This is a genomic window from Streptomyces sp. NPDC036813 (assembly GCF_055609245.1).
Genome location: NZ_JBVJPV010000015.1, coordinates 109,673 through 221,397, shown reverse-complemented (window position 1 = coordinate 221,397; position 111,725 = coordinate 109,673). Strand labels below are relative to the sequence as shown.

The window sequence follows — 111,725 nt, the reverse complement described above, 5'->3', positions numbered from 1 at the left end:
CGCCGGGTGGGCGCGGCGGTGGCGGCCGTCGAGTGGTACGCCGGGCTCGGCGGCCGTGCGCCCGCGGCGGGGGCCGGGGCGGGTGAGGGCAGCGCGATCCGGGTGCTGGACGGTCTCGCGCGGATCCAGGCGGCGATGGACGAGGCGACGCAGGCGTGCACGACCGAGGTGCTGACCGTGCAGCCGGGCGGCATCCGCCGTGAGCACGAGCTGTCCGAGGGGCTGCACCGGGCGCTGGCGCTGCGCGGCCGGGGTGTGCGCATGCGCGACCTGTACAACCATGTGGCGCGTCACGGGCAGGGGCTGCTGACGTATCTGGAGCTGATGGGCGACGCGGTGCAGGCGCGCACGCTCGACGAGGTCGTGGACCGGCTGATCCTCTTCGACCGTACGGTGGCCTTCATCCCGGCGAACGCCGAACGCACGATGGCCCTCGAACTGCGCCACCCGGCCCTGATCTCCTACCTGGTCACGGTCTTCGAGCGGCTGTGGCGGCTGGGCGTCCCGCTGAACGCGCCCATCCCCGACAGCGGCATCGAGGGCATCTCGCACCGTGAGAAGTCCATCGCGGCGCTGCTGGCGGAAGGGCACCAGGACGCGGTCATCGCCGAGCGCCTCGGCATCAGCGTCCGCACCTGCCGGGCCCACATCGCCCGCCTGTCGGAGACGCTCGGCGCGGCCAGCCGTGCCCAACTCGGCGTCCGTATCGCCCAGGTGGGCCTGGACACCCCGGCCCACCTCACCTTCCCGTGCCAGGAGTCCCCGAGCGCCCGGTGAGACGACCGCGCCGCCTCACTCCTCCTTGTTCAGGATCCCGGACTGGGCTATCAGATAGCCGAGTTGGGCCCGGCTGCCGCTGCCGAGGGCGGCGGCCAGCTTGGCGATGTGCGCCCGGCAGGTGCGTACGTTCATGCCGAGGCGGCGGGCGATGGCCTCATCGACGTGGCCCTCCACGAGCAGTTTGGCGATGGAGTGCTGGATCTCCGTGATGCCGTCGGGAGCGGTCTCGTAGGGGGCGCCGGCGCTCAGGGGCACGGCACGGTTCCACATGAACTCGAAGACCTTGATCAGGTAGCGGACGAGTGCCGGGTTGCGTAGTTCCAGGGCCACTTGCTGGTCGTCGCGGGCCGGGATGAACGCGACGGACTCGTCGCAGATGATGAGGCGCTCGACCAGCTCGTCGATCGTGCGGTACTCCACCTTGCCGTTGGCGAGCTGTCCCACGTAGGCCAGTTGCTCCAGGTTGAAGCGCACCGTGTGCTGGTAGAGGGTCCGGATCCGCACGCCGCGGTCGACCAGGGCGGTGTCACGGTCCAGCCCCTGGCGGATGGTGCGCTCGGTGAAGCGGTTGCTGGGCTGCACCGTGAGCATTTCGGCCTGGCACTGGGCGGTGGCCAGGTCGAGCGCCGCGTTGATGCGGTCGCTGCCTTCCAGCACGGTGATGGAGTGGGTGGCCGAGGCCATCTGCCCGTTCAGGGCCATGAACGGCTCAAAAGCATCGGACAGTTCGATTGCCCACCGCCGGCGCTCCGCGATCTCCCGCTCGATGGGCAGCAGACGCTGCGCGAGCGCAAGCGCCGGGGGGACGGGACGCAGCCAGTCCGGGTCGTCGGGATCGGGGTGGAGCAGGGCGAACTCCATCAGGCAAGGGGCGGGTTCCGCCTCCGAGCGGGAGATACGGCCTTCGCGCAGGGCACCTGCGTAAAGGCGGCTACCCTCCTCGCAGAGCTCGTTCGCCGCATGGGGATGTGCCGTATTGGACCGATTCGACATCAAATCTCCACCCCCCAGGGTCCTGAACATGCAGGAACATGATGCACCGATTGTGTGGCCATGACGTGCCTGAATGAGCCATCGTCGTACTCGACGGGGGAAGAGGGGACCTTCAAGTGAGGACGAAGCCGACTATGGGGAAAAGAGTGCTTCGCTCGATACTTGTCGCCACCTTCTCCGCCGTTGTGGCCCTCGGAGCTCTGGGTGGCCACGCCGGTACGAAGGGCGACGATCGAGCGGACAGTAAGTGGCCGGCGGTGGCGGTGTCCTCCGAGTCCGTGGCTACGGCAGACGGTGCTGGGGGCAGATGATGGCGACTCCACCTGACGACCGTTCCTTCCGACGGGAAATGGCCACCGCGTACCGATCCGGCTGGCACTTCATCGATCTGGTCACCGCCATCCCCCACAACGGGGACTCGCTGATGGTGACCGTGTTCGGTGAGCCGGTCGTCGTCACGCGCGACGACGAGGGCGACGTGCGGGCGTACCGCTGTCTGCGGCGGCCTCGGGGGGCGCCGCAGCCCGTGCGGTGTGCCATCCGGTACGGAATGATCTTTGTGAACCTCGACCAGCGCGACCACCGGCTGTCGGAGCCGGACATCTCCGACGTGCGGACCATCTCGGCCACCCCCCGCAGTGCCTGACGCGATTCCCCCGTCGTAACAGATCGCTCAGGTGCTTCCCCCCGCAGCGGCGTCACCGTGACCTGAACACGGTGACGCCGCTGCAGTTTGTGCGCGTACGCGCCGTTTCGGTCCGGGTACGCGCATTTCGCCGTTCATCCCCGGCCCATGGCCCGGTCCAGCTCGATCTCGATCACCACCCGTGACGGGTTCGGCGACGGCACGCGCTCGTAGCGCTCCGCGTAGCGCCGCTCCGCCTCCGCGACCCGGTCCCCTTCCGTGCGGATGAACGCGCGGCCCTCCAGCGTGGCCCAGCGCCGCCCGGCCACCTGGCAGACGGCGACCCGTGCGCCCCCGGGGCCGGCGGCCAGCACATGCGCCACCTTCGCGCTCGCCTTGTTCGTGATCACCCGGGCCAGCCGCGCCACGGGGTCGTAGGTCACTCCGACGGGTACGACATGCGGGGTGCCGTCGGGGCGCAGTGTCGTCAGGGTGCACAGATGCCGCTCCCGCCAGAAGGCGAGATACGGCTCGTCCGGTGCGCCCGGGTCCTGGGGGTACGCGGTCATGGGACGGAACCTACCCGCAGAGGTGGCGGACCGCCGCCTGTCACCCCTCCCCTCCCTGCCTTGAGTGGAATAGACTCAACTTTGTGTACGTTGACTGAGTCAGTACGGGGAGACGGCTGACCCCAGCACGCGTAGGAGGAGAGAAGCGAACGTGGACGCCGAGCTGACCAACCGGAGCCGGGACGCGATCAACGCCGCCGGCAATCGGGCCGTGACCGAGGGACACCCGGACCTCACCCCTGCTCACCTGCTCCTCGCGCTGCTCCAGGGGCAGGAGAACGAGAACATCGTCGATCTGCTGGCGGCCGTCGACGCCGACCAGGCCGCCGTGCGCTCAGGGGCCGAGAAGGTGCTCGCGTCCCTGCCCAGCGTGACCGGCTCGACCGTCGCGCCGCCGCAGCCCAACCGCGAGCTGCTCGCCGTCATCGCCGACGCCCAGGCCCGGGCCAAGGAGCTGGGCGACGAGTACCTGTCCACCGAGCACCTGCTCATCGGCATCGCCGCCAAGGGCGGCCAGAGCGGCGAGGTGCTCACCCGGCAGGGCGCCACGGCCGGCAAGCTCCAGGAGGCGTTCCGCAAGGCGAGGGGAGGGCGTCGCGTGACCACCGCGGACCCCGAGGGGTCGTACAAGGCGCTGGAGAAGTTCGGCACGGACTTCACCGCCGCCGCCCGGGAGGGCAGGCTCGACCCGGTCATCGGGCGGGACACGGAGATCCGGCGGGTGGTGCAGGTGCTCAGCCGCCGCACCAAGAACAACCCCGTCCTCATCGGCGAGCCCGGCGTCGGCAAGACGGCCGTCGTCGAGGGGCTCGCCCAGCGGATCGTGAAGGGGGACGTGCCCGAGTCGCTCAAGGACAAGCGGCTCGTCGCGCTCGACCTGGGCGCGATGGTCGCGGGCGCGAAGTACCGGGGCGAGTTCGAGGAGCGGCTGAAGACCGTCCTCGCGGAGATCAAGGACTCCGACGGGCAGATCATCACCTTCATCGACGAGCTGCACACCGTCGTGGGTGCGGGCGCCGGCGGCGACTCCGCCATGGACGCCGGCAACATGCTCAAGCCGATGCTGGCCCGCGGTGAGCTGCGCATGGTCGGCGCGACCACGCTCGACGAGTACCGGGAGCGCATCGAGAAGGACCCCGCGCTCGAGCGCCGCTTCCAGCAGGTGCTGGTCTCCGAGCCGAGCGTCGAGGACACCATCGCCATCCTGCGCGGTCTGAAGGGCCGCTACGAGGCCCACCACAAGGTGCAGATCGCCGACAGTGCGCTGGTGGCCGCGGCCACCCTGTCCGACCGGTACATCACCTCGCGCTTCCTGCCCGACAAGGCCATCGACCTGGTGGACGAGGCGGCCTCCCGGCTCCGGATGGAGATCGACTCCTCGCCGGTCGAGATCGACGAACTCCAGCGCGCCGTCGACCGGCTGAAGATGGAGGAGCTGGCGCTGAGCAAGGAGACCGACGCGGCCTCCCGTGAGCGCCTGGACAAGCTGCGCCGCGACCTCGCCGACAAGGAGGAGGAGCTGCGCGGGCTGACCGCCCGCTGGGAGAAGGAGAAGCAGTCCCTCAACCGGGTCGGTGAGCTGAAGGAGAAGCTGGACGACCTGCGCGGCCAGGCCGAACGCGCCCAGCGCGACGGCGACTTCGACACCGCCTCCAAGCTGTTGTACGGCGAGATCCCGGCCCTGGAGAAGGAGCTGGAGGCCGCCTCCGAGGCCGAGGAGGAGGCCGCCAGGGACACCATGGTCAAGGAGGAGGTCGGCTCCGACGACATCGCCGACGTCGTCGCCTCCTGGACCGGCATCCCGGCCGGGCGGCTGCTGGAGGGCGAGACGCAGAAGCTGCTGCGCATGGAGGACGAGATCGGCAAGCGGCTGATCGGACAGGGCGAGGCCGTGCGCGCGGTGTCGGACGCGGTACGGCGTTCACGCGCCGGCATCGCCGACCCCGACCGCCCCACCGGTTCCTTCCTCTTCCTCGGCCCGACCGGCGTCGGCAAGACCGAACTGGCCAAGGCGCTCGCCGACTTCCTCTTCGACGACGAGCGGGCGATGGTCCGCATCGACATGTCGGAGTACGGCGAGAAGCACAGCGTCGCCCGCCTGGTCGGCGCGCCCCCCGGGTACGTCGGCTACGAGGAGGGCGGTCAGCTGACGGAGGCCGTGCGGCGGCGGCCGTACAGCGTGGTGCTGCTGGACGAGGTGGAGAAGGCGCACCCGGAGGTCTTCGACGTCCTGCTCCAGGTGCTGGACGACGGCCGGCTGACGGACGGCCAGGGCCGCACGGTCGACTTCCGCAACACCATCCTGGTGCTGACCTCCAACCTGGGCAGCCAGTTCCTGATGGACCCGGTGACCAGCGAGGAGGAGAAGAAGGAGCAGGTGCTGGAGGTCGTACGGGCGTCCTTCAAGCCGGAGTTCCTCAACCGGCTCGACGACCTCGTGGTCTTCTCCGCGCTGACGAAGCAGGAGCTGAGCCGGATCGCCGAGCTGCAGATCACCCGGCTGGCCAAGCGGCTCGCCGAGCGGCGCCTCACCCTCGACGTCACGCCCGAGGCGCTGGCCTGGCTCGCCGACGAGGGCATGGACCCGGCCTACGGCGCGCGTCCGCTGCGCCGCCTGGTGCAGAGCGCGATCGGTGACCGGCTCGCCAAGGAGATCCTCTCCGGCGAGATCAAGGACGGCGACACGGTCCGCGTGGACCGCTTCGGCGAGGGGCTGCTGGTGGGCCCGGCGACGGGCAAGACGCTCTGACGGCTCAGACGGACTTCAGGGCGACGTACAGCGCCCGGAAGAACCACACGGAGAACGCCAGGCAGCCCCACCACAGCGCCCACAACACCCACCGCACCGCTCTCGGTATGCGCATCCCCGCATCATCGCACCGGCGCCGGGCGGAACGGAGGGGTGGGCCCGGTGCCGACCGGGCCCGCCCGCCGGTTCACACGGTGAACGCCGAGAACCGCACCCGTGCGGTCGACGTGCTCTCGTAGGTCACGTCGACCGTCACGGCGTCCGCCCCGGCGCCGGCCGGTGGCGGATGGGCTTCGCTGTTCAGGTGGAGGCACAGATCCGCGCCCTCGTCGCAGAACTCCGTCCGCGCCTGCTGCCCGGGGTAGGAGCGCCGCAGCCACTCCCCGACGCCGTCCCGTGGCATGCGGAAGGTGACCCGGTAGTCCGTGTCCAGCCAGGTCTGCACCGTGCAGTCGGTGTCGTGGGCGCCGTCGGGCAGGGCCGCCCCGCCGAAGCCCAGGGCCTCGTCGCACGAGACCCTGTCCGGGGCTCCGCCCATCGGATAGTCGCTGGTCATGAACCGCACCACCGCCACGACCAGCCATATCAGCAGCAGCGTCGGCGGTGTGGCGACCGCCGCCACCAGTCCCCACCGGTTCCTTCTCCGCTTCATGCCGTTCCCCTCCCGCTCGCGGCGCTCTCGCCCGGCCGGCCGGATCATGTCAGCCCAGGGCTGACAGGCCCCGCCGGGGCTTGCCACCCCCCTCCCCCTCTGGGGGAGGATGGCGGAATCCGTACGAAGGGAAATTCACGGTGACCATCGACCCGTCCTCGATTCCGAACTTCGGGGGCCAGCCCCAGCCGCAGCCGCAAGGACCGGCGGGCCCCGTCGTCCCGGATCAGGACCTCGTGAAGCAGCTCCTGGAGCAGATGGAGCTCAAGTACGTCGTCGACGACGAGGGTGACCTCGCGGCGCCGTGGGAGCAGTTCCGTACGTACTTCATGTTCCGCGGCGAGGACGACCAGCAGGTCTTCTCGGTGCGGACGTTCTACGACCGCCCCCACAAGATCGACGAGAAGCCCCAGCTGCTGGAGTCCGTCGACGACTGGAACCGCCGCACCCTGTGGCCCAAGGTCTACACCCACACCCACGACGACGGCACCGTCCGCCTCATCGGCGAGGCGCAGATGCTGATCGGCATGGGCGTCAGCCTGGAGCACTTCGTCTCCTCGACCGTCAGCTGGGTGCGCGCCGCGATCGAGTTCGACCGCTGGCTCGTCGAGCAGCTGGGCCTGGAGCAGGAGGTCAACGACGCCGACCAGCCCGAGGAGGGCGAGGAGTAGTCCTGCCGCACTACAGGGGCGTACGGGCGATCACGACCAGGTACGCCCCGTAGGCGAACGACAGCCCGGCCAGGGCGCCGGCCACCACGGCCGCGTGCCAGGGCCGGGCTTTCGCCGTGTGGGCGAGGGCGCGTGCGAGCGGCAGCAGCAGCGGGAACGCGGGCAGCAGGAAGCGCGGCTTGGACTCGAAGAAGCCCGACCCGCCGGCCGCGACCAGCAGCAGGGTGCCGCTGTACACGAGCAGCGGCAGCGGCGCGCGGTCGGCCAGCAGCAGCGCGTACAGCAGGGCGGCCGCGGCGAGGATCATCAGCGCCATGGCGAAGACGAAGTGGTCGCCGTGCAGCAGCAGATGGCGGACGAAGTGCAGCGAGCCGTGCCCGAAGTCGAAGCGTGAACCCCACCGGCGCTGCACGGTGAAGTAGCCGCCGAGCAGGTCGCCGGCGCGCCGCCCGACCCACAGCACGTACGCGGACCAGCCGAGCGGCGCGAGCGCGGCGCCCGTCCACAGGCTGTGGGTAACTCCGCGCCCGCGCAGCCGCACGACCTCCCAGGCGGCCGCGGCGAGCACGGCCGCGGCGACCGCACATCCGTTCGGGCGGGAGAGTCCGGCGAGCGTGGCGAGCGCTCCCGCCCACACCCACTGCCGGCGCAGGACCGCGTACAGCGCCCAGGCGGCGAACGCGGTCAGCACCGGCTCGGTGTACGCCATCGACAGCACCACCGAGTGCGGCAGCAGGCCCCACAGCACGACGAGGACCGTGGCGACCGTGCGCCCGTGCAGCAGGGCCGCGCACCGGTGGATGCCGCAGGCGGCCGCCGCGGCCGCGACCCAGGACACGACCAGCCCGGACGCGCCGCCGCCGAGCGGGGTCAGCCACAGGACGGCCCGCACCAGCGCCGGGTAGAGCGGGAAGAACGCCAGGTCGCTGTGGATCGCGCCGCTGTGGATCGCGCCGCCCGGGTGCAGGGTGCGGCCGTAGCCGTGGGCGGCGATGCCGAGGTACCACGCCGAGTCCCAGGAGCGACCGAGCAGCGCGAGCGGCTGCCGTCCGCTCGCCCGGGCGGCCGCGGCGAGCGCGAGCACCCCGGCCAGGCGGGTCACGGCGAACAGTCCCAGCGCGGTGGCGATCCCCCCGGTGCCCGGCACGACCCGGGTCGCGCCGACGGACCGCTTGCGGGCAGGGGGAAGGAGAGTCGTACCGGCGTGGCTCACATCCCGCACCTTGCAGCGGGACGGGGGGCGGCGCGAGCAGAGGGCCTCCAGGTGGGTGGGGGCGTGCCGGTGGGCGGGCTGCCGACGGTGCCGGCGGCGGGTGGGGTGGGCGTCGCGTGACCCGAACGGGGGAAAGTACTTGCCGATGTGGAAAGTTGTTTCCTAGAGTGGAGTGCACGGGGGCGGACCGACCACCGCCCCGGGACACGGGGAGGACTACATGAGCAACGGCACGGACCAGCCGTACGACCCGCACGCCGCCGCGGCGGCCCTGCACGCCGCGCGCGACGCCCAGGCGGCAGCCCGGGCGGCGCAGCGCACCCCGCGCGGCTATGTGATCGCGCAGGGCGTCGCCTGCGCTGTCGAGTTCGGCGCCTTCGGGCTCGCCGGACGGTACGAGCAGTGGTCGGGGCCGCTGCTCGCGCTCGGGCTGGCCGGCTTCGTCGCCTTCTTCGCCCTGATGTGGGCGGGCGTCCGGCACGGCGGGAGCGTGCCCTGGCCCCGGCGCGAGGGGCGCCCGGCCTGGCGGATCCTGCTGCCGCCGGTCGCGACGATCGCCGTCGGCGGCCTGGCCGCGATTCCCTACGGCCTGCCCGGCGCGCTGGTGGTCTTCGGCGTCGTCTGCGCCCTGGACCTCGGGCGGCGCGTCATACGAACGGAGCACGCGTGACAGACACCCCGCCGCCCGCCCTGGACCGTGAGTTGCAGCACCCCACCCGGCTGGCGCTCGTCGCCTACCTCTCCTCCTGCACGGAGGCCGAGTTCGCAGTGTTGCGGGACTACTGCGGCATCTCCGACTCGGTCACCAGCAAGACGGTCTCCGCGCTGGAGAAGCTGGGCCATGTGAGCGTCCGCAAGGGCTATGTCGGCAAAAGGCCGCGCACCTGGGTCGCGCTCACGCGGGAGGGGCGCCGGGCGCTCGAGGCGCACCTCGCGGCGCTGGAGGAGATCGTCACCGCTGCCCGGCGCGCGGGCGCCGAGCAGCAGGGGTGACGCCGGCCGGGGCGAGTGTCAGCCGGCCAGTGCCTTGAGCCGCTGGGCCGCCTCCTGGAGCACCTCCGTGCGCTTGCAGAACGCGAACCGCACGAAGGGCGCGCCCGCCTCGCGGTGGTCGTAGAAGACGGCGTTCGGGATGGCCACCACGCCCGCCCGCTCGGGCAGCGCGCGGCAGAAGGCGAACCCGTCGTCGAAGCCGAGCGGGCGGATGTCGGTGGTGAGGAAGTAGGTGCCGGCCGTCCGGAACACCCCGAAGCCTGCCTGGGCCAGGCCCGCCGCGAGCAGGTCCCGCTTGGCGCGCAGATCCTCGCGGAAGGCGGTGAAGTACGACTCCGGCAGGTTCAGCGCCTCGGCGATCGCGTACTGGAAGGGGCCGGCGGAGACATACGTCAGGAACTGCTTGGCCGAGCGCACGGCCGCCACCAGGCCGGGCGCGGCGGTGAGCCAGCCGACCTTCCAGCCGGTGAACGAGAACGTCTTCCCGCTCGAGGAGATGGTGACGGTGCGCTCCCGCATCCCGGGCAGGGTCGCCAGCGGCACATGTGCGGCGCCGTCGAACACCAGGTGTTCGTACACCTCGTCGGTCACCACCAGCAGGTCCCGCTCGACCGCCAGCTCGGCGATCGCGGTCAGTTCCTCGCGGGTGAGGACGGTGCCGGTGGGGTTGTGCGGGGTGTTGATCAGCAGCAGCCGGGTGCGGTCGGTGACGGCGTCGCGCAGCTCGTCGAGATCGAGGCGGAACGTCCCCTCCTCAGGACGCGGGCGCAGGGTGACCGGCACGCGCGTGCCGCCCGCCATGGCGATGCACGCCGCGTACGAGTCGTAGTACGGCTCCAGCGCCACGACCTCGTCGCCGGGCTCGACCAGGGCGAGCAGGGCGGCCGCGATGGCCTCGGTGGCGCCCGCGGTGACCAGCACCTCGGTGTCGGGGTCGAACGTCAGCCCGTAGTGGCGCTGCTGGTGCGCCGTGATGGCCGCGCGCAGCTCGGGGACGCCGGGGCCGGGCGGGTACTGGTTGCCGCGTCCGTCGCGCAGCGCCCGCACCGCGGCCTCGCGGACCTCCTCGGGTCCGTCGGTGTCGGGGAAGCCCTGACCGAGGTTGATGGCCCCGGTGCTCAGGGCGAGGGCGGACATCTCGGCGAAGATCGTCGTCCCGAACGCGGCGAGCCGGCGGTTCAGCAGGGGGCGGGCGCTGGAGGTCATGCGGGCCATCCTGCGCCGAAGCTCTGGAGTTCCTCAACTCTGCTTTGGGTCACGAGGGGGGTGGGCATCTCCCGGTCACACCAAGAGCGGGGCGGCCGACGGGGGACGTCTCGCCGGACCCGCCCGGGCGTCCGCCCGGGCGGGTCCACGGGGGAGAAACGGAAGGAGGGTGACGCCGTGACCGTGTTCTTCGGCTTCATCCTGGTGCTGATCGCCTTCGCGGTGATCGCGGCGATCGTGTCCGGCGCGCGCCGCGGCCGGCGGGGCGTTCGCCGGCACTCCGGCCACCAGGGCCGCCGTGGTGCCGCCGCCGGCACCGTCTATGGCAGCAGCGGCTCCGGCAACAGCTGGTGGGCCGGAGGCGGCGACACCGGCGGGTCGTCGTGCGGCTCGTCCTCGGGTGGGCACCACGGCGGTGGCCACTCCGGGCACGGGGGACATTCCTGCGGGGGAGGCCACTCCTCGTGCGGCGGCGGCTCGTCCTGCGGAGGCGGGTCGTCCTGCGGGGGTGGCGGGGGCGGATGCGGAGGAGGCAGCGGCTGACACGGGGCAGCCGAGTCTCGAACAGGGGAACGCATCCGCGCCGCGGGGCCCGGTCCTGGGCCGGGTCCCGCGGTGAACCGTCCGACACATGTGCGGTGCGCGGGCGTACGCCTCCCGCGGGTGGGCGTACGCCGTTGTTGAACAGTTGAGCGTTGCAGCCCTCTGAGGGATGGAAACCCTCCGAAGTTGGGTAAAAACGCTGTGGCGGCCGCACTGTTCATGATTCCCTCTCCATCACCACCCCAGCCCAGAGGGCCTGCCTGACAGTTCCCGCCCGCCCAGCGGCGCCTGGCAGACAGTCCCCAGGACGTCTCGCGCGGACGCCTGCCCGCCGGGCTGACCGGGCCGATCTCCCGGTGTCGACCGGGGTGTGACGGACCAACGCCCCCTGTTCTTTGCGTGCTTGCGGAGCCGATCCATGCTCACGACCCTGAAGACCTCCTACACCGACACGCGCGCGGCCGACCTCGCCTGGGCCCTGGGACGCGAACCGCTCCCCGCCCTGGCCACGCTCGATCTCGAACTGACCGGCACCAAACTCCAGTTGAGACTGCTCGGCGCCTCCCACCAGGTACTCCTTGAGGAGGAGCGGGGTGTGTGCTCGGAGACGGTGGCCTGTATCCCGGGCAGCAGCACACCCCTGCCGCTCGGTGTAGCCAAACGCGTCGGCGACTGGGAGTACGAGTTCGCCGCCCGTGTCGAGGTGCTCTCCCCGGGCTCCTTCGCGGGCCGCGCGCAGGAACTGCTGGCCCTGGTCTCCGACCACCCCAACGGCCTGGCCGGTGTCTTCCCGGGCAGCCCGCACGCCTTCACGGCGCTGCTGGCGCAGGCCCACGAGGGCCACGTCCACTGGCGCACCTGGCACGCCTACCCGCAGGACGGCCAACTGGTGGCCACCCGCACGCGGGTCGGCACCCCGGTACCGGCCGCGGCCTAGGTATCTGTGCGTCGGCCGGCCGCGGTCCCGGTGCCTGCGGGTCGGCCGGCCGCCGTCCCGATCCCTGCGTGTCGACGTGTGCCGAGTACCGGGTGTCGGCCTGGCAAACCCGTGAAGGATCAACACCACACGTGTGGGTGACGAAGCGTGGCGGACCTCTGACGTAACGTCACAAGTGTGATCGAACAGCACGCCCCCGCCCCGCCCGGCGCGCCGCCGCCCTGGGGCTGTCCCGCGCGGCTGCCCGTCCGCCCGCGCACCGGCCGGTTCCTGGTCCTCGCCGGTGTGTTCGTGTGCGCCGCCTGCGGACTGGTGTACGAACTCGAACTGGTCGCCCTCGCCTCGTACCTGATCGGCGACTCGGTCACCCAGGCCTCGGTCGTGCTGTCGGTCATGGTGTTCGCCATGGGCATCGGCTCGCTCGCGGCCAAGCGGCTGCGGCGGCACGCGGCCGTCGGGTTCGCCGCGCTTGAGGCGGCGCTCGCCCTCGTCGGCGGATGCAGCGCGCTCACCCTGTACGCCGTGTTCGCCTGGACGGGGGCCTGGGGCGGGGTGTGGGCGAGCGGCCCGCGCTGCCTGCTGGTCGCCTTCTCGCTCGCCATCGGGCTGCTGATCGGCGCCGAGGTGCCGCTGCTGATGGAGCTGATCCAGCGCGTCCGCCGGCAGGACGCCGGGGGCGCGGTGGCCGACCTGTTCGCCGCCGACTACGTCGGCGCCCTCGTCGGCGGCCTCGCCTTTCCCTTCCTGCTGCTGCCGTTGCTGGGCCAGCTCACCAGCTCCCTGCTCACCGGCGCGGTCAACGTGGTCGCCGGGGGCGCGCTCGTCCTCGGGCTGTTCCGCCGCGATCTGAGCCGGCGCGCCCGGCGGGTGCTGCTCGGCGTGGGCCTCGTCGTGCTCGGCGTGCTCGCCTTCGCCGCCGCCGAGGTCGACGACTTCGAACGGGCCGCACGGCATGCCGTCTACGGCGACGGGGTGCGCGTCGCCGTACAGAGCGGGGTCCAGGAGATCGTGCTGACCGGCGGCACCGCGGGCCGCCCCCTCGACCTCTTCCTCGACGGCCGGCTGCGCGTCGGCGGCCGTGACGAGCGGCGCTACCACGAGGCGCTCGTCCAGCCCGCGATGGCCGGGCCGCACGCGCGCGTGCTGATCCTCGGCGGCGGCGACGGCCTGGCCGCCCGTGAGGTGCTGCGCCATCCGGACGTGCGGCGGCTGCGGATCGTCGAACTGGACCCCGAGGTGGTGCGCCTCGCCCGCACCGACCCGGCCCTGGCCCGGCTCAACGACCACGTCTACGGGGACCCGCGCCTCACCGTCACCACCGCCGACGCCTTCGGCTGGCTGCGCACGGCGCCCCACGGCTCGTACGACGTGGCGATCGCGGATCTGCCAGATCCCGGCATCACCGCCAGCACCAAGCTGTACTCGCAGGAGTTCTACGGGCTGGCCCGGCGGGTGCTCGCCCCCGGCGGGCGGCTCGTCGTGCACGCCGGGCCGGTCGCCGCGCGGCCCCGCGTGTTCTGGACCGTGGAGTCGACGCTGCGGGCGGCGGGGCTGTGGACCGTGTCCTACCGGTTGGGAGGCCGGGACTCCGGGTTCGCGGCCGGACCGGACCGTACGGCGGGGGTGTCCCATCCGCCGGGGGACTGGGGCTTCGTCCTGGCCGGTACCGGCGCGCGGCCGCCCGCCCTGCGTCTGGACCCCGACGGGCCCCGTCCCGCGACGCTGACCCCCGGCGCGCTCGCCGCCGACGCGCGCGCCGCGGCGGCCACGCGGGTGCCGGGGCTGCCGCCGTCGACGCTGGTGCACCCGCGGTACCGGGGCTGACCGGCCCCGGTACCGGCGGCTCTTCCTTGGCGCACGCGTGGCGGCCGCCTTTTCCCTTGGCGCGCCGCATCGCGGCCGCCATTCCCTTGGCACGCACGCGTGGCGGCCGCCATTCCCCTTCGCGCGCACGCGTGGCGGCCCGCCTCTCCCCCGAGAGACGGGCCGCACCCTTCCCCCCGGTCGGGTCGCTCGCCACCGAAGGTACGGGCCGTGGTGCCGGGCCGAATCCCGCGCTCGGCTGATCTTGGGCGCAACCCAGGGGGTAGTCGTGCGGGTTCCTGCAACTTCCGCGGTAGTCCGCAAGGGGGAGGGCAAGGGGATCCAGGCGCGTGGGGGTGCACTTCGCCGCCCGCTGGGTAGGCTCCGTCGACATGGAGCATGAGGTGTTCGTCCCCGTCCCAGCCGAGCGGCTTCGGGCGGCGCTCGCCGACCCCGCGCGGATCGCCCGGGCGGTGCCGGGACTCCAGCGGGACGCCGGCGCGGAAGACGGCACGGACATCGCCGGGCGGCTGAAGCTGCGGGTCGGCGGCCACTCCGTCACCTACCGCGGCACCCTGCGGGTCAGCGGTCGTGAGGACGGTTCCTGCGCGGTCGACGGCGACGCGGGCGAGGCGCGCGGCAGCGGCACGGTGAAGCTGACGCTCACCGTGCGGGCCACGGACGCCGAGGGCGGCGCCACGCTCACCTTCGAGGGCGGTGCGACGGCGGACGGCCGTATCACCGAACTCCCCGCGGACGAGGTCGAGGCGGCGCTCACCCGGCTGCTGACCCGGTTCGCGGAGCGGCTGGGGCAGGAGGGGACGCAGGCGGGGGCCGCCGAAGCCGCGGACAGCGCGCCCGAGTCACCCGAGCAGTTGTCCGCCGGGGACTTCGAGCCGGCCGCGACCACCGACTTCGAGACCGCGCCGGACGCCGACGACGCGCCGGCACCGTCCGTCTTCGACGCGGAGGTGCCGCCGCCTTCCCTGGACCCGCGCGCCGACGAGGCCCCCGAGCCGTCGGCCGACGCCCCGGCGGATCACGCCGAGCCGCAGGAGGACGCCGCGGCGGACTACACCGAGCCCGGTCGGCCGCCCGCCGAGGCCGCCCACGCCCGCCGCACGATGATCGGCCGCAGCGCCGAGGAGGTCGACCACGCGCCGCCCCGCGGCCGCTACGCACCGGTCCCGGCCCCCCAGACGGCCTCGGCGACCTCCACCCTGCGCTGGATGGCCCCCGCCGCGGTGGCGGCGGTGGCGTCGGCGATCGTGGTCGGCCGCGTCCTGCGCCGCCGTCGTTGACAGTCCTCGTCGTGCGCCGCCGTCGTTGACCGTCACCGCCCTGCGCCGACGCCGCCGGCCGGCGGCCCCGGTCGCACGGCGCCGGATCGACGCCGCTGGAGGCTCACCGCCTCAGTCCGGGCGCCCCCGCCCCGCGCCGCCGTCCCCCTCCCGTCGCCCCCGCGCCGCCCCGCCCCCAGTACTGTCGTCCCGTGAGTAACGAAGACATCACGTTGAGCGCGGGGGACGCGCAGGTCGTCGTGCGGCCCGGCAGCGGTGGGCGGATCGGATCGGTGCGCGTCGGCGGTGTGGAGCTGCTGCGCCAAGGGGACCGCTACGGCTGCTTCCCGATGGTGCCCTGGTGCGGGCGGATCCGGGAGGGACGGTTCCGGGACGGCGCCACCGAGCACCAGATGCCGCTGAACTCCCCGCCGCACGCCATCCACGGCACCGCCCGCGACGGCGCCTGGAGGACCGCCCGTGACACGGCCGACGAGGCCGTCCTGACGTACGACCTGGTCGAGCCCTGGCCCTACCCCGGCCGTGTCACGCAGGTCGTCGCCCTCGCCCCGGACTCCCTGACGCTGACGATGTCGATCGAGACGTACGACTCGTCGTTCCCGGCGCAGATCGGCTGGCACCCCTGGTTCCACCGGAACCTGGGCGGCGAGGACGTCACGCTGGACTTCTCGCCCGCCTGGCAGGAGGAGCGCGGCGACGACCATCTGCCGACCGGCAACCGGATCGAGCCGAAGCCCGGCCCCTGGGACGACTGCTTCGGCATGCCCGGTGGCGTCGACGTCACCCTCACCTGGCCCGGGCAGCTGGAGCTGAAGGTGACCAGCCGGGAGGAGTGGGTGGTCGTCTACGACGAGCAGCAGGAGGCCGTCTGCGTGGAGCCGCAGACCGGCCCGCCGAACGGGCTGAACACCGCCCCGCGCCTGGTCACGCCCCTGGAGCCGCTGGAGGCCACGACCACCTGGAGCTGGCGGCGCCTTTGAGCGCATTTAAGCTGGTCGGCATGACGGACGTTCGCGCGGCGCTGCTGCAGCAGATCAAGGACAAGGCCGTGGTGCACGGCAAGGTGACCCTCTCCTCGGGTCTGGAGGCCGACTACTACATCGACCTGCGCCGCATCACGCTCGACGGCGAGGCGGCTCCGCTCGTCGGCCAGGTCCTGCTGGACCTGACCGCCGACCTGGAGTTCGACGCGGTCGGCGGCCTCACCATGGGCGCCGACCCGGTCGCCGCCGCCATGCTGCACGCCGCCGCCGCGCGCGGGCAGAAGCTGGACGCGTTCGTCGTCCGCAAGGCCGCCAAGGCGCACGGCCTGCAGCGCCGCGTCGAGGGCCCGGACATCGCGGGCCGCCGGGTGCTCGTCGTCGAGGACACCTCCACGACCGGCGGCTCGCCGCTCACCGCCGTCGAGGCCGTGCGCGAGGCCGGCGCCGAGGTCGTCGCCGTGGCCACGATCGTCGACCGGGCGACCGGTGCCGCGGAGAAGATCCAGGACGGCGCGGGGGTGCCGTACCTGTACGCCTACGGCAAGGACGAGCTGGGCCTGGACTGACCGGCCCCTGGACCGTGCCTGGACCTTCCGGCCGAGTCTGGGAAGATGGGGCCGACGATGACGTCGCCCCCATGGTCTAGGTCAGGGCCGTAACGCACCACACGCCCACCCGCACATACAAGGAGCGGACAGATGCCCATCGCAACCCCCGAGGTCTACAACGAGATGCTCGACCGGGCGAAGGCAGGCAAGTTCGCCTACCCGGCCATCAACGTCACCTCCTCCCAGACCCTGCACGCGGCCCTGCGCGGCTTCGCGGAGGCGGAGAGCGACGGCATCGTCCAGATCTCCACGGGTGGTGCCGAGTTCCTGGGCGGCCAGCACAACAAGGACATGGTCACCGGCGCGGTCGCCCTGGCCGAGTTCGCGCACATCGTCGCCGAGAAGTACGACGTCAACATCGCCCTGCACACCGACCACTGCCCGAAGGACAAGCTCGACGGGTACGTACGTCCGCTGCTGGCGCTGTCGAAGAAGCGTGTCGAGGCCGGTCTGAACCCGCTGTTCCAGTCCCACATGTGGGACGGCTCCGCCGAGACGCTGGCCGACAACCTGTCGATCGCGCAGGAGCTGCTCGAGCAGGCCCGCGCCGCCAAGATCATCCTCGAGGTCGAGATCACCCCGACCGGCGGCGAGGAGGACGGCGTCACGCACGAGATCAACGACTCCCTGTACACCACGGTCGACGACGCGATCCGCACGGCCGAGGCCCTCGGTCTCGGTGAGAAGGGCCGCTACCTGCTCGCCGCGTCCTTCGGCAACGTCCACGGCGTGTACAAGCCGGGCAACGTCGTCCTGCGCCCCGAGCTGCTGAAGGAGCTGAACGAGGGCGTCGCCGCGAAGTACGGCAAGGCCTCCCCGTTCGACTTCGTCTTCCACGGCGGCTCCGGCTCCTCCGAGGAGGAGATCCTGACCGCTCTGGAGAACGGCGTGGTCAAGATGAACATCGACACGGACACCCAGTACGCCTTCACGCGTCCGGTCGCCGCGCACATGTTCACCAACTACGACGGTGTTCTGAAGGTCGACGGCGAGGTCGGCAACAAGAAGACCTACGACCCGCGCACCTGGGGCAAGCTCGCCGAGGCGGGCATGGCCGCCCGTGTCGTCGAGGCCTGCAACAACCTGCGCTCCACCGGCACCCGCATCAAGTAAGCGGTCCGGAAGAAGTCACCTGAAGGCCCGGCGGCCGTACTGCGGTACGGCGCCGGGCCTTCGGCGTGCGCGGGGGCTCCGGCATCGGCGCGCGGCTTCGGTGTCCGAGGGGCTCCCGCAGCGGCGCGGAGGCCTTCGGCGTGCCCGGGTCCGCGGACGCCGCCGGAGGTGATACCCGCGGGCGTGATGTCAGGGACATGTTCTACGCTGCGCTTCACCGCGTCCCCCTTCGGGACGCGTGGACCATTGGGGGGTCTCCTACATCGTGCGTAAGCGCTCTCTCTCGGCCGCGACGGCGCTCGCGGTCCTCTGCAGTTCCGCGGCGCTCGTCGCGGGCACGGCCGGCTCCGCGGCGGCGGACAGCAGCTTGCTGCTGCCGCTCAAGAGCGCCGGGGACGTCGTGGTGGACGGCGTCCACCAGCGGATCTTCATCAGCGACCCGTCCGCCGGCAAGGTCGTCGCGACCAACTACTCCGGCGCCGTGCTGGCCACCGCCGACGCGCTGCCGGGCGTCACCGGCCTCGCCCTGTCCGACGACGCGAACCGCCTGTACGCCGCGGTACCCGGCGCCGACGCCGTCGTCGCCCTGGACACCCGGGCGGTCACCGAGCAGGCCCGGTACGCGACCGGCGCGGGCACCCACCCGCGCTTCCTCGCGCTCGCGGGCGGCAAGATCTGGTTCGGCTACGGCAGCGACCTCGCGAACGGCGCCTGGGGCGACGACGACGGCGACATCGGTTCGCTGGACGTCTCCGGCGCCGAGCCGGCGGTGGCCCTCGGCCAGGACACCGAGACCGCCTACTCGGGTGCGCCGCGGCTGGTCGCCTCGCCGGCGAACCCGAACGTCATCGCCGCCGCCGGCTCGTACTCCAACAACTTCGCCCTCGCCACCTACGACGTGACGACGGGCAGCGCGGTGCGCACCGCGCGCGCCGAGGGCAGCACCGACGCGGCACGCGGCATGACGAACGACCTCGCCTACACGCCGGACGGCACCCGCCTGATCACGGCCAACCCGGGCAACAGCCACTCCGTGTGGCAGACCTCGGACCTCACCCAGGTCGCCGGCTACCCGAGCGAGTACCACGGCGCCGCCGTGGCCGTCGCCCCGGACGGCACCGTGGCGGCGGGCTCCGACGCGGCGTACGGCGACGACGTCTTCGTCTACCGCCCCGGTGAGCAGACCGCCGTGCGGCACTACGACTTCCCCGGCACCGGCTACATCGGCAACGGCGGCGGGGACGAGCTGGTCGACGGCGGTCTCGCCTGGGAGCCCGGCGGCAGCCGCCTCTTCGCGGTGACCCGCAACGACCGCGGTGGCCTGCGGCTGCAGCGGATGGACGAGCCGGTGAAGTCCGCGCCCGTCGTGACCGTCCAGGCGCCCGGCACGGCCGCGCTCGACAAGGCGCTCACCGTCTCCGGCACCGTCACCGCGAGCCTGCAGCTGCCCGCCGGCACGCCGCTCACGGTGACGCGGTACGACGCCGAGGCCCCGAACGGCAAGGCACTCGGCACCAAGCCGCTGGGCGCGAACGGCGCGTACTCCTTCACCGACACCCCGACCGCGGCCGGCACCGTCACCTACAAGGTGGCCTACGCCGGGGACGCCGAGCACGCGGCCGCCGCCGGGATCGCCCGGGCGAAGGTCGCCTACAAGCCGACCGCGATCAGCCTCGACCGCAACGGCACGCTCGTGAACTACGGCACGACGGTGACGTACACGGCCACCCTCGGCCCGACGTACAGGAACCGGGTCGTGGAGATCTGGGCCGACCCCTGGGGGTACGAGCCCAAGCGGCTGCTGAAGCGGGGCACGGTCGACGCCCAGGGCAAGCTGTCGGCGTCCATGTGGATGAACCGCGACACCACCGTCACCGCGGTCTTCGCCGGGGACGCCCGCAACGGCGCCGCGTCGGCCAGGTCCGGGGTGTACACCCGCGCCGGGGTGACGACCACGCTGTCCCGCCACTACAAGTGGACCAAGATCGGCACCACCTGGTACCAGACCTACCACGAGAGCACCGACGCGCTGATCACGACCTGGCACAACGCCTACCCCGGCCGCTACACGCGGATCGACTTCCAGGTGTACGTGCAGGGCGCCTGGCAGACCGGCTTCTCCGAGTTCTACGAGCTCGGCAGCGACGGCAAGATGTACCTCACCCTCGACAACGACGGTGCCGCGGGCTTCCGTGCCCGGGTGCGGTCCGTGTACGTCGACGGCTACAACGGGGACAACGTGAACGCCGGCGTCACCGGACCGTGGAAGTACCTCAACGTCACCCGGTGACAGACTGGATGCCATGTCCCTTCACGAGAACCTGCTCGGGGGTCCGCCCCCCACCCACCTGCCCGACGACCCGGAGCCGCGCGAGCTCCTCGCCAAGGGCACCCCGCCCGCCGAGGTCGCCGCGCGGTTCCCGGCGTCCTCCCTCGCCTGGGCCCAGCTGGCCGACGACGCGTTCGAGCGGGGCGCGGCCGTGGAGTCCTACGCGTACGCCCGTACGGGCTACCACCGCGGCCTTGACGCGCTGCGGCGCAACGGCTGGAAGGGCCACGGCCCGGTGCCGTGGGAGCACGAGCCGAACCGCGGCTTCCTGCGTGCCCTGCACGGCCTCGCACGGGCCGCGCAGGCGATCGGCGAGGAGGAGGAGTACGAGCGCTGCTCGCAGTTCCTGAAGGACTCCTCGGCGACGGCGGCGCAGACGCTGGGCTGAGCGGCTTGCTTCTCGCCGAGCCGCTGGGCTGAACGTTTTCCCAGGTGGGCCCGCCTTTGACGGGGCGGGCCTTGCCGATTTCCGAGTGATTGCGGAGGATGCGGGTGGGGACCGGGGCCCCCGTGCCGGTAACGGCAGGGGCGGACCGCTACCCGGAGTGCACAACAGGAGACAGCGATGTCCCACGAGGCTCACCGGACAGACGAGCTTCAGACCCCGCATCTCGACTTCGAGGACACCACGCCGTACGAGGACTACGTCAAGGCGGATGTGCTCACCCACCTCCAGCACACCCTCTCCGACGATCCCGGAGAGATGGTCTTCCTGGTCACCACCCAGGTGATGGAGCTGTGGTTCACGGTCATCGTCCATGAATGGGAGACGGCCGCGCGCGCCCTGCGCGAGGACCGGGTGCCGGTGGCGATCGATGCGCTGAAACGTTCCGTACGCGAGCTGGAGGCGCTGAACGCCTCCTGGAAGCCGCTGGGCGGACTCACCCCGCAGCAGTTCAACTCCTACCGGTCCGCGCTCGGCGAGGGCTCCGGTTTCCAGTCCGCGATGTACCGGCGGCTGGAGTTCCTGCTCGGCGAGAAGTCCGCGTCCATGCTGGTGCCGCACCGCGGCGCGCCCCGCGTCCACGCGGAACTGGAGAAGGCGCTGCACGAGCCGTCGTTGTACGACGAGGTGGTGCGGCTGCTCGCCCGTCGCGGGTACGGCATTCCGGCGTCGGTGCTCGGGCGGGACGTGTCCCGCAAGTACGAGCCGTCCGACGCCGTCGAGGAAGCCTGGGCGGAGATCTACTCCGGCGACCAGAACGGTGAACTCGCCCGGCTGGGCGAGGCGTTGACGGATGTCGCGGAGCTGGTGTGGCGCTGGCGCAACGACCACCTGACGGCCACGCGGCGTGCGATGGGCGCCAAGCAGGGCACCGGCGGGTCGGCCGGTGTGGCATGGCTGGAGAAGCGCGCGCAGAAGAACGTGTTCCCGGAGCTGTGGACGGCGAGGTCTCATGTCTGAACTGTCGGAGCGGGCCGGAAAGCTGGACGCCGCGGACGAACTCGCGGGCGTACGCGGCCGGTTCGTCCTCGATGACGTGGTGTACCTGGACGGCAACTCGCTCGGCGCGCTGCCGGCGCACGTCCCGGGGCGGGTCGAGGACGTCGTCCGCCGCCAGTGGGGCGAGCTGCGCATCCGCTCCTGGGACGAGAGTGGCTGGTGGACGGCGCCCGAGCGGATCGGCGACCGGATCGCACCGCTGGTCGGCGCGGCGCCGGGGCAGATCGTGGTGGGCGATTCGACCAGCGTGAACGTGTTCAAGGCGCTGGTCGGCGCGGTGCGGCTGGCCGGGGACGGGCGGGACGAGATCCTCGTCGACGCCTCGACCTTCCCCACGGACGGCTACATCGCCGAGTCGGCGGCCCGGCTGACGGGGTGCACGCTGCGGGCGCTGACACCGGCCGAGGTGCCGGGCGCGCTGTCGGAGCGGACCGCGGCGGTGCTGCTGAACCACGTCGACTACCGCACCGGGCGCCTGCACGACCTGCCGTCGCTGACGGCCGCGGTGCACGGCGCGGGCGCGGTCGCGGTGTGGGACCTGTGCCACAGCGCGGGGGCGCTGCCGGTGGGGCTGGACGAGCACGGGGTGGACCTGGCGGTCGGCTGCACGTACAAGTACCTCAACGGCGGGCCGGGTTCGCCGGCGTACCTGTACGTGCGCCGCTCGCTGCAGGACCGCTTCGACTCGCCGCTGCCGGGGTGGAACTCCCACGCCGAGCCCTTCGGCATGCGACCGGAGTACGCGCCGGCGGACGGTGCGCTGCGGGGGCGTGTGGGCACGCCGGACATCCTGTCCATGCTGGCCCTCGAGGCGGCGCTGGACGTCTGGGACGGGGTGTCGATCGAGGCGGTCCGCGCCAAGTCGCTCGCGCTGACGGACTTCTTCCTGGAGTGCGTCGCGGAGTACGTGGGTGAGGGGCTTGTCGAGTCCGTCACGCCGGTGGCGCACGCGGAGCGCGGCAGCCAGGTCGCGCTGCGGTGCGCGGACGCCGGGGACGTCATGAAGCGGCTGATCGAGCGGGGGGTGGTGGGCGACTACCGGGCCCCCGACGTCCTCCGCTTCGGCTTCACGCCGCTGTACGTGGGCTTCGCGGACGTGGAGCGGGCGGCGGGGGTGCTGGCGGAGGTGCTTTAGCCTGCGGCGCCGGGTGCCTGCGGCAGCCTGCGGCGCCGGGTCGTCTTTCGTCTGCGGGTGCGTTGTGGCTGGTCGCGCAGTTCCCCGCGCCCCTGTTTGTGCCTGCGGCGGCCCGTTGCTGCCCGGTGGGTGGTTGCGGTCGCGCCTGCGGTGCGTTGTGGGGCGGGGCCGGGGTGGGGGGTGTCCGTCCTCGGTCCGGCCGGCCGTTTCCGAGGACGGCGCCCTTGCCCGGTGCCGGACGCTGCGGGCGGACACCCCCCACCCCGGCCCCTCACCGCCGTACGCGGGTGCACCGACGTTGTGGTGCGGGTCCCGTACGCCGGTGCGGGCGTCATGCCGCGTACACCCCGGCCCTCGCCGCCTCGTACGCCGCTCGGGCCGCTCGGTCCGCGGCGGCGGGGGTGGGGGCCGTGCCGGTGGTCAGCAGTTCGTAGTAGAGGGGGGCCGAGACCGCTCGGACGACCGTCGACGCTTCCGTGCCCGGCGGCAACTCCCCGCGTTCCACGCCCTGTTCGACGCACGGTGCCCACTCGGCCACCCGCACCTCGTAGAACCGTCTGAGCGCCTCCGCCGTACGCGCGTCGCACGCCGCTGCCGCGATCACCGCACGGAACAGCGGCCCCTGCCGGGGGTCGGCCAGCGTGCGCTGCACCAGGGACGCGTTCGCCCGCAGGTCGCCGAGGACCGTCCCGGTCTCCTCCCGTGGCAGCGACTGCTCGGCCATGTCCGCGAGCAGATCGGCGACCAGCCCGGTCACGGAGCCCCAGCGCCGGTAGACGGTCGTCTTGCCGACCTCCGCCCGCCGCGCGACGTCCGCGAGGTCGAGCCGGTGCAAGCCGTGCTCCACCAGCACGTCCCCGGCCGCGCGCAGCACGGCCGTACGGACACGGGCGGTACGGCCGCCGGGACGTACGGTGCCGGGTTCGGCGGACATAACGGCCTCCTTGGTGCACGTACGGGTTACCCCGTCAGCGTAACGAAACAGCAGAACCGTTTAACCCTCACCGAGCGTGACATCCGCGTGTCCCCGCACGTCATCGGCCTGATACCGTCCCGGCCAACGGCCGAATTTTCCTCCTGGTCCGTCTCTTCTGGTCCGCCAAATACGTTTCATCGCTGAGAGGTTGGAGCATGCCGGACGACGTCGCAGCAGCCCGGGCCGCCGCCGAGGAGGAGTCGGCCTTCTCGCACCCGCCCGTCGCCCCCGACACCACCGCCGCCTACGGCGACCACCCCGACCAGGTGATCGACTTCTACGCCCCGCGCGTCCAGGTGGGCCCGACCGCACACGCCCCCCTGGTCGCCGTCCTGCACGGCGGCGCCTGGCGGGCGCCGTACGACCGGCGGCACATCAGCCCGTTCGCGGGCTTCCTGGCGCGGCGCGGGTTCGCCGTGGCCAGCGTGGAGTACCGGCGGGGGAGCGCCACGGAGGGTGACGCGGTCGCGGGCCGCTGGCCGGAGACGTTCGACGACGTCGCCGCCGCGCTGGACGCGCTGCCGGGCCTGGTCCGTGATGCGCTGCCGCAGGCCGACGCGCGCCGCACGGTCGTCACCGGCCACTCCGCCGGCGGCCACCTCGCCCTGTGGGCGGCCGCCCGGCACGTGCTGCCCGCCGACGCGCCCTGGCGCACCGACGGCCCGGCGCCTTTGCGTGGTGTGGTCGCCCTCGCCCCGATCGCGGACTTCACGGTCGCGGAGAAGCTGGACGTGTGCGGGGGCGCGTCCCGTCAACTGCTGGGCGGCGAGGAGGCGTTCGCCGCACGTCGGCCGTACGCGGATCCGGCTCTGCTGCTGCCCACCGGCATCGCGACCACGCTCGTCCAGGGTCGCGCCGACCTCGACGTCCCGCAGGCGGTCGCCGAGTCGTACGCGGACGCGGCGGCGAAGGCCGGGGAGGTGGTGGGCCTGACGCTGCTGGAGGACGTGGGCCACTTCCCGCTGATCGACCCGGCGGCGGACGCGTGCGCGGTGGTCGCGGAGGAGATCGCCCAGCTGGCGTGGTGAGGCGGCGGGAGCGGGCGTCGTACCCGTCATACCTGAGAGCTACGCAGCAGATGAGCTCCACGGCGTGACGCGGACGACGCTTCACGCTCCGTAACTTCCTTGCCAGGCGGGTCCGATGGGCGGGCCGCGCGGTGGGGAGGCGACGATGGACACGGGGGAGCTCGGCACGCAGGAGCACGGGCCCGGGCGACGCGGACGCGTCCTGCGGGCGCTGTTGGCCGCGCTGATCACGACCGCGGTCGTCGTGCCCCTGTCCGGAGCGGCCCGCCCGCAGATCCCGGCGCCGGCGCCCGCGCGCCTCGCCGAGGTCACCGCGGCCACACTGCCGCAGGCGTACGCGGCGAACCGTGCCAACGCCCTGGAGGCGGCCCGGATGGCCGCGGCGCACGGCGACAGGGGCCGCGCGCGGACGGAACACGCCCTGGCGAACCCCTCGCGGCAGCTGCTCGCCTTCGACGGCCGGGGAACGGGCCGGGTCACAGAGGTGTTCGGTGACCTGACGCGCGCCGACCGGACAGCCGTCCTCGTGCCGGGGTCGGACACGTCCCTCGACACGTACGCCCGCTTCCGCGCGACGGCGACCGCGCTGGCCGCCCGCCTCGCAGGGGAGGCCCCGCCGGGCACACGCACGGCGGTCGTCGCCTGGCTCGGCTACGAGACCCCGGGCACAGTCAGCACGGCCGTCCTCACGACCGGCAGAGCCGAGCAAGCCGCCACGGCACTGAGGACGTTCCTACGGCACCTGCATGCCGTCGCGGGCCGCACGGCCCACGTCACCCTGCTGTGCCACTCCTACGGCTCCGTGGTCTGCGGGCGCGCCGCCGACAGGCTGGCCGTCGACGACATCGCCCTGATCGGCAGCCCCGGCACGGGCGCCGACGACGTCACCGCCCTGCACACGACGGCCCGGGTGTGGGCGGAGCGCGGCGGCGACGACTGGGTGGCCGAGGTGCCCCACGTGCGCGCGAACTTCTTCGGCGCGACCGTCGGGTTCGGCACGGACCCGGTGGACCCGGCGTTCGGCGCCCGGGTCTTCGCGGCCGGTGACGGTGGGCACAGCGACTACTTCCGGCCGGGCTCGGTGTCCCTCGCGAACCTCGCCCGGATCGTGCTCGGCGAGCAGGCGGAGGTGTCCCGTGCGTGAGGGAACACGCCTTCGCCGTGCCGCCGCCCGGATCGATGCCGCGACTCCCGCCGACCGGGACCGGGCCGTGGACGCGCTGCGGGCCGTCGCCATCCTCGGTGTGGTGCTCGGGCACTGGCTGGTGACCGCGCTCGTCGCCGACGGCGGCACCCTGCACACCGCGAGCCCGCTGACCTCCATGCCGTGGCTGGCACCGGTCTCCTGGGTGTTCCAGACCCTGGCCGTGTTCTTCCTGGTCGGCGGGCACTCCGCCACCCGTGGTCTGGCGGCGGCACGGCAGCGGGGCGTTCCCTACCGGCGGTGGCTGACGGCCCGGCTCGGGCGGCTGTTCCGGCCGGTGGCTGCCCTGTTGGTGCTCTGGGCGGTGGAGGCGGCCGCGCTGGTCGTCACCGGCGCCGAGGCGGCCACCGTGCGCACGCTGGTCAAGCTGGCGCTGTCGCCCTTGTGGTTCCTTCTGGTGTTCGCGGGGCTGACGGCGGCGACCCCGCTGCTGACCCGGCTCAACCCGCTGTGGCCGCTCGCCGTCGTCCTCCACGTGGACCTGGTGCGCTTCGGACTCGGCGGCCCGGCCTGGCTCGGTGGGGTGAACGTGGCGGCCGGCTGGATGGTGCCCTACACGCTGGGCGCCGCGTGGACGAGGGGTGAGCTGGAGCGGCGGCGGGCCGGGTGGCTGCTGTTGGGCGGGGGTGCGGCGGTGACCGCGGCGCTGGTGGCGTGGGCGGGCTATCCGGCGTCCATGGTCGGGGTGCCGGGTGCGACGGTGTCCAACCTCGACCCGCCGACGCTGGCCGCCGTCACGTTCGGGCTGGCCCAGTGCGGCCTGGCCCTGCTGGTGCGCGGCCGGCTGCGCCGGGCCCTGCGCCGGCCGCCGGCGTGGGCGGCGGTGGCGCTGGTGAACCTGTCCGCGATGACGATCTTCCTGTGGCACCAGACGGCTCTGATGGCCACCACGGCCGGCGCGCTGCTCGTGGGACGGCTGCCCGGTCTGCACACGGCGCCCGACGGCCTCGACTGGGTGGCGGTCCGGCTGGTGTGGCTGCCGGTGTTCGCGGTGGTGCTGGGGGTGTGCTGGACCGCCTTCAGGTGGCACGAGCAGGGCGGTTCGCGGGGCCGGTCCCGGGTGGTGCGGGCGCACCGGCCCGGGGACCGGCGGACCTCGGGACAGGCGCGCCATGTCTAGGCTGGGCGGCGTGACGGAATCGGGGGTGGGCCGGGCGGTGCTGCGCTGGCTCAGGGTGCTGCGCGACGACCTGTGGACGCTGCGCGCGGACCCCTTGCCGCCGTTCGTGTGGCTGCGCTGGTTCCCGCACGGCCTGCTGTGCCTGGTCGCGTTCGGGGTGTCCTTCGGCGCGGTGGCGCAGCTGGGGAACGACGGCGGGGTGGGCGGGCAGCTCGCCCTGCTGATCGGGCTCGCGCAGGGCGGTGCGGTGGTGTTCGCGCTGTGGCGGCCGGTCCCGGCGTGGTGGCTGTCCATGGCGGGCACGGTGGTGGGCGCCGTGGAGGTGCGGCGCCAGCTGCTGGCCGGCGGCGCTCACGGCTTCACCTGGCCCTGGTCGTCGGCCGGGATCATCGGGCACATGGCCGTCCTGCTGCTGCTCGCCCTGCGGGTGCGCACCCGGGTCTCGGTCGAGGCGCTGGCCGTGACCGCGCTGTTCACCTATGTCGTGCAGGGGTTGTGGGGGGCGACCGTCTACACGCCCACCGGGCTGCTCGCGGTGGTCCTCTCCTCGGTCGTCGTGGTGCTCGGCATCGCCCTGCGCGGCCGCCGCGAGGCCCGCGCGCAGCTGGTGCAGCAGACCACGCTGACCGCCGAGGAGCGGGCCCGGCGCGCCCTGCTGGAGGAACGCAACCGCATCGCGCGGGAGTTGCACGACGTGGTGGCCCACCACATGTCGGTGATCTCCATCCAGGCGCAGGTCGCGCCCCACCTGGTCGAGGACCCGCCGCAGGAGCTGAGGGACAACCTCACCGGGATCAGGGAGAACGCGCTGGAGGCGCTGACCGAGCTGCGCCGGGTGCTGGGCGTGCTGCGCTCGGAGCTCCCCGAGGACCTCGGCACGCTCGGACAGGGCCGCGACACCACCGGTCCGGGCGCCGCGCCCGACGCCCCGCAGCCCACGCTGGACCGGCTCGGCAGCCTCATCGACAACACCCGTGCCGCCGGCCTGGAGATCCGCACCGAGATCCGGGGCGACGCGGTGCCGTATCCGCCGGGGGTGGAGCTGTCCGCGTTCCGCATAGTGCAGGAGGCGCTCAGCAACGTCCTGCGGCACGCGCCGGGTGCCGCCGTGCGCGTCGAGGTCGTCCACTTTCCCGGCGGTCTCTACCTCGGGGTGATCAACTCCCGTCCGACGCGGCCCGCCACCGACTCCTCGGGCAGCGGGCACGGGCTGCTCGGCATGCGCGAGCGCGCCACGATGCTCGGCGGCCACGTCCTCGCCCACCCGACCCTGCACGGAGGCTTCGCCGTCTCCGCGTTCCTGCCCCGCGACGGCATTCCGTTCGCCGAACGGCCGGTGCCGCCGCCCGGATACGACGTGGAACTCATCTTCCCGACAGGAGACGACCTCGTATGACGAGCGGTCCCACCCGCGTACTGATCGCCGACGACCAGCAGATGGTCCGCCAGGGCTTCACCGTGCTGCTCAACACCCAGCCCGACATCGAGGTGATCGGGCAGGCCGTCGACGGTCGGGACGCGGTGGCGAAGGTGGCGGAACTGGCCCCGGAAGTCGTCCTGATGGACATCCGCATGCCCGAGATGGACGGCATCGAGGCCACCCGCCGCATCAAGGCCGCCACCCTCGACGTCAAGGTGCTGGTGCTGACCACCTTCGACCTGGACGAGTACGTGTACGAGGCGCTGCGTTCCGGTGCGGCCGGGTTCCTGCTGAAGGACGCCTCCGCGGACCAGCTGGCCGAGGCGGTGCGGGTGGTGGCGGCCGGGGACGCGCTGCTCGCGCCGGGCATCACCAAGCGGCTGATCACCGAGTTCACCCGACTCGACGGCACGCCCCGCGCCCCGCTGAAGGAGCGGATCGCCGACCTCACCGAGCGCGAGACGGAGGTGCTCGCGCTGATCGCGCAGGGCCTGTCCAACGCGGAGATCGCCCAGCGTCTCGTCGTCGCGGAGCAGACCGTGAAGACCCATGTGGGCCGCATCCTGGTGAAGCTGGGCCTGCGCGACCGCACGCAGGCGGCGGTGTTCGCCTACGAGTCGGGCCTGGTGCGGCCCTCCGGCTACTGAGGCGGGCCGGCCGGGCCGGCGCCCGTAGTACTTGAGACGGACCCGGCAGGACCCCTCTCACTGGTGACGACCGCGGCACCCGGCCCGGCCTACCGTGTGAAGCGTGATCGAGACGACCCCCACGCACAGCACACCGCCGCAGGGCGCGGACGGCGGGTACGCCGCGTACAAGCCGCGCAGTCCCGAGGTCCGGGCGGCCGTGCAGGCGCTGCGCGGTCTGCGGCAGGACCTGCTGCACGACGCCTTCGCCTACCGTCCGCTGCCCCGCAGGTCCGCGGACGGCCGGTTCCTGCGCGGCCTCCCGCCCGGGCTGCGCCGGTACGCGGTCTGGACGCCGCACGCGGTCGTGGGTGGGCTGGCGCTGCTGGTGTGGACGGTCGGCGCCGGGCCCGCACTGGGCTGGCCGCCGTATCTGCTGCTGAGTTTCCTGCCGGCGGCCGTGGTGCTGCTGACGCTGCTCAGGCCGGTCGCCGCGTTCTGGCTGTCGCTGGTCTCGGCACCGGTCCTGTGCGTGCTGGACCCGCTGTGGGATCTGTGGCCGTTCCAGCCGGGCAGTTTCCTCGCGCACCTGTGCGTGATGACGGTCGTGGCGATCCGCACCCGCCCGCGCGCCGCCGCCTGGATGTGGCTGCTGACGCTGGTGTACGGCGGGATGGCCGAGCTGCTCGCGCGTCCCCTGGAAGGCACGGACACCATGCCCATGCTGTTCCTGTCGGCCGTGCTGCTGCTCGTCGTCACGGTCTGGCACATCCGCCGGGACGCCGAGCAGGAGGTCACCGCCCAGCAGACGGTCACCGCGCACGAGAGATCACGGCGCACCCTGCTGGAGGAGCGCACCACCATCGCGCGGGAGCTGCACGACGTGGTCGCCCACCACATGTCGGTCGTCGCCATCCAGGCGGAGGCCGCGCCCTATCGGGTGGAGAATCCGCCGGAGGAGCTGGAGAGGGCCTTCGCCACGATCCGGGAGAACGCGGTGGCGGCCCTGACCGAGCTGCGCCGCGTGCTGGGCGTCGTACGGGCGGAGGACTACGAGGCCCCGGAGGCGCCGCAGCCGACGCTGGCGGACCTGGACGCGCTGCTGGCGAATGTGCGCCAGGCCGGCCTCGAGGTGGACAAGGCGGTGACGGGCGCGGTGCGGGAGCTGCCGCAGGGGGTGGAGCTGTCGGCGTACCGGATCGTGCAGGAGGCGCTGAGCAACACCCTGCGGCACGCGCCGGGCGCGAGCGCCCGGGTGGAGATCGGGTACGTCCTCGGCGGGCTGGGCCTGCGCATAGTCAACGGTCCGCCGCCCGCCCCCGCCCTGGTCAAGCCCTCGCCCGGCGCCGGGCACGGCATCACCGGCATGCGGGAGCGCGTGGGCATGCTGAACGGGGAGATGACGGCGGGCCCGATGGCCGGCGGTGGTTACGAGGTGGCGGTGTTCCTGCCGGTCACCGCGGCGGCGGAGGGCACGCCATGACGATCCGGGTACTGATCGCCGACGACCAGATGATGGTCCGGGAGGGCTTCTCGGTCCTGCTGAACGCGATGCCGGACATCGAGGTCGTCGGCGAGGCGGTCAACGGCCGCGAGGCGGTGGACCGGGTCCGCGAACTCGCCCCGGACGTGGTGCTGATGGACATCCGGATGCCCGAGCTGAACGGCATCGAGGCGACCCGGGAGATCGTCGCGGCGGACGCGTCGGCGAAGGTGCTGGTGCTGACGACGTTCGATCTGGACGAGTACGTGTACCAGGCGTTGCGCGCGGGCGCCTCCGGCTTCCTGCTGAAGGACGCCTCCGCCCGTCAACTCGCCGACGGGGTACGGGTGGTGGCGGCGGGTGAGGCGCTGCTCGCGCCGTCGGTGACCAGACGCCTGATCACCGAGTTCTCCCGGCTCTCCGACACCCCGCGGCTCGCGTCGGCGGCGCAGGCGTACGGGGAGCTGACCGAACGGGAGACGGAGGTGCTGGTGCTGATCGCCCAGGGTTTGTCGAACGCGGAGATCGCCGAGCGGCTCGTGGTCGCCGAGTCGACGATCAAGACGCATGTCAGCCGCGTCCTGGTGAAGCTGGGCCTGCGCGACCGCACCCAGGCGGCGGTGTTCGCGTACGAGACCCGCCTGGTGACCCCGAGCTGACGGCCCGGGGCCGACGGCCCGGGGAGGCACCGGTGGGCCGGCGGCGGTGCGGCCGGCCCACCGGGGGGAGGCGAGGGTCAGGGGGTGTCCCCGCCCTTGTCGCCCTTCTTGCCGAGGCGGTCCGTGAGCGGTTCCAGCAGCAGGCCCACGGTGGCGACGGCGACGGCCGGCAGCAGGGAGTGGGCGCGAACCCCCGGCGTCCACTCCAGCAGCATCACACCGACGAGGAACGCCGACAGCCAGCCGAAGACGGCGTCGCAGACGCGGGCCACGGACGGTGACGGGTTCAGCGAGGCGCGCACGAGAGCACGCGCCGGCACCGTGACGGCCATGGCGGCGGCCGCGCACGGGCCCATCAGCAGCAGCGCCCACAGGACGGGCAGGACCCCGTCGAACTCCACCGCGTCGGGGAAGACCACGGCCGTGACGAGCAGGACGAGCAGGAACACCAGCCCGACCAGCCCGGCCACGAACAGGACGAGTCCCCCCACGATCAGGCGGGCGAGCCGCTTCTCACCAGGTGTCGACGGTTCGTCATCCATCCGGCTGCCCTCGCCTACGCGGCGATGATGATGATCGCCTTGGCGAGATCACTGGCGATGTCGTGCGGCAGGCCGGCCTTCATCAGCGCCAGGGCCAGCGCGTGTTCGCCCCAGTTCTCCACGGCGTCGATCGCGTCGGCGATCTTGTTGCCGTTCCTGGAGGCGTATTTGGCCGCCTTCGGCGAGACGCGCTTGAGCACCTTGCCCAGCCACACGCCACCGTGCCGGAAACCGGCCACGACCAGCTTGCGGACGATGGTGCTCCACCCGAATCCCGGCATCGGCTTGGCGGGCCCCTTGCCCTCCAGCCGGTCGGCGTAGGCCTCGAACTGGGCGATCTCGGCGGTGTCGGAGCCCCCGTCGGCCTTCATCCGCGCGATGAGATCGCGCACCTCGGCCGCGGTGAAGGTCGGCTCCCGGTCGTCGAGGACAGTGGCGTGGGCCACGCTCTGCGCCTCCGTGGCCTCGGCCAGCGGAGCCGCAACCCCCAGAGCCATCGCTGCGGTGGCCACGATCGCGGCGGCGCGTATGGCAGTCGACGATGTCACGTCGGTGTTCCCCTCTTGTGCAGTTGTGCAACGTGGTGCCTGTTGGTCAGACAGACACGGCGCGGTCCACGCCCCTCTCCTCGGCCGCTGGTCGGGCGACCGGAGCGGGGCAACCGCGACAGAGGTGATCTTGTAGAACAGAGCCGTCGAAGACAACCGCTTTGAGCAAGAACTGAGCAAGAGCCGGACGGGCGGGCCGCCCCGGAGACGACGCCCGGCCCCTGGCCAGACGGCGGGCTCCCGCGTTAGCGTCCGTGCATGTCAGCGGTCACCGACCTCGCCTTCGACCCCTGGGACCCGCGCTTCGTCGAGGACCCCTACCCCGCCTACGCCGAACTGCGCGAGCGCGGTCGGGTGCTCCACTACGAGCCGACGAACCAGTGGCTGGTCCCGCACCACGCGGACGTCTCCGCGCTGCTGCGGGAGCGCCGGCTGGGCCGGACGTATCTGCACCGGTTCTCGCACGAGGAGTTCGGGCGCACCCCGCCCCCGCCGGAGCACGAGCCGTTCCACACGCTCAACGACCACGGCATGCTCGACCTCGAACCGCCGGACCACACCCGGATCCGGCGGCTGGTGTCCAAGGCGTTCACCCCCCGCACGGTGGAGCAGCTGAGGCCGTATGTGCACGCGCTGGCGGGTGACCTCGTCCAGCGGCTCGTCGACGCGGGCGGCGGTGACCTGCTCACCGATGTGGCCGAGCCGCTGCCCGTCGCCGTGATCGCCGAGATGCTGGGCATCCCCGAGGGCGACCGGCATCTGCTGCGGCCCTGGTCGGCGGACATCTGCGGGATGTACGAGCTGAACCCGTCCGAGGAGACGGCGGCGAGGGCCGTGCGGGCGTCGGTGGAGTTCTCCGACTACCTGCGTGAGCTGATCGCCGCCCGCCGCGAGGAACCCGGCGACGACCTGATCTCCGGACTGATCGCCGCCCACGACGAGGGCGACCGGCTCACCGAGCAGGAGATGATCTCCACCGCCGTCCTCCTCCTCAACGCCGGTCACGAGGCCACCGTCAACGCCACCGTCAACGGCTGGTACGCCCTCTTCCGCCACCCGGACCAGCTGGCCGCCCTGCGCGCCGACCACTCCCTGATCCCCACCGCGATCGAGGAGCTGATGCGCTACGACACCCCGCTCCAGCTCTTCGAACGCTGGGTGCTGGACGACATCGAGATCGACGGCACGACGATCCCCAGGGGCGCGGAGATCGCCATGCTCTTCGGCTCCGCCAACCACGACCCGGCCGTCTTCACCGACCCCGCCCGCCTGGACCTCACCCGCCGCGACAACCCGCACATCTCCTTCAGCGCCGGCATCCACTACTGCATCGGCGCGCCCCTGGCCCGTATCGAACTGGCTGCCTCGATGAGTGCCTTGCTGACCAAGGCCCCGGCCCTCACCCTCGCCGCCGAGCCGAAGCGCAAGCCGAACTTCGTGATCCGGGGGTGGGAGGGGCTGCGCGTGGACGTCGGCTGACCCCGCGTCACGCCATCAGGTCCCGCCTGCGCACGCCCGCCAGCCCGGCGGCGACCAGTACCGCCGCCAGCCCCAGCAGCACCCCCACCGGCCCCCACGTCATCTCCCCGCCCGGCAGCTTCGGCAGATGGCCGAAGGGGGAGAGATCCAGGACCGCCTCCGGCGCGTCCAGTGCCGGGCCCACCCAGCCGAGCAGCAGTACGGCGCCCGCGACGCCCCACGCCGCCGGTGCCAGACGCGGCGCGCAGCCGTACAGCAGTACCGCCGTCCCGCCGATCACCCACACCGCCGGCACCTGCACCAGACAGGCCCCGAGGATCGCTCCCGCCTCCTTGCCGTATCCGGCGGCGAAGCCCAGGCCGGTCAGGAGCATCAGCAGCGCAGCACCGCCGAAGGCGATCAGCAGGTGCCCGGCGGCCCAGCGCAGGCGGCCGACCGCGCAAGCAAGGACCGGTTCCGCGCGCCCCGAGGTCTCCTCGCCGTGCAGCCGGAGCACCGAGGCGACGACGTACAGGGCGGCGATCAGGCCCATCACGCCGGTCATCGACGCCAGGAAGGTGTCCGTCAGGCCGGCGTGGCCGCCCATCCGTTCGAAGATCTCCCGGGCCCGCGCGTTGTCCGCGACCAGATCGGCCGCGCCCTCGGTCATCCCGCCGTAGACCACCCCGGCGACGAAGAAGCCCACGGACCAGCCCAGCACGCCGCCGCGCTGCAGACGCCAGGCCAGCGCACCCGCCGTGCCCAGCCGCCCCGCCGCCGGTCCCGGCCGGGCCGGCAGGAAGCTCAGGCCCACGTCCCGGCGCGCGGCGAGGACGTACGCCACCGCCGCCTGCGCGAGCACGGCCGCCGCGAACAGCGGCAGCACCCACCAGCGTTCCCCGGCGAAGGCGCGCAGGTTCTCCAGCCAGCCCAGCGGCGACAGCCACGTCAGGGCGGACGAGCCGTCGTCCCGCGCCGCGTCGCCCGCCGCGCGCAGCACGAACGCGGCGCCCAGCGCGGCCGCCGTCAGGCCGCGCGCCAGGCGGGCGCTCTCGGTCAGCTGGGCGACGATCGCGGCGAGCGTGGCGAAGACCAGGCCCGTGCCCGCGACGCCGAGCGCGAAGGCCACGGCCCCCGCCGCGCCCTGCGCGGCCAGGCCCGCCGCCAGCAGCAGCGCCAGCACGGCGTTCGCGACCGCCGCCGTGAGCAGGGCCGCCGTCAGGGGGGCGCGCCGCCCCACCGCGCCGGAGGCGAGGAGTTCGTGCCGTCCGCTCTCCTCCTCGTCGCGGGTGTGGCGTACGACGACCAGCAGACCGGTCACCGCCGCGAGCGCACCGGCGTAGACGCCGACGCGCCAGGCGGTGAGCGCGCCGAGGGAGTCGCCGAAGACGGGGCCGACCATCGCGCGCAGGGAGGAGTTGGCGGACATCTGGCGGAGCAGGTCCGCGCGGTCGGCGTCGGTGGCGTACAGGCCCTTGAGCGCGTTCGGCATCGACAGGACCATCAGGGCGTTCACCGCGATCCACACCGGGAGTGTCAGCCGGTCGCGGCGCAGGGCGAAGCGGGTGAGGGTGGCGGTGCCTGCCAGGGCCGTCATCGTGCCACCTCGTCCGCGGTGCCCTGGTAGTGGCGCAGGAACAGCTCCTCCAGGGTCGGCGGCGTCGACGTCAGGGACCGCACGCCGGTCCCGGCGAGGGAGCGCAGCACGGCGTCCAGGTGGTCGGTGTCGACCTGGAGGCGGACCCGGCGGCCCTGGACGTCGAGACCGTGCACGCCGGGCAGGCGGGCGAGACCGTTCGGCGGGCCCGCGAGTTCGGCGGTGACGCTGGTGCGGGTCAGATGGCGCAGGTCGGCGAGGGAGCCGCTCTCCACGGTCCGGCCCTTGCGGATGATGCTGACCCGGTCGCACAGCTCCTCCACCTCGCTGAGGATGTGGGACGACAGCAGGACGGTCCGGCCCCGCTGCCGCTCCTCGGCGACGCAGCGCTGGAACACCTCCTCCATCAGCGGGTCGAGCCCGGAGGTCGGCTCGTCCAGGATCAGCAGGTCGACGTCCGAGGCGAACGCGGCGACCAGCGCGACCTTCTGCCGGTTGCCCTTGGAGTACGTGCGGCCCTTGCGGGTCGGGTCCAGCTCGAACCGGTCGATCAGCTCGGCGCGGCGCCGCGCGTCGAGGCCACCGCGCAGCCGGCCGTACAGGTCGATGACCTCGCCGCCGGTGAGGTTGCGCCACAGGGTGACATCGCCGGGCACGTACGCGATACGGCGGTGCACCTCGACCGCGTCCCGCCAGGGATCGCGGCCGAGTACCTGCGCGGCGCCGGAGTCGGCGCGCAGCAGGCCGAGCAGGACCCGGATGGTGGTGGACTTGCCGGCGCCGTTGGGGCCGAGGAAGCCGTGCACCTCGCCGGCCTCGACCTCCAGGTCGAGCCCGTCGAGGGCATGGGTGCGGCCGAAGGACTTGTGCAGTCCGGACACCGAGATGGCCTTCGTCATGGTTCCGAACGTACGCTTCCTTCAGAAATTTGTGAAGTTAAAGAAGTGTGGAAACGGAGGATAGGCTGGATGCATGGTCGACGACACGGTGGAGCGGCAGGACGGACGGGATCCCGAGGCGGTCTCCCGCTTCGTCGAGCACTTCGCGGCGCAGCTCGTGGAGGCGGGCATGCCGCGCATGCCGTCCCGGGTGTTCGCCGCGCTGCTCGCCTCCGACACCGGTGCGCTGACCTCCGCCGAGCTGGGCGAGCAGCTGAGGATCAGCCCGGCCGCCGTCTCGGGCGCGGTGCGCTATCTGTCCCAGGTGCACATGGTCTCGAGGGAGCGCGAACCGGGCTCGCGGCGCGAGCGGTACCGGGTGCACAGCGACCAGTGGTACGAGGCGCTCACCAACCGTGAGGCGATCATCAAGCGCTGGGAGGACGCCCTGCGAGAGGGGGTGGCCGGCCTCGGCGCCGACACTCCGGCCGGAGCCCGCCTCGCCGAGACTCTGGCCTTCTTCGAGTTCATCGAGCAGGACGTCGCCGGGATGATGGAACGCTGGCGGGTGTACCGGGAGGCACGGCGGGGGTGACCGGCGTCCGAGCCGCTCCCCGCCTCACTCCGCCGCCGGCACCGTCAGTGCCCACGCCCCCTCCGCCACCGTCCACGTCCGCCGGCGTACCGGGCCCGACACGGCCGCGTCCGCGCGGTAGCGGAAGTCCGCGCCCGTCACCGTCACCAGGCGGCCCGCCGCCCGCACAGGGGTGGCCGCCGCGCCCACCGACACCGGCCGCACCTCCACCTCCGCCACCCCCGCGGCCCCCGGCATCACCGACACGCCGGACACCGGTTGCTCGGTGCCGACCAGCAGCTGCCCGTCGACCTCCACCCGCAGCCGGGCCGGACCGTCGGCGTCCGGCGTCACGCGGGGCGGGCGGGCGGGCACCAGCGCGTGCACGAGGGAGCGGCAGGTGCGCAGCCACGGCCGTAGTGCCTCGGCGTCCTCCTCGACCGGCGGAGCCTCCCGCAGCGGCGGAATCCGCAGCCCGCCCAGCACCACCCCGTCGCTGTCGTCGACCAGCAGGTCCAGGCGCCGCTCGGCCCCGTCGAGGACGGCCCGCGCCGCCGCCACCGCGCCCGTGGGCACGCCGAGCGAGCGCACCACGGACAGGCGGCCCCCGACCGGCACCACCGACAGCGCGCATCCGGCCAGCTCCCGCCGCCGGTGCAGCAGCGTCACCGCGCGGGCCAGGGCACGGTCGTCACCGACCACGACCGGCCTGCGCGACCCCCGACGGAGCAGCATCCGGGCGAACTCCTCCGGCCCCTCCGGCAGGCACACCTTCGTCGCCGCACCCGCGCTGAGCACGTCTTTCGCGATCCGGACGGACTCTGGGTCCGTCCGCCGGGCGACCGGATCGATGATCACCAACAGCTGGTCGGACATCGCGAAGGTCGCCACCTCGGTCCTGCCTCGCTTCCTCGGGTAGCATCTTTGTGCAAGAGCCCCTTGCGCTATTGCGCCAGGGGCTTCGTCTATTCCGGGGCATCCGGTCCGACGGTAGCGGCCAACGACGGCCGTGGTGCACGCGGCGGAACCCTTCCGCGTACGCCCCTGACCTTGGACATGCCCCGCCCGGAAGGGGTGTACGCGCGTGCCCGCACTTGTGCTGCTCGGTGCTCAGTGGGGTGACGAGGGCAAGGGAAAGGCCACCGACCTGCTCGGTGGATCGGTGGATTATGTAGTGCGCTACCAGGGCGGCAACAACGCCGGCCACACGGTGGTCGTCGGCGACCAGAAGTACGCACTGCACCTCCTCCCTTCCGGAATCCTCTCTCCCGGCTGTACGCCCGTCATCGGAAACGGTGTCGTCGTCGACCCGTCGGTCCTGCTCTCCGAGCTGAGCGGTCTGAACGAGCGCGGCGTCGACACGTCGAAGCTCCTGATCAGCGGCAACGCGCACATCATCACGCCGTACAACGTCACCGTCGACAAGGTGACCGAGCGCTTCCTCGGAAAGCGCAAGATCGGCACGACCGGGCGTGGCATCGGACCGACCTACGCGGACAAGATCAACCGCGTGGGCATCCGGGTGCAGGACCTCTACGACGAGTCGATCCTGCACCAGAAGGTCGAGGCGGCCCTCGACGTCAAGAACCAGATCCTCACCAAGCTCTACAACCGGCGCGCCATCACCGCCGACCAGGTGGTCGAGGAGCTGCTGGGCTACGCCGAGAAGATCAAGCCGTACGTCGCCGACACCGTGCTGATCCTGAACCAGGCCCTGGAGGACGACAAGGTCGTGCTCTTCGAGGGCGGCCAGGGCACGCTGCTGGACATCGACCACGGCACGTACCCCTTCGTGACCTCGTCGAACCCGACGGCGGGCGGTGCCTGCACCGGCGCCGGCGTCGGCCCGACGAAGATCAGCCGGGTCATCGGCATCCTCAAGGCGTACACGACCCGCGTCGGCGCCGGTCCCTTCCCGACCGAGCTGTTCGACGAGGACGGCGACGCGCTGCGCCGGATCGGTGGCGAGCGGGGTGTCACCACCGGTCGTGACCGCCGCTGCGGCTGGTTCGACGCGGTGATCGCCCGTTACGCGACCCGGGTCAACGGCCTGACCGACTTCTTCCTCACCAAGCTCGACGTCCTCACCGGCTGGGAGCAGATCCCGGTCTGCGTGGCGTACGAGATCGACGGCAAGCGCGTCGAGGAGCTGCCGTACTCGCAGACCGACTTCCACCACGCGAAGCCGGTCTACGAGATGCTCCCGGGCTGGAGCGAGGACATCAGCAAGGCGAAGTCCTTCTCCGACCTGCCGAAGAACGCGCAGGCGTACGTGAAGGCGCTCGAGGAGATGTCCGGCGCGCCGATCTCCGCGATCGGTGTGGGACCGGGCCGGGACGAGACGATCGAGATCAACTCGTTCCTGTAGGCCCTCGGGTCACGGCACGTGCGGGCGCCTCCGGCAAGCGGGGGCGCCCGTTTCGTGGTCCAATCGGATCATGCCCCTCCGTGAGGCGCCGTGCCAGGGCCCGTACGGCGGAGAGGTCCAGGGCACGGAGTGCGGAGAACGAGCCCGCTTCGAGGTGATCCGGCACCGGCGGGCCCCCCTCCACGTGTGCCCGGTCCATCTGGGCCCGGCGCTCCTGCTCGCCGGCGGCATCCTGTGGCCCCCGGAGATCCGCCTGATCGCATGATCCCGCCGTCGTGTGGCGGTTTCCCGGGCCTCGGAGCAGGGCGGCAGCCATCGGCTCTCCCACCAGAACTCCCAAGGAGAAAAGCCACATACGGGCATATCCTGGGCATGAACTCCGCGCGTCTCGACCGAAGAGGTGAGTGCGATGCGCGTACTGCTCAAAGCCCAGATGAACACGGACAAGGCGAACGAGGCCATCCGGAACGGCACCCTGGGGAAGCTGGTCCAGGAGGCGATGGAACAGCTCAAGCCCGAAGCCGCCTACTTCACCGCCGAGAACGGCGAGCGCTGCGCCTTCTTCGTCTTCGACATGCAGGACAGCTCCCTGATGCCGGTGTTCAGTGAGCCGTGGTTCCTCAACCTGGGCGCCAAGATCACCTACACCCCGGTGATGAACTTCGATGACGTGCAGAAGGGCCTCTCCCAGCTGGGGCGCTGACCTTCAGCTGAACACGATCATCGAGCCCTGCGCCAGACTCCGCGTCGCTGCCGCATGCAGCCCCAGCCACACATGACGCTCGCGGGCGAACGGGCTCGGATCGTACGGCGCCGGCGCGGCGGGCTGTTCCAACTCCGTCGGCTCCAGCGGCGGTTGCGGCGGCGCAGGCGGGTTCGCGGGGTCGATGCCGAGCGCCGGGGCGACCTGCTCCAGCTCCCGCAGCAGCCCCTGCGAGGACCCCAACGGGCCGCCACCCGCGAGGAGTTCGTCGTTGGCCAGCGGGTGCGGGAAGTCCAGCGGCACGTACGCGCCGGCATGGTCGTAGTGCCAGACCAGATGGGACTGCTGTGCCGTCGTCTCGAACATCTCCAGCAACTGCTCGTAGTCCCCGCCGAGTTCGTCCACCGGCGTCACCGGCAGCCCGCACAGCTGGAGCAGGTGCGCGCGGCGCAGGAAGTGCAGCGCGTCGTAGTCGAACCCGGCGACCGGGCCGACGTCACCGGACAGACCCGGCATGTACTGGTACACCGGCACCGGCGGCAGGCCGGCCTCGGAGAGTGCCGCGTTGTACTGGGCGAGTTCCTCGGCGAACGGGTTGTCGGGCGCGTGGCACAACACGTCGACGAGCGGTACCAGCCACAGGTCACAGGCCAAAAGGAGCTCCTCACACAGCAACAGCGCACGCCTTCGTCAGGGCAGCGTATTCGCTGTCACCCGCCCCCGTAAGGCGCGGGTACGTCCCGGTCAGCCGACGTTTTCCCCTGCGCCGCGCCCCTCACCCCTTGTGGGCGGCGAGCTGTTCGATCAGCGCGAGCGAGTGCGCGTTGTACGACGTGACGATCGACCGGGCGGTGGCGGTGTCGCGCCGGGACAGGGCGTCGACCAACTCGGTGTGGCGGGCCCACAGGTGGCCGCGCAGATCGGTGAGCAGCCGCAGATGCTGCACCGCGCACACCCAGGACTGCACACGCAGCCGGTGCAGGAAGTCGGCGAGATACGGGTTGCCGAACAGGCTGCTCAGCTCCCGCCAGAACCTGAGGTCGTAGCCGATCAGCACGGTCAGATCGCCGGCCCGCGCCGCCCGCTGCGCCTCCTCGGCGCGCCGCCGTACCCCCGCAGCGGCGGTCGCGACCTGCGGTTCGTGCAGGTCGCGGTAGCCCTTGTGGCCGTCGTCGAGGGCCGTGAACATCCCCTCCACGACCAGGCTGCGGGCCTCGATGATGCCCCGGTAGTCCGCGACGGAGTACTCGTGCACCCGGAAGCCGCGGTGCTGGTCGGCCTCCAGCAGCCCCTGCGCGGCGAGGTCGACGAGCGCCTCGCGCACCGGTGTCGCGGAGACGCCGTACTGCTCGGCGATCTCCTTGACCGTGAACTCCTGCCCCGGCTTGAGCCGGCCGGCCAGCACCTCGTCGCGCAGTGCGTCGGCGATCTGCTGCCGCAGGGTGCTGCGGGTCACGGCGCCGGTGCCGGTACTGCCGGGCATGGTCGTGGGAGCTCCTTCCGGAACGCGCGTAGGTGGCGGGCTCGCAGGTGTCTACGAGCACGCCACCTTACGCGTTCGGCTCAGCGGGGGCGCCCCCCGCGGGAGCTACACCGTGTACTCGTCGGCCACGGACAGCGCCGCGTCCAGCGCCGCGAGGCCCTCCTTCAGCTCGGCCTCGGTGACGTTGCACGGCGGGACGACGTGGGTGCGGTTCATGTTCACGAACGGCCACACGCCGTGTGCCTTGGCCGCCGCCGCGAAGGCCGCCATCGGCGCGTTCGCCTCACCGGCCGCGTTGTACGGGACCAGCGGCTCGCGCGTCTGCCGGTCCTTCACCAGCTCCAGCGCCCAGAACATGCCGGTGCCGCGCACCTCGCCGACGCTCGGGTGCCGCTCGGCGAGGTCGGCGAGGGCGGGGGCGAGCACCGTCTCGCCGAGCCGCTTGGCGTGCTCGACCACGCCCTCCTCGGCCATGACGTTGATCGTCGCCACGGCCGCGGCGCAGGCCAGCGGGTGCCCGGAGTAGGTGAGCCCGCCCGGGTAGGGCCGCTTGCCGAAGGTCTCGGCGATCTTGCCGGAGATGGCGACGCCGCCGAGCGGCACGTATCCGGAGTTCACGCCCTTGGCGAAGGTCATCAGGTCCGGTACGACGCCGAACAGATCCGCCGCGAACCACTCACCGGTGCGGCCGAACCCGGCCATCACCTCGTCCAGGACGAACACGATCCCGTACTTGTCGCAGATCTCGCGCACCCCGGCGAGATAGCCGGGCGGCGGGACCATGATCCCGGCGGTGCCGGGCACGGTCTCCAGGACGATCGCGGCGATCGTCGCGGGGCCCTCGAAGGCGATGGTCGTCTCGAGGTGCTCCAGCGCCCGCGCGCACTCCTGCTCCTCGGTCTCGGCGTAGAAGCGGGAGCGGTAGAGGAAGGGCGCCCAGAAGTGCACGACGCCGTTCGTGCCGGTGTCGCTGGCCCAGCGGCGCGGGTCACCGGTGACGTTGATCGCCTGCTGGGTGCCGCCGTGGTACGAGCGGTACGCCGAGAGCACCTTCGGACGGCCGGTGTGCAGCCGGGCCATACGGATCGCGTGCTCGACGGCGTCGGCGCCGCCGTTGGTGAAGAAGATCTTGTCCAGGTCCCCGGGGGTGCGCTCGGCGATCAGCCGGGCCGCCTCCGAGCGCGCCTCGAGCGCGAAGGCGGGCGCGAACGTCGTCATCGTCGCGGCCTGCTCCTGGATCGCGGCGACGACCTTCGGGTGCTGGTAGCCGATGTTCGTGTAGACGAGCCCGCTGGTGAAGTCGAGGTAGCGCTTGCCGTCGTAGTCCCAGAAGTACGACCCCTCCGCGCCGGCGACGGCGAGCGGGTCGATCAGGTCCTGCGCGGACCAGGAGTGGAACACGTGCGCGCGGTCCGCGGCCTTCACCGCGGCGCCGGTCTGGGGGTCGGGCAGATGAGGGGTCATGTCGGCGAGCGTAAATGTCCGCGATGCGGAAGCGGTATCGGCGTCCTGTCTGTGGACAGGGGGTTTCCACGACAGATTGTCGATACGGGTGCCGCGGGCCCCAGGGGCATGCATTGACAGCAAACTGTCATGATGACAGCCTGCTGCCATAAGGCTCTTCTGCTGGAGGCAGCCATGAGCAGCACCGACCGCAAGCCCGTGCACCTCGCCGTCTACGACACCCTCGCCGACTGGGAGACCGGCCACGCCACCGCGCACCTCGCGCTCGCCGGCTTTCCCGTCCGCACCGTGGGCCCCACCCGCGAGCCCGTCACCAGCATCGGCGGTCTGCGCATCCAGCCCGACCTCGCCCTCGACGAGGTACGCCCCGAGGACAGCTCCCTGCTGATCCTGCCCGGCGCCAACGACTGGAACGCGGAGACCGACCCCCTCGCCCCCTTCGCCCGCACCGCCCGTGCCTTCCTGGACGCCGGTGTCCCGGTCGCCGCGATCTGCGGCGCGACCCGCGGGCTGGCCCGCGAGGGCCTCTTCGACGACCACGCCCACACCAGCGGGGCGCCCGAGTACCTGGCGGCCACCGGGTACGCCGGCGGCGACCGGTACGTCGAGACGGACGCCGTCACCGACGGCCTGCTGATCAGCGCCGGGCCCACCGAGCCGGTCGCCTTCGCGCGGGAGATCTTCCGGCTGCTCGGCGCCTACGACGAGCACGTGACCGACGCCTGGTACCGCCTCTTCCACGACTCCGACCCCAAGGCGTACGGCGAGCTGCGGCAGGCCGGGGCGCAGTGAGCCGGGCCCGTCAGGAACTGCTCAGCCGCAGCGCGCTCGGGGTCTTCCGGCTCAACGGGCAGTTCCTCGCCGCCGCCGAGGAGCTGGCCCGGCCGGCCGGGCTGACCGCAGCCTGGTGGCAGGTGCTCGGGGCGGTGCTGCCGGGGCCGCTGCCGGTGTCCGGGATCGCCCGCACCATGGGGATCACCCGGCAGAGCGTGCAGCGGATCGCCGATCTGCTGGTGGAGCGGGGGCTGGCCGAGTACCGGCCGAACCCGGCCCATCGCCGCGCCAAACTGCTCGCGCCCACCGAGGAGGGACGCGCGGCCGTCGCCCGTATCGGCCCCGGGCACGCGGCCTTCGCCGACCGGCTGGCCGAGGCGTTCGGGGAGACGGAGCTGGCCTCCGCCGTCGCACTGCTGGAGCGGCTGGCCGTGGTCCTGGACGAACTGGGCCCGGCTGTTACGGAACCGTAGACACCGGGCCGTCCACCCCGCGCCGACCCCGCAACTATCGTGGGTCCGTTGCACAGGGGGAGGGGCACGGCATGGAGAAACTGGGGCCGGGGGATCCGCACCGCATCGGCGTCTATCGGCTGCTCGCGCGGCTCGGGGCCGGCGGGATGGGGCAGGTGTACCTGGCCCGCTCCGACCGGGGACGCACGGTCGCCGTGAAGCTGGTGCGCGAGGAGCTGGCCGCGCAGGAGGAGTTCCGCGCGCGGTTCCGGCAGGAAGTGCAGGCCGCGCGCCGCGTCGGCGGCCATTGGACGGCACCCGTGCTCGACGCCGACACCGAGGCGGCCGTGCCGTGGGTGGCCACCGGGTACGTCGCCGGGCCGAGCCTCGAGCGGGTCGTCGGCCACGACCACGGCGCCCTGCCGGAGCGCTCGGTGCGCATTCTCGCGGCGGGCCTCGCGCACGCCCTGAAGGACATCCACGCGGCGGGCATCGTCCACCGCGACCTGAAGCCGTCCAACGTGCTGGTGACGATCGACGGCCCCCGCGTCATCGACTTCGGCATCGCTCGGGCGCTGGAGACGCCGGCCCGGGAGGGGCTCACCCGCACCGGTTCGCTGGTCGGCTCGCCCGGCTTCATGGCGCCCGAGCAGGTGCGCGGCGAACGCATCACACCGGCCTGCGACGTCTTCTGCCTGGGCTCGGTGCTGGCCTACGCGGCCACCGGCACCCTCCCCTTCGGCTCCGCCACCAGCGGGGCGCACGCGCTGATGTACCGCATCGCCCAGGAGGAACCCGACCTGGAGGGCGTGCCGGAGGGCATCGCCGACCTGGTCCGCGAGTGCCTGCGCAAGGACCCCGCCGCCCGCCCCACCCTGGACCGCGTCCTGGAACACACCGGTGCGGAGGACACCGTCACCGACGGCCGCTCCCGCGACCCCTGGCTCCCCGGCACCCTGGTCGCCCAACTCGGCCGTCACGCGGTGCGGTTGCTGGACACGGAGAACCCGGAGAGCGCGGGGCCGGGCACGACGGGTGTGGCCGCCGCCGACGCGGTGCACGGGCCGGGTGCCGGGGGTGACGCGGCGGCGGACGACGGTGCCGCGCCCGGCGTCCCGGCGGGCGGCGGTCCCACTGCGGCCGGCCTGCCCCGTCAGGGCGATGCCAAGGCTGCCGCCCCGCCGGCCACGACACAGGACGCTCCACGCAGCGCCCCGGGCACCGGGGTCCCCGCTCCGGGTGGGGCCGCGGACGCCGGGCCGGCCGTATCCGGCGGCGCCCAGGGTGCCGGGGTCGCCGGTCCTGGCGGGGCCGCGGCTCCCGGCTCCGGTGGCGTCGGGCCCTCCGGTCCCGGTGACGCTGTGGGTGCCGGGCCGGCCGTATCCGGCGGCGCCCAGGGTGCCGGGGTCGCCGGTCCTGGCGGGGCCGCGACCCCCGGTCCCGGTGGGGCCGCGAACCCGGGCCCCGCCGGCGCCGCGAGCGCCGGGCCCGCCGTACCCGGCGGCGCCCCGGCTGCCGTTCCACCCGCCCCGATCGGCGCCCCGCGCGCGGCTGCCGATCAGCCGGCTGCCGGGCCCGGCGTCCCGCCCGAGCACGCCTCCGCCGCCCCCTCCGCCGCCGACGCGGTCGCGACGCCCGGTGTGCCCGGTCCCCGGGACGGGGCGGCCGGGCCGCCTCCGCCGGGACTGCCGGGGCATCTGCCGACGATGGCCGCCGGAGCGGACGGTGCCGCGGCGCGCGGTGCCGGCGCCGCGACGGGCACGCCCGCCCCCGCGCAGACGCCCCCGCACGGCCACCCCCAGGCGGCCCAGCCGACGCCCACTGCGCACCAGCCGGGTCACCCGCCCGCGCCGTACGGCGTCCCCCAGCAGCCCGGCGTCCAGCACGCGCAGGCGCCGGCAGCGCAGGGGCCGTACGGCGGGAGCCCCGGTTACCCGCAGAACCCGGTCGCCCCCGCGCCGTACGGCCACCCGCATCCCCAGCCGTCGCCCGCGCCCGGCGCCTACGGCTACCCGGGGCAGCCCGGTGGCTGGGGCGGACCGGGGTACGCGGCGCCGGGCGGTGGGCTCGGGGCCACGCCGCCGTACGGCCCCCCGCCCTTCGGAGCGCAGGCACCCCCGCGCCGCAGCGGCCGTTCCACCGTGCTGCTCGTCGTGATCGCGGTGATCGTCGCGCTCGCCGCCGGCGGCTCGGTGTACGCGTTCATGAGCGGCGGCGGCTCGGAAGAGGAGCCGAAGCCGTCGCCGACCGTGACGGGCGCGCAGCCCTCCCCGCAGCCGACCACCGACACCTCGTCCGCGGACCCGTCCCCGTCCGCGCGAAACGGTGCCGTCCCGCAGGGATACCTCGGCACCTGGGCCACGACGATCGACAACGGGACCGGCCTCAACACGCGGGTGCTGACCATCCGGCAGGGCGAGGTGGGCGACGCGGTCCTCACCCTCGTCGCCGAGGGACCGGCAGGCAGCGGCACCTACCACTGCGAGTTCACGGCGTCCCTCAGCGCGGCACCCGGCCCGGACGGTCCGTTGCAGATCGGCCCGTCGACCGTGGTCACCGGCCCGCCCGCCTCCTGCTCACCGGGCGCGGCCACCGAGGTCACCCTGCTCCCGGACGGCAGCCTGGAACGCGTCAACACAGCCAACGGAGAAAAACTCACGTACACCCGCCAGAGCTGACCCTCACGCCCGGTCGCGCGAGCTGACGGCCGACGTGCCTGCAACCCCTTGGGGGCGCGGGGAACTGCGCGACCAGCCACAACCCACCCGCAGACGAAAGGCAACCGGCACCGACCAGTACCCACCCCCCCGCACAGCCTCAGCGAGGCTCCGGCGGCCGCTGCCGCGGCATGTTCGGCCGGGTGCCGCCGCCCGGCGGCATCGGGAAACGCCCGTGCACGACCGTGCCGTCCTGCCGCGTGCCGGGGGAGGCCACCGTCGACTGGATGCCGAGCGGCGCGGAGCCGGTGCGGAACTCCACCATCCAGTCGGCCGTCTCGGTGCGCACCAGCTCCGTGATGTCCTCCGAGAAGCGCCGCAGCACCCCCAGGCACCGGTCGGCGGCCTCGCTGGCCGTGCCCTCCGTCGGGCCCAGCACCTCACGCACGCTCTCCGAGGCCCAGTCGAACTGGAGCACCTGGAGCCGGCGCTGCACGGCCTGCGCGGTCGCCACGTCTCTTATCCAGCCGGACGTCACCCCGAAGAAGCGGTCCACGCCCACGCACGCGACCGCCAGCATCAGCGCCAGATACCCCCAGGGGGCGACCCCGCCGATCACGCCGGTGAGGTCCAGCAGCGGCAGCGCGGCCCCGGCGACGGCGCCCATCGCCGCGCCGGTGCGCAGCAGCCGCGCCCCGCGCCGCTTCCACACCCGGTCGGCGAGGTACCAGGCCGACGTCTCCAACGCCCCGCGCTCCACCCAGCGGTACAGCTCGTCCAGCCGCTGCGCGGGCTCACCCCAGTCGCCGAGCGGGAACGCCCGCCCGGTCAGATCGCCCGGCCGCAGCCCGGCCGCACCCTCGCCCCACCCGTCCTGAGGCGGACCCTCGGGCTGCATCTCCGGCTGACCCACCCCGGCACTCCCTACTGATCCCGACCGACCGCGACCGATCACGCTGCGTGACTCAGTGACGCGTGATGCTGATGCGCCGGACCCTTCCTACCGCCCAATGGGTGGCGAGGGGTGACCTTTAGCGTCTTTTCCGCCCGGAAGAGGGCCTTGATCAGGTATAGGAGACGAGATCGACTCACTCGAAAGAGTGGCGGGGCGATGCCCTCCCGGACCACGTAGGCTCATTCCGAGCGGTAATTCCGCTACGGAACGCGCGCACCGACGCCAAGGAGCTGAGACGTGATCCCCGGTGGTGGCCAGCCGAACATGCAGCAGCTGCTGCAGCAGGCACAGAAGATGCAGCAGGACCTTGCCAGGGCCCAGGAGGAACTGGCGAACACGGAGGTCGACGGCCAGGCCGGCGGCGGCCTGGTGAAGGCCACCGTGACCGGCTCCGGTGAGTTGCGCTCCCTGAAGATCGACCCCAAGGCCGTCGACCCGGAGGACACCGAGACGCTGGCCGACCTGATCGTGGCGGCCGTCCAGGCGGCCAACGAGAACGCGCAGAGCCTCCAGCAGCAGAAGCTCGGCCCCCTGGCACAGGGCCTCGGCGGCGGCAGCGGTATCCCCGGCCTGCCGTTCTAGTCACCTGTCTTTCTGAGTCAGGTGTCGGCCCTCTACCGTACGTAGTGACAGGAACCCCAGGAAGGACGGCAGTCCGTTGTACGAAGGCGTGGTCCAGGACCTCATCGACGAGCTGGGGCGGCTGCCCGGCGTCGGTCCCAAGAGCGCGCAGCGGATCGCCTTCCACATCCTCCAGGCGGAGCCGACGGACGTACGGCGCCTGGCGCACGCCCTGCTCGAGGTGAAGGCGAAGGTCCGCTTCTGCGCGACCTGCGGCAACGTCGCGCAGGAGGAGTTGTGCGGGATCTGCCGTGACCCGCGCCGCGACCCGGCGGTGATCTGCGTGGTGGAGGAGCCGAAGGACGTCGTGGCGATCGAGCGGACCCGCGAATTCCGCGGCCGCTACCACGTGCTCGGCGGCGCCATCAGCCCGATCGAGGGCGTCGGCCCGGACGACCTGCGCATCAGGGAGCTGCTGGCCCGGCTGGCCGACGGCGCGGTGACCGAGCTGATTCTGGCCACGGACCCCAATCTCGAAGGCGAGGCGACGGCGACGTACCTCGCCCGCATGATCAAGCCCATGGGCCTGAAGGTCACCCGCCTGGCCAGCGGCCTCCCGGTGGGTGGCGACCTGGAATACGCGGACGAGGTGACCCTCGGCCGCGCCTTCGAGGGGAGACGACTGCTAGATGTCTGACGCCACGCTGCACGCGACCGACCCGAACCCGGACGACTTCGTGGTCCAGATCGCGGACCAGATCGAGAGCTTCCTGGTGGCCGTCACCGAGGTGGCGAAGGGCGACGAGCCGGCATCGGCGGTCCCCTTCCTCCTCCTGGAGGTCTCCCAGCTCCTGCTGGCCGGCGGTCGCCTCGGCGCCCACGAGGACATCGTCCCCGACGAGCGCTACGAGCCCGACCCGGGCCCCGAACCGGACGTGGACGAACTCCGTGAGAACTTCGCCCGCCTCCTGGACCCCATCGACGTCTACTCCGAGGTCTTCGACCCCTACGAGCCGCGTACCGCCCCGGTCCCGGCCCGTATCTCCGACGACCTCGCCGACGTCATCACCGACCTGCGCCACGGAATGGCCCACTACCGTGCCGGCCGCACCACCGAGGCGCTGTGGTGGTGGCAGTTCTCCTACTTCTCCAACTGGGGCCCGACGGCCTCCGCGGTGCTGCGCGCCCTCCAGTCCGTCCTGATCCACGTCCGGCTGAACCAGCCCCTGGAGGAACTGGACGGCCTGGACACCGACCAGGCGGACCTCGGCGACGACACCCTGGAGATCGAGGCGGGCCGGGTCATGGCCCAGGAGATCGGCGGACCACTGGGGATGCACCCCGGGAAGTGACCGCGAGCAGCGCCGCCGCGTCGACGTACGGCGCGGTCGGTGTCGGCTCGCTGTACCAGCGCAACGGCCACGTGTCGCCGTCCAGCGCCGGTACGCCGATGTAGGTGACGGTCCGGTCCGCACGCCGGCCGTAGCGCTGCACGCCCAGTGGCCAGTCGTAGCGGTGCACGGTCCCCGGCGCCAGCAGGAAGTACACCCACCGCGTCCCGCCCCCGCCCGCGCACACGATCGGACCCGCGTCGTCGTCGGCCCGCTCGATCAGCCACTCGGCGACGGCCTCGCCCCTGCGCCCCTCGATCCGCACGGCGTCGAAGTGCACCCCGGCCAGGCGCAGCCGGTGGCCCTGTGCGGGAACCCATGCGGGCCGGTGAATTCTCTCGGTCATGGTCACACGGTGGCGTTCCGGTGGCTACGGTCGGTAGTGACCCAGGTGATACACGACGCGGTGTACCGGCCGGAGGTGCGACCTGTGACCCAGCAGCCCCCCATGTGGCGCTTCACCGGCAACCAGTTGAAGCGCTGGCGCACGAAAGCGAACGTCTCCCGCGAGGAGTTGGCCGCCGCGTCGAACTACTCCCCGGACACCATCAAGGCCATGGAGCAGGGCGTACGGATGCCGACGCCCCGAGTCCTGGACGCGGCGGACGAGTTGTGCGGGGCGGAGGGGATGCTCAGCGCGGCGAAGGACTACCTGAGCAGGGAGAAGTTCCCGCCGCGGGCCCAGGAGTTCATGGAGCGGGAGAGGGAGGCGGTCAGCCTCTGGTGGTTCGAGGTCACGCACATCCCGGGGCTGCTGCAAACGAAGGAGTACGCGCGGGCACTCATCGAGAATCACGTTCCCCTCTTGGATGAGGAAACGGTGGAGGAGCGAATCGCGGCTCGGCTGGAACGGCAGTCAGTCCTCGCCAAGCGGAAGCCACCGGTGGCTTTCAGCTTTGTCATCTATGAGGCAGCTCTGCGGGCTCCCCAGGTGAACGGAGAGCAGTTGCGCCGCCTGCTGGAAGCCTCCCGCCTGTCGAACGTGGCGCTCCAGGTGCTGCCCTTCGAGCGTGTTGTCGCTTCCGCGCTCATGGGGCCGATCGTTCTGCTGGTGAACCGCGATCACGAGCGCTTTGCCTACACAGAAGGCCAGTTGGGTAGCCACCTGTCGGCCGACCCGGCGGTCGTCAGCCGTGCCAACGAACGGCTTAGCATGATTCGCGCGGAGGCTCTCAGCCCGGACGAGTCGGCCCGTTTCGTCGAGCGGATGGTGGATCAGCCATGAGCGACCAGCTGAAGTGGTCCAAGTCGAGCTACAGCGACTCGGAAGGCGCCGCCTGCCTCGAAGTCGCCGCCACCCCCACCACCATCCACATCCGCGACTCGAAGACCCCCGAGGCTCCGCATCTCGCTGTCCCCGTCCCCTCCTGGACGGCGTTCATCTCCGCACTTCAGCCCGGAGCTTGAGCCTCGGGCTTCGAGCCCTTCCCTTGGGTCTTGGGCTGGGTGAAACCAGCCCAACCAACCAAGCCTGAACGTGAGTTGAGGCCGCCTACCTCGAAAGAGTGACGTTCCGTGATCGGCTTGCGTCGGAACGTAAAGCCGCCCTAGGTTCGCGGCAAAGAGATCGGCCCCGGTCGGTGCGCCAACACCGGCTCCGGGGCCTGACCTACGGATCGAAGAACGAGGTTCGACCGTGGCTTACGCCCACCCTAATCCCGTCCTGCCGTCCCCGTCCCACCCCATGGCCAAAACGGGGTACGGAAAGCGCTCCGTGGGTGACGAAGACCCGCACGCAGTCCGGGACTTCGTACACCTGGCCGACCGTGAACGCGACCTCGCGCTGTACATCGATCACCTGGAAGACGGCCGGGCCGTGGGATACAAGGCGATCGCGGCGGAACACCCCCGCTACGGCCAGCAGGCGACACGTGTGTCCCTGGGGCGCCTGATCGATGCCGGGCACCTGCTGTGGATCCGGGAGCACATCACCCTGGAAGACGGCTCGATGCGCTGGGTGACGCGAACGTACTGGTCGCGGACGCCCAGGTCGGCGGCCTGGTGGGACGAGTTCGCACAGGCACGCAACGGCAGGATCGTGACCGACGGCTACCGGTCCGGGCTGGCCCGGGCCGAGGAGGCCGAGAACGAGGTGCCCGAGGAACCCCCGTCGCAACTGGCCGAGCCGCAGCCCAGCTCCGCCTACCGCACTCTCGCGGAACTCGGTGACACCGACCGCCGTATGTCGCTGTCCGAAGAGGATTGCAGGTCCCTCGAGTCCGTCGCCGCCGAGTGGCTGTCGCGCGGTTCGACGCCCGAGGACATCACTCGCGCCCTCACTGGAGGGCTCCCGCCCGCCGTGACCAACCCGGGCGGACTCGCCCGCACACGACTGGAGAAGAAGATGCCGCCGAAGAAGGACAAGGCGCGCCAGAAGCAGAACCCGCTGCTCGGTCACGTCGACCGGGTGGTCCGGGTATGTGGCACCTGCGACGCGGACGAGCGGACCGTGGAGATCATCCAGGGCCTGTGCCGGGAGTGCCGCGTCAAGCTGGGGCTGGAGACCCCGGAGGGGGAACGTATCCCGCAGACGCCGGCGACCTTCCTGGCGAGGCCGCTCCCCACCGCCGAGGAAGTGCACGAGTGGGCAGCCCGGGTCCGCGCGGCGGGTGGCCTCCGTCCGAGGCGCGTGAGGGGCGTATGAGCGTGCAGGACGTGCCGGTCCGGGCACCATGGAGTCGAGGAGGCGACGCTATGACCCCCAGGACCGAGCAGCACCGGCCCCAGATGTCCGTCGAGGAGTTCGAGGAACTGGAACGCCATGCCCCCGAGACCGTGCGGCTGGAGTTCGTTCACGGGAAGGTCCTGGTCAAGCCCATGCCGGACGGCAACCACAGCGAGATCTACATGTGGCTCCTGGAGCGTTGCATGCAGGCCCGCCCGGACCTGCGTCTGTATCCCGAGCGTGGGTTGAGGACGGAGGCGTATCGCAAGGGCCGGGCTCGCGCGGACGCCGTCCTGGTTCCTCGGGGAAGCCTCAAGGGGCACGGCGAGTGGTCCGATGCCGACGGGGTGCTCATGGCTGTCGAGATCACGTCATACGACGCCGACACGAACCAGCGCGACCGCGTCGAGAAGCCTGACGGCTATGCGGCGGCAGGCATCCCCGTCTACCTCCTGGTGGACCGAGACGACTGCTCGGTCACCGTGTTCAACCAGCCGGAGGACGGCCGCTACCGCCACGAGGAGAAGCTCCCCTTCGGCGCCACCGTCAAGCTCCCCGACCCCGTGAACATCACCCTCGACACCACCCCCCTCCAGGACCTCGCCGGCTGACCGTCTCACCATGTGACCCGACCCACATTCCGCGTGCCGCCATCCCTCCTGGGCATGAGCCTGTCGGACGCGAGCGGCCCGCACATCTCACGATGCGGTATCACGAGGGGTGAAAACGGGCGCTCGATAGACTGAACCGACCGCGGTACACCGGCGTATCCGCGGAAAGAACACAAACGGAGCGAGGAGCGCACGTGGGCCTTGTCGTGCAGAAGTACGGAGGCTCCTCCGTAGCCGATGCCGAAGGCATCAAGCGCGTCGCCAAGCGGATCGTGGAAGCCAAGAAGAACGGCCACCAGGTGGTCGCCGTGGTTTCCGCGATGGGCGACACGACGGACGAGCTGATCGATCTCGCCGAGCAGGTATCCCCGATCCCTGCCGGGCGCGAGCTCGACATGCTGCTGACCGCCGGAGAGCGGATCTCCATGGCCCTGCTGGCCATGGCGATCAAAAACCTGGGCCACAGCGCCCAGTCGTTCACCGGTAGCCAGGCAGGTGTCATCACCGACTCGGTCCACAACAAAGCCCGGATCATCGACGTCACGCCGGGCCGTATCCGGGACTCGCTGGACGAGGGCAACATCGCCATCGTCGCCGGCTTCCAGGGCGTCAGCCAGGACACCAAGGACATCACCACCCTCGGCCGGGGCGGTTCCGACACCACGGCCGTCGCGCTCGCCGCGGCGCTCGACGCCGAGGTGTGCGAGATCTACACCGACGTCGACGGCGTGTTCACCGCCGACCCGCGGGTGGTGAAGAAGGCCCGGAAGATCGACTGGATCTCCTTCGAGGACATGCTCGAGCTGGCCGCGTCCGGGTCCAAGGTGCTGCTCCACCGCTGTGTGGAGTACGCCCGCCGCTACAACATCCCGATCCACGTCCGGTCCAGCTTCAGCGGACTTCAGGGCACGTGGGTCAGCAGTGAACCGATTGGGGACAAGCAGGTGGAGCAGGCCATCATCTCCGGTGTCGCGCACGACACCTCCGAGGCCAAGGTCACGGTCGTCGGTGTGCCCGACAAGCCGGGCGAGGCCGCCGCCATCTTCCGCACGATCGCCGATGCCGAGATCAACATCGACATGGTCGTGCAGAACGTGTCCGCCGCGGCCACGGGCCTGACGGACATCTCCTTCACGCTGCCGAAGACCGAGGGCCGCAAGGCCATCGACGCCCTGGAGAAGAACCGCTCCGGCATCGGCTTCGACTCGCTGCGCTACGACGACCAGATCGGCAAGATCTCCCTGGTCGGCGCTGGTATGAAGACCAACCCGGGTGTCACCGCGGACTTCTTCACCGCCCTGTCCGACGCCGGTGTGAACATCGAGCTGATCTCGACCTCCGAGATCCGCATCTCGGTCGTCACCCGCGCCGACGACGTGCCGGAGGCCGTCCGCGCGGTGCACACCGCCTTCGGGCTCGACTCCGACAGCGACGAGGCCGTCGTCTACGGGGGCACCGGGCGATGACCGCCCGCGTCCGCGGAGGCGTACGCCGATGAAGGACCGTCCGACGCTCGCGGTCGTGGGGGCGACCGGAGCCGTCGGCACGGTCCTGCTCGGGATCCTGTCCCAGCGGGCGGACGTCTGGGGCGAGATCCGCCTGATCGCCTCACCGCGCTCGGCCGGCCGCAAGCTGGCCGTGCGCGGTGCGGAGACCGAGGTGCTCGCGCTGAGCGAGGAGGCCCTGGACGGGGTCGACATCGCGCTGTTCGACGTGCCCGACGACATCGCCGCCCAGTGGGTGCCGGTCGCGGCGGCCAAGGGCGCCGTCGTGATCGACAACTCCGCCGTGTTCCGGCTTCAGGACGACGTCCCGCTCGTCGTGCCCGAGGTCAACCCGCACGCCGTACGGCTGCGGCCGCGCGGGATCGTCGCCAACCCCAACTGCACCACGCTGTCGATGATCGTCGCCCTGGGCGCGCTGCACGCCGAGTTCGGGCTGCGCGAGCTGGTGGTGTCGTCGTACCAGGCCGTGAGCGGAGCGGGGCGGGCCGGCGTGGAGACACTGCGGCGGCAGCTGTCCCTGGTCGCCGGCACGGAGCTGGGCACGAACCCCGGCGACGTGCGGCGGGCCGTCGGCGACGACACCGGGCCCTTCCCGGAGCCCGTCGCGCTGAACGTCGTCCCGTGGGCCGGAACGCCGGCCGAGGACGGCTGGTCCTCGGAGGAGATGAAGGTCCGGGACGAGTCCCGCAAGATCCTCGGCCTGCCCTCCCTTCCGGTCGCCGTCACCTGCGTGCGCGTCCCGGTCGTCACCACGCACTCCCTCACCGTCCACGCGCGCTTCCAGGACGAGGTCACCGTCGAGCACGCCCGGGAGATCCTCGCGACCGCGCCGGGCGTGGTCCTGGTCGACAACCCGGCCGCGGGCGAGTTCCCGACGCCGGCCGACGCGGTGGGCACCGACCCGACCTGGGTGGGCCGGGTCCGCCGGGCGCTGGACGACCCGACGGCGCTCGAACTCTTCGTCTGCGGGGACAACCTGCGCAAGGGGGCCGCGCTGAACGCCGCGCAGCTCGCCGAACTGGTGGCCGCCGAGCGCGGCTGAGCCGTACCTCTCGTTCCCCTGGAGGGAAAACCGGTCGCTCTGTCGGCGGTCCTTTGTAGGATCTGTGGAAATCATGTGATCAGGACGATGGTCCAGGCCACTTGAAACGTGCCACCTGCCGTTCGAAGATTTTTCTCCCCGCCTCCGCAACCACGCGGACGGCGGGGAGCGTCTTTGCGATCGCCCTTTTCCGGGCTGCGGGAGGCGCGTCGGTCAGGGCCTGGGGACGGCCCCGACCGGGCGCGGGGACGCCCGGTCGCAAACGGACACAGGGGAAGAGCGGGTCTCATGACGGCACACGACTCAGTGTCGGACGGCGCAAAAGTGACGCCGGGCGCGTACAACCCTCCCGGGGGGAAACGGGTCCAACTGGCGTGGCAGAGGTACTCGACTTTCCTGCGGCAGCGCGCGGCACGGCCCTTCGGCCCCGTCCGCCGGCCCTTCGACCGCGCATGGCCGGCCCGTCCGGTGGCATGCCGGTGATCGCGCCCATGCCCGCAGCGCGGCCCGCCCGCCTTCCCGGTCAGCGTGACGGCGCGGACCAGAGCGAGGCGGTGGCGGCCGGTACGACCGTCGACCACCTCACCGAGACCTACCGGGCGCACTACCGCTCCCTGCTGGGTCTCGCCGCTCTGCTCCTCGACGACACGGCCTCCTGCGAGGACGTCGTCCAGGAGGCGTTCATCCGCGTCCACTCCGCCCGCAAGCGCGTCCGCGACCCGGAGAAGACCCTCGCCTATCTGCGCCAGACCGTGGTCAACCTGTCCCGGTCCGCGCTGCGTCGCCGCATACTCGGCCTGAAGCTGCTGTCCAAGCCGATGCCGGACATGGCCAGCGCCGAGGAGGGGGCGTACGACCAGCTGGAGCGGGACTCCCTCATCCAGGCGATGAAGGGACTGCAGCGCCGCCAGCGCGAGGTGCTCGTCCTGCGCTACTTCGCGGACATGACCGAGGCCCAGGTGGCCGAGACGCTCGGCATCTCGCTGGGCTCGGTCAAGGCGTACGGCTCGCGTGGCATCGCGGCCCTGCGCGGAGCCATGGGGGCACGGGCATGACCAAGCGCGCGGAGGGCGGCGACTCCCATGAACGCCACGAGCCGTACGCCTGGCACGAGCCGGGTTCGCCACGCGAGCAACAGCCGAAGCCATCGCATGCTGGGAACGGAACTGTGAACCACGGCCCCGACGACCAGAGCCCCGAAGGGCTCGACTCGGACGAGCTGGCCCTGCGCCGGATGCTGCACCAGGCGGTCGAGGAGATCGAACCGCGCGAGGGCGGCCTGGACCACCTGCGCCGCGCGGTCCCGGCCCGCCGGGCCCGTAAGCGGCAGGCCGCCGTGGGTATGGCGGCGGCGGCCCTCTTCGTGGGCACCGCCGTCCCCGCCCTGGTGCACGTCTCGCAGGCGACCGGCACCGACGCCGACCCCTCCATCGCCGGCAACAGCTCCCAGGCCCAGGGCGGCACCGGGCAGGGCAAGGACCCGAGCGGCGGGCAGACCTCCGGCACCGGGGCCACCGGCCCCGCCCACGGCAAGACCGAGCAGGGCACGAAGGACCCGGAGAAGGGCAAGGCCGGCGCGGGCAGCGCCTCCGCCTCGGCCGGCACCGGACCCTCCGCCTCCAGCTCGGCGAGCGTTCCCGAGTGCACGTCCGCGCAGCTCGGCGGCGCCACCGCCACGGCCGACGCGCCCGACTCCGCCGGCATCGTCTACGGCACCTTCCGCGTCACGAACGTCTCCGACGCCAAGTGCGCCGTCGACGGCTCCGGCACGGTCGGCGTCACGGCGCAGGGGGCGGCCGACGCCGCGAAGATCTCGGTCGTCGAGCACACCGCGGGTGACGCCGCGTCCGCGCTGTCCGACCCGTCGCTGTACGTGCCGCGGCTGGTCCTCGCGCCAGGCTCGGCCTACGACGTGAAGTTCGCCTGGGTGCCCTCGTCGACCTGTCCCACGGGCGGCGGCGGCAGCACGGGCGGCGGTACGACGGGGGGAGGCGGGGACGGTGGCTCCGGCAACCCGTCGCCGGACCCGTCGCCCAGCCAGGACGCGGCCACGGACACGGGTACGTCCACCGGCGGGGACACCGGCACCACCACTCAGCTCGTCACCGAGGGCGGCACGGCCGACGGCAGCGTGATCGTCACGCACACCGCGCAGGCCGGCTCGCCGTCGGCCTCCGTGACGGTGACCGGCGCGTGTGCGGGGACGGTCTACCGGACGGGGCTGCTGGCGGAGTCGTAGGCCCCGCCCCCGGCTTCGGTTGCTTCGGCGTCCGCGTCCGCTTCGGCTTCGGCTTCGGGGAGCAGGCCCAGGCGGGCGTCCTTCTGGAACTCCACCTCGCGCCGCAGCAGCCGGAACCACATGAAGACGACGAAGCCGGCGAAGACGAACCACTCACCGGTGTAGCCGAGGTTCTGGAACGCCTTGAGGTCGAGGCCGGTGTCCGAGGGCGCGCTCGCGGGCACCGCCTTCATCCCGGCGTCGCCCTTGTCGAGGGTGATCCACGCGGGGTACACGTCGTACGGCACCAGGTTGACGAGGGTCGCCGAGCTGATCGCGGCGGTCTGCCCGGCCGGGAGTCCGCCCTTGGCGCTGACGCCGTTGTCGCCGGGCGTCTCCGGAGCCTGGAGCGCGCCGGTGACGGTGACCCGGCCGGCCGGCGGCGCCGGGGCCTTCGCCGGGTCGGCGGTGCCGGGCAGCCAGCCGCGGACGACGGGCAGGGCCTTGCCGCCGTCGACGCGCAGCAGGGTCAGGACGTAGAAGCCGTCACGGCCGTCCAGCTCCCGGTCGGGTACGAGCAGCTGGCGGTCGTAGTGGCCGGTGGCGCTGGCCTGCCTGCCGGAGGTCGCCTTGTCGACGGGCAGCAGCTCGGCCAGCGGGCGCGGGGCCTCGGTCTGCGCGGCGGTGGCGGTGGCCTCGGCGTCGCGGTGCTCGTCGACACGGTCCTCGAAGCGGCTCAGCTGCCAGGAGCCCATGAAGACGCAGAAGGGGATGGCCAACAGCACGAAGACGTTGATCCCCCACCAGCGGGGCGTCAGCAGAAACCGGTACACACCACCAACGGTACGGGTGCGCTGCGCTGTGCCCGGGCGCGGGGGGAGGGTCGGGCGTGCTGCGGTTCGTCGTCTGCGGGCGGGTGGGGGGCTGGTCGCGCAGTTCCCCGCGCCCCTTCAGGTGGGTGCGGGCACCCGGTGCCTCACACGGGCCTGGCACCGGGTCCCGGAAACGCCCGGCAGGTTGTCCACAGGCTGAGGAGGGCCGCGGCCAAACCGCCGGAGGACCAGGCACTATGGGCCCATGACTGAGAGCAACGGGCCCGTCTCGCAGGGGCGGCAGCAGAGCCAGGAAACGCCGGACTGGGAGAAGCGCTTCCGGGCGCCCCGGGTGTCCCTGCCGGACTGGGCCGAGGACGCCCCGGACCGGTCGCTGTTCGTGTCGAACGCGACCGGGACGTACGAGCTGTACGCCTGGGACCGGGCGAGCGGCGAGCAGCGCCAGGTGACCGACCGGCCCAACGGCACGACGGACGGCGTGCTCTCCCCGGACGGCCGGTGGATCTGGTGGTTCGACGACAAGGACGGCGACGAGTTCGGCGTCTGGCGCCGCCAGCCCTTCACCGGCGGCGAGGACGAGCCGGGCGCCCCGGGCCTCGCCCCCTCCTACCCGGCGGGCCTCGCCCTGGGCAGAGACGGGCGCACGGCGGTGGTGGGCCGCTCCACCGACGAGGACGGTACGACGATCTACCTGGCGCGTGAGGGCGAGGAGCCGGTGGAGATCTACCGGCACCGCGAGTCGGCCGGCGTCGGCGACCTCTCGCACGACGGCACGCTGATCGCCCTGGAGCACACCGAGCACGGCGACGCCATGCACTCCGCGCTGCGCGTGGTCCGCCCCGACGGCACCACCGTCGCCGAGCTGGACGACACCAAGGGTGGCACGGTCGAGCTGGGGCTGGAGGTGCTGGGGTTCGCCCCGGTGGACGGCGACACCCGGCTGCTCATCGGCCACCAGCGCCGCGGCCGCTGGGAGCCGCTGGTGTGGGACGTGGCGACCGGCGAGGAGAGTGACCTGGCGCTCGAACTGCCCGGCGACGTGAGCGCCGAGTGGTACCCGGACGGCAGCGCCCTGCTCATCGCGCACAGCTTCGAGGCGCGCAGCGAGCTGTTCCGCTACGACCTCACGGCGCGCGAGCTGACGAGGATCCCGACCCCGCCGGGCACGGTGTCCGGGGCGACCGCCCGCCCGGACGGCACCGTGGAGTACCTGTGGTCGTCCTCCGCCGAGCCGTCGGCGGTGCGCTCGACCGCCGGCGCCGTGGTCCTGGACCCGCCCGGCCTGAAGTCGCCCGGCTCGGTGCCGGTGGAGGACGTGTGGGTGGAGGGGCCGGGCGGCCGTATCCACGCACTCGTGCAGAAGCCGGCCGGGGTCAGCGGTCCGCTGCCCACCGTCTTCGACATCCACGGCGGCCCCACCTGGCACGACAGCGACTCCTTCGCCGCGGGCCCGGCCGCCTGGGTCGACCACGGGTACGCGGTCGTCCGCGTCAACTACCGCGGCTCCACCGGGTACGGCCGGGCCTGGACCGACGCACTCAAGCACCGGGTCGGCCTGATCGAGCTGGAGGACATCGCCGCGGTGCGCACCTGGGCCGTCGAGTCGGGCCTGGCGGACCCCGGGCGGCTGGTCCTCACCGGCGGCTCCTGGGGCGGCTACCTCACCCTGCTGGGGCTCGGCGTCCAGCCCGACCTGTGGACGCTGGGCATCGCCGCGGTCCCGGTCGCCGACTACGTCACCGCCTACCACGACGAGATGGAGGCGCTGAAGGCGATGGACCGCACCCTGCTCGGCGGCACCCCCGAGGAGGTCCCGGAGCGCTTCGAGGCGTCCTCGCCGATCACCTACGTCGACCAGGTCAAGGCCCCGGTCTACATCTCGGCCGGGGTGAACGACCCGCGCTGCCCGATCCGCCAGATCGAGAACTACGTCAAGCGGCTGCAGGCCCGCGGGGCCGTCCACGAGGTGTACCGCTACGACGCCGGGCACGGCTCGCTGGTCGTGGACGAGCGGATCAAGCAGGTGCGGCTGGAGCTGGACTTCGCGGAGCGGTATCTGCCGAAGCGGTAGCCGTCACCCGTCACCCTTCCGGTGCCCGGGTGGAACCAGCCGCCGGGTGGGGCAGTCTGTCCCCTCGTGGGAACGGTTCCGAGTCAGGGCGCACCGGCCGACGCCGCCGCGCACATGGTGGTGTGCGGGGACGACGCGCTCGCGCACCGGCTGGCCGCCGAACTGCGCGGCGTCTACGGCGAGCAGGTCACGCTCGTCGTGCCGTCCACGCAGCGCATCGTCCGGCCGCCGGTGGTCGGCAGGGCCCGGGCGGTGTCGGCGGCGCTGCTGGACCGGGTGGTCGGCGCCGCCGTCAGCCTCGGCGCCGCGAACGGCGGCGGCAACGGCGGGGGCCCCCCCGGCGCCAATGCCGGGGGTGACGCGGCCGGCCGGCAGGAGCGGCTCGTGGAGGCCGTCGAGCCGACCGAGGTGGTGCTCGCCGACGCGGGCGTCGAGCGGGCCGCCGCGCTGGCGCTCGTGTACGACGACGACGAGACCAACATCCGCGCGGCTCTCACCGCCCGCCGGCTGAACCCCCGTCTCAGGCTGGTCCTGCGGCTGTACAACCGGCGGTTGGGCCAGCACATCGAGGAACTCCTCGATCAGGCCGCCGCGTTGGCGACCGGTGAGGACGCCGCTGACGCGTCGACGACCGTGCTCTCCGACGCCGACACGGCCGCGCCCGCGCTGGCCGCGGCCGCCGTCGCCGGCACCACCAAGGTCGTACAGACCGAGGGGCTGATGCTGCGGGCCGTCGAGCAGCCGCCGGGGCGCGGGCCGCAGACCGCCCCCGGCCTGGCGACGCTGGCGCTGCTGTCGCCGCCCGGCAACGGCACGACGGGCGCGGAGGGCGCCGACGAGCGGGGACCCGAGCTGCTGCCCGACACGGCGGCGGTACGTCAGGCGGCAGGGCGGTGCGGCCGCGTCGTGCTGGAGCAGGTGGCGTACGCCGGGGACGGCACGTCGGCTCCGGCGGCCGGGGCGCGGCGCGGCCTCGGGGCCGTCGTACCGCCGCTCGGGTCGTTGTTCTCGCGGCGGCTGCGCTGGTCGCTGACCGGGCTCGTGGGCTGTGTGCTCGCCCTCGCGGTCGCGCTGTGGCTGGTGACGGGGGTGCATCCGCTCGGTGCGCTGTATCTGACGCTGCTGGACCTGTTCGCCATCAACGATCCGGCGGTCGGCGCCTCCACCGGCAGGCAGATCCTCCAACTCCTGTCGGGACTGGTCGGGTTGCTCCTGCTGCCGGTGCTGCTGGCCGCGGTGCTTGAGGGGCTCGGCACCTTCCGCAGCGCGTCCGCACTGCGCAAGCCGCCGCGCGGGATGGGCGGGCATGTGGTGCTGCTCGGCCTCGGCAAGATCGGCACCCGGGTGCTGACGAGGCTGCGGGAACTGGACGTGCCGGTGGTGTGCGTCGAGGCCGGGCCCGAGGCGCGGGGGCTGGCCACGGCGCGGCGGCTGCGGGTGCCGGTGGTGCTCGGGGACGTGACGCAGGAGGGCGTCCTGGAGTCCGCCAAGATCCACCGCGCGTCGGCGCTGCTGGCGGTGACCAGTTCCGACACCACGAACCTGGAGGCGGTGCTGTACGCCCGCGGCATCCGCCCCGACCTGCGGACCGTGCTGCGCCTGTACGACGACGACTTCGCGACCGCCGTCTACCGCACCCTGCGCGCCGCGCACCCGCACGCCCGGACCCGCAGCCGCAGCGTGTCCCACCTGGCCGCGCCCGCCTTCGCGGCGGCGATGCTGGGCCGGCAGATCCTCGGCGCGATCCCGGTGGAGCGGCGGGTGCTGCTCTTCGCGGCGGTGGACGTCGCCGGGCATCCCCAACTGGAGGGCCGCACGGTCGGCGAGGCCTTCCGGGCCGGTTCGTGGCGTGTGCTGGCCCTCGACACGGCCGCCGCCGCCGAGCAGCCGGCCGAACCGGAGGCGGCGGAGCCGAGGCCGTCGGGCCTGGTGTGGGACCTGCCGGAGACGTATGTGCTGCGCCCGCAGGACCGGGTGATCCTCGCGGCGACCCGGCGGGGGCTGGCGGAACTGCTGGGGAGGCGCGGCCGGGCGGCTGCTCAGCGCACCTGATGCGGCACCCGCACAGCGGGCGACAGCCGGGGGTGCCGGGAGTCCCAGCCGAACCCGGCGAGCGCCCGGGCCCGGGCCTCCACGACCGCCATGCGCGCCCTTCGCTCCACCGGGTCCACGTGGGAGGACTGGCTGGTGACCTGCCCGTGCCACTTGCGGTAGTACAGACCGGTCTCCCGCGTGAACCAGCCGGGGCTGACCGCGTCGAGGGCGAGCAGCAGGCCCGTGTCCTCGGAGGCGGGCAGGGCCATCCAGCCGCCGAGGGCGAGCAGCAGTTCGCGGCGGACGAAGAGGGTGGCCGGGTGGACCTGGGCGCGGTAGTCGTTCGCCGCCCAGAAGTCGAGCACCGCGCCCCGCTCCAGGGGGCCCTCGGCCGGGTCGCCGGGGAAGCCGACGGTCGTGCCGTCCGGCAGCAGGTCCAGGGCGCGGGAGGTGGCCCAGCCGAGGTGGGGGTCGGCCTCCAGCGCGGCCAGGTCGCGGGCGAGCGTGCCCGGCGGGAGCCGGTCGTCGGCGTCGAGGACCTTGACGTACTCGCCGTCGGCGTGCGCGAGCGCGAGGGTGCGGGCGACGCCGGGGCCTCCGTGACGGCCCTGCCGGAAGGTGATCCGGGGGTCGTCAGGGACGTACGGGCGTACGGCGTCGCTCTCGCCGTCCTCCTGGATCACCCAGTGCCACGACCAGCCGTCGGGCAGCGCTTGCGCGCACAGCGAGGCGTGGGCCTCGGGCAGGAAGCGGGCCGAGGGAGCGTGGACCGCGGTGACGATGACGACTCGCCGGTGCACGGCGGCCCTCACCTGCCTTTCCGGAACGGGGGCGAACGACACGCACGAGCCGGGCGGAGCCACCCGCCGGCTCAGCAAGGAGCCCGGTCGCTGATGACGGGGGAACCACCAGCGACCGGGCCGGGGGCCAGCCTAACAAGGGGGGTGCCGGCCGGCGGCTGGGCGGTTTGCCTGCGGCGGCCCGTGCGGGTGCGTGGTGGCTGGTCGCGCGGTTTCCCGCGCCCTTTTTGAGCCCGCGGCTTTTGAGCCCGCGGCTTTTGCGGCAGCCGCCTTCCGTCGTGGGCGGCCGGCCGTCGTGCCTTCCGCCCGGGGCGCTATCGCCGCTGGTCGCAGGGTGGGTCGTAGGACAGGCGGGGCAGGTATTCGTGCCATTTCTCCTCCGTCAGGACGCCCCGGGTGGTCGCGCAGATGTGGTTGATCGCCGTGTCGACGTCCAGGCTCCACAGGCGGACCGTGTCCGCGCCGCTGGAGACGCCGAGCATGCGGCCTGTCGGGGCGAAGGACAGGAAGCTGCCCGTGCGGGCGCGGGCGCTCATCGCCGCGCCGATCGGTTCCGGTGAGGAAGGGTCGGCCACGTCCCACAGCCGGACCGTGGTGTCGTTGCCGCCGCTGGCCAGGGTGGCGCCGTCCGGGCTGAACGTCAGGGAGACGACCGCCTCGGTGTGGCCGGTGAGCCGGTGGCCGAAGCCGGTGGCACGGCCGGGGTCGGTGACGTCCCAGAGCCGGACCGTGTCGTCGTCGCTGCCGCTGGCCAGCGTGTGGCCGTCGGGGCTGTAGGCGAGCACGTTGACCGGCCCGCGGTGCCCGGTGAGGGGGCGGCCGCGCGGCACGGCGCGCGCGGGGTCGGTGACGTTCCACAGCCGGACCGTGGCGTCCGCGCTGCCACTGGCCAGGGTGCGGCCGTCGGGGCTGAACGCGAGCGTGTAGACGTACCCCTGATGCCCGGTGAGCGGTGTGCCGAGCGGGCGGGGGCGGGCCGGGTCGGCCACGTTCCACAGCTGGACGGTGCGGTCGTCGTAGGCCGACGCCAGGACACGGCCGTCCGGGCTGAACGTCAGCGCGTCGCCGCCCGCGTAGCGGATGCGCAGCGCGATCGGCGGGGCGTAGGGCACGGGGTGCGCGGGGTCGGTGACGTTCCACAGCCGTATCTCGCTGCTGGCCATGAGGACGGCGAGCACGTGCCCGTCGGGGGAGAACACCATCCGGCGGATGTGGCCGTGTCCGGGCGGAAACGGTTCTCCCAGGCGGGCGGGGCGGCCAGGCGCCGTCACGTTCCACAGCCGCACCAGACCGTCCTCGGCGGCCGTGGCCAGGACGCGGCCGTCGGGGCGGAAGGCGCCCACGTGCCCGGCCATGTCCGACGTCGGCACCGACCACAGCCGCACCCGGCCGTCCCCGCTGCCGGTCGCCAGCGTCCGCCCGTCGCGGCTGAAGCCGACGGTGTACATCTCCCCGCTGCCGCCCGCCAGCGGCTGGCCGACCTGGGAGGGATACGCCGGGTTCGTCACGTTCCACAGGCTCGCCGTGGAGTCCGCGCTGCCGACCGCGAGCAGGGTGCCCTGCGGGTTGAAGGCCACCGACCAGATCGGGCCGGCGTGCCCGGTCAGCGCTGCGCCGAGCCGCCGCGGCCGCCGCGGGTCGGCCACGTCCCACAGCTGTGCCGTGTCGTCTGCGCTGCCGCTGGCCAGGGTCCGTCCGTCGGGACTGAACGCCACCGAGTGCACGGTCGCCCGGTGCCCGGTCAGCTCGCCCGGCAGCTGCCGCGGGCGGCGCCGGTCGGCCAGGTCCCACAGCCGGATCACCGCGTCGTCCCCGCCGGCCGCGAGGGTGCGCCCGTCCGGGCTGAACGCCACCGAGCGGACGGCGGCGCCGTGCCCGGTCAGCGGTTCCCCGAGCGGCCGCGGGCGCGCCCGGTCCGCCAGGTCCCACAGCCGTACCGTGTGATCCTCGTCGGCGGAGGCCAGGGTGCGGCCGTCCGGGCTGAACGCCAGCAGATAGATCGTGCCCGCGTGCGCGTTCAGCGGCGCCCCGAGCAGGCGCGGCCGGGCCGGGTCGGTGACGTCCCACAGCCGGATCGTGCCGTCGTCCGAGGCGCTGGCCAGGGTGTGGCCGTCCGGGCCGAACACGGCGCTGCTCACCCAGCTGCTGTGCCCCGTCAGCGGCCTGCCCAGCGGTCGCGGGCGCCGGGGGTCTGCCACGTTCCACAGCCGTACGGTGCGGTCGTAGCCGGCGCTGGCCAGCAGGCGGCCGTCCGGGCTGAACGACGTCAGGTACACGGCGCCGGTGTGGCCGGCCAGCTGGGTCGCCAGCGGGGCGTTCACGATCGACAGCAGCCGGTTGCGGGTGCCCTCGTCACCCGGCCGCAGCCGGTGCGCCACCAGGTCGATCTGGGCCGACAGCGACGGGTCGGTGTCCTGCACCCGGTCGGCCTCGGCGACGACCTGCTCGAACACGGCGTCGTCGCGCTGCTGCCAGGCGACCACGGCCGCACCGGCCGCCACCACCGCTAGCGCCACCAGCGCCGACACCGCCGCCCGGCTGATCCACACCGTGCGCCGGCGCAGCCGTACCGAGGCGGCCAGGAACTCCACCGCGCCCCGCGTGAGCAGGGTGTCACCGGCCTCGTGCGCCCAGCTGCGGGCCTGCTCCAGCCGGGAGCCCCGGTACAGCAGCGAGGAGTCGCGGTGCGAGGCCTCCCAGGCCCGGCCGTCCTCCTCCAGCCGCTGGCGCAGCAGGTTCCCGGAGCGGTCCTCGTCGATCCAGTCGCGCAGCCGCGGCCAGGCGTGCAGCAGCGCCTCGTGGGTGATCTCCACGGTGTCCGCGTCCAGCGTCACCAGCCGGGCCCGGACCAGCGCCTCCAGCGATTCCTGCGTCTTGTCCGGATCGGCGGCCTCCGCGGTCAGCTCCCGCCGGGTGCCGCGCCGCCGGGTGGCCTGCGTGTCCTCGCCGAGGCGTACCAACCGCAGCAGGAGCAGCCGCGCGGCGGCCCGCGCCGCCGGGTCCAGCTCCGCCCAGGCCCGCTCGGCCGTCGCCGCGACCGCACCCTGGATACCGCCCGCCGCCCGGTAGCCCGCCAGCGTCAGCCGGCCGCCCTTGCGCCGCTGCCAGGTCGCCAGCAGGGCGTGCGACAGCAGCGGCAGCACCCCCGCGTCGTGCGCGCCGCGCGGGCCGTCCGCGCCGACCTCCCGCACGATCAGCTCGGCCAGCCCCGCCTCCAGCTCCAGGCCGACCGCCTTGGCCGGACCGGTCACCGCGTCCCGCAGCTCGGCACTGGTCAGCGGCCCGAGCACCATGTGCCGGTGCTGGAGCGCGTCGGCGAGCTCGGGATGGGCGAGACAGCGCTCGTAGAAGTCGGCGCGTATGCCGAGGACGACCAGGACGGGCGGATTCTCGCCCGCGCAGACGGCGTGCAGCAGCCGGACGAAGGCGCGCCGCTCGTCCTCGTCGACGCAGAGAGTGAACGTCTCTTCGAACTGGTCCACGATGACGACGGGGCGGGTCCCGCCGCCGGCCCAGGCAGCGACGGCGCTCCGCACGGCGTCGGGGTCGGCGGACAGCTCGTGCGGGGGGCCGGGCAGGTCGTGCGGAATGCCGGGCCGTTCGTGGAGGGTGGCGGGCCGTTCGTGCGGGGTGCGGGGCCGTTCATGGAGGGTGGCGGGCGGTCCACTGGGGGCAGCGGGCCGTTCGTGGGGGACGGCGCGCGGTCCGTGGGGGGTGGCGGGCGGTCCCTGGGGGGTGGCGCGCGGTCCCTGGGGGGTGGCCAGAGGTCCGTCGGGGTCCGCTGAAGGTCGATGGGGGACCGCGCCCGGTCCGCCCCCGGACTCGTCCGGCCCGGGGGACGCCGTCGGCAGCCCCGGGATACGGCGGCGCAGCTCGGCGAGGGGGTGGGCGCCCGGCACCATCTGCACCACGGTCCGCTCCGGGCCGCCGTCGAGGAGGCCCTCCCGCAGCGCCGGCACCAGACCGGCGTTCAGCAGGGACGACTTCCCCGCGCCGGACGCGCCGACCAGCATCGCCAGTCCGCCGGTGCGCTCGGCCGAGCGCAGCAGCTCCACCAGGCTGTCCGTACTGCGCTGCCGGCCGAAGAACCAGCGGGCGTCCTGCTGCCGGTAGGAGGCCAGGCCCCGGTAGGGGCACACCCCGCCGGACACGGACGTGTTCTCCTCCGGCTGTGGCGGGTCCTGCCCGGAGTGTGCGGGGCGCTCGGTGACCGGGTCGGCCACCGCGCTCTCCCACAGCCGCTGCCACTCGCCGAGGTCGTACAGTCCGGGGCTCACCGGGGTGGGCTGCAACCGCCGCGCCTGCGGGATGAGCACCTGGAGCACCGCGGCGAGAGCGGTGAACTGCGCGGGTACGTTCCTGGCCCGCCGCCAGTCACTGATGCGCTGCGCGGACACACGGACGGGCCGCCCTCGCTCGTCGACGCGCTGCAGCCGGACCACGGCCTCGGCCACGCGCTTGAGCGGCGGGTTACCGGCCTCGCCGTACAGCAGTGCGAGCCGCTCCGCGAAGGCCGTGCGTGCCCCTGAGTCGGAACTCAAGGCGTCCCACCCCTTACTTCCCCCGCGTCTTTCGTCCGGACCGGAAAACTCACCCTATACGCCTGACCTGCGCGGACGCCGCCGGACGGACGGCTCGGCCTCCTCCGGGCGGGTCCGCTCTGGCAGGATCCCAGATCCGCCGCTCTCGATCCGAGCCGACCGCCGACACGGCCCGGATCGATACCGTCCGCACCGCTCGGCACCGGTCCGCACGAGGGGAGGGACCGGTGCCGGACGGTGCGACGGACGCGGTCTCGCCTCGGACGAGGCAGACGCGGGTTACGCCTTGCCGGCCTCCGCGAGGGTGTGGGCCACGAGGGCGTTGGCGTGGCCGTGGCCCAGTCCGTGCTCCGTCTTCAGCAGGCGCACGAGGTCCATGTGCTTCGCCGGCAGCGCCGCGCGGATGACGTCCTGCCACTCGGTGATCGGGCGCCCGTACTTCTTCTCGATGGAGGGGAAGTAACTGGCGGGGCCCTTGACGGCGTCGGGCATCTCTGCGGCTCCTTCGTCGGCTGTCGCTCGCTTCGTGTCGCTCCTTGTGACCGGTGACCGGACGGCCACTGATCGGCCGGCGCGAGTGGGCTGCGTCACACGCCGGTTCCGGCCTCCCGCAGGGGCCCGCTACCCACTTGTTTGTCTTTCAAGCTTGCGCAACCCACGAACCATTACACTCGCCAGTCCTCACCTTCATCGGGGGACGTATGACGTGTGGTGGACCGCCGGCGCCGGAGCTCGCCGTCGTTTTCGAGCGGGTGCTCGACCAGGCCCTGGCATGCGGACCGGTCCAGGACGCCCTGGACCGCGCGGGCGGCGCCGTCGACCGGGAGCAGCTGCGCCTGCGGGCGGTGCGGGCCCGTACGGCCATCGCCGCGGCGGCGGAGGCCGAGTACCGGGCCTACGCCCGCCTGCTGCCCACGTTGTGCGCACCCGCTGCCGAAGCGGCCCCAGGACCGGCCGGCGCACGCCGGGTCCTGCCTCCGCCGGCGGTGCTCCTGCCCGGCGTCTCCGCGGTGGTGGCGGCCGCGTTCCTGCTGACCGGATACGGCCTGCGCGCCTTCGACGGCCACCCCTACATGGGCGACGGCTTCCTCACGGCCGGCCTGCTGATCGGCGCCCTGGCCGTGGGAGCGGCGGTCGCCGACGTGGTCTGGCTGTGGGCGACCGGGCCCAAGGCGACGGCGGATACGGCCGCCGACAGGGCCAGGCAGACGTGGGAACGGGCCCTGCTCGAGCGCGGCGTCGTGCCCTTCCTGCTGGGCCGGGTGGAGGAAGCGCTGGCGGGGGAGCAGGCACCGAAGAGCGTGTCCTGATCCGCGCGGCTCACAGGGGTGTCGCCGCGCGGAGCAGGCACAGCAGCGTGACGGCCGAGTTGGCGGAGAACAGCGCGGACAGCACGGCCCCGGTGGCCGCGGTCCACAGGGCCAGGCCGACGGTGGTGAAGAGGGACGGCCACGCCCGCACGGCAGGCGCGGGCCCGAGAAGCGCGGCGACCCGCCGGGGCAACGGCCCGGGCGCGGCGAAGGCGGCCAGGGTCCGGGCCGGGGCGTCGCGGGAGACCAGTGCCGCCTTGCCGATCGCGCGTGCCACGGTCCGGCGGCTGCCGACGGCCTGTGCCGCCTCCTCGTCCGCCCAGCGCTCGGCCGTATAGGTCACGGCGGTCCGCAGGGGCAGCAGGAACGGGTTCGCGCAGGCCGCCAGCCGCACGAGCAGCAGATGGCGGTGGTGCCGGGCGGCCAGATGCGCCCGTTCATGGGCGAACAGGGCGCGGCGCTCGCGCGCGGCGAGACAGCGCAGCAGGCCCGTGGACACCACGACCCGGTCACGCGGACCACCGGGCAGGGCGTAGGCGTACGGCTCGGCGTCGGACACCACCGCGACCTCGCGCGGCGGCAGCCCGGACAGAGCGCGGTGGGCGCGCCACCGCACCCGCCAGTGGCGCAGCAGCACTCGCCCGCAGGCGCCGACGACCGCGAGCAGCACGGGGATCGCGGCCTTCCCGGCGACCTCGTGATGCGGCACGCTCTCGCGGACCTCCGGATCCGACCAGCCGTCCGGCAGGGGGTTGCCCGGCAGCTGCGCGGTGCCCACCACCATCAGCAGCGCCAGACACACGGTGCTGCACAGGGCCATGACCGTGGAGACGCCGGTCAGCAGCACCGTCGCCGTACGCGGGTGCAGGCGGCCCTCCGCCAGGCGCGCCACGGGCCACGCGGTCAGCGGCAGCACCAGCGGGAGGAAGACGAAGATCCCCATCCGCTACTGCTCCTCGCCACCGGCCCGGTCCAGCAGCTCGCGCAGCAACTGCTCGTCGCCCTCCGGCAGCCCGGTGACGAAGCTGGCGAGCACCGCCCGGCGGTCCTGCTCACCGTCCAGGACCTTGCGCATCCGCAGCGCGGCGAGCCCCGCCGGATCGGCTGCGGGCATCCACACGAACGACCGCCCCTCGCGCCGGCGCGTGACGGCGTTCTTGGCCAGCAGGCGGGCCAGCACCGTGACGACGGTGGTGTAGGCGAGGCCGGCGGCCAGACGCTCCTGCACCCAGCCCGCGGTCACCGGCCCGCCGGCCTCGTGCAGGGCTGCGAGCACCCGCGTCTCCAGCGTGCCGTTGGCCCTGCGCCGACGGCGCGACTCCGGTTCCGGTTCTCGCACGCGCTGCCTCCCTTCCGCCTGGGGCCCGCCCGGTTCCCCGTGGGGTGAGCGTCACATCGTACAAAGGGCGTGACCGCTCACCGCCGTACGAACGAAGGTGGTGGCCCGCCCCTTCTACGATGGGTGGGCGCACAGGCGTCGGCTGGGAACAGGGTGGGACGGGAGAGGGCTGTGACGGAGAACGTCGGGGGCTTCGAGGACCCGCCCGCCGAGGTGCTGGCGGAGGCGGCCGCCGCGTTCGGACTGCTCGCGTCGTCGGCCCGGCTCCACCTGATGTGGGCCCTGGCGCAGGGCGAGAGCGACGTGACGCACCTCGCGAACCGGGTGGGCGGCGCGCTGCCCGCGGTCAGCCAGCACCTGGCCAAACTGAAACTCGCCGGGCTCGTCCGCTCCCGGCGCGAGGGCCGGCGGCAGGTCTACTACATCGACGACCCGGACATCGTCACGCTGGTCAGGGTCATGGTCGGCCAGATGACCGCCCGCGCCGAGCAGAGCGCCGTTCCGGCCCACCGGCTGCGCCGGATCGGCGGCTGAGAGCGATCGGTGGCTGAGAGCACCGCGGCCCCGGGGCCGGGCGCGGCGGCGTGGGACGCCGATCGCCGTGGCTCCGGCACGGTGCTGGAGGTACTGCGCGAACTCGGCAGCGGGCCGCGGGGCCTGACGGAGGCGCAGGCGCAGGAGCGGCTGGCCCGCTGCGGCGACAACGTGCTGCCGGCGCGCCGCGAGGCGTCCTGGCCGCGGCTGTTCGCGCGCAGTGCGCGGGAGCCGTTCACCGCGGTGCTGCTCTGCCTCGGACTGGTGTCGGCCGCCGTCCTCGCCTGGGGGACCGCGGCGGTGATCCTGCTGCTGGTCGTGGTGAGCTGCGTGCTGCGCGCGAGCGGCGAGCACCGGGCCGACCGGTCCACGGCCGCGCTGCGGCGGCTGGTCGCCACCACGGCCACCGTGCGGCGCCGGGCCGACGAGGGCGCGGCGCCCGTCAGCCGGGAGATCCCGGTCGGCGAACTGGTCCCCGGCGACGTCGTCCGGCTGGGACCGGGTGACGTGGTTCCGGCGGACGTACGGCTGCTGCGGGCACACGGCCTGACGGTGCATCAGTCGGCGCTGACGGGGGAGTCGGCGCCGGTCGCCAAGTCGGCCGAGGCGGTCGGGGGCGCCGGGGCCGTCGGGGGCGCCGGGGCGATCGGGTGCGTCGCCGAGGGTGTGGGGCGCGTCGAGGCAATCGGGGCAATGGGGGTTGTCGGGGCCGTCGGGGCCACCGGGGCCACCGGGGCCACCGGGGCCGGTGGGTCCGGTGGTAGGACCGGTGGGGGGCTGGAGCAGCCGCAGTACTGCTTCCAGGGCAGCAGCGTCGCCTCCGGCAGCGCCACCGCCGTGGTCACCGCGACCGGTGCGCGGACCCGCCTCGCCGCCGCCCACGCCCGGCAGCCCGAGCGGCGGCCGGCGAGCGCCTTCGACCGGTCGGTCCACGGCATCTCCTGGATCCTCATCCGCTTCATGCTGCTGACGCCGCCGCTGGTCCTCATGGCCAACGCGGCGCTGCGCGACCGGGGGCTGGAGACACTGCCGTTCGCCGTGGCGGTGGCCGTCGGGCTGACCCCGGAGATGCTTCCCGTCCTGGTCACCACCTGCCTGGCCCGCGGCGCCTCGCTGCTCGCCCGGTCCCACGGCGTGATCGTCCGCCGGCTGCCCGCGCTGCACGACCTCGGCGCCGCCGACGTGCTGTGCGTGGACAAGACCGGCACCCTCACACAGGACCGTCCCGTGGTCGACAGCGCCTTCGACCCGGCCGGCCGCGACGACCCCGACGTCCTGCACTGGGCTGCCGTCAACGCCTGGTGGACCCTGCACCTGGCCGACCTGCCGGAACCGGACGCGCTGGACGACGCACTGCTGGAGGCGGTGCTGCCGGCGCCTGCCGACGAGCGTGAGCCGACGGCGTACGCCACCGGCCCCGCCGCCATGCCGTACCCCCCGGACCGCGAGGCAACGGCGTACGTCCCGCAGCCGGAGGCGATGGCGTACGCCCCGGAGCCGGAGGCAACGGCGTGCGTCCCGCAGTCGGAGGCCACGGCGTACGCCCCAGAAGCCGACCTCATGGCCTACCACGGTGTCGCCGCGCTGCCCTTCGACCCGCTGCGGCGTCTCGCGACGGCCGTCGTGCGCACGCCCGGCCGCCTAGGCAGGCACACCCTGGTCGTCAAGGGAGACGCCGCGTCCGTCCTGGAGCGGTGCGCGCTCACCGACAGTGAGCGCGCCCGCGCCCACGCCCTCGCCGCCCGCCACGCCGGTGACGGCCTGCGCGTCCTGGCGGTCGCGACCGCCGAGCGCCCCGCCCGTACCCGCCCCTACACCCCGGCCGACGAGCGCGGCCTCACCTTCCGCGGCCTGGTCACCCTGCGCGACGCGCTCACCCCGAGCGCCGCCGACGCGCTGCGGGACCTGGCCGGCAGCGGCGTCACGGTCAAGATCCTCACCGGCGACCACCCGGCCACCGCCGCCCGCGCCTGCCGCGACCTGGGCGTCCCCGTCACCGATGAGGCCGTCGTCGCCGACCGCGTGGACTCCCTCAGCGACGCGGCCCTCGCCGACCTGGCCGGCCGTACGACCGTCTTCGCGCGCTGCACACCGGACCACAAGGCGCGGATCACGGGCGCCCTGCGCGCCGCCGGGCACACCGTCGGATTCCTCGGCGACGGCGTCAACGACCTGCCCGCGCTGCGCGCCGCCGACGTCGGTATCGCACCGCGCGACGCGGCCGACGTGGCCCGCGAGGGCGCCGACGTCGTCCTCGCCGAGAAGGACCTCACCGCGATCGCCCACGCCATCGCCGCGGGCCGGCGGGCGGGCGGCAACATCGCGACGTATCTGCGGGTCACGCTGTCCTCCAACCTCGGCAACGTGATCGCGATGCTCTCGGCGGGGCTGCTGCTGCCCTTCCTGCCGATGCTCCCGGCCCAGGTCCTCGTGCAGAACCTGTTCTTCGACGCCGCCCAGCTCGCCTTCGCCCACGACCGCCCGCACCCCGCCGTGCTGCGCCGGCCGACGCTGCTGCGGCCGCGCGACATGCTGCGCTTCCTCACCGTTTTCGGCGCGCTCAACGCGGTCGCCGACCTCGCCACCTTCGCGGTCCTCGCGCTCACCCTGGACGGTCCGGGCACCGGGGACGATCAGGCCGTGTTCCACTCCGGCTGGTTCACGGAGAACCTCCTCACCCAGGCCCTGGTCATGCTGCTGCTCCGGGCCGGCCGCCGGGCGGCCGGAGCGTGGGGAGGTCGGGGCGGGTCCGGACGCCGACCGGGACCCGTGACCTGGGCGGCGCTCGCCCTGGTCGCGGTGGGCCTGGCCCTCCCGCCGTCCCCGCTCGGCCCGGCCCTGGGCCTGACCACCCTCCCGGCCGTGTACTACGCCCTCCTCGCCGCCGTTCTGGCCGTGTACGCGGTGTTCCTGCTGGCGGCGAGAGCCCGCTACGAACGGCGCTGCCGCCCGCGGGGCATTGTGATGTGACCGACCTCGTGGAACCGTGCGCCGCGCACGTGCCTCCCCTGTAAAGGGTTGGTGGTACCGAGCAGGTGCCGTACTGCCACGGCTTCATGTTTGTTAGATTGCGCAATCACGCAAGCAACGCGCCCGACCGTTCAGGGGGAGTGGCAGATGAGCGAGCCGTGGAACGGCCCGGGCGGCCGGACCACGCGCCACCGCGGCACCCGGGTGCCCGGCGGGCGCGGACCCGGGGCGGACGGCGGCCGCACGGCGGGTCCGGACGGCGGCCGCGCGACCGGTCCTGACGGTGGCCGCCCGACCGGTCCCGACGGTGGTCGCCCGACCGGCCAGGCCGGCAGGCGCCGTACGGCGGACCGGCCGGCGCCTCGTCAGCGGGACCGCCGGGCTGACGGCGCCGGTCCGCGCGGACGCTCCCGCCCGCACGGCACCGCACGGCGACGGTCCGGGCGGATGAGCCGGGGCAGGCGGTTGCTGAGGGCCGCCGGCATCTGCCTGTCGTTCCTCGTCCTCGTCACGGCCGGCGTCGGCTGGTGGTTCTACGAGCACCTGAACGGCAACATCAACAGCGTCTCGCTGGACGGCAAGGGCGGCACGGAAACGGCGGACGCCTTCGGCCGCACCCCGATCAACATCCTGGTCATGGGCTCGGACGGCCGGACCAGCGAGGAGGACTGCAAGCTCGGCGGCGGCTGCGCGAAGACCGGGGTGCAGAGCGGCAGCAACGCGGACGTGGAGATGGTGGTGCACATATCCGCCGACCGCTCCAACGCGACCGTGATGAGCATCCCGCGCGACACGATGACCCAGGTCCCGGCGTGCAAGAACACCGAGACCGGCCGCTCGACCCCCGGCTACTACGGCCAGATCAACAGCGCCCTGGAGTACGGCCCCGCCTGCCAGGTGGCCACCGTCCACCAGCTCACCGGCATCCCCATCGACCACTTCGTGAAGCTGGACTTCTCCGGCGTGGTGAAGATGTCCGACGCGGTCGGCGGCGTCTCGGTCTGCGTCAGCGACAACGTCTACGACACGTACTCGCACCTGAAGCTGTCGCGGGGTCCCCACACGCTCAAGGGCGTGGCGGCCCTGCAGTTCGTCCGCTCGCGGCACGGCTTCGGTGACGGCAGCGACCTGGGCCGTACCGTCTCCCAGCACATCTTCCTCAGCGCGATGCTCCGCAAGTTCAAGAGCGCCGGCACGCTCACCGACCCCACCGCGGTCTACGACCTCGCCGACGCCGCGACCAAGGCGCTGACCGTGGACGACGGCCTCGGCAGCGTGCGCAAGCTGGTCGCCCTGGCGACGGACGTGGACAAGGTCCCGACCAAGGCCATGACGTTCACGACGATGCAGACGGCTCCCGACCCGCGCAACCGCGACCGTGTCGTGGTGGGCCCGGGTGCGAGGACCCTCTTCGCGACCATGGCGAACGACCAGTCGCTGTCGGCGACGCAGGGCGCGAAGCCCTCCCCGGCGGCCTCGCCCGCCGGAGACGCCACCGCCGAGGAGTCCACGCCGCCCGTCCCGGCGTCGCAGATCGCGGTGACGGTGGAGAACGGCACGCCGATCACCGGCCGGGCCTCCGCGGTCGCGGCGGCGCTGACGGAGCAGGGCTTCAGCCGCAGCGCGGGCACGGCGAACGCCCCGAGCCGCACCGCGTCGACGACCCTGGCCTACGGCGCCGGGCAGAAGGCGCAGGCCGAGACGGTGGCGAAGGCGCTGAACCTGCCCGCCTCGCACCTGAAGGAAGGCACCGGCGCGGGCCTGACCCTGGTGATCGGCGGCGACTGGCCGTCCGGCACGAGCTACCCGGGCACCGCCTCCGCACCGGCCCCGGCCGACACCAAGGCGGCCACGGCGGACGCCCATGCCCAGACGGCCGACCAGGCCAAGACCTGCGCCAAGGTCAGCCCGTACAAGACGGTGGAGCTGAACGGCGTGCCCATGACACCGGCCGAGGCGTACGCGGCGGCCCGGACGAAGCCGGACTCGGACGCGTGAAGCGTCGACCCGGCGCCGTACGCTATGCACTTGCGCAATAAAGCAAGTGAATGAGTGGCTGCCCGACCGAGAAGAAAGAGGACCGCATGCTCCGCAACGGCCTGGAGCCCTGGCACCTGCTGATCGTGGCGATCGTCATCATCGTGCTGTTCGGCTCCAAGAAGCTGCCGGAAGCCGCCCGCGGCCTGGGCAAGTCCCTGCGCATCCTCAAGAGCGAGGCCAGGGCGATGAAGACGGACGCGGACAGCGCAGGCCCGATCGGCGAAGCGGCCGAACGGTGAGCATCTGCTGTGCGTGGCCGACGGGCCCGTCGATGTCGTGCAGGACGGTGCTGGTCACCCCCTGACCGGTCGGACCGAAGACGACGGCGGTGTCGAGCCCGGCCCAGCGGCCCTCCGGACCCTGACGGTCAGCAAGGCCCAGGCACTCACTCCACGCCGGGCGGCACGCGCGTGGCGTGGTGGCAGTACATCCGCCGGCCCGTGGCCTCATCGGTCTTGCCCTGACCCGCCCACCTCGACGAATTCCGGATCCAGCAAATCTCTACGACGTGGACGGGAGAGAGGGCATGCCAGAAAACCCGTACACATCCGGGTTCGGCTATTCAGGGGCGTGAGTCATGCGCGAGGCTATGCCCTTTTGCCCTTCGCGGACTCCGGAGGTGCGGGAGTGAGGCGTTGCCGGCGACGTGAGGTCCTCCGACGAGGTGGCCGAGTGAGAGTGATCTGACGGACCAGCTGTTGGAAGCAGGCCAGGGATGCGATGGCCGGCAAGGCGGCTGCGGCGATACTCGTGAACGTCCTGTCGGCCTCGGCCACGCAGAGGATCATCGCGAGGGAGGAAAACAGCAGAACGACGAACCAGGAGTGCAGCGCGCGCCGTCGGTGCAGGGCGGCCCGCAGGATGGAGAGCGAGGCCACCATCCAGGGTCCATAGATCAGAAGAGGCCACGCCTGAGCCATGGCGCCCTTTGTACCCGGCGCGACGTGCAGCAGAGGTGCGTAGGCCACCATGCCGCCGAAAACACTCACCATCGAAACGATGACGCAGGCGATTGCGGCGATGACGTAGCTGAGGGTCTGCAACCTCGTGAAGCGGGGTTCGCGGGCCCGCACCTTCCGATGCCCGGCGGAGAAGCGCCGGATGGGCGGCAACTCACTGGTGAGCTTGACCAGGTTGTCCATCGGGTCGTCGGTGCGGTCGATGCCGGGGGACGGCTCGCTGCGAGGGGGTGGGACGGCAGCCACCTGCTCCGCCGTCACGGCGTCCTGCAGGAGGTAGGTGAGTTCCTCGACGGGATCCCAGCCCGCTACCGGCGAGGTCATCGAATGCAGCGTCTCGGCCCCGGCCATGTGCCAACCCGTCGACTGCCCGTCCTGGTAGGCACCGAGATATTCATCGTGCCGGGTGAACCAGTGATCCGGATAATCGCGATTCACGAAAGTTCGCCTCCGTCACATGCGGGATGCGAGGCAATCGGGATGCCCCTGGCTGGCCCACCGCCGACCGAGCTCCTCCTGGACCGTGTCCAGCAGCACGAGGAGTTCTCTGAGTAGGGTCTCAGTGACCCGCAGTTCGACCTTCGCGCCGTCTCCGTGCAGGGTGCCGCTGGCGTCGGGCGACGAGTACGCCGACGCCGGTGTGAAGATGTATCGCCCTACCGCCACGCCACGGGCCGCCGGGAGCTTCTCCGCCGTCGGCCCGGAGGGGGCCGAGGAAAAGACACTTGCTTTCGTCATAGTCCGCTAACGCATTCCGTGCTCCTCCAGATGCGCGGCAAACGAGTGAGGCGATGTGGTGAAACTTTTGGATACGGTGCTTGTCGTATGAGTCCGGGTCGATTGCGCCCCGTTCAATGTGTAATGAGTCCAGCGGATTGTCCTTTGAGTTTTTTCGGCGAGGAGAGGCCACTGCCTGCCTCCGTTCACCGGTGAAGCCGAGCCGAAAGACCTGAGCCCGGACGGCGGCGACGACTGGCTGGACGGCGGGGCCGAATTCCCGGCGACGCGCAGATCCGGCGACCGGGGCGCCCGAGCAAGGCGCTGAACCACAAGCAGGCCGACCCCGCGCTCACCGCTGATCTCTGCCCGGCGTCGCGAGGCGACCGCCTGCTCGGCTCGGTCAGGAGCCTCCGGCCCCCTGTTCGGCCCCCGAGCACGACAGAGGCCAGGTACTGATATCAGTACCTGGCCTCTGACCAGCGTCGGGGTGGCGGGATTTGAACCCACGACCTCTTCGTCCCGAACGAAGCGCGCTGCCAAGCTGCGCTACACCCCGATGTCGCTGCTTGTCGCGGCGACGACGTTTACTTTAGCCCACTGGCGGCTGTAGACGAAATCCGGTTCTGGAGCGCGGGCGCGGGTGGCGTCGCAGCGGGTTGGGGCGGACGTGGTCGAGGATCACGAGGACGATCGCCAGGGCGTAGAAGGACAGACCCAGGAGCAGCGCGTTCGCCAGCACGCTCTTGTACCCGTGCTGCTCCACGTCGAGGAACGGGTAGAGGTAGCGGGCCGGTGTGCCGGGCAGCAGGAACTCCGCCCGGACCAGGGAGAAGGCCAGGTAGGCCAAGGGGTACCCGAGCCACGTCGCCGCCTGGCGCAGGTGCAGGTGGCCGGGGGTGGTGAGCAGCAGCCAGTCCAGGACCGCGGCTGCCGGGGCGACCGTGTGCAGCAGCTGGTTGGCCACCGCCTGCCAGCCGGTCGGGGCGCCGGCTCCGGCCATGGAGAACGGGCTCGCCGTGTTCGCCAGGAGCAGGTGGTAGACGAGGGCCGTGATCACGACGTAGAGCAGTGTGGCGCCGGTCAGGACCGAGGGGAGGGGGCGGCGGGCCGTCCAGGCGCGGCGGGCCGAGAAGAGGCAGACGACGGCCAGCAGGATGCTGCTCTGGATCGTGAAGTAGGACAGAACCCGTGCGGGACTGCCGAGGAGGACGTAGAGCGTCACTCCCGCGATGGCGAGCAGGGCGATCAGTACGCGGTACGCCGCCGTGAGCGGGCGGCGTACCGGGGGGACCACCGCCGCGGCGGGGACCGGTGAGCGCAGTACGGCGGGGTGGGTTCCCGGGATCGCGGGCAGGTCCGGGATGTCCCTGGGTATGGGGGCGGTCATGCTCCCCAAACTAGGCGGAAAGGGGCAAGGGGGCCTTTCGGGCTGGGCCGTCCGGGGTACGGCCCCCGGCGGCCTGTCCACTCTCCGGGCCGTCGGGGCTCTGCGCCCCCGGCGGCCTCCCGGTCTTCCGGACCCGTCCGGGGCCGCCTCACCTCACCCGGCCGTCGTCCCGGTCAGTCCTTGCCCACCAGCGTCAGCAGCGTCGCCTCCGGTGGGCAGGCGAAGCGGACCGGGGTGTAGCGGTTCGTGCCGCAGCCCGCGGAGACGTGGAGGTAGGCGGTGCGGCCCTCGGCCGTGTGCGTCGACAGGCCCTTCACACGGTCCGTGTCCAGATCGCAGTTGGTGACCAGGGCGCCGTAGAACGGGATGCACAGCTGGCCGCCGTGCGTGTGGCCGGCCAGGACCAGCGGGTAGTCGTCCGCCGCGAAGGAGTCCAGCACCCGCAGGTAGGGCGCGTGGACCACGCCCATCGAGAAGTCGGCCGAACCGGAGGGGCCGCCGGCCACCCGGGCGTAGCGGTCCCGCTTGATGTGCGGGTCGTCCAGACCCGTCATCTCCACGGAGACCCCGTCGATCTTCAGCATCCCGCGTGTGTTGGTCAGGTTCAGCCAGCCGGCCGCGTCGAAGGCGTCACGGAGGTCCTCCCAGGGGTTGTGGACCACGGCGACGGCGGGCGGGTTGCCGTTCAGACCGTGCTTGCCCTGGACCTTCTCGACCAGGTAGCGGGCGGGGTTGCGCAGGCGGGGGCCGTAGTAGTCGTTGGAGCCGAAGACGTACGCCCCCGGGAAGTCCATCAGCGGGCCGAGCGCGTCCAGCACCTCGGGCACGCCCTCCGGGTCGGAGAGGTTGTCGCCCGTGTTGATCACGAAGTCGGGGCGCAGACCGGCCAGCGAGCGCAGCCAGCGCTGTTTCTTGCGCTGGCCGGAGACCATGTGGATGTCGGAGACCTGCAGCACGCGCAGGGGGCGCATCCCGGACGGCAGGACCGGGATCGTCACCCGTCGCAGACGGAAGGAGCGGGCCTCGAAGCCCGCCGCGTACACCAGACCGGCGGCGCCAGCCGCCGCGATTCCCAGGGGGACCTTGTATCGCGCGCGCATACGGACATCGTGTCAGATGCGCTCACCCGGCCGCGCCGACCTGTGGACAACCGAACCTGTGGACAACGAACCCTGCGGACACCCGCCCGTGGGCACAAACCGCGCTCCACAATTAATCAGCGGGCGTCGCGCCCGCCGCACCTGCGACAATCGCCCCCATGACCACGCTCAAGTCGAAGCTGCAGGAAGACCTCAACTCCGCGATCAAGGAGCGCGACGAGCTCCGCTCCTCGACGCTCCGGCTGACGCTCACCGCGATCACCAAGGAGGAGGTCGCGGGCAAGGAGAAGCGCGAGCTCTCCGACGACGAGGTGCAGAAGGTGATCACCCGCGAGGCGAAGAAGCGCCGGGAGGCCGCCGAGGCCTTCGCCCAGGGCGGTCGCGCCGAGCAGGCCGAGCGGGAGAAGGCGGAGGGCGAGGTCCTCGCCGCCTACCTGCCCAAGCAGCTGTCCGACGACGAGCTCGACGCGATCGTCTCCCAGGCCGTGACGGAGGCCAAGGCCGCCGGTGCCGAGGGCCCGCGGGCCATGGGCGCCGTCATGAAGATCGTGAACCCGAAGGTGGCCGGCCAGGCCGAGGGCGGCCGCGTCGCCGCCGCGGTGAAGAAGCACCTCGCGGGCTGACACCGGACCCTGCCGACTGCCGACTGCCGACTGCCGACTGCCGGCTCCCGGCCCAACGGTTGACCGGCTCTGCCGGCACGACGATGGGGGCGCCCCTTGCGCAAGGGGCGCCCCCATCGTCGTAGTCACCTCGTCGGTGTCACCGCCGTCGGCCGGGCACCCGGGTCACGGCCCGTTCCCCCCGTGGCCGCGGCCGTTGTTGCCGCCGTTGCCCTGGCCCTGGAACAAGCCGTCCGGGAGGGTGAAGGACGGCAGCGGGAAGGGGAGGCCGTCGTTGCCGCCGTTACCCTGGCCGCCGCCGTTGTTGCCGTCGTCACGGCCGTTGCCGTCGCCCTTGTCCGCGGGCTTGTCGCCGCCCGGGATGTTGACCAGCGTGAAGTCGGGAGCCGGCCTGCCCTGGAGCGCCCCGGACATCATGTCCTTCCAGATGGGGCCCGGGACCTCACCGCCGTAGACCTTGTCGTGCCAGACGCCGCCGATGGAGATCTGCTGCATCTTGCGCTTGTGCGCCGGGTCGCCGACCCACACCGCGCCCGCCATGTTCGGCGTGTAGCCCACGAACCAGGCCGCGAACCGCTCGTCCGTCGTACCGGTCTTGCCCGCGCTCGGGCGGCTGCCCAGGCCCGCCTGCTTGCCGGTGCCGTCCTCGACGACGCCGCGCAGCAGCGTGTTGACCGTGTCGGCGGTCTTCTCGGACATCGCCCGCGAGCAGGTCGACTTCGGCACCGGGAGGGACTTCGTCTGGTCGCCGACCCGCTGCGTGATCGACTCGATCGCGACCGGCGTGCAGTACATCCCGCGGGAGGCGAAGGTCGCATACGCGTTCGCCATGGTCAGCGGGGACACCTCCTGGGTGCCCAGCGCGATCGACGGCGCCTGGTCGATCTTCTTGCCGTCGGCTCGCTGTACGCCCATCTTCTGCGCCATCTCGGTCACCGGGCAGATGCCGATCTCGCTGATCATCTGCACGAAGTAGGTGTTGACGGACTTCGCCGTCGCCTCCTTCATCGAGTACGGGCCGGACTCCGACTCGTTCTCGTTGGTGAGCTTGGCGCCCTTCTCGTCCCACCTCCTGCCGTCGCAGGCCGCCACCGGGTGCGGGTACTCCATCGAGTACGGCGAGGGGTACGACTTCGTGGCGGGCATGCCGCCCTCCAGCGCCGCGGCCGCCACGATCGGCTTGAACGTCGAACCGGACTGGTAGCCGGCCCCGCCGCCCATCCTCTGGTTGACCGAGAGGTTGATCTGGGTCTCGTTCTTGCCGAAGCCGTAGGGCCGTGACTGGCCCATCGCGAGGATCTTGCCGGTGCCGGGCTGGACGACGGTCGCGGCGGTCGCCACGTCGTCGCTCTTGTTCACGTGCCGGCGCACCGAGTCCTGCAGCGACTCCTGGGCCTGCGGGTCGAGCGTGGTGCGGATGGTCAGACCGCCCTGGTTCCAGACCTTCGCCCGCTCCGTGCGCGTCTTGCCGAAGGCCGGGTCGGTCAGGAAGACCTCGCGGACGTAGTCGCAGAAGAAGCCGGCGCCCTTGGCCGCCGTGATGCAGCCGTTCTTGGGCTTGCTGACCTTCAGGCCGAGCGGGGCCGCCTTGGCGCGGTCCGCCTCGGCCTGGGAGACGTCGCCGACCTCGGCCATCCGCTGCAGCACGATGTTGCGCCGCTTGGTGGCCTCCGCCTCGTCGTTCACCGGGTCGTAGCGGCTCGGGGACTGGACGATGCCGGCCAGCAGGGCCGACTCCTGGAGGTTCAGGTCCTTGGCGGACTTGGAGAAGTACCGCTGGGAGGCGGCCTCGACGCCGTAGGCCTGCTCACCGAAGAAGGTGATGTTCAGGTAGTTCTCGAGGATCTTCTTCTTGCCCAGCTCCTCCTCGACCTGGATCGCGAACTTCAGTTCCTTGATCTTGCGGCCGAGGGTCTGCTGGGTGGCCTCCGCGACCTTTGTCGGGTCGTCGCCGGCCTCCTCCACGAAGACGTTCTTCACGTACTGCTGGGTGAGCGTGGACGCGCCCTGGGCGACGCCGCCGCTCTGCGCGTTCTTGTTCAGCGCGCGCAGCACGCCCTTCAGGTCGATCGCGCCGTGCTGGTAGAAGCGCGAGTCCTCGATCGCGACGATCGACTTCTGCATGTACGGCGAGATGTCCTTCAGGGCCACCACCGTGCGGTCACGGGAGTAGACCGTCGCGATCTGGCCGCCGTCGGCGTCGAGGATGGCGGTGCGCTGGCTCAGCGGCGGGGTCTTCAGGCTGACCGGGAGTTCGTCGAAGCTCTCCACCGAGCCCTTGGCGGCCAGGCCCAGCGCGCCGACCGCGGGCAGCGCGATACCGGCCAGCACCGCTCCCGCGAGCACACTGACCCCTACGAACTTGGCGGCCTGCTGCGTGGGCGACAGACCACCGCCCGAGCGCTTCTTTGGCATGAGGGCAGCCTACGTTCTCATTCGCCGGACACGCGTATATGCCTTGGCCTAAGCTGCTCTCAACTGTCACAGCAGTGCGGCCATGTATCAATACGTCCGGCGACCCCGAATCGTTCCGGAGGCTTGCTGTCGCAGATGTTTTCTGCGGTGGCGGCGTGTCCGAATCCGCCTTGTGTGTCATGCGGCGTCCGTTGTGGCGAGCCGGAACTGTCCCGCTTCGTCGGGAGAGTCGCATATGTCGTCGGCTCACTCGCCCGGGTGATCTGCCGCTTCCCCATAGTCCGTTCGGGCCATTCAAGATTGGGCCCGCTGGGGGTGTTGCGCTGTGCCCACCTTCCGTAACGTCCTCAACTGGCGGCGGTGAATATGCCGCTGCCGCCGTGGGGGAGCCTCGATTCGGGAGAGGACGGCGCCGGTATGGGCTGGGTAACCGACTGGAGTGCGCAGGCGGCCTGCCGCACTACCGATCCGGATGAACTGTTCGTTCAGGGAGCAGCGCAGAACAGGGCCAAGGCGGTGTGCACCGGATGCCCGGTACGCACCGAATGCCTGGCCGACGCGCTCGACAACCGCGTCGAGTTCGGCGTGTGGGGAGGCATGACGGAACGGGAGCGCCGCGCTCTGCTGCGCCGGCGACCGACCGTCACCTCCTGGCGCCGGCTGCTGGAGACCGCGCGCACGGAGTACGAACGCGGCGCGGGCATCCTTCCGCTCGACGACGAGCAGGTGTACGCGGCGGTGAGCTGACGGGTCCGCGCACAGGTACGGCGTCCTCGGCCGGCGGTGAGCGTGCTCTCGCCGTCCGCGCTGACGACGCGCCGGTACGCCGACGTGCGGCCGGTTGGTCGCGCTGCGGCGGTTCCGGCCGGTTGTCGCGTTACGCCGGCTCGGGCTGGCTGTCGCGTCAGGGCAGCTCCGGCCGGTTGGTCGCGAGCTTCGTTCCGATGTCCCGCAGTCCCGCGAGGTCGTGCACATCACCGGGCAGCGCAGCCACTTCGGTCACCGCCACCTCGGGGTGGAGCGCGGTGAAGCGGTCGCGTGTGCGCTGCTCGCGGGAGAGCAGCTGCATCCGCTCGGCGTGCAGCCGCAGCAGGCCCGCGGTGAGCTGATCGACGTTCCGGGTGCCGTCCTCGGCGGGCGGGGGAGCCTCGTCCTCGGTGCCGTCAGGGTTCTCGGTGACCTCGGCGTGCGCGGTGCCGTCGGAGTTCTCGGGGTTTTCGGAGTTCTCGGGGCCTTCGGCGCTTGTCGATGCTGAACTTCCGTACGTGTCGGGAGAGTTACGAAGTCCAGCTTTCCCACCCCCCTGATCCACAATGCGGGCTTCCTCAAGATTTTCCGCGGCGGCCAGCGCCCGCTCGGCCGAGAGCTGGGCGGCGCCGCTGCCGTGGACGCGGTTGAGCACCAGCCCGGCGAGCGGCATCTTCTCCGCCGCCAGCCGCTGCACGAAGTACGCGGCCTCGCGCAACGCGTCCCGCTCCGGGGCCGCGACCACCAGGAACGCCGTCCCGGGCGCCTGCAACAGCTTGTACGTCGCGTCCGCGCGCGTGCGGAACCCGCCGAACGTCGTGTCCATGGCCGCCACGAACGTCTGGACGTCCTTGAGCAGCTGACCGCCGAGCAGCTTGCCGAGCGTGCCGGTCATCATCGACATGCCGACGTTGAGGAACTTCATCCCGGCCCGGCCGCCCAGCTTCGCCGGCGCCGTCAGCAGCCGGATCAGCCGGCCGTCCAGGAACGAGCCCAGCCGCTTGGGCGCGTCCAGGAAGTCCAGAGCGGAGCGGGACGGCGGGGTGTCGACCACGATCAGGTCCCACTCGTTCCGCGCCCGCAGCTGGCCCAGCTTCTCCATCGCCATGTACTCCTGCGTACCGGCGAAGCCCGCGGAGAGCGACTGGTAGAAGGGGTTGTTCAAAATCGTGGCGGCCCGCTCGCCGTCCGCGTGCGCCTCGACGATCTCGTCGAAGGTGCGCTTCATATCGAGCATCATCGCGTGCAGCTCGCCGCCGGCGGAGTCCTCGATGCCCTTGACCCGGCGCGGGACGTTGTCGAGCGAGTCGATGCCCATGGACTGCGCGAGCCGCTTGGCGGGGTCGATGGTGAGCACGACCACCTTGCGGCCGCGCTCGGCGGCACGCAGGCCGAGCGCCGCCGCGGTCGTCGTCTTCCCGACGCCGCCCGAGCCGCAGCACACCACGATGCGCGTCTTCGGGTCGTCGAGGATCGGGTCGACGTCGAGCACGCGCGCGGGGGAGAGCCCGCGGGCCCCCTCCGCCGCGCGGGCACCGTCCGTGGCGCGGGTCCCCTCGGAGGCGCGGGCCCCGTCCGAGGTGCGGGTCCCCGCCGGGGCGTGGGCCGGGTCCGGGCTCATGCGATCCCCTGCTTCCGCAGTTCGGTGGCGAGTTCGTACAGGCCCGCCAGGTCCATGCCCTCGGCGAGCAGCGGCAGTTCGTGCAACGGCAGGCCCAGCTCACCGAGCACGGCCCGCTGCTCCTGCTCCAGCGCGTGCCGTTCGGCGTACTCCTCGGCCTGCTTCAGCAGCGGGTCCACCAGCCGCTCGGCGTGCCCGCCGCGGCGCGCCCCGCCGAGGCCGGCCGCGGACAGCGACTGCGCGAGGGCCGCGCGCGGCGTGGTCCGTACGAGGTCCAGCTCGGCCCCGTCCAGCAGCCCGGGCCGCACCATGTTCACGATGATCCGGCCCACCGGCAGCCGCGCCGACCGCAGCTCGGCGATGCCGTCCGCGGTCTCCTGGACCGGCATCTCCTCCAGCAGGGTGACCAGGTGCACGGCGGTCTCCGCCGACTTCAGCACCCGCATCACGGCCTGCGCCTGATTGTGTATCGGGCCGATCTTCGCGAGCCCGGCGACCTCGTCGTTGACGTTCAGGAACCGGGTGATGCGGCCGGTGGGTGGCGCGTCCATCACGACGTAGTCGTAGACGAACCGTCCCGACCGGTCCTTGCGGCGCACCGCCTCGCACGCCTTGCCGGTCAGGAGCACGTCCCTGAGGCCGGGCGCGATGGTGGTCGCGAAGTCGATCGCGCCGAGCTTCTTCAGGGCGCGGCCGGCGCTGCCGAGTTTGTAGAACATCTGGAGGTAGTCCAGCAACGCCAGTTCGGGGTCGATGGCGAGGGCGAACACCTCCCCGCCCCCGGGGGCTACGGCGATCTTGCGTTCCTCATACGGCAACGCCTCCGTCTCGAAGAGCTGCGCGATGCCCTGTCGGCCCTCGACCTCGACGAGAAGCGTCCGCTTCCCCTCCGTCGCGAGGGCCAACGCGAGGGCCGCGGCGACCGTCGTCTTTCCGGTCCCGCCCTTGCCGCTGACGACCTGGAGCCTGCTCACGTCTTCGAGCGTAACCAGTCCGCGTCCGCGTCAACCCGCAGGCTGTGGACAACGGGGTGGCGGAGGGTGGGCCGGCCTGTGGAAAACCGGGGCCGAGAGACGTCCTGGGGGCAGGTCAAAGGGGCCGCACGGTGCAGCGGCTACAGTCCCCCCATGACCAAGAAGTGGGAATACGCCACCGTGCCGCTGCTCGTCCACGCCACGAAGCAGATCCTGGACACCTGGGGCGAGGACGGCTGGGAGCTCGTGCAGGTCGTGCCCGGCCCGAACAACCCCGAGCAGCTGGTGGCCTACCTGAAGCGGGAGAAGCAGGCATGAGCGCCGTCGAGGAGAAGCTCGCCGAGCTGGGGCTGACGCTGCCGGAGGTCGCGGCGCCGCTCGCCGCCTACCAGCCGGCCGTGCAGTCCGGGCCGTACGTGTACACCGCGGGTCAGCTGCCCATGGTCGAGGGCAAGCTGCCCGTCACCGGCAAGGTCGGCGCCGAGGTCACTCCCGAGGAGGCCAAGGACCTGGCCCGCACGTGCGCCCTCAACGCCCTGGCCGCCGTGAAGTCGGTCGTGGGCGACCTGGACCGCATCGCGCGCGTGGTGAAGGTCGTCGGCTTCGTCGCCTCGGCGTCCGACTTCACCGGCCAGCCCGGTGTGGTCAACGGCGCGAGCGAACTGCTCGGCGAGGTCCTCGGCGACAAGGGCGTGCACGCGCGCAGCGCGGTCGGCGTGGCGGTGCTGCCGCTGGACGCGCCGGTCGAGGTCGAGATCCAGGTCGAGCTGGCCCCCTGAGCCACCGCTCCGGATCACCTCTCGAACATTCGCTCACCACGGGATAGCCTCCGGCCATGGCGAATGGGCAGTGGTTTCCCCCGGACTGGCCGGACCGCATCCGCGCGCTCGCGGACGGCACCCTCACTCCGGTCGCGCCCAAGCGCGCGGCGACCGTCATGCTGCTGAGGGACGCCGACGGCGGCCCGGCCGTCCACATGCTGCGCAGACGCGCCTCCATGGCCTTCGCCGGGGGCGCGTACGCCTATCCCGGCGGCGGCGTCGACCCGCGTGACGACGACGCCCTGGTCCGCTGGGCGGGCCCCACGCGTGCGTGGTGGGCCGAGCGGCTCGGAGTGGACGACGAGTCGGCGGCCCAGGCGGTCGTCTGCGCCGCCGTGCGCGAGACGTACGAGGAGGCCGGCGTCCTGCTCGCGGGCCCCACGCCCGAGTCGGTCGTCGGCGACACCACGGGCGAGGACTGGGAGGCCGACCGCGCCGCCCTGGTCGCCCGCGACCTGTCCTTCGCCGAGTTCCTGGACCGACGCGGCCTGGTGCTGCGCTCCGACCTGCTGGGCGCCTGGACCCGCTGGATCACCCCCGCGTTCGAACCCCGCCGCTACGACACGTTCTTCTTCGTCGCAGCCCTGCCCGCGGGTCAGCGCACCCGCAACGCCTCCACGGAGGCCGACCGCACGGTGTGGATCCGCCCGGCCGACGCGGCGGCGTCGTACGACAAGGGCGAGCTGCTGATGATGCCGCCCACCATCGCGACGCTGCGTCAGCTCGCGCCCTGCGCGAGTGCCGCCGAGGCGCTGGCCGCCGCGCCCGGCCGTGATCTGACGCCCGTGCTGGCCGAGGCCCGGCTGGAGGACGGCGAGGTCGTGCTGACCTGGCCGGGCCACGACGAGTTCACCAAGCACGTCCCGACGCTTCCGACCGGTGGAGCCTGAGCATGACCGACGCCAGCACCCTTCCCGGCCAGCCACGCGACGTGGTCCGCACCGGCCCGGCGACACCGCGCGCGGTGAACGTCCTCGCGCCCAACGCCTCCGCGATGACCCTGGACGGCACCAATACCTGGATCGTCTCCGAGCCGGACTCCGAACTGGCCGTCGTGATCGACCCCGGCCCGCTGCACGAGGGCCACCTGAGGGCAGTCGTCGACACCGCCGAGCAGGCCGGCAAACGCGTCGCCCTCACCCTGCTCACCCACGGCCACCCGGACCACGCCGAGGGCGCCGCCCGCTTCGCCGAGATCACCGGCACGCGCGTGCGGGCCCTCGACCCGGCGCTGCGGCTCGGCGACGAGGGTCTGGCCGCCGGGAACGTGATCAGCGTCGGCGGGCTGGAGCTGCGGGTCGTCCCCACGCCCGGCCACACCGCGGACTCCCTGTGCTTCCACCTCCCGGCCGACCGGGCGGTCCTCACCGGCGACACGATCCTCGGTCGCGGTACGACGATGGTCGCGCACCCCGACGGGCGCCTCGGCGACTACCTGGACTCGCTGCGCCGGCTGCGCTCGCTCACCGTCGACGACGGCGTGCACACGGTCCTGCCCGGCCACGGGCCCGTCCTGGAGGACGCCCAGGGAGCAGTCGAGTTCTACCTCGCCCACCGCGCCCACCGCCTCGCCCAGGTCGAGACGGCCGTCGAGGACGGCTACCGCACGCCCGAGCAGGTCGTAGCCCACGTGTACGCCGACGTCGACCGCTCACTCTGGCCGGCGGCGGAGCTGTCGGTGCGGGCCCAGCTGGACTATCTCAGCGAGCACGGGCTGATCTAGTACGGCCTTATCCGCGGGCGCCGATGAAGACCTACGCGCGCGTGCCCTTCGTGCCGTGCACGCGCGTGTACTCCCGCGCGAGCCAGGGGCCGAGGTCGTCGACGTACGCCCGCAGGAGGTCCGGATCGGCCACGGGGTCGTAGCCGTATCGTGCGGCGGTGCGCAGCTGCTCGGCGCGCTGGGGGTAGTAGCCCGCGAACGCCTCGGCCATCTCGTGCAGGTCGCTCGTCCAGCCCTGCCAGCGGGGCATGACCAGCGTGAACGCCGTGCGGACCAGGTGGCGGGACATGAAGCGCACGCACCGGAGGCGGTCGCTCTCACCGGCGCCGGTGATGCGTTCCCGCCAGCCGGGCAGCAGGGCGGTGAGGTCGCCGTTGGTCTCGCGGGCGAGCCGTGAGTCGGGCCGGTAGCGCGGCAGGCGGCCGGCGAGGTCCTCGTCGTACAGCGGGGTGCACAGACAGGCCACGAACCAGCCGAGGTCGTAGCGCTCGGCCTCGCTCAGCAGCCGCTCCCGGCCGAACAGCAGCGTGCCGACGCCGTCGATCTGCGCGAACCGCTCGTCGAGCACCTCGCCGAGGTCCCGTACGGCGTCCCGGTCGGCGTCGGTCGGCTCGTCCCGCAGGGCCAGGAGCAGGTCGAGGTCGCTGCGGCCCACGCGTGCGGTGCCGCGCGGGATCGACCCGTAGAGGTACGCGCTGTGCAGCCGTGGCCCGAACAGGGCGGGCAGCCGCTCCCGGGCGGCGGCCACGACCGGACGGAACGGGGGCTGCACGCGCGAGAGGGCTCCCTCACGCGTGAGGAAGCCCTGGGCGTCCAGTCCGGGACGCACGGTGATGTCGGCCATGGACGCACTCTGCCTGCGGGCAGGCGCCCGAGCAGCTGTTTTTTCGCCGTGCCCGGGTCGGTCGCCATGGCCGGGGTCACTTCCCCGCGCCAGGGGTCGTTTCCCCGCGCCCCGTTCCCCGTGTCCGGGGGCGTTTCCCTCGCCACGGGTCGTCACCCCCTGCCCGGGCCGTTTCCCCGCGCCAGGGTCGCTACCCGGGGCAGGGGGCGTTACCCGGGGCCCGGGATCAGCGCGAACGCTTCGCGAGACGCTCCACGTCCAGCAGGATCACGGCGCGCGCCTCCAGGCGCAGCCAGCCGCGCTGGGCGAAGTCGGCGAGCGCCTTGTTCACCGTCTCGCGGGACGCGCCGACCAGCTGGGCCAGCTCCTCCTGCGTGAGGTCGTGGACGACGTGGATGCCCTCCTCCGACTGCACGCCGAAGCGCCGGGACAGGTCCAGCAGGGCACGCGCGACACGGCCGGGCACGTCGGAGAAGACCAGGTCGGACATCGCGTCGTTGGTCTTGCGCAGGCGCCGGGCGACGGCGCGCAGCAGCGCGGAGGCCACCTCGGGGCGGGCGTTCAGCCAGGGCTGGAGGTCGCCGTGGCCCAGGCCCAGCAGCTTGACCTCGGTCAGCGCGGTCGCCGTGGCCGTACGGGGGCCCGGGTCGAACAGGGACAGCTCACCGATCAGCTCGCCGGGGCCGACCACCGCGAGCATGTTCTCGCGCCCGTCGGGGGACGTGCGGTGCAGCTTCACCTTGCCCTCGGTGACGACGTACAGCCGGTCACCGGGGTCACCCTCGTGGAACAGGGAGTCGCCGCGTGCGAGGGTCACCTCCGTCATGGAGGCGCGGAGCTCCGCGGCCTGCTCGTCGTCGAGCGCCGCGAAGAGCGGGTTGCGCCGCAGAACGTCGTCCACGAGTTCTCTCCTATTCGACCTGCTCAGGGGATCTTGTTCCCCCGGTGTACCAGGGGTCCGTGGTGCCCATTTTGCCGGACGGTCCAAACAGTGTGATCTGTCACAAGGATGCCGTACACCTGTCCCGGGGTACGCGGCAGGGGGCCAATTGGACGCCGATCTTCGCGGTCCGGGGCGGATGTCGGTGCCGGGCTCTAGGCTGGCCGAGTGTCCAAATCGCCGGTGAGAGCACAGGCTAAGGGGGCTGGGCGGGTGGTTGTACGTCGTGATTCCGCTGTGGGCGAACAGGGCTCGGGCGATGCTGAAAATGCGACAAACGCCACACCCGGGGCGGTGAGGGAGAAGAGCGACAGGAAGGGCGTGAGGAAGACGGCAGCGGGAGAGAAGGCGGCGAAGACGCGAGCGGCCGCGAAGGAGCCGGCCGCGAAGGAGACGCCTGCGAAGAAGACGGCACCCGCCAAGAAGGCAGCACCCGCCAAGAAGACGGCTGCCGCCGAGAAGGTGCCCGCGAAGAAGGCGTCCGCGGCGAAGAAGGCGCCCGCCGCGAAGAAGCCCGGCGTCAGGAAGGCCGCCGCGAAGAAGGCTCCCGCCGTCAAGAAGGCCCCCGCCCTTAAGAAGGCGATCGTCGCCCCCAAGAAGGCCACCGCAGCCGTCAAGGGCGTCCCGCCGGCGCAGACGATCGCCGACAGGACGCCGTCGGGCGAGTCCCGTACCGCCCTCGTCCGCCGCGCTCGCCGGATCAACCGCGAGCTCGCCGAGGTCTACCCCTACGCCCACCCCGAACTGGACTTCACCAACCCCTTCCAGCTGCTGGTCGCGACCGTGCTGTCCGCCCAGACCACCGACCTGAGGGTCAATCAGACGACCCCGGCGCTCTTCGCCAAGTACCCCACACCCGAGGACCTCGCCGCGGCCAACCCCGAGGAGGTCGAGGATATCCTGCGCCCCTGCGGCTTCTTCCGGGCCAAGACCAAGTCGGTGATAGGGCTGTCGAAGGCGCTGGCGGAGGACTTCGGCGGCGAGGTGCCCGGCAGGCTCGAGGACCTCGTCAAGCTGCCCGGCGTCGGCCGCAAGACCGCGTTCGTCGTTCTGGGGAACGCGTTCGGCCGGCCCGGCATCACCGTGGACACGCACTTCCAGCGGCTCGTGCGGCGCTGGAAGTGGACGGAGGAGACCGACCCGGACAAGATCGAGGCCGCGATCGGCGCGCTCTTCCCGAAGAGCGAGTGGACGGACCTCTCGCACCACGTGATCTGGCACGGCCGCCGCATCTGCCACGCCCGCAAGCCCGCCTGCGGTGCCTGCCCCATCGCCCCGCTGTGCCCGGCGTACGGCGAGGGGGAGACCGACGAGGAGAAGGCGAAGAAGCTGCTGAAGTACGAAAAGGGTGGCTTCCCCGGCCAGCGGCTCAACCCGCCGCAGGCCTACCTCGACGCGGGCGGCAAGCCGGCCCCGCCGCTGGGGGCCGGGAGCTGAGGTCCCGATGACGGAAGAGTCCCGGCGCCGGACGGAACCAGCTCGGTGCCGGACGGAACGATCTGGGCGTCGGGCGGAACGATCTCGGTGCCGGACGGAACGATCTCGGTGTCGCCGGGCGTTGTACTGGGCAGGACGACGGGGGTGGCGATGACGCGTGCGAGCAACACACAGGGCGGCCCGGTGACGCTGAGCAAGGACGGGCTGCCGAAGTGGCTGGACCCGGTGGTGCGAGCGGCCGAGACGGTCAAGCCGGTGCAGCTCAGCCGCTTCCTGCCGCCCGAGGACGGCGCGGGGCGCCAGTCGGCCGTGCTGATCCTGTTCGGCGAGGGTGAGCGGGGCCCCGAGCTGCTGCTGATGGAGCGCGCCGGGTCGCTGAGGTCGCATGCCGGTCAGCCGTCCTTCCCGGGCGGCGCCCTGGATCCCGAGGACGGTGACCCCGCCGGGGACGGCCCCCTGCGGGCCGCGCTGCGCGAGGCCGAGGAGGAGACCGGCCTCGACCCGCGCGGAGTGCAGCTCTTCGGCGTGCTGCCGAAGCTGTACATCCCGGTCAGCTCGTTCGTGGTGACGCCGGTGCTGGGCTGGTGGCGCGAGCCGAGCCCGGTCGGCGTGGTCGACCCGGCGGAGACCGCGCGGGTCTTCACGGTGCCCGTGGCGGATCTCACGGACCCCGCCAACCGCGCCACCACCGTCCACCCCAGCGGTCACAGAGGTCCGGCATTCCTGGTCGAATCGGCGCTGGTGTGGGGCTTCACGGCCGGTGTGATCGACCGTCTGCTGCACTACTCCGGCTGGGAGATCCCCTGGGACCGCGACCGCCAGGTCCCGCTCGACTGGCGCGCATGACAGGGTGTCTGACGTGGCTGTGTTTCCCGGGGCGACCCCCGGACCCCCGGCCGGCCTGTGGTGAGCGCGAATTGATGAGGCGAGGCGCGAAGCGGTGAACGTGCTGGACATCCTGTTGCTGGTCGCGGCCGTCTGGTTCGCGGTCGTCGGCTACCGCCAGGGCTTCGTCGTCGGCATCCTGTCGGTGATCGGCTTCCTGGGCGGCGGTCTCGTCGCCGTGTACACGCTGCCGGTCATCTGGGCCGCGGTGACCGACCACGCCGAGGTCAGCACCACGGCGGCGGTCGTCGCGATCGTCGTGGTGATCGTCTGCGCCTCGATCGGGCAGGCGCTGACCACCCACCTGGGCAACAAGCTGCGCCGGTACATCACCTGGTCCCCGGCCCGCGCCCTGGACGCCACCGGCGGCGCGCTGGTCAATGTCGTGGCGATGCTGCTGGTGGCATGGCTGATCGGCTCAGCCCTCGCGCAGACCACGCTGCCCACGCTGGGGCGGGAGGTGCGGGGCTCCAAGGTGCTGCTGGGCGTGTCGGAGGCGATGCCCGCGCAGGCCGACACCTGGTTCAAGGACTTCACCTCGGTCCTCGCACAGAACGGCTTCCCGCAGGTCTTCAGCCCGTTCTCCAACGAGCCGATCAAGGAGGTCCAGCCCCCCGACCCCGCGCTCGCGAGGAGCCCCGTCGCGGTGCGCGCCCGGAGGTCCATCGTGAAGGTGATGGGGACCGCGCCCGGCTGCGGCAAGGTCCTGGAGGGCACCGGCTTCGTCTTCGGCGAGCGCCGCGTGATGACCAACGCGCACGTGGTGGGCGGCGTCGACGAACCCACCGTGCAGATAGGCGGCGAGGGCCGCAAGTACGACGCCACGGTCGTCCTCTACGACTGGCGGCGCGACATCGCCGTACTTGATGTGCCGGATCTGGACGCGCCCGCGCTGCGGTTCTCCTCGCAGGACGCCGCCAGCGGGAACGGCGCGATCGTCGCCGGCTTCCCGGAGAACGGCTCCTACGACGTGCGCGCCGCCCGGGTCCGCGGGCGGATCACGGCCAACGGGCCGGACATCTACCACCGCGGCACCGTCAGCCGTGACGTGTACTCGCTGTACGCGACCGTCCGCCAGGGCAACTCCGGAGGCCCGCTGCTCACGCCCGAGGGCCGGGTCTACGGCGTGGTCTTCGCGAAGTCCCTGGACGACGCCGAGACCGGTTACGCACTCAGCCTGGACGAGATCAAGGACGACATCGCCAAGGGGCGTCAGGCGAACCAGCAGGTCGACAGCGACAGTTGCGCGCTTTGAGCGACATGTGCGCGGTGTGACGCTGTGGTGCATGTGCCCGGTGTGACACCGTGGCCCCGGCGGGCCGGATCAGCCGCGCGTGTGACGCAGTCGCATGGTCACCCAGCGGGCGCGGCGGCGCAGGATGCGCGGAATGCCCACCCGGGGGTCGTTGCCCGTCAGCTGCGGGGTGCCGCCCCTTTGGTGGGAGCTCAGGGTGCTGCCCGAGCGGCGGTTGCGTGCTACGTCACTGTAGTCGTGCGTCCAGCCCATACCCGGACGTGTGCCCTCTCCCAAGGTCGATAACCGCCTCGCGGCCCCTCAATTGGCCTATGCGGGCGGCAAGTGGCCGTTCGAAGCACAGGAGTTCGGCACCGGATACCGGGCGCGATCACTCCGTCACCGATCGGGTTCGGGATCCTTCAGCCAGTTGACCAGTTCGGTGGAGAATGCGACCGGATCCTCCTCATGCGGGAAGTGTCCGAGTCCGTCGAACAGACGCCAGCGGTACGGCGCTTCGACGTACTCGCCGGAACCGGCCGCGCTGCGGGTGCGCATCACCGGATCGAGCGAGCCGTGCAGATGCAGCGTCGGCACGCGCACGGGCCGCTTCATCCGCCGGTAGAACTGGACGCCGTCCGGACGGCCCAGCGAGCGCACGAGCCAGCGGTAGGGCTCCACCGAGCAGTGCGCCGTGGAGGGGATGCACATCGCGCGCTGGTACGTCTCCACCGCGTCGTCCTCCGGCAGGCGCGGCCCGGACCAGTCCCGGATCAGCCGCCCGACCAGCGCGCCGCCGTCGGCGGTGAGCTGCCGCTCGGGGATCCACGGCCGCTGGAAGCCCCAGATGTGCGAGCCGGCCCGGGACTGCCGGACGTCGCCGAGCATGGCCGAGCGCCAGCGCCGCGGATGCGGCATGGAGGCGACCACGAGCCGGCGGACCAGCTTCGGGCGCATCACGGCCGCCGTCCAGGCGAGGTAGCCGCCCAGGTCGTGGCCGACGAGCGCGGCGTCCGGCTCGCCCAGGGAGCGGATCACGCCGGTGATGTCGAGGGCGAGGTTGGCCGGGTCGTAGCCGCGGGGCGTGCGGTCGCTGCCGCCGACGCCTCGCAGGTCCATCGCGACGGCCCGGTACCCGGCGTCTGCCAGCGCGGTCAGCTGGTGCCGCCAGGTCCACCAGAACTGCGGAAAGCCGTGCACCAGCATGACCAGCGGGCCGTCGCCGAGTTCCGCGATGTGGAAACGTGCGCCGTTGGCGGCGACGTCCCGGTGCTTCACTCGTCTGCCGCCGGGGATGTCGATGCGTACGTCCGAGGCGGCCGGCTGCGGCTGGGCCGAGGGGGTGGCAGGGTCCGTCATGAGGTCGAGCGTGCCACAGCCTCGATGGCCTCGGGCTTGCGGTCCTCCAGCGCCGGGACCTCGGGACGCGGGTGCGGCTTGGCGTTCTGCAGCACGCCCGCCGTCTCCTTCATGGACGCGGCGACCTTCTGCGGACCCTTGCTCTTCTTCGCCTTCTTGGCGAAGACGACGCCGATCAGCGCGAGCAGACCCGCGATCAGGACGTTCGCGGCGAAGGACAGCAGGAAGCACCAGCCGAGGTTCCAGCCGCCCTGCCCGTTGTGGCCGCCGGTCCAGGCGTGGATGCCGTAGGCGAGGGCGAAGTTCAGCATCGGCAGCGAGAACACCAGCACCGCGCCGGCCACGCTGAACGCGCCGCCGCTCACCGCGCCCTTCTTGACGTCCTGCTTGAGCTGCGCCTTCGCCAGCGCGATCTCGTCGTGCACCAGCGCCGACATCTCGGTCGTCGCGGAGGCGAACAGCTGGCCGATGCTGCGTTCGGCGCCGACCGGGCTGCCGTCGGGTGCGCTCATCGCGGTCTCCCTCTCTCGCGTTCGGGTCCGTATCCGCCTGACGTGTCCGCGGACTGCCTCGGGCCCCGTCTTTTGTACCGTCCCGTCAGATCATGCCGGACGGTCGTCCTCCTCGCCTTCCCCGCCCGCCACTTCGCCTACCGCGCGCCGCGCGACACTCTCCCCGCCGGCGGTACGGCGCCCCCCGGCGGGCGCGTCCTGTGGGGTACGGCGGACCTCGGCGGCCCCCTCCCCGGCGGCAGGGCTCCCCCCATCGGCCCCCTCCCCGGCGGCGTCCCGCTCCGCCACCTTCTCCTCGGCGGTCCGGCGGTGTTCCGCGGCCTTGCGCTCGTAGAGGGCGGCCATGCGCAGGTGGTACTCCGGGTCGTCCTCCTCGTAGATGTCCGGGATGCCGTCGAGGTCCTCGTCGCGCTCCTCCATCTCGACCAGCCGGCGGTACCGCGCGTTGCGGATCTTCAGCAGCACCGTCGCCGCGGCCGCCGCGATCACCGATCCGGTCAGTACGGCGGCCTTCACCTCGTCGGTGAGAAGCGCGTCGTTCTCGAAGGCCAGCTCCCCGATCAGCAGCGAGACCGTGAAGCCGATCCCGGCGAGCGACGCCACCGCGAAGACGTCCGCCCAGGCCAGGTCCTCGCTGAGGGAGGCCCGAGTGAACCGGGCGGTCAGCCAGGTCCCGCCGAAGATGCCGATCGTCTTGCCGACGACCAGGCCGAGGACGACGCCGAGGGTCTCCGGCTTGGTGAAGACGTCACCGAGCGCGTGCGGGGTGAGAGACACGCCTGCGCTGAACAGGGCGAAGAGCGGCACCGCGAGCCCCGCCGACAGCGGCCGCACCCGATGCTCGATGTGCTCGCCGGGGGAGTGCCGCTCGCCGTCACGGCGCGTGCAGCGCAGCATCAGGCCCATGGCGACGCCGGCGATGGTGGCGTGGACGCCGCTGTTGTACATCAGCCCCCAGATCACCAGCGCGAGCGGCACGTACACGTACCAGCCGCGCACGCCCCGCCGCAGCAGCAGCCAGAAGACGGCGAGACCGAGGACCGCGCCGCCGAGCGCGGCGAAGTCGATCCGGTCGGTGAAGAAGATCGCGATGATCAGGATCGCGAAAAGGTCGTCGACGACGGCGAGGGTGAGCAGGAAGGCGCGCAACGCGCTCGGCAGCGAGGTGCCGATGACGGCGAGAACGGCCAGCGCGAACGCGATGTCGGTGGCGGTCGGCACCGCCCAGCCGCCGAGCGAGCCGCCGCCGGTGAGGTTGCTGATCACATAGACGAGGGCGGGCACGGCCATGCCGCACAGGGCCGCGACGACGGGCAGCGCGGCGGCTTTCGGGTCGCGCAGATCGCCGGCGACCAGCTCGCGCTTGAGCTCGATCCCGGCGACGAAGAAGAAGACCGCCAGCAGCCCGTCCGCGGCCCAGTGCGCCACGGACAGGTCGAGCCCGAGCGCCGACGGGCCGAAGTGGAAGTGGCTGACGCTGTGGTAGCTGTCCCGCAGAGCCGGGATGTTCGCCCAGACCAGCGCGGCGATCGCGGCGAGGAGGAGCAGTACTCCGCCGACGGTCTCGGTGCGCAGCGCGTCCGCGACGAAGGTCCGCTCCGGCAGCGACAGCCGGCCGAGAACCTTGCGGGCGGTGGTGGTGCGGGGCGCGGTCACGTGGGACCTCCGGTCGGTGGGCAGGGCGGGACGCATGCCGACCAGACTTCCCGGCGCACCTTGGTGATCCTGATGTGGATCGCGGCGTCAGTGACGCTTTGTTTAGTTTACCTAAGCGGCGACCCGAAGGCATCCGGAATCGAAGCACCCCGCATGGGGGCGGGTACGGCTCGGGCACCCGGCGCGCTGCTTTCCGGGTGCCCGTGTGCTCGGTCGTTCAGTCCCGCGTTCAGTCCTCGCTCGGCGCCTGCGGCAGCTTCGCCTGGATGAGGTCCATGACCGTGGAGTCCGTGAGCGTGGTGACGTCACCGAGCTGCCGGTTCTCGGCCACGTCCCGCAGCAGCCGGCGCATGATCTTGCCGGAGCGGGTCTTGGGCAGCTCCGCCACCGGAAGGATGCGCTGGGGCTTGGCGATCGGGCCGAGCGTGGCGCCGACGTGGCCCCGCAGCTCGTCGACCAGGCTGTCGTTCTCGGACGCCGTACCGCGCAGGATCACGAAGGCGACAATTGCCTGCCCGGTCGTCTCGTCGGCCGCGCCGACGACGGCCGCCTCGGCTACCGACGGGTGCGAGACCAGCGCGGACTCGACCTCGGTGGTGGAGATGTTGTGCCCGGAGACCAGCATGACGTCGTCCACGCGGCCCAGCAGCCAGATGTCGCCGTCGTCGTCCTTCTTCGCGCCGTCACCGGCGAAGTACTTGCCCTCGAAGCGGGACCAGTAGGTGTCGATGAACCGCTGGTCGTCGCCCCAGATGGTGCGCAGCATCGACGGCCACGGCTCGGTGAGCACGAGATAACCGCCGCCGCCGTTGGGCACCTCGTTCGCCTCGTCGTCGACGACGGTCGCGCTGATGCCGGGCAGCGGGGTCTGGGCGGAACCGGGCTTGGCGGCGGTGACGCCGGGCAGCGGCGAGATCATCATCGCGCCGGTCTCGGTCTGCCACCAGGTGTCCACGACCGGGGTGGTGTCGGCGCCGATGTTCTTGCGGTACCAGATCCACGCCTCGGGGTTGATCGGCTCACCCACCGAGCCCAGCACGCGCAGGCTGGACAGGTCGAACTTCGCGGGGATGTCGTCGCCCCACTTCATGAACGTACGGATCGCCGTCGGGGCGGTGTACAGGATCGTGACCTTGTACTTCTGCACGATCTCCCAGAACCGTCCCTGGTGCGGGGTGTCCGGCGTGCCCTCGTACATCACCTGCGTCGCGCCGTTGGCCAGCGGGCCGTAGACGATGTACGAGTGACCGGTGACCCAGCCGACGTCGGCGGTGCACCAGTAGACGTCGGTCTCCGGCTTGAGGTCGAAGACCGCCCAGTGCGTGTACGCGGTCTGGGTGAGGTAGCCGCCGGAGGTGTGCAGGATGCCCTTCGGCTTCCCCGTCGTACCGGACGTGTACAGGATGAACAGCGGGTGCTCGGCGTCGAACGCCTCCGGCGTGTGCTCGGTGCTCTGCCGGTCCACCAGCTCGTGCCACCACACGTCCCGGCCCTCGGTCCAGGCGACGTCCTGGCCCGTACGGCGTACGACGACCACGTGGTCGACGTTGTCCACACGGCCGACCGCCTCGTCGACGGCGGGCTTGAGCGCGGACGGCTTGCCGCGCCGGTAGCCGCCGTCGGAGGTGATGACCACGCGCGCGTCGGCGTCCTGGATGCGCGTCGCGAGCGCGTCGGCGGAGAAACCGCCGAAGACCACCGAGTGCGCGGCGCCGATCCGGGCGCAGGCGAGCATGGCGATCGCCGTCTCCGGGATCATCGGCATGTAGATCGCGACCCGGTCGCCCTTGCGCACGCCCAGCTCCAGCAGGGCGTTGGCGGCCTTGGAGACCTCGTCCTTCAGCTCGGCGTAGGTGATCGCGCGGCTGTCGCCGGGCTCGCCCTCGAAGTGGATGGCGACCCGGTCGCCGTTGCCGGCCTCCACATGGCGGTCCACGCAGTTGTACGCGACGTTGAGCTGCCCGTCCTTGAACCACTTCGCGAACGGCGGGTTCGACCAGTCCAGCGTCTCGGTCGGCTCCTTGGCCCAGCTCAGCCGACGGGCCTGCTCCGCCCAGAAGCCGAGCCGGTCGGCCTTGGCCTGCTCATACGCCTCGGCCGTGACGTTGGCGTGCGCGGCGAGCTCGGCAGGCGGCGAGAAGCGACGCTCCTCCTTGAGGAGGTTCGAGAGGGAAGGACTTTCGTTGGTTGCCATCCGAACACCGTCCAAAGTGGTTTAGACCAATCAACGCCCTTGATTCTCCGAGGGGTCGACGGGGCTGGTCAACCCCTTCCGGCATCCTGTCACCCGTTCACTCACGGGTCACGGGCCACGGCCCTCGGAGGTTCACCCCCCGAGGGTCGCGCCTACCCAACGCATTCTCCTCGCAACCGAGCGCGGCCAGGCCGTTGACGCATCCGAACCCATGTCCCGACGTGCTCTTCCGCCGGGCTGTCCGAACTGCCGCGGAGGAGGCCCGGTGTGGGCCGCCGCCCTGGCCGGCCGGTTCACCCCGACGGATTCGCCCGGGCCGGCCTCATCCCGGCACTCCGGCCGCCCGCACCCGGTCGAATCCCTGCCCCGCCTCCTCTCCGCCGTCCGCCCCGGTGAGCAGGTAGGCCTGCGCCTCGCCCACGTCGAAGTACATTCCGTGCAGCTCCAAAGCCCCCTCCCGCAGCGCCCGGGCCACCGACGCGTGGGAGCGCAGATGCTCCAACTGCTGCACGACGTTGGCCAGGCACAGCTGCTCCACCTGGTCGGCGGGCAGCCGCCCGGCCAGCCGCGGCCGGGGCCGGCCGGTGTCGGTCACGCGCTCCAGACTCGGCAGCCCGTGCCGCAGCCACCGCTTCAGCGGCGTCTGCGCGGCCCCGGGCGCGGTGCCGAGCAGCGCCTGCATGGCACCGCAGCCGGAGTGCCCGCACACGGTCACGGACCGGACCTTCAGCACCTCCACCGCGTACTCGATCGCCGCCGCCACCGAGTCGTCCCCGCCCTCCGCGCCCGGCGGCGGCACGAGGTTGCCGACATTGCGCACGACGAACAGGTCGCCCGGACCACTGGAGGTGATCATCGATGTGACCAGCCGCGAGTCGGCGCAGGTGAGGAAGAGCTGCGACGGCCGCTGCCCCTCCCGCGCCAGCCGCGCCAACTCCTTCCGGACCAACGGCGCGGTGTTGCGCTGGAAGGCGCTGATCCCGTGGCTGAGCTGGTAGGCGTCCCTCGGCTGTGAGGTGCGGGCCCCGTCTTCGGGCGCCGTGGTGGCCGGTGCATCGCCCGCCCGCTCCGCGCAAGACGTCTCGCTCGGCGGTGCGGTGAGAGGCACCGCGCACTGGTGGTTGCGCCACGGTGTCCAGGGCCGGCAGCGGCAGCCCGTGACGGTGGCTGCCGTGCCGTCGGCTGCCGGTCTCATGCCGGTGGCCATGGCTGTGAGGACCTCGGCGGCCGGGGGAATGCCGGGGCGGCGGCCGGTCACCTCGACGGTGCCGCCCTGGGCGGTGTGTGTCTTCTGCCAGTCCTGCAGGGCCTCGTACGCCGCGTGGTCCATGAAGGAGCCGTCCAACTCCACGACGACCTCGGCACCTTGGGGTACGAGATGCAGGGTCCGGCTGAGCCGCGGCACCGCGAGGAACGTCAACTGTCCTCGGACCCGTAGGTGATGGACCCCCTTGCTCTCGTCGTGCGTGATGCGGGTGTGGGCGAGGCGGTTCAGGGCGACGGCGACGGCCACGGCGATCCCCAGCGCCACGCCCTGCAGGACGCCGAGGATCACCACACCGAGGGTGGTGACGGCGTACACCACCGCTTCCCGGTGCCGGGTCACCGTGCGGATGTGGTGCAGGGACACCATCTGGATGCCGACGGCCATCACCAGGGCGGCGAGCGAGGCGAGCGGGATGAGCTCCAGGATCGGGACCATCAGCAGCGCGGCGACCACTACGAGAACGCCGTGCAGCATCGTGGAGTTCCGGCTCACGGCGCCCGCGCGCACATTCGCCGTGCTGCGTACGGCCACGCCGGCGACGGGCAGCCCGCCGAGCGCCCCGGAGACGATGTTGGCGGCGCCCTGCCCGAGCAGTTCGCGGTCCAGGTCCGAGCGGTGGACGCGGGGGCCGGGCCCGGGGCGCGAGGCGACCAGCTTGTCCACGGCGACCGCGCCGAGCAGTGACTGCACGCTGCACACGAGGGTGATGGTGAGCACGGCGGCGATCAGTCCGGCCACCGGGCCCTCGGGCAGTGCCGGCAGGGCGTGACTGCGCCAGGAGGGCAGGTCGACTCTGGGCAGCGTGAGTCCGGCGAGGGCGGCGGCCGCGGTGCCGGTGGCGACCGCGACGAGGGGCGCGGGGACCGTGCGCAGCAGGCGTCCGGCCCGGCCGGGCAGGCGTGGCCACAGCAGCAGCACGGACAGGGTCAGCGCGCTGACGGTCACCGCGGCGGGCTGAAGGCCGGCCAACTGCGCGGGCAGCGAGCGAACGTTGGCGAGAACCGAACTCTGGGGGCTGCCGCCGAGGACGATGTGCAACTGCGCGACGGCGATGGTGACGCCGATGCCGGCGAGCATGCCGTGCACGATGGCGGGGCTCACGGCGAGCGCGGAGCGGGCCACGCGCAGGCAGCCGAGGCCGAGTTGAGCTGCTCCGGCGAGGACCGTGATCGCACAGGTCGCCCGCCAGCCGTAGCGGTGGATGAGGTCGGCGGTGACGACGGTGAGGCCGGCGGCGGGGCCGCTGACCTGGAGCGGGGACCCGCCCAGGCGGCCGGCGACGAGACCTCCGACGGCGGCGGCGACAAGACCGGCCTGCAAGGGCGCGCCGGTGGCGAGGGCGATGCCCAGCGACAGGGGCAGTGCGATGAGGAACACCGCGATGGATGCGGACACATCCGCCCCCGCGAGCGGGAAGCGGCGGCGCGGTGCGGGCGGCGGGCTGTGCGGAGGGTGGACGCGCTCGGTGCGCGTCGCGTGGTCCGCTCGGGCGGGGGTGCAGGCTGACATGTTCCCGTCTCCTTCGGGGCAGCGCGGTCGCGGATCCGGCCCGCGGTCGAGCGCGGGGCCGGTCGCGGCCGTGGGTCACGAGTGCAGCGGCGGGATGTACCAATAACGAGTAAATGAATCGTAATGCAGAGTAAAGAACAAGAATGGGTATTCGGCGCAAACGGGTCAACGATTCACCCGCTGGGGGGAAGTGGGCTTTTCATCGGCTTGTCGTATTAATTCCTTCTCGGTCCCGTGCGACCTTGGCGGCGCGTCGGCTGAGCCCGGCCCGGGCCCCGGCCGCGCACCGACAAGACGCCCTCATCGGCGTTGGCCTGAGAGAAGGAAGAAGGTGGGCGGAAGATGGCCGCCACCCAGAGGATCGCCGCAGGCGCCGTGGCCGCCGCGGCCGTTGCCGCATCGCTGGCCGGTTGCACGATGGGAACCGGTGGGTCCAGCGGGGAGAACGGAGGGGCCTCCGGCCCGCAGAAGGACAAGCCCGCCGCCGCCCCCAAGAGCGCGGTCCGGCTCATCGGCGACGGATCCACCGCCTACACAGGGGCGCAGCCGCACCTGCCGAGGCCCGAGCGGCTGAAGCCGGGTCAGAAGCCTCCGCAGTTCGTGGTCTTCTCCTGGGACGGCGCGGGCGAGGACAGCCAGAAGCTCTTCTCCCACTTCCGCGAGGTCGCCCAGGCCAACCACGCCACGATGACGTTCTTCCTCAGCGGCGTGTACATGCTGCCGGAGGACAAGCGTGACCTGTACCGGCCACCGCAGCACTCACCGGGCCGCTCCGACATCGGTTTCAACGACAACCAGGGAATCGCCGACACCGTCAAGCAGTTGCGCCTGGCCTGGCTGGAGGGCAACGAGATCGGCACCCACTTCAACGGCCACTTCTGCGGCAAGGGCGGCGGGGTGGGCGAGTGGTCGGTCGACGAGTGGAAGGACGAGATCGCCCAGGCCAAGCAGTTTGTGAAGTCCTGGAAGACCAATACGGGGATGACGAAGGCGGCACCACTGCCCTTCGACTACGACAAGGAGCTGATCGGCGCCCGCACCCCGTGCCTGGAGGGCCAGAAGAACTTCATGAAGGCCGCCCGTGAACTGGGCTTCCGCTACGACACCAGCGGCGTGAACAATCAGGTCTGGCCCAGCAAGAAGGAGGGCCTGTGGGACCTGTCCATGCAGCTGGTGCCCTTCCCCGGCCACTCCTACGAGCAGCTGACCATGGACTACAACTTCATGGTCAACCAGTCCGGCACCCGGACCCAGGGCGACCCGAGCATGTACGACCACTGGGGCGACCAGATGCGCGACGGCCTGCTCAAGGGCTTTGAGCGCGCCTACGACGGCAACCGCGCACCCCTGATCATCGGCAACCACTTCGAGTCCTGGAACGGCGGCACCTACATGCGCGCCGTCGGGGACGTCGTCAAGGAGGTCTGCAACAAGCCCGACGTGCGGTGCGTGTCCTTCCGGCAGCTCGCCGACTGGCTGGACGCCCAGGACCCGCAGACCCTGGCCAAGCTGCGCAGCCTGGAGGTCGGCGAGGCCCCGAAGCAGGGCTGGGCGTCCTTCCTCAGCGGCCGTCCGGCGCCGGCTCCCAAGGGTGTTCCCGGGGCGCCGGCGGCCAAGCCGTAGCCGTAGCCGCAGCGGTAGCCCTAGCCCTAGCCGTTGCCGTAGCCGTGGCGAACACCGAGGGCGTCGGCTGCGGTGAGCCCTCGGGCTCGCTCACACAGCTGCGGCGATCTCCTCGCCGAGCACGAAGTCGGGGTCGACCTGCGCCGCCAGGTCGGCCCCGGTGCGCGCGTTGCCCCAGGACTGGGCGTTCTTGAGATGGAAGTGCACCATCTGCCGGGTGTAGCGCGCCCAGTCGCGATGTGCGTACGTCGCGTCGGCGGCCGCCTGCAACTGGTGCAGCGCGAGACGGTTGGTGTCCTCCAGGAGGTCGAACCGGGGCGGCCGGCCCTTCTCCATGGCGCGCACCCAGTCGGAGTGCCCCACCGTCACGAGCAGGTCGTCGCCGGCCTCTGCGCGGAGGAAGTCGACGTCGTCCTGGCCCTGCACCTTGTTGCCGACGACCTTCAGTGCGACGCCGAAGTCGCGGGCGTACTCCTTGTACTGGCGGTAGACGGAGACCCCCTTCCGGGTGGGCTCGGCGACGAGGAACGTCATGTCGAAGCGGGTGAACATGCCGGAGGCGAAGGAGTCCGAGCCCGCCGTCATGTCCACCACGACGTACTCACCGGGCCCGTCCACCAGGTGGTTCAGGCACAGTTCCACCGCTCCGGTCTTGGAGTGGTAGCAGGCGACGCCCAGGTCGGCTTCCGTGAAGGGGCCGGTGACCATCAAACGCACGGCGCCGCCGTCGAGTTCCACCGGCCGGGCGCAGGCGTCGTAGACCGGGTTGTCCTCCCGCACCCGCAGCAGCCGGGAGCCCTCGCCCGGCGGCGTCGTCTTGATCATCGTCTCGGTGGAGGCGATCCGCGGGTTGCCGCCGCGCAGGTAGTCCTTGATGAGCGGCAGGTGCTCGCCCATCGCAGGCAGCGCCGCGGCCTCCGTCTCGTCGAGGCCGAGCGCGGCTCCCAGATGCTGGTTGATGTCGGCGTCGACGGCGACGACCGGCGCGCCCGTGGCCGCGAGATGGCGGATGAACAGGGAGGAGAGGGTGGTCTTGCCGCTGCCGCCCTTCCCGACGAAAGCAATTTTCATGTTCACCAAGCGTAGTGGTGATGTGGCGGTGCGTGGCCAGTCGGCGTGAAGAAGACCACTCCTTCGTGGGGTGCGGGGCCCGGGTGCGTACTGTCGTACCCATGAGTACGACAGGCGCGACCGCCGATCCTCTTGCCGCCCTGGGCGACCTGCCCGGCGTGCCCGAGTCCGTGGAATCCGTACGCAAGGCCGTGGACCGGGTCTACGGGCACCGGATCATGCGCCGCCGCAGTCCCGCGGTCACCTCCGAGGCGGCACTGCGCGGCGCCCGTGGCTCCGCTGCGCTGTCCGGCGCCGACTGGGCGCTGGAGGAGGTGCGCCGGCGTACCGACTTCGGTGGCGACGACGAGGCGCGCCTGGTGGGCGCGGCGCTGCGGCTGACCGCCGAGGCGGGGCAGCTGTTGTCCATCTGGCGGCAGTCGCCGCTGCGAGTGCTGGCCCGGCTGCACCTGGTGGCGGCCGCCAGCGACGAGGATCGGGTCGGGCGGCCGCGGCAGGCCGGCGAGGACGTCGACGAGCCGCTGGTGGAGCTGGCGCTGCCGGGCGCGGCCGAGGTCTCCGGGCGCCTGGAGGGGCTCGCGGACCTGATCATCAAGGGCAGCTCCGCGCCCGCTCTGGTGACGGCGGCCGTCGTGCACGGCGAGCTGCTCGCGCTGCGGCCGTTCACCTCGCACAACGGCCTGATCGCGCGTACGGCCGAGCGGATCGTGCTGATCGGCAGCGGCCTGGATCCCAAGGCGATCTGCCCGGCCGAGGTGGGCCACGCCGAACTGGGCCGAGCGGCCTGCCTGGCGGCCCTGGACGGGTATGTCTCCGGCACGCCGGACGGTGTGGCGGCATGGATCGCGCACTGCGGCCGGGCGGTGGAGCTGGGCGCCCGCGAGTCGACGGCGGTGTGCGAGGCGCTGCAGCGAGGAGCGGCGTAACCGCCGAGCGGGCATGTGCCCCACAGGGCGCCGAAAAGGGTTGCGGCGGTACGAGCAAACTCGTACCGCCGCTGGCATGTTCACCCAGTTACCATGCGTCCTCGATATTTGCCCATCAGGTCGGGAACTTTGCCCGTCACCTGGTGCGGCTGGCCCGTAATCGACGGGTCGACGTCGCGTGGGTGCCGGATGTCCATGCTCGGTCCGTGGGGCCAAAATGCGTCGTAAAGGTGATCCTCTCGGATGTCCTTTGGTCTCGCGGGCCGTTGAGTCCTTTTTACTCCAGACCGGGAGTAAACGAAACCCCTGCCTGCACTTCTTTACTTTTGATCTCAAACAGTATGTAAACGGACGTTGTGTACTCGAATGCAGGCCTGGGCAGGTCAGGTCAGGTGCGGGCGGCGCCGGCTCGCGTACCAGACGAGTCCCGCCGTGGCCGCCGCGGCACCGATGGCGGCGGCCACCACCAGGGCCGGCCGCGGCGGGACCGAGAGCCCCGGGATGCGCTGCTTGAGGCGCACCGGGCGGTGGAAGTCGAGAACCGGCCACCCGCGTGAGAGAGCCTCACGGCGCAGGGTGCGGTCCGGGTTGACGGCGTGCGGATGGCCGACGGCCTCCAGCATCGGCAGGTCGGTCGCCGAGTCGCTGTAGGCATAGCAGCGGGTCAGGTCGTACCCCTCGGACGCGGCGAGTTCTCTGACCGCCTCGGCCTTGGTCGGGCCGTAGGCGTAGTACTCCACCTCGCCGGTGAAGCAGCCGTCGTCGCCCACGACCATGCGGGTGGCGACCACGTGGTCCGCCCCGAGTAGCTCCCCGATCGGCTCGACCACCTCGGCGCCGGAGGTGGAGACGATCACGACGTCGCGGCCGGCGGTGTGGTGCTGCTCGATGAGGGAGGCGGCCTCGTCGTAGATGATCGGGTCGATCAGGTCGTGCAGGGTCTCGGCCACGAGCTCCTTGACCTGCCGCACGTTCCAGCCGCGGCACAGCGCGGACAGGTACGCGCGCATCCGCTCCATCTGGTCGTGGTCGGCGCCGCCGGCCAGGAACACGAACTGGGCATATGCGGTCCGCAAGACGGCGCGGCGGTTGATCAGTCCGCCCTGGTAGAACGACTTGCTGAAGGTGAGCGTGCTCGACTTCGCAATGACCGTCTTGTCCAGGTCAAAGAAGGCCGCTGTGCGGGGCAAGGAGTGGTTTTCCACGTCCCAGAGCATAGGGGCAGCCCATTCGGCGTAAGGTGGGGCGTGTGGGTTTGCCTGAGAGGCCTCTCGGGTACACCATGGAAGTCACGGATCGTTCGCGACCGTGCTAACCCGGTCCGACTCCTCCCCCCCCGAGTCGGCCGTGGAGACGACCCCCGCTCTCCCCCCCCGGCGGGGGTCGTCGCATGTCCGGGTGGGTTTCTCCCTTTTCTGTGTGACTGTCCTGCGCCGACGTGGACGAATGCCGCGTCGAATGGTCATGCCCATGACTGTTTACTGTGGGTAGCCCCCGCGCTGCGCTGTGGAAAGTCGCACACGCGCTGGACAAGGGTCACCGGTATGGGTGACGGCGATATTCACAACCCCTGAGCCGTCCACAGTTATCGACCAAGATCCACACGATTTCCGTCTTCGCTGCACCGTGATTCCAGCGCGTCCGCTCACGGCGAGTTGTTGGCCGGTTCCCATTGGCAGGCGCGTATGGCCGGTTTCCGTCGGCCGTTCATATGGAGACCGCTTACCGGTTCTTCACACGTTCGGGAATCGCGGGGCCCGAGAGCCCACGCGCCATGCAGTGAAGGGGGATGGAAACCGTGGCCGGAACCGTCACACACGACCCGCCGCCCGCCACCTCGGGACGCCAGGGCCGACCGCTCATCGTCACCGAGGACGCCGAGCTCCTCGACGACCTGCTGCGCCTGTGCGCGGCCGCGGGCGCCACACCGGAAGTGCACCACGGGGTGCCCGAACCACCCGGCAGCTGGGAGGCGGCCCCGCTCGTCCTGGTCGGCGACGACGCCACCGGACGGGTGCGCGGCGCAGGCCGCCGCCGCGGCGTGGTCCTCGTCGGACGCGACCAGGACGACTCGGGGGTGTGGAAACGAGCCGTCGAGATCGGCGCCGACCACGTCCTGATGCTGCCCGACGGCGAGCAGTGGCTGGTGGACCGGATCGCCGACGTCGCCGAGGGCGTCGGCCGCCCCGCCCTCACCGTCGGCGTCATCGGAGGGCGCGGCGGCGCGGGAGCGTCCACCCTCGCATGCGCACTGGCCGTCACCTCCGCGCGGGAGGGCCTGCGCACCCTGCTGGTCGACGCCGATCCGCTGGGTGGCGGCCTCGACGTGCTCCTCGGCGGGGAGAGCGCCGAGGGCCTGCGCTGGCCGGCGTTCGCCGCCTCGCGCGGCCGGGTCGGGGGCGGCGCCCTGGAGGAGTCACTGCCCGAACTGCACGCACTGCGCGTGCTCAGCTGGGACCGCGGCGACTGCGTCGCCGTGCCCCCGCAGGCCGTGCGCGCGGTGCTCGCCGCCGCCCGCCGACGGGGCGGCACCGTCGTCGTCGACCTGCCGCGCCGCCTCGACGACGGGGTCGCCGAGGTGCTCGCCCAGCTCGACATCGGCCTGCTCGTGGTCCCCGCCGAGCTGCGGGCCGTCGCCGCCGCCGGACGGATCGCGTCCGCGGTCGGCATGGTCCTGAAGGACCTGCGGGTCGCCGTGCGCGGACCCTACGCCCCCGGCCTCGACGACCGCGAGGTGGCGCGGCTGCTCCAACTGCCCCTCGCCGGTGAGGTGCCCCTGGAATCGGCCCTGCTGCGTCCCGGCGAGGGCAAAGCGCCACCGGGCGCGGCGGCACGCGGACCACTGGCCCGGTTCTGCACCCGGTTCTGGGAGCGCGCCCTCATCGAGGCGGGTGCCGCATGAACGGCCTCGACGCGACGACCGGAACGGAACTCCTCGACGGCGTACGCCGCCGACTGGCCGCCAGCGGCGCCGAGCCCACCCCCGCGCGCGTGGCGCAGGCGCTGCGCGAACAGGGCCGCGTCCTCGGCGACGCGGAGGTCCTCGGCGCGGCCGAGCGGCTGCGCTCGGAACTTGTCGGTGCCGGGTCACTGGAACCCCTGCTGGCCGACCCGACCGTGAGCGACGTGCTGGTGTCTGCGCCGGACCGGGTGTGGGTGGACCGCGGCGCCGGCCTGGAGCTGACCGACGTCACCTTCCCCGACCCGGCCGCCGTACGACGCCTCGCGCAGCGCCTCGCCTCCGTGGCCGGCCGGCGCCTGGACGACGCCCGCCCCTGGGTGGACGCCCGCCTGCCCGACGGCACCCGGCTGCACGCGGTGCTGCCTCCGGTCGCCGTGGGCTGCACCTGCCTGTCCCTGCGTGTCGTACGGCCGCGCGCCTTCACCCTCGGCGAACTGGTCGAGGCGGGCACCGTGCCGCCGGGCGGGGACCGGGTGCTGCGTGCCCTGCTGGCGGCCCGGCTGTCCTTCCTGATCAGCGGCGGCACCGGCAGCGGCAAGACGACCCTGCTGAGCGCGCTGCTCGGCCTCGTCGGGTCGCACGAGCGCATCGTGCTCGCCGAGGACTCCGCCGAACTGCGCCCCGACCACCCGCACGTCGTGCGCCTGGAGACCAGACCCGCCAACCAGGAGGGCGCCGGACTGGTCACCCTCGACAACCTGGTGCGGCAGGCGCTGCGGATGCGGCCCGACCGGCTGGTCGTCGGCGAGGTGCGCGGGGCGGAGGTCGTGCACCTGCTGGCCGCCCTCAACACCGGCCACGAAGGAGGCTCGGGCACCGTCCACGCCAACGCGGCCGCGGACGTCCCGGCCCGCCTGGAGGCGCTCGGTACGGCGGCCGGGCTCGACCGGGCCGCACTGCACAGCCAGGTGGCGTCCGCCCTGTCGGTCGTCCTGCACCTGGCACGCGACCGGGCGGGGCTGCGCCGGATCGCCGAGGTGCACGTCCTGGAGCGGGACTCCTCCGGCCTGGTGCGGACGGTCCCGGCCCTGCGCTGGGGACGGGAGGCGTTCGTGCGCGAGCGGGGCTGGGAGCGGCTGCGGGAGCTGCTCGGGAGCCATGGGGACGCATGCGACGAGGGCACGGGCGCGCCCGGTACGCGGGGAGGTGGCAGGGATGGGTGAGACGCCGTGGGGCGTGGTGCAGGCGTCCTGGGCCGCCGCCACGGCCTGTGCGGGGATGGCGGCCTGGCTGGTCGGCGGTGACCACTTCGGGGCGCGGCGGGCACGGCTGGTGCTCGCGGGCGGGGGAGTGGTGGCGGCCGGGGGAGTGGTGGCCGCCGCGCCGCCCGCCTGGCCCGATCTCGCCCAGGAGCTACGGCGGCTGCGCGCGCGGTGGCGGCCCGAGTGGTGGGCGGCGGTCGCCGGAGCACTGCTGGGCCTGCTGGGCGGCTCGCCGTTGCCGCTCGTCGCGGGGGCGGCCGGGGTGCCGTTGCTGCGGCGGACGCGGCTGGCCGCACAGGCGCGGCGCGCGCGGGAACAGCGGGGGGACGCCGTCATCGCGCTGTGCGCGGCGCTCGCCGGAGAGGTGCGCGCCGGTCGGCAGCCGGGGCATGCGCTGCTGAGCGCGGCACGAGAGTCGGGTGGTCTCGGGGAGGGCCGGGCCGCGGTCCTGGCGGCGGCCCGCTTCGGAGGGGACGTCCCGGCCGCGCTGGCGACCGCGGCCCGGCAGCCGGGCGCCGACGGGCTGCTGGGGCTCGCCGCCTGCTGGCGGGTGGCCCTGGACCAGGGTGCGGGCCTCGCGGCCGGACTGGACCGGCTCCAGGCGGCTCTGCGGGCCGAACGCGACCAGCGTGCCGATCTGCGTGCGCAGTTGGCGGGCGCCCGCTCCACCGCGGTGCTGCTCGCCGGTCTGCCGGCCCTCGGCCTGGCCCTGGGTACCGCGCTCGGCGCCGATCCGCTGCGGGTGCTGCTGCACAGCGGCGCGGGCCTCGGCTGCCTGCTCGTCGGCGGGCTGCTGGAGGCGGCGGGTGTGTGGTGGGCGCTGCGGATCGTGCGGGCGGCGGAGTCGGTGTGAGGGATCGCCGGGAGGAGCTGCTGTGAGGCGCGGGAGACGAGCGGGGTCGAGAGGAGTGAGGGCGTGGTGAGTGCGGAGGT

The 111,725-nt window shown here is 72.5% G+C and carries 103 protein-coding genes, 1 tRNA gene and 1 pseudogene (2 of these 105 running past the window's edge); 65 read left to right on the top strand and 40 right to left on the bottom strand.

The window, feature by feature from the left end; genetic code table 11:
- Positions 1 to 777: the 3' portion of a helix-turn-helix transcriptional regulator gene (locus ACZ67Q_RS29095; RefSeq protein ID WP_471188023.1), read on the top strand. 252 nt of this gene lie to the left of the window's left edge; the window shows 777 of its 1,029 coding nt (coding positions 253–1,029); its start codon lies off the left edge, out of view; the stop codon is at positions 775 to 777.
- A gap of 15 nt (positions 778 to 792) precedes the next feature.
- Here ACZ67Q_RS29095 and ACZ67Q_RS29090 read toward each other — a convergent pair whose 3' ends face one another.
- Complete coding sequence (locus ACZ67Q_RS29090) at positions 793 to 1,773, bottom strand: helix-turn-helix transcriptional regulator (RefSeq protein WP_471188021.1); 981 nt, start codon at positions 1,771 to 1,773, stop codon at positions 793 to 795.
- Positions 1,774 to 2,083: 310 nt separating this feature from the next.
- Here ACZ67Q_RS29090 and ACZ67Q_RS29085 point away from each other — a divergent pair, with 310 nt between their 5' ends.
- Complete coding sequence (locus tag ACZ67Q_RS29085) at positions 2,084 to 2,419, top strand: hypothetical protein (RefSeq protein ID WP_361634932.1); 336 nt, start codon at positions 2,084 to 2,086, stop codon at positions 2,417 to 2,419.
- Positions 2,420 to 2,553: 134 nt separating this feature from the next.
- Here the strand turns inward: ACZ67Q_RS29085 and ACZ67Q_RS29080 are convergent, their stop codons facing one another.
- Entirely contained in the window at positions 2,554 to 2,967 is a 414-nt protein-coding gene (locus tag ACZ67Q_RS29080; protein WP_471188019.1) for a pyridoxamine 5'-phosphate oxidase family protein, read from the bottom strand.
- Positions 2,968 to 3,118: 151 nt separating this feature from the next.
- On the opposite strand from ACZ67Q_RS29080, the gene clpB reads away from it, so the two are divergent.
- Positions 3,119 to 5,716: an ATP-dependent chaperone ClpB gene (gene clpB, locus ACZ67Q_RS29075; protein ID WP_471188016.1), complete on the top strand. Its 2,598-nt coding sequence runs from the start codon at positions 3,119 to 3,121 to the stop codon at positions 5,714 to 5,716.
- A gap of 187 nt (positions 5,717 to 5,903) precedes the next feature.
- Here the strand turns inward: clpB and ACZ67Q_RS29070 are convergent, their stop codons facing one another.
- Positions 5,904 to 6,368: a hypothetical protein gene (locus ACZ67Q_RS29070; RefSeq protein ID WP_471188014.1), complete on the bottom strand. Its 465-nt coding sequence runs from the start codon at positions 6,366 to 6,368 to the stop codon at positions 5,904 to 5,906.
- A gap of 140 nt (positions 6,369 to 6,508) precedes the next feature.
- Here ACZ67Q_RS29070 and ACZ67Q_RS29065 point away from each other — a divergent pair, with 140 nt between their 5' ends.
- On the top strand, positions 6,509 to 7,039 hold the full coding sequence (locus ACZ67Q_RS29065; RefSeq protein WP_471188011.1) for a YbjN domain-containing protein: 531 nt from the start codon (positions 6,509 to 6,511) through the stop codon (positions 7,037 to 7,039).
- Between the two features lie 10 nt (positions 7,040 to 7,049).
- Here the strand turns inward: ACZ67Q_RS29065 and ACZ67Q_RS29060 are convergent, their stop codons facing one another.
- Positions 7,050 to 8,186, bottom strand: coding sequence for a hypothetical protein (locus tag ACZ67Q_RS29060; protein ID WP_471188106.1), 1,137 nt, complete (start codon positions 8,184 to 8,186; stop codon positions 7,050 to 7,052).
- Between the two features lie 286 nt (positions 8,187 to 8,472).
- Here ACZ67Q_RS29060 and ACZ67Q_RS29055 point away from each other — a divergent pair, with 286 nt between their 5' ends.
- Positions 8,473 to 8,922, top strand: coding sequence for a hypothetical protein (locus tag ACZ67Q_RS29055; protein ID WP_471188009.1), 450 nt, complete (start codon positions 8,473 to 8,475; stop codon positions 8,920 to 8,922).
- Entirely contained in the window at positions 8,919 to 9,245 is a 327-nt protein-coding gene (locus tag ACZ67Q_RS29050) for a winged helix-turn-helix domain-containing protein (protein ID WP_471188007.1), read from the top strand. The genes ACZ67Q_RS29055 and ACZ67Q_RS29050 overlap by 4 nt, the downstream gene beginning before the upstream one ends.
- Positions 9,246 to 9,263: 18 nt before the next feature.
- Here ACZ67Q_RS29050 and ACZ67Q_RS29045 read toward each other — a convergent pair whose 3' ends face one another.
- On the bottom strand, positions 9,264 to 10,460 hold the full coding sequence (locus tag ACZ67Q_RS29045; RefSeq protein ID WP_471188004.1) for a pyridoxal phosphate-dependent aminotransferase: 1,197 nt from the start codon (positions 10,458 to 10,460) through the stop codon (positions 9,264 to 9,266).
- Between the two features lie 168 nt (positions 10,461 to 10,628).
- Between ACZ67Q_RS29045 and ACZ67Q_RS29040 the strand changes: the two genes are divergently transcribed.
- From ACZ67Q_RS29040 to kynU, 11 genes are all read left to right on the top strand, one after another.
- Positions 10,629 to 10,994 carry a hypothetical protein gene (locus tag ACZ67Q_RS29040; RefSeq protein WP_471188002.1) on the top strand — a complete coding sequence of 122 codons (366 nt, stop codon included), beginning with the start codon at positions 10,629 to 10,631 and terminating at the stop codon, positions 10,992 to 10,994.
- A 418-nt stretch (positions 10,995 to 11,412) separates the two neighbouring features.
- The gene (locus ACZ67Q_RS29035) at positions 11,413 to 11,931 is read left to right on the top strand and encodes a DUF2617 family protein (protein WP_471188000.1); all 519 of its coding nucleotides are present in this window, start codon (positions 11,413 to 11,415) and stop codon (positions 11,929 to 11,931) included.
- 177 nt (positions 11,932 to 12,108) lie between these two features.
- Positions 12,109 to 13,755 carry a polyamine aminopropyltransferase gene (locus tag ACZ67Q_RS29030; protein ID WP_471187997.1) on the top strand — a complete coding sequence of 549 codons (1,647 nt, stop codon included), beginning with the start codon at positions 12,109 to 12,111 and terminating at the stop codon, positions 13,753 to 13,755.
- Between the two features lie 371 nt (positions 13,756 to 14,126).
- A complete protein-coding gene (locus ACZ67Q_RS29025) occupies positions 14,127 to 15,035 on the top strand; it encodes an SRPBCC family protein (RefSeq protein WP_471187994.1) in 909 nt (302 codons plus the stop codon).
- A gap of 191 nt (positions 15,036 to 15,226) precedes the next feature.
- Positions 15,227 to 16,015, top strand: a complete 789-nt coding sequence (locus ACZ67Q_RS29020) for an aldose epimerase family protein (RefSeq protein ID WP_471187992.1) — start codon at positions 15,227 to 15,229, stop codon at positions 16,013 to 16,015.
- Positions 16,016 to 16,035: 20 nt separating this feature from the next.
- Positions 16,036 to 16,584 carry an orotate phosphoribosyltransferase gene (gene pyrE, locus ACZ67Q_RS29015; protein ID WP_471187990.1) on the top strand — a complete coding sequence of 183 codons (549 nt, stop codon included), beginning with the start codon at positions 16,036 to 16,038 and terminating at the stop codon, positions 16,582 to 16,584.
- A 132-nt stretch (positions 16,585 to 16,716) separates the two neighbouring features.
- Complete coding sequence (gene fbaA / locus ACZ67Q_RS29010; RefSeq protein ID WP_471187988.1) at positions 16,717 to 17,739, top strand: class II fructose-bisphosphate aldolase; 1,023 nt, start codon at positions 16,717 to 16,719, stop codon at positions 17,737 to 17,739.
- Between the two features lie 265 nt (positions 17,740 to 18,004).
- Positions 18,005 to 20,029 (top strand): WD40 repeat domain-containing protein, encoded by a 2,025-nt coding sequence (locus ACZ67Q_RS29005; RefSeq protein ID WP_471187986.1) that lies wholly within the window; start codon positions 18,005 to 18,007, stop codon positions 20,027 to 20,029.
- Positions 20,030 to 20,042: 13 nt separating this feature from the next.
- Positions 20,043 to 20,456 (top strand): DUF3151 domain-containing protein, encoded by a 414-nt coding sequence (locus ACZ67Q_RS29000; protein WP_471187983.1) that lies wholly within the window; start codon positions 20,043 to 20,045, stop codon positions 20,454 to 20,456.
- Positions 20,457 to 20,633: 177 nt separating this feature from the next.
- On the top strand, positions 20,634 to 21,473 hold the full coding sequence (locus tag ACZ67Q_RS28995; RefSeq protein ID WP_471187981.1) for a tryptophan 2,3-dioxygenase family protein: 840 nt from the start codon (positions 20,634 to 20,636) through the stop codon (positions 21,471 to 21,473).
- Positions 21,466 to 22,647, top strand: a complete 1,182-nt coding sequence (gene kynU / locus ACZ67Q_RS28990; protein ID WP_471187979.1) for a kynureninase — start codon at positions 21,466 to 21,468, stop codon at positions 22,645 to 22,647. The genes ACZ67Q_RS28995 and kynU overlap by 8 nt, the downstream gene beginning before the upstream one ends.
- A 331-nt stretch (positions 22,648 to 22,978) precedes the next feature.
- On the opposite strand, the gene ACZ67Q_RS28985 is transcribed toward kynU, so the two are convergent.
- Positions 22,979 to 23,581 (bottom strand): TetR/AcrR family transcriptional regulator, encoded by a 603-nt coding sequence (locus ACZ67Q_RS28985; RefSeq protein ID WP_471187976.1) that lies wholly within the window; start codon positions 23,579 to 23,581, stop codon positions 22,979 to 22,981.
- A gap of 197 nt (positions 23,582 to 23,778) precedes the next feature.
- Here ACZ67Q_RS28985 and ACZ67Q_RS28980 point away from each other — a divergent pair, with 197 nt between their 5' ends.
- The 7 genes from ACZ67Q_RS28980 (at position 23,779) to ACZ67Q_RS28950 (ending at position 31,163) form a co-directional block, all read left to right on the top strand.
- Positions 23,779 to 24,651, top strand: coding sequence for an alpha/beta hydrolase (locus ACZ67Q_RS28980; RefSeq protein ID WP_471187973.1), 873 nt, complete (start codon positions 23,779 to 23,781; stop codon positions 24,649 to 24,651).
- A gap of 145 nt (positions 24,652 to 24,796) precedes the next feature.
- A complete protein-coding gene (locus ACZ67Q_RS28975) occupies positions 24,797 to 25,795 on the top strand; it encodes an alpha/beta hydrolase (protein WP_471187970.1) in 999 nt (332 codons plus the stop codon).
- The gene (locus ACZ67Q_RS28970; protein WP_471187968.1) at positions 25,788 to 26,975 is read left to right on the top strand and encodes an acyltransferase family protein; all 1,188 of its coding nucleotides are present in this window, start codon (positions 25,788 to 25,790) and stop codon (positions 26,973 to 26,975) included. Before ACZ67Q_RS28975 ends, ACZ67Q_RS28970 begins: the two co-directional genes overlap by 8 nt.
- Positions 26,968 to 28,371 carry a sensor histidine kinase gene (locus ACZ67Q_RS28965; protein WP_471187965.1) on the top strand — a complete coding sequence of 468 codons (1,404 nt, stop codon included), beginning with the start codon at positions 26,968 to 26,970 and terminating at the stop codon, positions 28,369 to 28,371. Before ACZ67Q_RS28970 ends, ACZ67Q_RS28965 begins: the two co-directional genes overlap by 8 nt.
- Positions 28,368 to 29,042: a response regulator gene (locus ACZ67Q_RS28960; RefSeq protein ID WP_471187962.1), complete on the top strand. Its 675-nt coding sequence runs from the start codon at positions 28,368 to 28,370 to the stop codon at positions 29,040 to 29,042. Before ACZ67Q_RS28965 ends, ACZ67Q_RS28960 begins: the two co-directional genes overlap by 4 nt.
- Before the next feature lie 103 nt (positions 29,043 to 29,145).
- Positions 29,146 to 30,504 (top strand): sensor histidine kinase, encoded by a 1,359-nt coding sequence (locus ACZ67Q_RS28955; protein WP_471187960.1) that lies wholly within the window; start codon positions 29,146 to 29,148, stop codon positions 30,502 to 30,504.
- Complete coding sequence (locus ACZ67Q_RS28950; RefSeq protein ID WP_471187957.1) at positions 30,501 to 31,163, top strand: response regulator; 663 nt, start codon at positions 30,501 to 30,503, stop codon at positions 31,161 to 31,163. Before ACZ67Q_RS28955 ends, ACZ67Q_RS28950 begins: the two co-directional genes overlap by 4 nt.
- A 77-nt stretch (positions 31,164 to 31,240) precedes the next feature.
- Here the strand turns inward: ACZ67Q_RS28950 and ACZ67Q_RS28945 are convergent, their stop codons facing one another.
- On the bottom strand, positions 31,241 to 31,705 hold the full coding sequence (locus tag ACZ67Q_RS28945; RefSeq protein ID WP_471187955.1) for a hypothetical protein: 465 nt from the start codon (positions 31,703 to 31,705) through the stop codon (positions 31,241 to 31,243).
- 14 nt (positions 31,706 to 31,719) lie between these two features.
- Positions 31,720 to 32,253, bottom strand: coding sequence for a hypothetical protein (locus tag ACZ67Q_RS28940; protein ID WP_471187952.1), 534 nt, complete (start codon positions 32,251 to 32,253; stop codon positions 31,720 to 31,722).
- Positions 32,254 to 32,511: 258 nt separating this feature from the next.
- Between ACZ67Q_RS28940 and ACZ67Q_RS28935 the strand changes: the two genes are divergently transcribed.
- On the top strand, positions 32,512 to 33,732 hold the full coding sequence (locus ACZ67Q_RS28935; RefSeq protein ID WP_471187949.1) for a cytochrome P450: 1,221 nt from the start codon (positions 32,512 to 32,514) through the stop codon (positions 33,730 to 33,732).
- Between the two features lie 7 nt (positions 33,733 to 33,739).
- Here ACZ67Q_RS28935 and ACZ67Q_RS28930 read toward each other — a convergent pair whose 3' ends face one another.
- Complete coding sequence (locus tag ACZ67Q_RS28930) at positions 33,740 to 35,308, bottom strand: ABC transporter permease (RefSeq protein WP_471187946.1); 1,569 nt, start codon at positions 35,306 to 35,308, stop codon at positions 33,740 to 33,742.
- The gene (locus ACZ67Q_RS28925; RefSeq protein WP_471187943.1) at positions 35,305 to 36,207 is read right to left on the bottom strand and encodes an ABC transporter ATP-binding protein; all 903 of its coding nucleotides are present in this window, start codon (positions 36,205 to 36,207) and stop codon (positions 35,305 to 35,307) included. The genes ACZ67Q_RS28930 and ACZ67Q_RS28925 overlap by 4 nt, the downstream gene beginning before the upstream one ends.
- A gap of 73 nt (positions 36,208 to 36,280) precedes the next feature.
- On the opposite strand from ACZ67Q_RS28925, the gene ACZ67Q_RS28920 reads away from it, so the two are divergent.
- On the top strand, positions 36,281 to 36,781 hold the full coding sequence (locus tag ACZ67Q_RS28920) for a GbsR/MarR family transcriptional regulator (RefSeq protein WP_471187940.1): 501 nt from the start codon (positions 36,281 to 36,283) through the stop codon (positions 36,779 to 36,781).
- Between the two features lie 24 nt (positions 36,782 to 36,805).
- On the opposite strand, the gene ACZ67Q_RS28915 is transcribed toward ACZ67Q_RS28920, so the two are convergent.
- Complete coding sequence (locus ACZ67Q_RS28915) at positions 36,806 to 37,636, bottom strand: diacylglycerol kinase family protein (RefSeq protein WP_471187937.1); 831 nt, start codon at positions 37,634 to 37,636, stop codon at positions 36,806 to 36,808.
- A 208-nt stretch (positions 37,637 to 37,844) separates the two neighbouring features.
- Here ACZ67Q_RS28915 and ACZ67Q_RS28910 point away from each other — a divergent pair, with 208 nt between their 5' ends.
- The 3 genes from ACZ67Q_RS28910 (at position 37,845) to ACZ67Q_RS28900 (ending at position 39,831) form a co-directional block, all read left to right on the top strand.
- The gene (locus ACZ67Q_RS28910; protein ID WP_361634144.1) at positions 37,845 to 39,128 is read left to right on the top strand and encodes an adenylosuccinate synthase; all 1,284 of its coding nucleotides are present in this window, start codon (positions 37,845 to 37,847) and stop codon (positions 39,126 to 39,128) included.
- Between the two features lie 70 nt (positions 39,129 to 39,198).
- On the top strand, positions 39,199 to 39,393 hold the full coding sequence (locus ACZ67Q_RS28905) for a hypothetical protein (RefSeq protein ID WP_471187934.1): 195 nt from the start codon (positions 39,199 to 39,201) through the stop codon (positions 39,391 to 39,393).
- Positions 39,394 to 39,537: 144 nt separating this feature from the next.
- Positions 39,538 to 39,831, top strand: coding sequence for a hypothetical protein (locus ACZ67Q_RS28900; RefSeq protein ID WP_471187931.1), 294 nt, complete (start codon positions 39,538 to 39,540; stop codon positions 39,829 to 39,831).
- A gap of 3 nt (positions 39,832 to 39,834) precedes the next feature.
- Here ACZ67Q_RS28900 and ACZ67Q_RS28895 read toward each other — a convergent pair whose 3' ends face one another.
- The 3 genes from ACZ67Q_RS28895 to ACZ67Q_RS28885 form a co-directional block, all read right to left on the bottom strand.
- Positions 39,835 to 40,485 (bottom strand): hypothetical protein, encoded by a 651-nt coding sequence (locus ACZ67Q_RS28895; RefSeq protein WP_471187929.1) that lies wholly within the window; start codon positions 40,483 to 40,485, stop codon positions 39,835 to 39,837.
- Between the two features lie 121 nt (positions 40,486 to 40,606).
- Positions 40,607 to 41,314, bottom strand: a complete 708-nt coding sequence (locus ACZ67Q_RS28890) for a GntR family transcriptional regulator (protein ID WP_471187926.1) — start codon at positions 41,312 to 41,314, stop codon at positions 40,607 to 40,609.
- Between the two features lie 105 nt (positions 41,315 to 41,419).
- The gene (locus ACZ67Q_RS28885) at positions 41,420 to 42,778 is read right to left on the bottom strand and encodes an aminotransferase class III-fold pyridoxal phosphate-dependent enzyme (RefSeq protein ID WP_471187923.1); all 1,359 of its coding nucleotides are present in this window, start codon (positions 42,776 to 42,778) and stop codon (positions 41,420 to 41,422) included.
- Positions 42,779 to 42,952: 174 nt separating this feature from the next.
- Here ACZ67Q_RS28885 and ACZ67Q_RS28880 point away from each other — a divergent pair, with 174 nt between their 5' ends.
- From ACZ67Q_RS28880 to ACZ67Q_RS28870, 3 genes are all read left to right on the top strand, one after another.
- A complete protein-coding gene (locus tag ACZ67Q_RS28880) occupies positions 42,953 to 43,570 on the top strand; it encodes a type 1 glutamine amidotransferase family protein (RefSeq protein WP_471187921.1) in 618 nt (205 codons plus the stop codon).
- Positions 43,567 to 44,025 carry a MarR family winged helix-turn-helix transcriptional regulator gene (locus ACZ67Q_RS28875; protein WP_471187918.1) on the top strand — a complete coding sequence of 153 codons (459 nt, stop codon included), beginning with the start codon at positions 43,567 to 43,569 and terminating at the stop codon, positions 44,023 to 44,025. Before ACZ67Q_RS28880 ends, ACZ67Q_RS28875 begins: the two co-directional genes overlap by 4 nt.
- Positions 44,026 to 44,096: 71 nt before the next feature.
- A complete protein-coding gene (locus ACZ67Q_RS28870) occupies positions 44,097 to 46,682 on the top strand; it encodes a serine/threonine-protein kinase (RefSeq protein WP_471187916.1) in 2,586 nt (861 codons plus the stop codon).
- A gap of 139 nt (positions 46,683 to 46,821) precedes the next feature.
- Here the strand turns inward: ACZ67Q_RS28870 and ACZ67Q_RS28865 are convergent, their stop codons facing one another.
- The gene (locus ACZ67Q_RS28865; protein WP_471187913.1) at positions 46,822 to 47,574 is read right to left on the bottom strand and encodes an SLATT domain-containing protein; all 753 of its coding nucleotides are present in this window, start codon (positions 47,572 to 47,574) and stop codon (positions 46,822 to 46,824) included.
- A gap of 279 nt (positions 47,575 to 47,853) precedes the next feature.
- On the opposite strand from ACZ67Q_RS28865, the gene ACZ67Q_RS28860 reads away from it, so the two are divergent.
- The 3 genes from ACZ67Q_RS28860 to ACZ67Q_RS28850 all read left to right on the top strand — a co-directional run bounded on the left by ACZ67Q_RS28860 (position 47,854) and on the right by ACZ67Q_RS28850 (position 49,529).
- A complete protein-coding gene (locus tag ACZ67Q_RS28860) occupies positions 47,854 to 48,198 on the top strand; it encodes a YbaB/EbfC family nucleoid-associated protein (RefSeq protein WP_469814920.1) in 345 nt (114 codons plus the stop codon).
- A gap of 76 nt (positions 48,199 to 48,274) precedes the next feature.
- Positions 48,275 to 48,874 carry a recombination mediator RecR gene (gene recR, locus ACZ67Q_RS28855; protein ID WP_361634113.1) on the top strand — a complete coding sequence of 200 codons (600 nt, stop codon included), beginning with the start codon at positions 48,275 to 48,277 and terminating at the stop codon, positions 48,872 to 48,874.
- Positions 48,867 to 49,529, top strand: a complete 663-nt coding sequence (locus ACZ67Q_RS28850) for a DUF5063 domain-containing protein (RefSeq protein WP_471187910.1) — start codon at positions 48,867 to 48,869, stop codon at positions 49,527 to 49,529. Before recR ends, ACZ67Q_RS28850 begins: the two co-directional genes overlap by 8 nt.
- Here ACZ67Q_RS28850 and ACZ67Q_RS28845 read toward each other — a convergent pair.
- The gene (locus ACZ67Q_RS28845) at positions 49,480 to 49,920 is read right to left on the bottom strand and encodes a hypothetical protein (RefSeq protein ID WP_471187908.1); all 441 of its coding nucleotides are present in this window, start codon (positions 49,918 to 49,920) and stop codon (positions 49,480 to 49,482) included. The two genes, ACZ67Q_RS28850 and ACZ67Q_RS28845, sit on opposite strands and share 50 nt — an antisense overlap.
- 96 nt (positions 49,921 to 50,016) lie before the next feature.
- On the opposite strand from ACZ67Q_RS28845, the gene ACZ67Q_RS28840 reads away from it, so the two are divergent.
- The 8 genes from ACZ67Q_RS28840 to ACZ67Q_RS28805 all read left to right on the top strand — a co-directional run bounded on the left by ACZ67Q_RS28840 (position 50,017) and on the right by ACZ67Q_RS28805 (position 57,630).
- Positions 50,017 to 50,793, top strand: a complete 777-nt coding sequence (locus tag ACZ67Q_RS28840; protein ID WP_471188103.1) for a helix-turn-helix domain-containing protein — start codon at positions 50,017 to 50,019, stop codon at positions 50,791 to 50,793.
- Positions 50,790 to 50,975, top strand: a complete 186-nt coding sequence (locus tag ACZ67Q_RS28835) for a DUF397 domain-containing protein (RefSeq protein ID WP_471187905.1) — start codon at positions 50,790 to 50,792, stop codon at positions 50,973 to 50,975. Before ACZ67Q_RS28840 ends, ACZ67Q_RS28835 begins: the two co-directional genes overlap by 4 nt.
- Before the next feature lie 307 nt (positions 50,976 to 51,282).
- Complete coding sequence (locus ACZ67Q_RS28830) at positions 51,283 to 52,212, top strand: hypothetical protein (RefSeq protein WP_471187902.1); 930 nt, start codon at positions 51,283 to 51,285, stop codon at positions 52,210 to 52,212.
- Between the two features lie 50 nt (positions 52,213 to 52,262).
- A complete protein-coding gene (locus tag ACZ67Q_RS28825) occupies positions 52,263 to 52,844 on the top strand; it encodes a Uma2 family endonuclease (RefSeq protein ID WP_471187899.1) in 582 nt (193 codons plus the stop codon).
- Between the two features lie 194 nt (positions 52,845 to 53,038).
- Positions 53,039 to 54,310, top strand: a complete 1,272-nt coding sequence (locus ACZ67Q_RS28820) for an aspartate kinase (RefSeq protein WP_361634095.1) — start codon at positions 53,039 to 53,041, stop codon at positions 54,308 to 54,310.
- 28 nt (positions 54,311 to 54,338) lie between these two features.
- On the top strand, positions 54,339 to 55,391 hold the full coding sequence (locus ACZ67Q_RS28815) for an aspartate-semialdehyde dehydrogenase (RefSeq protein WP_471187896.1): 1,053 nt from the start codon (positions 54,339 to 54,341) through the stop codon (positions 55,389 to 55,391).
- Positions 55,392 to 55,843: 452 nt separating this feature from the next.
- Positions 55,844 to 56,446 (top strand): SigE family RNA polymerase sigma factor, encoded by a 603-nt coding sequence (locus ACZ67Q_RS28810; protein WP_471187893.1) that lies wholly within the window; start codon positions 55,844 to 55,846, stop codon positions 56,444 to 56,446.
- Positions 56,447 to 56,559: 113 nt separating this feature from the next.
- Positions 56,560 to 57,630 (top strand): hypothetical protein, encoded by a 1,071-nt coding sequence (locus ACZ67Q_RS28805; protein ID WP_471187890.1) that lies wholly within the window; start codon positions 56,560 to 56,562, stop codon positions 57,628 to 57,630.
- Here the strand turns inward: ACZ67Q_RS28805 and ACZ67Q_RS28800 are convergent.
- The gene (locus ACZ67Q_RS28800) at positions 57,600 to 58,442 is read right to left on the bottom strand and encodes an SURF1 family protein (protein ID WP_471187888.1); all 843 of its coding nucleotides are present in this window, start codon (positions 58,440 to 58,442) and stop codon (positions 57,600 to 57,602) included. The genes ACZ67Q_RS28805 and ACZ67Q_RS28800 overlap by 31 nt on opposite strands.
- 244 nt (positions 58,443 to 58,686) lie before the next feature.
- Here ACZ67Q_RS28800 and ACZ67Q_RS28795 point away from each other — a divergent pair, with 244 nt between their 5' ends.
- Both ACZ67Q_RS28795 and ACZ67Q_RS28790 read left to right on the top strand, forming a co-directional pair.
- Positions 58,687 to 60,513 (top strand): S9 family peptidase, encoded by a 1,827-nt coding sequence (locus ACZ67Q_RS28795; RefSeq protein WP_471187885.1) that lies wholly within the window; start codon positions 58,687 to 58,689, stop codon positions 60,511 to 60,513.
- A gap of 114 nt (positions 60,514 to 60,627) precedes the next feature.
- The gene (locus ACZ67Q_RS28790; protein ID WP_471188100.1) at positions 60,628 to 62,565 is read left to right on the top strand and encodes an NAD-binding protein; all 1,938 of its coding nucleotides are present in this window, start codon (positions 60,628 to 60,630) and stop codon (positions 62,563 to 62,565) included.
- Here the strand turns inward: ACZ67Q_RS28790 and ACZ67Q_RS28785 are convergent.
- From ACZ67Q_RS28785 to ACZ67Q_RS28775, 3 genes are all read right to left on the bottom strand, one after another.
- Positions 62,553 to 63,347, bottom strand: coding sequence for a glycosyltransferase family 2 protein (locus ACZ67Q_RS28785; RefSeq protein WP_471187884.1), 795 nt, complete (start codon positions 63,345 to 63,347; stop codon positions 62,553 to 62,555). The genes ACZ67Q_RS28790 and ACZ67Q_RS28785 overlap by 13 nt on opposite strands.
- A gap of 314 nt (positions 63,348 to 63,661) precedes the next feature.
- Positions 63,662 to 67,888: an nSTAND1 domain-containing NTPase gene (locus ACZ67Q_RS28780; RefSeq protein WP_471187881.1), complete on the bottom strand. Its 4,227-nt coding sequence runs from the start codon at positions 67,886 to 67,888 to the stop codon at positions 63,662 to 63,664.
- Between the two features lie 279 nt (positions 67,889 to 68,167).
- Positions 68,168 to 68,380 carry a DUF4287 domain-containing protein gene (locus tag ACZ67Q_RS28775; protein ID WP_471187878.1) on the bottom strand — a complete coding sequence of 71 codons (213 nt, stop codon included), beginning with the start codon at positions 68,378 to 68,380 and terminating at the stop codon, positions 68,168 to 68,170.
- Positions 68,381 to 68,589: 209 nt separating this feature from the next.
- On the opposite strand from ACZ67Q_RS28775, the gene ACZ67Q_RS28770 reads away from it, so the two are divergent.
- Positions 68,590 to 69,198 (top strand): hypothetical protein, encoded by a 609-nt coding sequence (locus tag ACZ67Q_RS28770; protein ID WP_471187875.1) that lies wholly within the window; start codon positions 68,590 to 68,592, stop codon positions 69,196 to 69,198.
- 10 nt (positions 69,199 to 69,208) lie between these two features.
- On the opposite strand, the gene ACZ67Q_RS28765 is transcribed toward ACZ67Q_RS28770, so the two are convergent.
- Together ACZ67Q_RS28765 and ACZ67Q_RS28760 are read right to left on the bottom strand one after the other, a co-directional pair.
- A complete protein-coding gene (locus tag ACZ67Q_RS28765; RefSeq protein ID WP_471187872.1) occupies positions 69,209 to 70,141 on the bottom strand; it encodes a M56 family metallopeptidase in 933 nt (310 codons plus the stop codon).
- A 3-nt stretch (positions 70,142 to 70,144) separates the two neighbouring features.
- The gene (locus tag ACZ67Q_RS28760; protein ID WP_471187869.1) at positions 70,145 to 70,537 is read right to left on the bottom strand and encodes a BlaI/MecI/CopY family transcriptional regulator; all 393 of its coding nucleotides are present in this window, start codon (positions 70,535 to 70,537) and stop codon (positions 70,145 to 70,147) included.
- Positions 70,538 to 70,708: 171 nt separating this feature from the next.
- On the opposite strand from ACZ67Q_RS28760, the gene ACZ67Q_RS28755 reads away from it, so the two are divergent.
- The 4 genes from ACZ67Q_RS28755 (at position 70,709) to tatA (ending at position 76,320) form a co-directional block, all read left to right on the top strand.
- A complete protein-coding gene (locus tag ACZ67Q_RS28755; RefSeq protein WP_471187866.1) occupies positions 70,709 to 71,071 on the top strand; it encodes an ArsR/SmtB family transcription factor in 363 nt (120 codons plus the stop codon).
- Positions 71,072 to 71,080: 9 nt separating this feature from the next.
- A complete protein-coding gene (locus ACZ67Q_RS28750; RefSeq protein WP_471187863.1) occupies positions 71,081 to 74,041 on the top strand; it encodes an HAD-IC family P-type ATPase in 2,961 nt (986 codons plus the stop codon).
- A 447-nt stretch (positions 74,042 to 74,488) separates the two neighbouring features.
- Positions 74,489 to 76,039 (top strand): LCP family protein, encoded by a 1,551-nt coding sequence (locus ACZ67Q_RS28745; RefSeq protein WP_471187861.1) that lies wholly within the window; start codon positions 74,489 to 74,491, stop codon positions 76,037 to 76,039.
- An 86-nt stretch (positions 76,040 to 76,125) separates the two neighbouring features.
- Positions 76,126 to 76,320, top strand: a complete 195-nt coding sequence (gene tatA / locus ACZ67Q_RS28740; RefSeq protein WP_471188098.1) for a Sec-independent protein translocase subunit TatA — start codon at positions 76,126 to 76,128, stop codon at positions 76,318 to 76,320.
- On the opposite strand, the pseudogene ACZ67Q_RS28735 reads toward tatA, so the two are convergent.
- The 5 genes and pseudogenes from ACZ67Q_RS28735 to ACZ67Q_RS28715 all read right to left on the bottom strand — a co-directional run.
- A pseudogene (locus tag ACZ67Q_RS28735) lies at positions 76,247 to 76,438 on the bottom strand (hypothetical protein); the annotation flags it as partial. The gene tatA and the pseudogene ACZ67Q_RS28735 sit on opposite strands and share 74 nt — an antisense overlap.
- Positions 76,439 to 76,668: 230 nt before the next feature.
- A complete protein-coding gene (locus ACZ67Q_RS28730; RefSeq protein ID WP_471187859.1) occupies positions 76,669 to 77,478 on the bottom strand; it encodes a DUF2637 domain-containing protein in 810 nt (269 codons plus the stop codon).
- 764 nt (positions 77,479 to 78,242) lie between these two features.
- Positions 78,243 to 78,316, bottom strand: a tRNA-Pro gene (locus ACZ67Q_RS28725).
- Positions 78,317 to 78,349: 33 nt separating this feature from the next.
- Positions 78,350 to 79,147 (bottom strand): Pr6Pr family membrane protein, encoded by a 798-nt coding sequence (locus ACZ67Q_RS28720; RefSeq protein ID WP_471187856.1) that lies wholly within the window; start codon positions 79,145 to 79,147, stop codon positions 78,350 to 78,352.
- A 173-nt stretch (positions 79,148 to 79,320) separates the two neighbouring features.
- On the bottom strand, positions 79,321 to 80,247 hold the full coding sequence (locus ACZ67Q_RS28715; protein ID WP_471187853.1) for a metallophosphoesterase: 927 nt from the start codon (positions 80,245 to 80,247) through the stop codon (positions 79,321 to 79,323).
- Between the two features lie 158 nt (positions 80,248 to 80,405).
- Here ACZ67Q_RS28715 and ACZ67Q_RS28710 point away from each other — a divergent pair, with 158 nt between their 5' ends.
- On the top strand, positions 80,406 to 80,870 hold the full coding sequence (locus ACZ67Q_RS28710; protein ID WP_471187850.1) for a GatB/YqeY domain-containing protein: 465 nt from the start codon (positions 80,406 to 80,408) through the stop codon (positions 80,868 to 80,870).
- A gap of 165 nt (positions 80,871 to 81,035) precedes the next feature.
- Here the strand turns inward: ACZ67Q_RS28710 and ACZ67Q_RS28705 are convergent, their stop codons facing one another.
- Complete coding sequence (locus ACZ67Q_RS28705) at positions 81,036 to 83,285, bottom strand: transglycosylase domain-containing protein (protein WP_471187847.1); 2,250 nt, start codon at positions 83,283 to 83,285, stop codon at positions 81,036 to 81,038.
- Positions 83,286 to 83,702: 417 nt separating this feature from the next.
- Between ACZ67Q_RS28705 and wblA the strand changes: the two genes are divergently transcribed.
- Complete coding sequence (wblA, locus tag ACZ67Q_RS28700; RefSeq protein ID WP_361634194.1) at positions 83,703 to 84,032, top strand: transcriptional regulator WblA; 330 nt, start codon at positions 83,703 to 83,705, stop codon at positions 84,030 to 84,032.
- Between the two features lie 157 nt (positions 84,033 to 84,189).
- On the opposite strand, the gene bagB is transcribed toward wblA, so the two are convergent.
- Both bagB and bagA read right to left on the bottom strand, forming a co-directional pair.
- On the bottom strand, positions 84,190 to 85,653 hold the full coding sequence (gene bagB / locus ACZ67Q_RS28695; protein ID WP_471187843.1) for an ATPase BagB: 1,464 nt from the start codon (positions 85,651 to 85,653) through the stop codon (positions 84,190 to 84,192).
- Complete coding sequence (gene bagA / locus ACZ67Q_RS28690; protein WP_471187840.1) at positions 85,650 to 86,627, bottom strand: ATPase BagA; 978 nt, start codon at positions 86,625 to 86,627, stop codon at positions 85,650 to 85,652. Before bagA ends, bagB begins: the two co-directional genes overlap by 4 nt.
- 153 nt (positions 86,628 to 86,780) lie before the next feature.
- Here bagA and ACZ67Q_RS28685 point away from each other — a divergent pair, with 153 nt between their 5' ends.
- Genes ACZ67Q_RS28685 through ACZ67Q_RS28670 form a run of 4 tightly spaced genes read left to right on the top strand, consistent with a single transcriptional unit; the run spans position 86,781 to position 89,171 of the window.
- A complete protein-coding gene (locus tag ACZ67Q_RS28685; RefSeq protein ID WP_136744038.1) occupies positions 86,781 to 86,945 on the top strand; it encodes a DUF4177 domain-containing protein in 165 nt (54 codons plus the stop codon).
- Positions 86,942 to 87,406, top strand: coding sequence for a RidA family protein (locus ACZ67Q_RS28680; RefSeq protein WP_471187835.1), 465 nt, complete (start codon positions 86,942 to 86,944; stop codon positions 87,404 to 87,406). Before ACZ67Q_RS28685 ends, ACZ67Q_RS28680 begins: the two co-directional genes overlap by 4 nt.
- A 56-nt stretch (positions 87,407 to 87,462) precedes the next feature.
- Positions 87,463 to 88,338, top strand: coding sequence for an NUDIX hydrolase (locus tag ACZ67Q_RS28675; protein ID WP_471187833.1), 876 nt, complete (start codon positions 87,463 to 87,465; stop codon positions 88,336 to 88,338).
- Between the two features lie 2 nt (positions 88,339 to 88,340).
- Positions 88,341 to 89,171, top strand: a complete 831-nt coding sequence (locus ACZ67Q_RS28670) for an MBL fold metallo-hydrolase (protein WP_469814856.1) — start codon at positions 88,341 to 88,343, stop codon at positions 89,169 to 89,171.
- Between the two features lie 31 nt (positions 89,172 to 89,202).
- On the opposite strand, the gene ACZ67Q_RS28665 is transcribed toward ACZ67Q_RS28670, so the two are convergent.
- Together ACZ67Q_RS28665 and ACZ67Q_RS28660 are read right to left on the bottom strand one after the other, a co-directional pair.
- On the bottom strand, positions 89,203 to 90,015 hold the full coding sequence (locus ACZ67Q_RS28665; RefSeq protein WP_471187829.1) for a nucleotidyltransferase: 813 nt from the start codon (positions 90,013 to 90,015) through the stop codon (positions 89,203 to 89,205).
- 226 nt (positions 90,016 to 90,241) lie between these two features.
- Positions 90,242 to 90,916: a Crp/Fnr family transcriptional regulator gene (locus tag ACZ67Q_RS28660; protein WP_103781265.1), complete on the bottom strand. Its 675-nt coding sequence runs from the start codon at positions 90,914 to 90,916 to the stop codon at positions 90,242 to 90,244.
- Between the two features lie 360 nt (positions 90,917 to 91,276).
- Here ACZ67Q_RS28660 and nth point away from each other — a divergent pair, with 360 nt between their 5' ends.
- The 3 genes from nth (at position 91,277) to ACZ67Q_RS28645 (ending at position 94,532) form a co-directional block, all read left to right on the top strand.
- Positions 91,277 to 92,392: an endonuclease III gene (nth, locus tag ACZ67Q_RS28655; RefSeq protein WP_471187826.1), complete on the top strand. Its 1,116-nt coding sequence runs from the start codon at positions 91,277 to 91,279 to the stop codon at positions 92,390 to 92,392.
- Positions 92,393 to 92,542: 150 nt separating this feature from the next.
- Positions 92,543 to 93,238: an NUDIX hydrolase gene (locus ACZ67Q_RS28650; protein WP_471187823.1), complete on the top strand. Its 696-nt coding sequence runs from the start codon at positions 92,543 to 92,545 to the stop codon at positions 93,236 to 93,238.
- Between the two features lie 94 nt (positions 93,239 to 93,332).
- Entirely contained in the window at positions 93,333 to 94,532 is a 1,200-nt protein-coding gene (locus tag ACZ67Q_RS28645; RefSeq protein ID WP_471187820.1) for a MarP family serine protease, read from the top strand.
- Between the two features lie 69 nt (positions 94,533 to 94,601).
- Here ACZ67Q_RS28645 and ACZ67Q_RS28640 read toward each other — a convergent pair whose 3' ends face one another.
- From ACZ67Q_RS28640 to ACZ67Q_RS28615, 6 genes are all read right to left on the bottom strand, one after another.
- The gene (locus ACZ67Q_RS28640) at positions 94,602 to 94,784 is read right to left on the bottom strand and encodes a hypothetical protein (RefSeq protein ID WP_471187817.1); all 183 of its coding nucleotides are present in this window, start codon (positions 94,782 to 94,784) and stop codon (positions 94,602 to 94,604) included.
- 126 nt (positions 94,785 to 94,910) lie between these two features.
- A complete protein-coding gene (locus ACZ67Q_RS28635) occupies positions 94,911 to 95,870 on the bottom strand; it encodes an alpha/beta fold hydrolase (RefSeq protein WP_471187814.1) in 960 nt (319 codons plus the stop codon).
- Entirely contained in the window at positions 95,867 to 96,382 is a 516-nt protein-coding gene (locus ACZ67Q_RS28630; RefSeq protein ID WP_471187812.1) for a phage holin family protein, read from the bottom strand. The genes ACZ67Q_RS28635 and ACZ67Q_RS28630 overlap by 4 nt, the downstream gene beginning before the upstream one ends.
- 90 nt (positions 96,383 to 96,472) lie before the next feature.
- Positions 96,473 to 98,038 (bottom strand): Na+/H+ antiporter NhaA, encoded by a 1,566-nt coding sequence (nhaA, locus tag ACZ67Q_RS28625; protein ID WP_471187809.1) that lies wholly within the window; start codon positions 98,036 to 98,038, stop codon positions 96,473 to 96,475.
- A 229-nt stretch (positions 98,039 to 98,267) separates the two neighbouring features.
- Positions 98,268 to 100,232: an acetate--CoA ligase gene (gene acs, locus ACZ67Q_RS28620; RefSeq protein ID WP_471187806.1), complete on the bottom strand. Its 1,965-nt coding sequence runs from the start codon at positions 100,230 to 100,232 to the stop codon at positions 98,268 to 98,270.
- 322 nt (positions 100,233 to 100,554) lie between these two features.
- Complete coding sequence (locus tag ACZ67Q_RS28615; protein WP_471187803.1) at positions 100,555 to 103,008, bottom strand: bifunctional SulP family inorganic anion transporter/carbonic anhydrase; 2,454 nt, start codon at positions 103,006 to 103,008, stop codon at positions 100,555 to 100,557.
- Positions 103,009 to 103,350: 342 nt separating this feature from the next.
- Between ACZ67Q_RS28615 and ACZ67Q_RS28610 the strand changes: the two genes are divergently transcribed.
- On the top strand, positions 103,351 to 104,631 hold the full coding sequence (locus tag ACZ67Q_RS28610) for a polysaccharide deacetylase family protein (RefSeq protein WP_471187800.1): 1,281 nt from the start codon (positions 103,351 to 103,353) through the stop codon (positions 104,629 to 104,631).
- 90 nt (positions 104,632 to 104,721) lie between these two features.
- Here the strand turns inward: ACZ67Q_RS28610 and ACZ67Q_RS28605 are convergent, their stop codons facing one another.
- Positions 104,722 to 105,702 carry an ATP-binding protein gene (locus ACZ67Q_RS28605; protein WP_471187797.1) on the bottom strand — a complete coding sequence of 327 codons (981 nt, stop codon included), beginning with the start codon at positions 105,700 to 105,702 and terminating at the stop codon, positions 104,722 to 104,724.
- A 101-nt stretch (positions 105,703 to 105,803) separates the two neighbouring features.
- On the opposite strand from ACZ67Q_RS28605, the gene ACZ67Q_RS28600 reads away from it, so the two are divergent.
- Entirely contained in the window at positions 105,804 to 106,628 is an 825-nt protein-coding gene (locus ACZ67Q_RS28600; protein WP_471187794.1) for a Fic family protein, read from the top strand.
- Positions 106,629 to 107,011: 383 nt separating this feature from the next.
- On the opposite strand, the gene ACZ67Q_RS28595 is transcribed toward ACZ67Q_RS28600, so the two are convergent.
- Positions 107,012 to 107,845 (bottom strand): HAD family hydrolase, encoded by an 834-nt coding sequence (locus tag ACZ67Q_RS28595; protein WP_471187791.1) that lies wholly within the window; start codon positions 107,843 to 107,845, stop codon positions 107,012 to 107,014.
- 572 nt (positions 107,846 to 108,417) lie between these two features.
- Here ACZ67Q_RS28595 and ssd point away from each other — a divergent pair.
- From ssd to ACZ67Q_RS28575, 4 genes are all read left to right on the top strand, one after another.
- Entirely contained in the window at positions 108,418 to 109,530 is a 1,113-nt protein-coding gene (gene ssd / locus ACZ67Q_RS28590) for a septum site-determining protein Ssd (RefSeq protein ID WP_471187789.1), read from the top strand.
- Positions 109,527 to 110,753, top strand: coding sequence for a TadA family conjugal transfer-associated ATPase (locus tag ACZ67Q_RS28585; RefSeq protein WP_471187786.1), 1,227 nt, complete (start codon positions 109,527 to 109,529; stop codon positions 110,751 to 110,753). The genes ssd and ACZ67Q_RS28585 overlap by 4 nt, the downstream gene beginning before the upstream one ends.
- Complete coding sequence (locus tag ACZ67Q_RS28580) at positions 110,746 to 111,645, top strand: type II secretion system F family protein (protein ID WP_471187783.1); 900 nt, start codon at positions 110,746 to 110,748, stop codon at positions 111,643 to 111,645. The genes ACZ67Q_RS28585 and ACZ67Q_RS28580 overlap by 8 nt, the downstream gene beginning before the upstream one ends.
- Positions 111,646 to 111,711: 66 nt before the next feature.
- Positions 111,712 to 111,725 carry the 5' portion of a type II secretion system F family protein gene (locus ACZ67Q_RS28575; RefSeq protein WP_471187780.1) on the top strand. 778 nt of this gene lie beyond the right edge of the window, so only the first 14 of its 792 coding nucleotides appear in the window; the start codon lies at positions 111,712 to 111,714; the stop codon falls past the right edge of the window.

Excerpts from the sequence above, each read along its gene's own strand:
- ACZ67Q_RS28585 (WP_471187786.1), top strand. The coding sequence starts at position 109,527 with ATGAACGGCCTCGACGCGACGACCGGAACGGAACTCCTCGACGGCGTA.
- ACZ67Q_RS28920 (WP_471187940.1), top strand. The coding sequence starts at position 36,281 with ATGGTCGACGACACGGTGGAGCGGCAGGACGGACGGGATCCCGAGGCG.
- ACZ67Q_RS28665 (WP_471187829.1), bottom strand. The coding sequence starts at position 90,015 with ATGGCCGACATCACCGTGCGTCCCGGACTGGACGCCCAGGGCTTCCTC.
- ACZ67Q_RS28745 (WP_471187861.1), top strand. The coding sequence starts at position 74,489 with ATGAGCCGGGGCAGGCGGTTGCTGAGGGCCGCCGGCATCTGCCTGTCG.
- ACZ67Q_RS28610 (WP_471187800.1), top strand. The coding sequence starts at position 103,351 with ATGGCCGCCACCCAGAGGATCGCCGCAGGCGCCGTGGCCGCCGCGGCC.
- ACZ67Q_RS28635 (WP_471187814.1), bottom strand. The coding sequence starts at position 95,870 with ATGACGGACCCTGCCACCCCCTCGGCCCAGCCGCAGCCGGCCGCCTCG.
- ACZ67Q_RS28840 (WP_471188103.1), top strand. The coding sequence starts at position 50,017 with ATGTGGCGCTTCACCGGCAACCAGTTGAAGCGCTGGCGCACGAAAGCG.
- ACZ67Q_RS28650 (WP_471187823.1), top strand. The coding sequence starts at position 92,543 with ATGACGCGTGCGAGCAACACACAGGGCGGCCCGGTGACGCTGAGCAAG.
- ACZ67Q_RS28835 (WP_471187905.1), top strand. The coding sequence starts at position 50,790 with ATGAGCGACCAGCTGAAGTGGTCCAAGTCGAGCTACAGCGACTCGGAA.
- ACZ67Q_RS28975 (WP_471187970.1), top strand. The coding sequence starts at position 24,797 with ATGGACACGGGGGAGCTCGGCACGCAGGAGCACGGGCCCGGGCGACGC.
- ACZ67Q_RS28680 (WP_471187835.1), top strand. The coding sequence starts at position 86,942 with ATGAGCGCCGTCGAGGAGAAGCTCGCCGAGCTGGGGCTGACGCTGCCG.
- ACZ67Q_RS28705 (WP_471187847.1), bottom strand. The coding sequence starts at position 83,285 with ATGCCAAAGAAGCGCTCGGGCGGTGGTCTGTCGCCCACGCAGCAGGCC.
- ACZ67Q_RS28775 (WP_471187878.1), bottom strand. The coding sequence starts at position 68,380 with ATGCCCGACGCCGTCAAGGGCCCCGCCAGTTACTTCCCCTCCATCGAG.
- ACZ67Q_RS28710 (WP_471187850.1), top strand. The coding sequence starts at position 80,406 with ATGACCACGCTCAAGTCGAAGCTGCAGGAAGACCTCAACTCCGCGATC.
- ACZ67Q_RS29025 (WP_471187994.1), top strand. The coding sequence starts at position 14,127 with ATGGAGCATGAGGTGTTCGTCCCCGTCCCAGCCGAGCGGCTTCGGGCG.
- ACZ67Q_RS28825 (WP_471187899.1), top strand. The coding sequence starts at position 52,263 with ATGACCCCCAGGACCGAGCAGCACCGGCCCCAGATGTCCGTCGAGGAG.
- ACZ67Q_RS28925 (WP_471187943.1), bottom strand. The coding sequence starts at position 36,207 with ATGACGAAGGCCATCTCGGTGTCCGGACTGCACAAGTCCTTCGGCCGC.
- ACZ67Q_RS28950 (WP_471187957.1), top strand. The coding sequence starts at position 30,501 with ATGACGATCCGGGTACTGATCGCCGACGACCAGATGATGGTCCGGGAG.
- ACZ67Q_RS28965 (WP_471187965.1), top strand. The coding sequence starts at position 26,968 with ATGTCTAGGCTGGGCGGCGTGACGGAATCGGGGGTGGGCCGGGCGGTG.
- ACZ67Q_RS28980 (WP_471187973.1), top strand. The coding sequence starts at position 23,779 with ATGCCGGACGACGTCGCAGCAGCCCGGGCCGCCGCCGAGGAGGAGTCG.
- ACZ67Q_RS28905 (WP_471187934.1), top strand. The coding sequence starts at position 39,199 with ATGCCCCTCCGTGAGGCGCCGTGCCAGGGCCCGTACGGCGGAGAGGTC.
- ACZ67Q_RS28850 (WP_471187910.1), top strand. The coding sequence starts at position 48,867 with ATGTCTGACGCCACGCTGCACGCGACCGACCCGAACCCGGACGACTTC.
- ACZ67Q_RS28765 (WP_471187872.1), bottom strand. The coding sequence starts at position 70,141 with ATGGGGATCTTCGTCTTCCTCCCGCTGGTGCTGCCGCTGACCGCGTGG.
- ACZ67Q_RS28580 (WP_471187783.1), top strand. The coding sequence starts at position 110,746 with ATGGGTGAGACGCCGTGGGGCGTGGTGCAGGCGTCCTGGGCCGCCGCC.
- ACZ67Q_RS28930 (WP_471187946.1), bottom strand. The coding sequence starts at position 35,308 with ATGACGGCCCTGGCAGGCACCGCCACCCTCACCCGCTTCGCCCTGCGC.
- ACZ67Q_RS28675 (WP_471187833.1), top strand. The coding sequence starts at position 87,463 with ATGGCGAATGGGCAGTGGTTTCCCCCGGACTGGCCGGACCGCATCCGC.
- ACZ67Q_RS28890 (WP_471187926.1), bottom strand. The coding sequence starts at position 41,314 with ATGCCCGGCAGTACCGGCACCGGCGCCGTGACCCGCAGCACCCTGCGG.
- ACZ67Q_RS28770 (WP_471187875.1), top strand. The coding sequence starts at position 68,590 with ATGACGTGTGGTGGACCGCCGGCGCCGGAGCTCGCCGTCGTTTTCGAG.
- ACZ67Q_RS28870 (WP_471187916.1), top strand. The coding sequence starts at position 44,097 with ATGGAGAAACTGGGGCCGGGGGATCCGCACCGCATCGGCGTCTATCGG.
- ACZ67Q_RS28960 (WP_471187962.1), top strand. The coding sequence starts at position 28,368 with ATGACGAGCGGTCCCACCCGCGTACTGATCGCCGACGACCAGCAGATG.
- ACZ67Q_RS29080 (WP_471188019.1), bottom strand. The coding sequence starts at position 2,967 with ATGACCGCGTACCCCCAGGACCCGGGCGCACCGGACGAGCCGTATCTC.
- ACZ67Q_RS28900 (WP_471187931.1), top strand. The coding sequence starts at position 39,538 with ATGCGCGTACTGCTCAAAGCCCAGATGAACACGGACAAGGCGAACGAG.
- ACZ67Q_RS28595 (WP_471187791.1), bottom strand. The coding sequence starts at position 107,845 with ATGCTCTGGGACGTGGAAAACCACTCCTTGCCCCGCACAGCGGCCTTC.
- ACZ67Q_RS28885 (WP_471187923.1), bottom strand. The coding sequence starts at position 42,778 with ATGACCCCTCATCTGCCCGACCCCCAGACCGGCGCCGCGGTGAAGGCC.
- ACZ67Q_RS28880 (WP_471187921.1), top strand. The coding sequence starts at position 42,953 with ATGAGCAGCACCGACCGCAAGCCCGTGCACCTCGCCGTCTACGACACC.
- ACZ67Q_RS28810 (WP_471187893.1), top strand. The coding sequence starts at position 55,844 with ATGGCCGGCCCGTCCGGTGGCATGCCGGTGATCGCGCCCATGCCCGCA.
- kynU (WP_471187979.1), top strand. The coding sequence starts at position 21,466 with ATGTCTGAACTGTCGGAGCGGGCCGGAAAGCTGGACGCCGCGGACGAA.
- ACZ67Q_RS28795 (WP_471187885.1), top strand. The coding sequence starts at position 58,687 with ATGACTGAGAGCAACGGGCCCGTCTCGCAGGGGCGGCAGCAGAGCCAG.
- ACZ67Q_RS28935 (WP_471187949.1), top strand. The coding sequence starts at position 32,512 with ATGTCAGCGGTCACCGACCTCGCCTTCGACCCCTGGGACCCGCGCTTC.
- ACZ67Q_RS28815 (WP_471187896.1), top strand. The coding sequence starts at position 54,339 with ATGAAGGACCGTCCGACGCTCGCGGTCGTGGGGGCGACCGGAGCCGTC.
- ACZ67Q_RS28790 (WP_471188100.1), top strand. The coding sequence starts at position 60,628 with ATGGTGGTGTGCGGGGACGACGCGCTCGCGCACCGGCTGGCCGCCGAA.
- ACZ67Q_RS29085 (WP_361634932.1), top strand. The coding sequence starts at position 2,084 with ATGGCGACTCCACCTGACGACCGTTCCTTCCGACGGGAAATGGCCACC.
- ACZ67Q_RS28600 (WP_471187794.1), top strand. The coding sequence starts at position 105,804 with ATGAGTACGACAGGCGCGACCGCCGATCCTCTTGCCGCCCTGGGCGAC.
- ACZ67Q_RS29090 (WP_471188021.1), bottom strand. The coding sequence starts at position 1,773 with ATGTCGAATCGGTCCAATACGGCACATCCCCATGCGGCGAACGAGCTC.
- ACZ67Q_RS28685 (WP_136744038.1), top strand. The coding sequence starts at position 86,781 with ATGACCAAGAAGTGGGAATACGCCACCGTGCCGCTGCTCGTCCACGCC.
- ACZ67Q_RS28915 (WP_471187937.1), bottom strand. The coding sequence starts at position 37,636 with ATGTCCGACCAGCTGTTGGTGATCATCGATCCGGTCGCCCGGCGGACG.
- ACZ67Q_RS28945 (WP_471187955.1), bottom strand. The coding sequence starts at position 31,705 with ATGGATGACGAACCGTCGACACCTGGTGAGAAGCGGCTCGCCCGCCTG.
- ACZ67Q_RS29045 (WP_471188004.1), bottom strand. The coding sequence starts at position 10,460 with ATGGCCCGCATGACCTCCAGCGCCCGCCCCCTGCTGAACCGCCGGCTC.
- ACZ67Q_RS28985 (WP_471187976.1), bottom strand. The coding sequence starts at position 23,581 with ATGTCCGCCGAACCCGGCACCGTACGTCCCGGCGGCCGTACCGCCCGT.
- tatA (WP_471188098.1), top strand. The coding sequence starts at position 76,126 with ATGCTCCGCAACGGCCTGGAGCCCTGGCACCTGCTGATCGTGGCGATC.
- ACZ67Q_RS28995 (WP_471187981.1), top strand. The coding sequence starts at position 20,634 with ATGTCCCACGAGGCTCACCGGACAGACGAGCTTCAGACCCCGCATCTC.
- ACZ67Q_RS29070 (WP_471188014.1), bottom strand. The coding sequence starts at position 6,368 with ATGAAGCGGAGAAGGAACCGGTGGGGACTGGTGGCGGCGGTCGCCACA.
- ACZ67Q_RS28615 (WP_471187803.1), bottom strand. The coding sequence starts at position 103,008 with ATGTCAGCCTGCACCCCCGCCCGAGCGGACCACGCGACGCGCACCGAG.
- ACZ67Q_RS28670 (WP_469814856.1), top strand. The coding sequence starts at position 88,341 with ATGACCGACGCCAGCACCCTTCCCGGCCAGCCACGCGACGTGGTCCGC.
- ACZ67Q_RS28715 (WP_471187853.1), bottom strand. The coding sequence starts at position 80,247 with ATGCGCGCGCGATACAAGGTCCCCCTGGGAATCGCGGCGGCTGGCGCC.
- pyrE (WP_471187990.1), top strand. The coding sequence starts at position 16,036 with ATGACGGACGTTCGCGCGGCGCTGCTGCAGCAGATCAAGGACAAGGCC.
- ACZ67Q_RS28640 (WP_471187817.1), bottom strand. The coding sequence starts at position 94,784 with ATGGGCTGGACGCACGACTACAGTGACGTAGCACGCAACCGCCGCTCG.
- ACZ67Q_RS28605 (WP_471187797.1), bottom strand. The coding sequence starts at position 105,702 with ATGAAAATTGCTTTCGTCGGGAAGGGCGGCAGCGGCAAGACCACCCTC.
- ACZ67Q_RS29000 (WP_471187983.1), top strand. The coding sequence starts at position 20,043 with ATGTCCCTTCACGAGAACCTGCTCGGGGGTCCGCCCCCCACCCACCTG.
- acs (WP_471187806.1), bottom strand. The coding sequence starts at position 100,232 with ATGGCAACCAACGAAAGTCCTTCCCTCTCGAACCTCCTCAAGGAGGAG.
- ACZ67Q_RS28720 (WP_471187856.1), bottom strand. The coding sequence starts at position 79,147 with ATGACCGCCCCCATACCCAGGGACATCCCGGACCTGCCCGCGATCCCG.
- fbaA (WP_471187988.1), top strand. The coding sequence starts at position 16,717 with ATGCCCATCGCAACCCCCGAGGTCTACAACGAGATGCTCGACCGGGCG.
- ACZ67Q_RS29055 (WP_471188009.1), top strand. The coding sequence starts at position 8,473 with ATGAGCAACGGCACGGACCAGCCGTACGACCCGCACGCCGCCGCGGCG.
- ssd (WP_471187789.1), top strand. The coding sequence starts at position 108,418 with ATGGAAACCGTGGCCGGAACCGTCACACACGACCCGCCGCCCGCCACC.
- bagB (WP_471187843.1), bottom strand. The coding sequence starts at position 85,653 with ATGAGCCCGGACCCGGCCCACGCCCCGGCGGGGACCCGCACCTCGGAC.
- wblA (WP_361634194.1), top strand. The coding sequence starts at position 83,703 with ATGGGCTGGGTAACCGACTGGAGTGCGCAGGCGGCCTGCCGCACTACC.
- ACZ67Q_RS29035 (WP_471188000.1), top strand. The coding sequence starts at position 11,413 with ATGCTCACGACCCTGAAGACCTCCTACACCGACACGCGCGCGGCCGAC.
- ACZ67Q_RS28630 (WP_471187812.1), bottom strand. The coding sequence starts at position 96,382 with ATGAGCGCACCCGACGGCAGCCCGGTCGGCGCCGAACGCAGCATCGGC.